The sequence below is a fragment of the uncultured Dysosmobacter sp. genome (assembly GCF_947631165.1).
In the GTDB taxonomy this organism is placed as follows: Bacteria; Bacillota; Clostridia; order Oscillospirales; family Oscillospiraceae; genus Oscillibacter.
In genome coordinates this window covers 1-96,100 of the sequence record NZ_CANRKH010000009.1, presented here as the reverse complement: position 1 = coordinate 96,100, position 96,100 = coordinate 1, and the positions used below count along the sequence as shown (strand labels likewise).

Sequence of the window (96,100 nt, the reverse complement as noted above, 5' to 3'; positions counted from 1 at the left end):
CCGTCCACTTCGCCTCGGAGTGGGTGGCCGCCACCGGGATCTTGCGCTCCGCGCTGGTGGTGATCACCTTCGCGAGGCTCCTCACCACGTTCGCTTCCTCAAGCCCCGTGATGATCTGCCGCTCGAATTCCTCCGGCACCAGGTAGCCGCCGTCCGCCTGCACGCCCTCGGAGAGCACGTTGTGGAGCGGCTTCCTGCCGCGCAGGTGCGCACCGAAGTCCTCCCGGTAGGCATTGGAAGCCCTTCCGGTTTTCTCGTCCGCTTTCTGCTCCGGCCTGCCGGTGAGCGGGGTACCCATCGGCCTGTTCAGTTCCGCCTCCCTTGCCTCGGCCCTCTGCTGGCGGTCGATGGCGGCGGTCAGCTCCTCGATTTCCTTCTCCATCCGCTCATACGCGGCATTGTCCTCCGCGGACAGGATGCCGTTTTCGTTCTCGTGGGTATCCACGAACTTCTTCGCGGTCTCCCACACCTTTGCCCTTTTCTGGATCATTTCATTGATCGTCATAACAAATCCCTCCGTTAAATGAATTTTTTGATAAAGTTAAGGCGCTCCCTGACCTCGGAAGCGCTGCGCCCGTCAGCTGCTGTATCCTGTTTCCCGTCCATGCTGGCATCCGGCGGCTTGATGCGGCACTTAGCCGCGATCTTGTCCATCAGCGAGTTGGTCACCGCCGCCCTGGAATACAGCATCGACACCTCCGGTGCTTCCAAGTCTTCGCCTTCCGGTGCATCCGCCCTCGAAAGGATGCCGTCCGCAAACCCCAGCTCCACCGCCTTGTGCGCGTCCATCCAGGTCTCCGCGTCCATCAGGTGGGAGAGTTTTGTCCGGCTCATGCCCGTCTTAATCTCGTAGGCGTTCATGATGGACTCCTTCACCTCGGAGAGCATGGCGATGGCCTTCTGCATCTCCGCCGTGTCGCCAAAGGCAATGGTGGCAGGATTGTGGATCATCATCGTACTGACCGGGCTCATCAGGACCCTTGCCCCAGCCATGGCGATGACGCTTGCAGCCGACGCCGCGATGCCGTCAATCTTGACGGTCACGTCCCCCCTGTAGTCCATCAGCATGTTGTAGATCTGGGCTGCCGCCACGCAGTCGCCGCCCGGCGAGTTGATCCACACCGTGACGGGGCCGCTCCCGGACTCCAGTTCCTGCCGGAAGACCGCCGGGGTGACGTCGTCATCGTACCAGCTGTCTTCCGCTATGGTGCCGTTCAGGAAAAGCACCCTTTCAGATATTTCTTCCCCGGACTGATCCCTGATCTTCCTGTTTTTCCAGTTCCAGAACTTCTTCATCGGAATTTCCATCCTCCTTTCCCATATTGCGTATAGGCATCAGGCACTGTCCGGAAGATTCAGCCGCGCAAAATCACCGTGCAGCTCTTTTGCGGCTTTGTCATATGCCTTTGCCGCCTCGTATTTGTCGCTGAACCTCCCCAGGTAGGTCCTTACCCCATCCGCATTAATATACGCTACATAATTGCCCGCCCTTTTATCGAAGCACACGCCTTTAAATCCAGTGGTGCTGTCTGCCCGCAGACCTTTGTTTCTCTGGTTTTCTGCATGGCTTGCCAGTCTCAGGTTGCACCGCCTGTTGTCTGTCTTATCCATGTTGATATGGTCAACCTGTTCGTTTTCGGCTGCGCCCATGATAAGGCGATGAAGGTAAATGTTCTTTCCATTCTCCGTGGCCCGGACATGCCCCCTTGAAAGGGACCAGGCATGCCGACGGACTATGTCCTCGTCCTCCGCATCAAAAATAAAAGATGTGCCATTCCTCATGACACACCTCATATATCCGTTTTCCCTGATAATCCTGTTGCATCTTCCGCAGCTCTGCGTCAGCCCATGGAACAGGCTGTATGAATCCACGGCATGGACTGTGCCGCAATCACATCTGCACAACATTTTCGTCCTGCCATGGTCACATTCAGCCACGCTTAGGACTGCCCAATGCCCAATCTTCCGGCCGATCAGTTTCTGATAATAAATTTTCGCCACCCCCTCCATTTCCTTCCCATTGTCTCCCCACATCTGAGATCTTGATCATGTTCCCGTTCACCATGTAGTTGTTCCCGCCATCCTCATCAGGAATCAGATCCATGTTCTCCAACTGCCGAACATCGTTCGGGGAGAGGAACCCGTTCTGTACGCCGATGGAATATCCCTGCATGCGGCTGGCATAGTCGCCGCGCAACAGGCCATCCACATTGAACTTGGCAAAATACTGTCTCTTCTCCTCTGGCGAAAGCAGCGTCCGTGCGATGGACTGCTCCCAGCGCACGATCCACGGATTCAAGGTGTATTTCACGAATTCCAAGGACATATTTTCTATATTGGAGAATGTTGACCTGTCCAGGTCGCCGATCATGTGCGGCGGCACCCGGAAGATACGCGCGATCTCATCAATCTGGAACTTCCGCGTCTCCAGAAACTGCGCCTGCTCCGGCGAGATGGAGATGGGCGTGTACTTCATGCCCTCCTCCAGGACTGCCACCTTCTGGGCGTTCCCGCTGCCCGCAAACCCGGCATTCCAGCTTTCCCTGACCTTCTCCGGGTCCTTCACCGTGCCGGGGTATTCCAGGATGCCGCTCGGCGTCGCGCCGTTCGCGAAGAACTTGCTCCCGTACTCCTCGGTCGCGATGGCAAGCCCGATGGCGTTCTTCGCCATGGCGATGGGGGAGTATCCCACAAGGCCGTCAAAACCAAGGCCGGGGATGTGCAGCACCTCGTAGGGGGAGAGCCGCACCGTGCTCCCCTTCATGGTCCTTGCCTCGTCCGTGCTGGTGCGGTACTCGTAATAGAGCCGCCCCTTATCGTCCCTGTCCACCGCCATGCGGTCCGGCATCAGCGGATACAGAGCAATGACCTCGCCCTTGCCGTTCCGGATGACCTGCGCGTAGGCATTCCCCCACAGGAGCAGGTGCGTCATCAGCGTCTCCCGGAACACGAAGGAGGTCATCTCCGGGTTCGGCTCATCGTGGAGCAGCCGGTAGAGCGGATGCCCCTGTGCCTTCTCCGAGCCAGCCCCCGTGTATTTATAGAGGTGAAGCGGCAGCCCCGCCACCGACTCCGCCAGGATCCTCACGCAGGAATACACCGCCGTCATCTGCATGGCGGACCGCTCGTTCACGTACTTCCCGCTTGCACTGCCGCCCATCAGGAATCCGTAGGCGCTCCCTGCCGTCCGGTCCTTTGGGGCATCCCTGGATTTAAAGATGCCGCTTAAGAATCCCATTAAACCACCGCCTCCAATCAAAAAAATAATCAAAGAAATAAAATCCCGCGGCTGTCATAAACCGATTCGCCAGTGTCCAGCCCGCAGCGGATGGCACGGTCAAGCCCCATGATGGTTGCAATCGCGCCGTCGATCTTCTCCGTGGACTTCTCCTTGTCCGCCTTGATGTTGCCCGCCGGGTCCTGCCGGATGTAGATGTTGTCCATCATCCACCGCAGGACGGGGTGCCCGCCATGGGCGATCCTTCCCTCCAGCACCAGCTTCATCAGTTCCTTCGTGGGCGGCGACATGTCCTTAAAGCCCTGACCGAACGGCACCACCGTGAAGCCCATGCCCTCAAGGTTCTGCACCATCTGGATGGCTCCCCAGCGGTCGAAGGCGATCTCCCGGATGTTGAACCGGTCGCCCAGCCGCTCGATGAACTTCTCGATGTATCCGTAATGCACCACGTTCCCTTCCGTGGTCTCCAGAAATCCCTGCCGCTCCCAGACATCGTAAGGCACATGGTCGCGCCTGACACGCAGGTCGAGCGTCTCCTCCGGGATCCAGAAATAGGGGAGGACGTAGTATTTGTCTTCCTCGTCAAGCGGAGGGAACACCAGCACGAATGCCGTGATGTCCGTGGTGGAGGAGAGGTCAAGGCCTCCGTAGCAGACGCGCCCCTCCAGTTCATCCTCGTCCACGGGAAATGCGCAGGCGTCCCATTTCTCCATCGGCATCCACCTGACCGACTGCTTTACCCACTGGTTCAGCCGAAGCTGCCGGAAGGAATTCTCCTCGCCGGGGTTCTGCCGCGCTGATTCGCAGGCGGCTTTCACCTTGTCGATACCCACCGTTATGCCAAGGGATGGATTTGCTTTTTTCCAGACCTTGGGATCCGTCCAGTCCTCAGATTCATCCGCACCATAGATGACGGAGTAGAAGGTAGGATCAACCTTCCTGCCGGCTTCAATGTCCAGAGCCTTCTGGTGTATCTCGTAGCAGATGGAGTTGGTGTCGTTCCCTGCTGTCGTGATCAGGAAATAGAGCGGCTGCATCCTGGCGTCACCGGAGCCCTGCGTCATGACGTCATAGAGCTTCCTGTTCGGCTGGGTGTGCAGCTCGTCAAAGATCACGCCGTGGGTGTTGAAGCCGTGCTTGTTCGCTACGTCTGCCGAAAGCACCTGGTAGGTGCTGCGGGTGGGCAGATACTCAATCTTCTTCTGCGACTCCAGTATTTTTACTCGCTTGGAGAGCGCAGGACAGAACCGCACCATATCCACCGCCACGTCAAAAACGATCTTTGCCTGGTTCCTGTCCGCGGCGCAGCCGTACACCTCGGCGCGTTCCTCACCGTCTCCGCAGGTGAGCAGGAGCGCGACTGCCGCGGCAAGCTCTGACTTTCCCTGTTTTTTGGGTATCTCGATGTATGCCGTGTTGAACTGCCGGTAGCCGTTCGGCTTTAAAATGCCGAACACATCCCGGATGATCTGCTCCTGCCAGTCAATCAGTTCAAAGGGCTTTCCCGCCCACGTGCCTTTGGTGTGGCAGAGGCTCTCCACGAAAGCCACGGCAAAATCAGCGGAATCCTTGTCGTAGTAGGAATCCTTCGCCTTGAACCTTGTCGGCTTATATTTTTTCAGTTTCCGCATCGCCATCCGCGTCACCTCCTGATGGCATGAAAAATGGCCTGCCGTGCGGCAAGCCTTAAAACCTGTCTGTACGGGAGACAGAGCCTTCCGGCTCCGTTCCCGGTGTGTTTCCGTTCCCTTATCCTTCCTGCAAGTCGGCTGGATGCCCGATGTACTTCCATCCGCAGCTTACCGCATAGTCGATTTCGCGCCAGTCCTTTGCTGTCTGGTAGGAGCCTTCCTTCTCCAGAATCCCCATCGCTTTTGTTTCGATTGCGTAGCTCATTGCCTCTTCCAATGTGTGTTTCATTCCTGTGTACCTCCGTTTTTTTGTTTTCCCTTTCGGTACTGTATATATCACTCTGAACGGATATATTATCAAGCAAATTCTGCGGCATAATGTAGACAAACATCAGCACCTTGGATTGTGTATATTTCAGATAAATTGAAAGCTGTCAGCAAAGAGAAAAGGCCCCTCGGCCTTCTCCCGGAATGTTCCCGCGTTATTTCAGCAGGTTAGCAGTCGCCACCCTGATTTCATGCTGCTTCCCCCAGATCTTGTTGTAGATCATGAAGTTGTGTGCGTCCAGCCTGTCCTTTGCCCAGACCGTTACGGTCTTTCTTGCTTTCGTTCCCTTCGGTGTGTAGTCGATTTCAAAAAGTGTGGCTCCTTCAAATTTTTTGTTCAGCATCTTGTCTACCTCCGTTTTTTTTGTTTTCCCTTTCGGTACTGTATATATCACTCTGAACGGAGATAATAGCAAGCAGATTCCAAGCCATAATCTACACAATTATCTGAGGCGCGGATTGTGTATTTTACCGTCTCCTACGCATGCTCCTGTGAATCGTTGCGAGGATCTCTTCCTGCTCGTCAGTGGCAATGCCCAGGCTTTCCAGTGCCTCCCTGGTGCCACAGTCCGGGCAGATGAACGTCTCATTGTCATCCCTGGAAAGTGCCGGACGGTCGTAATAAATCCGTCCGCACTTCGGGCATTCCCTTGCTTCCCTGATTACCGCATTATCCTTCATGTCCGCACATCCTTTCGCATTTTTCGTAGGCTTCAATCAGCACGTTCCTGTTGAAGTAAAAAGTGTCGTAGCCGTTCAGGCAGGTCCTCATGTAGAAATCGGCCGGCACACCGATGGGCCTGTCCTCGTGCATGATGTAGGCGAAGGCTGTCACCGTCCTGCGCCTCCCCGTGCGGATGCCTTTGTACTGGAGCCGGATCTCCTTCTTGTAGTAGAAGGTGGGGAACCCCTCGTAGCGGTCAAGCGCCGCCTCGTCCGTCCCGTCAACCTCCCAGACCGCCACCGGGACCGTGCCGCCTTCGCATTCCTCGATCGTGAGGTAGGAACCGGTCCTGCTCCCCTTGAAAAGCAGCTCCCAGTCTTTCAGGTTTGCCGTACCAAGGACCGTGGCATGCGGGCAGCGCCTCCGCATCTGCTGTACGTTTAAGTTGCTCCCGTAGGCAATGTAGTATCGTTTTTTCATCTGCAATCCATCCTTTCCGAAGGGATCACCCTTCTACCACCTTAAGACCGCCCAGGAACCATGGTTCCTTGCGGTCAAGTCAGGTGGCAGGAGGCTAATCCCTGCGTCCTCTTCAAGCGGCCGGCCTTGCCGTGTGCCGGAAGGCCGCGTCGCCGGAAAGCCTCTTTGTCAGGATGTCCCTCGCGGTCTTGAACTCGTCCCCGATGAACCCCAGCCTGAGGAGCCATGTCCGCATCGCGTACCTTGGGTTTTCCTTCTGCTGTTCCTTCGGGCTCGCGCTCTTTACCATCTTTGCCATCTGGGAAAGCGCCAGGCAGAGCTGGATGTAGCTCTTGAGCTGCCCCGCGTGGAGGCCTCCCCTGCGCCCGTTCCCCGGCTCGTCGAACTGGAAGAGCCTGAACTCGACCGTCCCGTGCGTGAAGGTGGCGTGGAGGTTGAGCATGTGGTACCGGCTGCCGTTGTAGTGCTGGCCCCTGCCGTGGTCCTCACCCTGGCTGCCGTACCAGATGTCCGCGAGCTGCGCCATCGTGGCCGGCTTCTTCCTGTTGAGCTGCTCCAGGAACCTTGGGTCTACCGTGCGGCAGTAGCGGCTCACCCGGTAATGGTCCAGGTCGAGGGCTTCGGCCAGGAGGCTTTCATGGCTTGCCATGATGTTGGCAAGGTTCCTCAAGGTCTGCGGCGTGTGCCCCTGTGCCCCGATGTGGATGTGTACCCCGCATCCCCTGGAGGCGTCGCTCTTGGCTCCCTTGTGCCGGAGCTGCCGGATGAGCTCCTGCAGGGTCTCGATGTCGTCGTAGGTCAGGATCGGGGTGACCAGTTCGCACTTTTCGCTGTCCGGTCCCGCGATGGAAACGTCCTTCTGGAATTTCCACTCGCGTCCCTGCGCGTCCCATGCGCTCCAGGTTTCGTACCCGTTGCGGCGGGCTGTGTATTCGTACCTTCCGGTTCCGAAGAATCCGGCGGCAGTCTTCGCTGCCTTTTCCCTTGTTATGCTGTTCATCTCGACCTCGACCCCGATGGTCTGCTTCTTCATTTCGGCCTGCTGTGTAGCTGTGTTCTTCATGCTGGTTCCTCCTCGTTTTTTTGTTTTCCCTTTCGGTACTGTATTAATCACTCTAAACGCGGATAATAGCAAGCAGATTCGGAGCATAAAGTACACAAAGATGGCCGCGGGATATTGTGTAGTTTACAGCTTCCTAGCCCCAGGGGAAGTGTCCGCCACTTTCCGGCAGACATCCTCACCGTAGGCAACCGAGAGACCGCATCCATTGTCCCACGCCACTAAAATGCTTCCCACGTCGTCCACGCCTCTGCAGGTTCCCCGCGTCCCAATCGGCGGTGCCTGGACATCGTCCATCTTCACAAGCTCCACCCGTGTGCCTGCGGGGAACTCCCTGCGGAGCCGCTCGACTGTCTCCCTACTCGGAAACCGCATCGGCAACACCTCCTTTGCGTCCGCTCTTGAAGGCAGATGAGCCGGAAAGGTTCTTCAGCAGGATCTTCCGCTCCGCCTTGCACTCGGCTCCGATGAATCCCAGCCGCAGGAGGAAGCAGCGGAATGCGTACTTCTCGTTGTCCACTTCCTTCGCCGTGGCCGTGACGCGTTTCTGGTTTTTGCTCATCGCACACAGCGCGGCGATGAAGTGCGTGTATGCCGGAACCTCATCCGGATCCGGCAGTTCCGGAAACCATGGAAATTTTACCGTATCCTCCGTGACTTCAATCCCCAGATTCTCAATGCCCAGTGCCTTTCTGATGAGTGATCCCTTGGCATCCAGCAGCCTTGTAAGGTTCCCCACGGCCACCTTCTCAAGCGGGATCTCCACCGTGAGGCCTGTGTCCGCATCCTGTGCCGTGTTTCCCTTTGCAGGAGCATCCGCAGCAGCATCGTTATCCTCTGCGGTATCCGCAGACGTATCATCATCCTCTGCAACATCTGTCATGGCTGTCTCCCCTGCGGCAGGCTCAGCATGAAAGCCTTCTTTCCCAAGCTCCTCAAGGAGCGCTTCGATCTCCTTGCTGTCTGCCCCATCGTCAAAGCTGATCGTGCCATCCTTGCTTACCTCAATGTAACCTGCCTGATAGGCACAGCTCGGGACGCCCAGGTATTTCTTTTCGCAGCCGAGGAACCCGGCGATGCAGTCCGCCAGCCGTTTCCTTTCGCTGCCCGTTACGTTGTAGTTGATCGTCATAGTGAAGTACCTCCTTCGTTTTCGGTACTACATTCATCACTCAAAGGCGCAGAAATAGCAAGCAGATCCGTGTGGAATAGCTGACAAATTACTGTGCGGGATTCTGTGCATCGTACACAACAGGGAGCTCTATGCATCCACCTCCTTCACGAGGTCGGAGTAAGGGATCCGTTCCCCGTTCCGTATCACATACACACCGTCCGCATCGCCGGTGTCGTCCACATATCTCCGCAGGATGACGGATGCGTACTTCTCGTCCAGTTCCATTGTGTAACAAACGCGGTTCATCTGCTCACACGCCATCAGCGTGGAGCCGGAACCGCCGAACGTGTCGATGACCACGGCGTTCTCCTGCGTGGAGTTGCCAATGGGGTAACCGAGCAGATCGAGCGGCTTGGAGGTCGGGTGGTTCGCATTCCGCTTTGGCTTGGCGAAGTTCCAGATTGTGGTCTGCTTCCGGTCGGAATACCATTTGTGCTTGCCGTTCTGCATGAAGCCATAGAGGATGGGTTCATGCTGCCACTGGTAGTCGCTCCTGCCAAGCACCAGCGAATCCTTCACCCAGATACAGCATCCGGCGAGATGGAATCCCGCGTCCACGAATGCCCTGCGGAAGTTCAGCCCTTCCGTGTCCGCATGGAACACATACGCCGCGCCGCCTTTTTCCAGATGGTCAGCCATGTTCCTGAAAGCGGAAAGCAGGAAATTGTAAAACTCCTCGCCCTTGATGGAATCATTCTGGATGGTCAGACCGCTGCTGGACTTGAATGATACCCCGTAAGGCGGATCCGTCAGGATGAGGTTCGCCTTGGTGTCGCCCATCAGCAGGTTCACGTCATCGGGATTGGTGGCGTCTCCGCACACCAGTTTGTGCCTGCCCACCGTCCAGACATCCCCGCGCATAACAAAAGCCGCCTTTTCCAAAGCGGCCGTCAAATCGTAATCATCATCTTTTGCATCGCTGTCAGACTCATCAGAGAACAGGTCGGACAGCTCCTTGTCATCAAAACCGGTAAGAGACACGTCAAAATCCATGCCCTTTAAGGATTCAATCTCCACCCGGAGCAGTTCCTCATCCCATCCGGCATCCATCGCCATGCGGTTGTCCGCCAGAATGTAGGCTTTCTTCTGCGCCTCGGTGAGATAGTCCACAAATACACACGGGATTTCAGTGATGCCTTCCTCCTTGGCGGCGGCGATTCTTCCATGCCCGGCTATGACGTTGTAGTCCCGGTCAATGATGACCGGATTGACAAAGCCGAACTCCCGCAATGAGGCGCGGAGCTTGGTGATCTGTTCCGGCGAGTGCGTCCTCGCGTTATTTACATATGGGATCAGCTTTGCGATAGGCACAAGCTGCATATCCGTTGTCGTATTCATCACACCAGCCCCCATTCCGCAAATCTCTCAAAGCCGCCCTCAGAGCGGATGTAGTCTCCCGCAATTGATACGATCTCCGCATACGGTTTCCCGTCCACGGAATCGTCCCCGATGGCGCAGCACAGTTCCACAGGCCTGCCTGTTTTCTGTGCTTTCAGCCATGCGTAGATGTTTATGCAGATATCCGCTTTGGAGAGGTCCTTTCCATGCAGGCCGCCGCCCGTGACGGAATCCGCCATGTCGCTGCCCAGTTTGCGGTTGGTGGCTCCGGAGTCAACGTCCGAGCCGCCTGTCCAGTCACCGAGCGGATTGACCACGGCAGTAGGATAGGCTTTGCGCAGTTCCTCGCTGTCCGCATTGCTCTGGCAGATAATCAGCCGCTCACCGTCCAGAATGTACTTTCCGTCATACGGATACTTCGCATAGATTTCCCTTGCGATTTCTGTCAGCTTTTTCTGTTCCTCTGTGACAGGCATCCCTTTGAAGATGCCGTTGTCACCGCAGCGGACTCCGTTCCTCTGGTTTTCGGAGAGGCGTCCGTCCTGCGGCACTTCTACATAATCCAACTGTACATTTCCGGCGATACGGTAGACAGCGGAAAAAACATCTGCCTTAGACAGATGCACGGAAGTCTCCGCGATGATATGGCACACACCATGTCCGAGCAGGACTTCCACAGCGATTTTTGGATTTTCCTGTGACACATACGCCATATCAACAAGTGCGCCGGCGATACGATCCGCCTGTTTGTCGGGATGCGCCGGATTTACTTTTTCAAACATACTCACATTCCTTTCCGGGAGCGGAGCAGACGCTCCATCACGTCATCCTGCGGCGTCGCCCCCATGAATTCCGCCGAGCAGTTTTCCTTCACGATCTGGAAAATCTGGTACCACAGGTTGTTGACCTGCTTCATGTAATTCTGGCTCATGCTGACATACGGCGAGGCAATCGCCTGCCCCGTGGTCGGATGCTTTGCCAGGAATCCGTATTCGGAGATGGCGCGTTCGCACTGGATCCACCGGGAGACGCTCATGGCATAGTTGCGGACAAGCTGTGTGCTGACCAGCTTCTCACAGCCCCGTTCCTTGAGCCACAGCCACGTCTCCTCAAAAATATCCGCAGCGTCAAAATCCTCGCCGTTTTTCTGCCGCTCCCTCATGTAGCTTTTGACCTCCGGCATCTCCTCGCCGGATAGGTCGGCGTCGGTGGGCAGTTCCATGACCGTCAGCTTCCTGCCGCCCGGATTGCCGTTCCCCAGTTTCTCGGCCAGAGCCTTGGACTTGCGTCCGCTTCCGGCCCTTGCGCCGCCCCTGGCGGTGCCGTCCTTCGCCATGAAAACCGTCTCCTTCCCGTCAGGGGGATATTCCCCGTTTGATTTCGCTTTTTTCGCACGTTTGACCCCGCGCCCGTTCCCTGGGGGATGGGGCACAGAGATTCTGACCGCCCCTCCCGGTCAGCGGTTGTGCCACCGGTCCCCGCTCTTTGCGTGGATCCTTGCATGGCACGACCTGCACAAGGCCACGAGGTTCTCACGGTCATGCGTCCCGCCTTTTGACAGCGGAACCTTGTGGTGGATTTCCTCGGTCTTCACGTACCTTCCTTCTTCCAGGCACTGCTCGCACAGCGGATGCGCCGCGGCATAGCTGTCCCTGATCCGTTTCCATGCCCGCCCGTACCTACGGCGTACAGCCGGATCTCGGTCGTACTTCTCGTAGCGTCTGTTTTCCTGTTTCTCGTGTTCCTCGCAGAACCGTCCTTCCGTCAGGCGCGGGCAGCCGGGGTAGGAACACGGACGTTTCGGTTTCCTTGGCACTTTATCTCCTCCTTCCGGCCATAAGAAAAGCCCCGGAAGGATTGCTCCTCCGAGGCCCATCTTATTCTACTTCGCTGAGTATATCATACTACACGTCAACCCCATCGCACAAGGAGCATGGGTATGACAAACCGTGCCAAAGTGTGCCAACTTTTAATCCGGCACAGAAAAATTCGCAAGCGCAGAACTGTGGATGCGGTGAACCGTCCTGTTCGATACATGCAGCCTGCCGCCAATTTCCGACCAGGAACTGTTCTCAAGATAGCGGCATCGCAGCAATGTCCGTTCGTCCGCATTATCCATGGTATCGATGGCCCTGTTTATCGTATCGCGCAAGTCCACAAGTTCATCAATCCTGCGGTCGATGTCACGCTCTATCTCGTCAATCTTGTCCAGGCACCTTGCGAACGGCGCCTCAGTGGGACGGTTAGGGCTGTGCGGCATTCCATCATACCTCGTGCCTGAGATGCTGCCCGCCAGATGCCGCCAATACTCCAGTTCCCGCAGGCGGCAGTTGATGATTTCATCCAGGCGTCTTGCCTGGGACAGATATTCTTTTGCCGTCATACATCCGCCCCCTTGTTTTCCTTTTCCAATTCCCTGATTTCTGCTTTGATGGTTTCAAGCTGGATTCTCAGAGTGCCCATGATATCTCCGGCGAATCTCGGCGGGAAGATGTAATTCATGGGCTTTGGCTTTTCTTTTCCTTTTTCTTTGGGGAAGGTAACGGTTGACCGGAAAGTGGTGCTGTTGCAGATTCCAAGCATCGCTTCGTAGGCTTTCGCCGCCTTTTCCAGTTCGCGGATCTTCAAGTTCCGCGCCAGCCAGCCGCCATCGATGGCTCCGTTCGTCAGTTCCGTATACCAGCCGGAACGGAAGAATTTCTCGCATTCCTGCATCATATCCGCCGGCTTTTTCCCGCCGACCTCGTTTCCCATAAAAGCCGCGGCGTAGTCCTCCGCCGCCTGCTGCACGATTGCGTTTTTCAGATTATCAAATGCGTCCATCCTGATTCCCTCCATTTCCAGCAACCGTGATTTCACGGCAGTCTGTCGTAAAATGCCTTACCCTGAATCCCTTTTTAACTGCCCGTTCGTATTCTGCCTTCATCCCCGGCGAATACTCGGTGCCAAAGATCCACACCTCGGAACACTTGTCCATGAACACGTTCCCGAAGGAAAGTCCCTGGCTCCTTTCCGTGGGGTCTTCATCGCTTAGAAACTGTGGAAAGAACAGATGTGCCGCAAAGGGGATGTACCCGCTGTCCACGGCATATCTGCAATATTTCTGCGCCGCAAGGATATTCCTTACGGTATCACCGGCATATGGACTGCAAATATATACGATGGCGCGTCCTTTCCTTGCCTCCGCATTTGCCTTGCAGACCGCCTTCCTGCGGTCGCTTTTATCTTTTCTCCTGCATTTCGTGATGGCCGCTCCTGCGGTCGGATCGCAGTATCCCTCATAATTTCTGTATGCTGACATTTGATTCGCCTCCCTAAAATTCTGCTTTTACGGCATCGATCAGCGCCTTCTGCGTCATGTCCTTCTCGGACAGTGCCTTCATAATCCGCTCATCAACCGTTCCTTTTGTTATGATGTGTATGATGCTGACCGTGCGGTTTTTCTGCCCCTGCCTCCAGAGCCTTGCCACGGTCTGCTGGTAAAGCTCCAGGCTCCACGGGATCCCGAAGAATGCCATCGTGCCGCAACCGGACTCCTGCAGGTTCAGGCCATGGCCGGCAGACGCGGGATGGCAGAGTGCGACAGGCAACTCACCTGTATTCCATTTCCCAATGCTTGCGTCGGAGTCGATGCATTCGAACTGGATGCCCATCTCCGTCAGTTTTCTGGAAATCCGCTCCCTGTCGTGCCGGTACCAATACACCACAAGGACCGGCTTTCCGACTGCCGCCTCAATGATGTCCTCAAGTGCCTCCAACTTCCTGTCGTGGATCCTCACGATGGAACCGTCATCGGAATACACCGCGCCGTTCGCCATCTGGGTAAGCTTCCCGGACAGGGCGGCAGCGTTTGCCGCCGTCACCTCGCCTTCCGGGATAGACAGAATCAGGTCTTTTTTCATGTCCTCATAATGCTTCTTCTCGGAACCGCTCATATATACGGGGTACTCCGTGGATATCAGTTCCGGCATCTCCAGATGGTCGACTGCCTTCATGGAGATGGTGATGTCGGAGATTTTCCTGTTGATCTCATCCTCCGCTCCCGGAAGCAGGCCGTAGCTGTAGACGACCTGCCCGTTGGTGGCAAGCGGGCGGAAGTAACTTGTCCTGTACTGCCCGATGAAGCGCCCCAGGCGCTCCCCCATGTCCAGTACCTTGAACTCTGCGAACAGATCCATGTAGCCGCCGCTCCCTGTCGGTGTCCCGGTCAGCCCAACGATGCGGGAAACCTTAGGCCGCACCTTCATCAGCGACTTAAACCGCTTCGCCTGGCTGTTCTTGAATGATGAGAGTTCGTCAATCACGACCATGTCAAAGTCAAAAGGCACGCCGCTTTTCTCGACCAGCCACGGGACGTTCTCCCTGTTGATGATGTAGATGTCCGCGTCAGCCTTAAGCGCCACAAGCCGCTCCGCAGCCGTCCCCACCGCTATGGAGTATCGCAGGATGGAAAACTCATCCCATTTGGCAATCTCGTCAGACCATGTATGTCTCGCTACCCTTAATGGTGCTATGATCAGAACCTTCCCTACATCGAAGCTGTCATAAATAAGACGCAGGATTGCCATGAGCGTCAGGCTTGTCTTGCCCATTCCGCAATCTAAAAAGATGGCCGCCACAGGGTTCTCCAGAATGAAGTCAATGGCATATTGCTGGTAATTGTGCGGTCTGTACTGCATAAGCCCCACCTCCTGTTCAGAACGGCAGATCGTCCGGAGTCTGCTGCGGACAGTAATCCGGCTTGCCAAGCCCCTCGCCCCATACGTCATAGTGCCTGCCTTCCGCATGCCCGCAGTGCCGCTCCCTGCCGATATCGCAGTGGTTGCATGCATAATCAATCTCAATAGGTTCGTCCTCGTATTCAAAATATTCTTCATTCATCTGTTCATTTCCCTCCATGTGATGGTTCCGATGGCCCCGACCGTGTTGGATATCTCCCTACGGTTCAGTTCCTTTTCGCAGATGAGCTTCCCCAGCTTTTCGCCATGCTTCCGGATGTTCTTCATGACCGACCTGTGGTATTCTTTCAGATCATCGATCTCCCTTTCCAGTTCCTCGGCGTAAAGGTTGTTTGTAAGCTCCTCGTCTATCGCTTCCTCAAGCCAGTGCCTTGCCTCTATACCCAAGTGCCTGTCTATAAGGTCTATGAAGTCTCGCATGTCCGCGACAATCTCCAAAGACCCGTCATTAAGCTTTATCAAATCCATTGTCTCCTCCAACCTCGTCAATGACTGCCGGTATCTGCGCCTTGCCGTCTATGACATACACTTTGAAGCCAAGACGCCTAAGGAGCCTGTGCCTCGACAGCTGCAGTGGCCTCGGTTTTTCCCCAGGAGCCTTAAGCTCTGCAAACCCGATATGCCCACCCGGCAGCAGCACGATGCGGTCTGGCATCCCGTCAAATCCGGGCGATGCCCACTTTGGGCAGATGCCGCCGCGAGCCTTCACCGCCTTTACCAGCGCGGTCTCTATTTCCTTTTCACGCATAGCCGCCCTCCATCAAATCGAAAATGTAATTCCTCGCCTGAATGAAGTCCGTCAGCATGGCGTTATTCCTCCATTTCCAGCCTTCCCCGTCAATCCATGCCGTGTACTGCGGAATATCCTGGAATACCTCGACGGATATTTTCAGGTCATGCCCCTTGTAGCGGAGAGTCCAGCTGCCATCAGGCTCGTCGGCCCATTTCTTTTTCAGGTAGTTCTTCTTGCGCTGGGTACGGTTCCTTGCCTCCGTGTCCCTTGCCTTCGCAGCTATGATGTCCCTCTCCATGACCCCCGCGCAGATGCAGCCGACACAAATCTCATCAGGATAATCATCATGAGCCATGACATGCACATACCTGATTCCGTCATAATCGCAGAGCTCGCATACCTTCAGCGGAGCCTCTGGATCATCCTCCCTGATGTCGATTACCTCCACGCAGTACCAGTCCTTCAGGGGAGCGTTCAATTCTTCCAATCGGGCGAGGCACCTCGCGACATAGGTTTTGTCAACATTGTCCTCACCCCGTATGACAATAGATTGCATTAAAAATCTCCATTCCATAAGGACTTTGGGGATTTTGTCCTTTGTCCTTTTTGTCGTATAAGGGAAATTTTGAAAATTTACCCCCATAGTTTTGTCATATATAAATAAATTGTTTTTAAGCCTTTATATGGCTTCGAACAAAAAGGACAAAACCCGCAACGCCTGTAATATCAAGGGTTTGATGAGCCATCTTTCGTCCGGTTTGCCTGTGACAGACTTGTGTCAAAAGGACGAAACACCGCATCATTCAAAGGATTGACGGTATACTTCGGCAGGGGAGGCCTACCGTTCCCGAAAGACTTCTGAGGCTTCAGGATGATGTAACCGTAGTCATCAAGGAAGTCCAGCACGGGCTGGATCTCCGCCACGGTCTTGAAGTTCCTGCACATCCGCATGATTTCCCTGCGGTCGAACTCCCTGACCTTCTTCTCCTGAAGCACTTTCAAGATCTTGATGGCGTTCTGCGACATAGTGTTTTCTGGCAGCACCTCGTATGCCGCCTGTGCATGACTAAGGAAATACCGCCCCAGCCTGATGGCGTTGTTCATTGTCGGCTCGTCAACCACCAGCGCGTCATTCACCCCGAGGAACTCGTGATCCCGGTACACGCCGGCTCGGCACAGAAGTCCCGCGAGGCGCGGCACGTTGCCTACAAGCTTTCCCGCCCAGTCCGACATATCCGCATAGTCAGTGACAAGCTTGGGCTCAAGCTCATCGGCAAAGTCCGCCAGCCTCTTCGAGGCCCCGTCAGACAGGGTAATGACCTCCGGGTTTTTCGGGTAATCATCCTCCAGCATGTTCACAATCAGCCTCTCGTAATCCCGGTACACATCGTCAGGGACAGGCACGCTGTTGAAATTTCTCGACCCGACAAAGGAAGCCGGCATGCAGTAAAGGAACCTGGCCGTGAGACCCCTTCCTCGGAAGGTGGCGTTATTAAGGACCGCGGAGACCACGTTCGGCTGCGCCATCAAAAGGATGGTAAGTGCGGGATTCATGATGCTCTCGCTTTCCCTGCCGACGCGGTCGACCCTGATGGGGTCTCCGGAATAGCCCTTCAGCATGACGTCGATGTTCACGTTCTTGGTGTAGATCCCGGAAAGCGTGTCGAAGATGCCACCCTCGCTGGATATGAGAGCCGCCCGCCCTCTGTTTGCTGATATGACCGATACCAGCTTCTCTGTGGTGATGTCGTCCACGTACAGCTGCAGCGACCTGACCTCTTCATAATCCGCGATTTCCTGGGCTATCCGCTCAAGCTCCTCCACCCCCGCCTTCCCTTTTGCCACTTGGTCCTCGATGGCCTTCTGCCTTTTCTCAAGTATGCGCTTCTGCATCTTGCTGGCCTCGACCGCCCCAGCGTTGCGCTGGTTGTACTGGAACTCATACTCGTTGATGGGATTCAGCATCATGTGCAGCACCGCCGATTTCCTTTCGGAAGGGGGAGCGATGGAGAGAGCGTAAGTGTTCAGCGGCTCCTGCCAGTCATCCTTTCCCAGCACCTTGTATTTTCCCTGCAAGCAGACTGACAGCATCGAGATGCCGACAACCCCAGCCATGTCCACGGGTGTCTGAGTGCTTTCCGCTACCGCCGACACGTAATCGGCCATCGCCCTCGGGAGAGCCTCGACAGGAAACTTTGCCAGTACATAGCGGTCAAAGGGGATCGGCTCGATGAGCATCCCCGGAGCCTTGGAGTTATAAACCTCTGGGAGGACGTAATCCTCCTGCTCTTTTATCTTCGCGTAATACTTCCTCGCGCTGTGTACGATCGACTGAAGCTCCGCTTCTCCCAGCGGGGGATTGCACCTTTCCGCTATCCGATAAAACCGCTTTATGGAGTCTTCGTTGTCCCCGTAGCGTTTAAAGGAGCGTACTGCGTAGCGGAACATCGTGTCGTTCCTGCTTCCCTCCGGTATTTCCTTTTCCATGCCCGCGAACTCATCAATATCGAAAAACATGGACAAGTCGATGATCCCCGGCTGCACGGTTATCTCCGTGTCAGTGTTCCCATAAAAGAAGCGTCCTGCGTCCTGTGCCTTGGTGTCAAAATACGGGTAGTATTCTTGAATCATCTTCAGCAGGGCTTTGTAATCCTCCGGGATGGTAATCCTCTCTATGAAGAAGATGACGTGGTACCTCGGCCTCGGCGAGTATTTCTCCTTCTGCTTCATGTGGTTGCGGCTGGTATAGGCGATGAAGCCCACATCCGGGAAAGCCTCTGCGAAATCCTCCGGCTTCTTCCAGTCTTTCGGATCCTCCGAATGGATGTTGTCGCAGTCCACAACGACCACGTCCGCCTCCATGAAGTTCTCGTTTCCGCGGTAGTTGTCCTTGAAATGGATAAACGTGTGGTCTTTTCCCAACAGCTTCTTTAACATCCCCGTATTTGTAGCCATATGCTCATCCGGGTAGAGGCAGTTCGTCTCATCGCCCCTGCACCTCGCCGTCCACAGGCGGAGCGAAAACTGTTCATTCATGCAAATCCCTCCTATGAAAAATATCTGACCGGCATTTTCGATTTTTCCGCCTCGGCGATTTCACGCCTCATCCCCTTGGTAGGTGTGCCGAACACCCACAGCTCATCGCACCTGTGAAGCAGCACAAGGTCTATAGCGATTGCCATCTCCCTGCCGCTCCCCTCATCCAAGACACCATGAAGGTTAAGGATGGGATTCACAGGGCAGGCTCCCTCCGACACGGCGTACCGGCTGTATGCCTTTGTAAGCTCCACGTTGCTTTCGATGTCCCCTGAATACGCTGAAGCGATATACACAACCTTCTTCATATCCGCTCGCTCCTTTCGTTAAGAAGTAAGGCTCCTTTGCCTCCTACTTGGTAAAGGGAAAACCAAAGCGTTATGCGGAATGAAAACCGTATTTTTTTCAAAAAAATCAAAACGCTTCCTTTTATTTATGTGCAGAAAGCCACCGTAAACTTTTTTCAAAAAATCTCAAAAACCGTTCCGCATTTTCTCGCCGTTTTCCCTTTACCAAGTAGGAGGACGGAAAGACCTCCAGAAAGGAGGAGGCAAAGATGCCACTCAACTTGAAAGATCTCATCGGTGATGAGTATGACGAGGAGCTTCGGGATCTGCTGATTACCACGAGCGTGATCACCAAGAGGCTCGCCACGAAGATGGAGGAAGCCTACAGAACCAGGGAGAAAGGAGAAAAATGCTATGGGCAAAATGAAAGAGCTTGCAACCGTGCTTGACAGGATTGCTAACAGCGGGGACGCGCTCACGAGGAGTGCGGAGAAACTGAGGGATCTGGTAACAGTCATTGATGACCTGGCTGGCTGCGGAAAAGCCCTGAAGGATTTGGCTTTATCCCTTAAGGAGTACTTCACTGCCAGCCCCGAGACAGCGCAGGATGGCGCACCGCTTGTTAAGGAAGAGAAATCAAAGCCGAGGACAAGCAAAGCGAAACAGGCAGAGCCCGGACCGCTGCCAGAGCCTGAGCCGAAAACCGCCAAGGCGTATACCAAGGAGGAAGTAAGAAAGATCCTCGCCGGGATCTCACAAAGCGGCTACAAGGAACAGGTTATCGGGATTCTCGCAAAGTACGGTTCCGGGAACATCACCGGGCTTAAGCCGGAGGACTATGCGGCAGTTGTCGCGGAAGCGGAGGAACTCACCAATGGGTAAACATTCTATATTGCCGCCCTCGTCATGCCACAGATGGCTTGCGTGTCCGCCCAGCGCGAGGCTGTGCGAGAACATTCCCGACAAGTCATCCGAGTATGCGGCACAGGGAACGGACGCACACGAGCTCTGCCGGCACAAGGTGGAAAGGTTGCTGGGGAGGGACTCGCCCGACCCTACAGAGAACTTGGCCTGGTACGACCAGGAGATGGCGGACTGCGCCGAAGAATATGCTTCCTATGTCATGGAGCGGTTCGAGGAGGCAAAGACGCACTGCAAAGACCCGGTTGTGCTGGTTGAGCAGAGGCTGGACTTCTCACAGTGGGTACCGGAAGGATTCGGTACAGGCGACTGCGTGATCGTAGCGGACAATGTGCTCCAAGTGATCGACTTCAAATACGGAGTTGGCGTACTGGTAGAAGCTGAGAAGAATCCACAGATGATGTGCTATGCATTGGGAGCATGGTCGGCATTCGGACACCTCTACGACATCAAGACCGTGAGGATGACCATCTTCCAGCCGAGGCGCGGCAACGTCAGCACTTGGGAGATGGATGCGATGGAGCTTCTGAAATGGGCAGAAGAGGTGCTTAAGCCCACAGCCGAGCTTGCCTACAAAGGCGAGGGGGAATTCAAAGCCGGAGACCACTGCATGTTCTGCAAGGCGAAAGCCGCCTGCCGAAAACGCGCCGAATACAACCTGGAGCTTGCGAAATACGACTTTGAAGCGCCGGCAAGCCTTGAGAGCATCGAGATTGCCGCCATCCTCCCGAGGATAGACGAGCTTACCGCGTGGGCATCCGACATTAAGGAATATGCCTTGCAACAGGCTCTGTCCGGCACGGAGTATCCCGGCTACAAGGTCGTGGAAGGAAGATCCGTCAGGAAGTACGTGGACGATGCCGCTGTCGCCGACAAGGTGAAGTCCGCAGGATATGACCCTTACGAGCAGAAGGTCATCGGCATCACCGCCATGACGAAACTGCTGGGCAAGAAGAAGTTTGAGGAGTTGCTGGGTTCCCTCATCACAAAGCCAGAAGGCAAACCAGTTCTGGTGCCGGAGTCAGACAAAAGACCGGCAATGAATACAGCGTATGATGATTTTAAAGAGTAAAGGAGAAAAAGATTATGTTTAAGAATCCGACTAAGGTTGTAACTGGTATCAACACGAGATGGAGCTATGCGAACGTATGGGAGCCGAGGCAGATGCCCAACGGCGGCAAGTCCAAGTACAGCATCTCCCTCATTATCCCCAAGTCCGACACCACCACCATCGAGAAAATCAAGGCGGCTATCCAGGCGGCATACGAGGAAGGCGAGTCCAAACTGAAGGGAAACGGCAAGTTTGTTCCCGACCTTGACAGCCTCAAGATCCCTCTGCGTGACGGGGACAAGGAACGCAAAGGTGACGATGCCTACAAGGACAGCTACTTCGTTAACGCCAACTCCGACACAGCACCCGGCATCGTGGATGCGAGCCGCCAGCCCATCCTTGACCGTTCCGAGGTGTACTCCGGCTGTTACGGCAGGGCAAGCATCAACTTCTATGCCTTCAACACCAACGGCAACAAGGGAATCGCCTGTGGATTGAACAATCTTCAGAAGATTCGTGACGGCGAGCCTCTTTCCGGCAGGGCAAGGGCTGAGGATGACTTTGCCGAGTTTGATGGCGATGATGACGGCTTCCTTGACTAAAGCCGTAATCATATAGGTTTCCTTTCTGTGGGTGGCGGCAGGGTTTCATGGTTACCCTGCCGCCTTTTTAAGAAACGAGGTATGTAGTGTTCGAGTTTATGACGCAGACCGTTATAACAACGGCATTTGTTTTTATCATGATGATGGATGCCTATCTGTTCCTGAGGTTCATTTGCTGGCTCTTTGGGAAGATAAGGCATAAGAAATAAACAAGAGGTAGCAGAGCGTGTTTTCTCTGCTGCCTGTTTTAGCGAGGTGGTGATATTTTGAAGATAGAATACCTGAGTCTGGATTTGGAGACCTTTTCGTCAGTAGACCTAAAGGAATGCGGAGTATACAAATATGCGGAATCTCCGGATGCGGAGATCCTGCTATTTGGCTACTCGATAAACGGAGAGCCGGTGAAGGTGGTGGATGTGGCCTGCGGCGAGATGATTCCGGATGGGATACTCCGGGCAATCGTTGACCAGAAAATAACGAAATGGGCATGGAACGCAACATTCGAGCGTGTATTCCTATCCGTGTGGATAAAGCGGAACTATCCGCAGTATTTCCAAGGCTACGGCAGTCCCGATGATACCATGGGCAGTTACCTGAATCCCGTATCATGGCGCTGCACCATGACATGGGCAGCATACCTCGGTCTTCCCCTTTCCCTTGACGCGGCAGGAGCCGTGCTGAAGCTGTCGGAGCAGAAAATGTCCGAAGGCAAGTCCCTAATCCGTTTTTTCTCCGTGCCGAGAACTCCGACAAAAAACAATCCTGCGGCAAGGAACTATCCGCAGGACGATAAGTCAAAATGGGAAACCTTCAAAGCGTACAACAGGCGTGACGTGGAAGTCGAGATGCAGATACAGCACAAGTTTCGGAACTTCCCCGTGCCTGAATTCATCTGGGAGGAGTACCACCTGTCAGAGATGATAAACGACAGGGGGATACTGATAGACACGGCAGTAGCGGAGAACGCCATTGATTTTGACAGGCGCACAAAGAATGAGCTTATGGCAAGAATGATTGAGCTTACCGATCTAGAGAATCCAAACTCCACACAGCAGCTTACGGGATGGCTTAATGAAAAAGGCATCGAGACGGATTCCCTTGATAAGAAGGCCGTCATTACGCTTTTGGAGGACTGCCCCGATGATGTGGCAGAAGTGCTGAAGCTACGCCAGCAGGTATCCCGGTCATCCGTAAAGAAATATCAGAAGATGGAAATGACAATGTGTGCTGACGGCAGGGCAAGAGGGATGTTCCAGTTCTACGGGGCAAACAGGACAGGCAGATTCGCAGGAAGGCATATACAGCTGCAGAACCTCCCGAAGAACCATATGGCTGACCTAGCGGAGGCACGGGCCATCGTAAAGAACGGCGATTATGAAACGATGAGGCTGCTGTACGAGGATATCCCTGACACGCTGTCGCAGCTGATCAGGACAGCCTTTATCCCGAAGCCTGGATATGGTTACATCGTCTGTGACTTCTCCGCAATCGAAGCCAGGGTGCTGGCCTACCTTGCCGGGGAGCAGTGGAGGCTGGATGTGTTTTCACGGGGAGATGACATCTACTGCGCATCGGCGGCAGCCATGTTCAAAGTGCCTGTTGAAAAGCACGGGCAGAACGCGGAGCTAAGGCAGAAAGGCAAGATTGCGGAATTGGCTCTCGGCTACGGCGGCTCCGTAGGCGCATTGAAGGCCATGGGAGCCATCGACATGGGACTTGACGAGGCAGAGCTTCAGCCACTGGTGGATATGTGGCGAGCGTCCAACCCGAACATCATATCCTTCTGGTGGGACGTTGACCGCTGCGTAAAAGAGAGCGTCAGGCTCCACTGCGACACGGAGACACACGGCATTAAATTCAGCTATAAGAGTGGCATGATGTTCATCATGCTGCCGTCAGGACGCAGCCTTGCCTACGCAAAGCCATGCATCGGCGAGAACCGTTTCGGCGGAGAATCCGTCACATACATGGGGACGGACTCCAGCAAGAAGTGGAGCCGGATCGAGAGCTACGGTCCAAAATTCGTGGAGAACATCGTCCAGGCCATCAGCCGCGACATCCTTGTATATGCCATGCGGACGCTTTCCAGCTACTTCATCGTGGGACACGTTCATGACGAGGTGATTATCGAGTGCAGGGCTGAAACGACCATCGAAGAAATAAGTGAGCTCATGGGCAGGACACCTCCCTGGCTTCCCGGCATAGAGCTTCTCGGAAATGGATACAGATGTGCGTTCTACATGAAGGACGATTAAGAAAATGGCCACCGAAGCATATGCGCCTTGGTGGCCGTACCTGTGATAGCGCGGCTATCTTCTTATCAATCGAATATAATGATGCTGTCGATGAACTTGGTCAGATCCTTCTTCATGCTTTTGACGCGGTTTCTTACTGTATCCCGGTTGATATTCAGCTTTTCGGCAATTTCCTTGACCCGATAACCGTCAAACAGCATCTGCATCATCTCGGCGTGTTCAGGATATTTCTCTCTGATAAAGTCCATCACTTCGCTGCTGTATTTCTCAAAAAGATCGCCATCTGGAGCAATGCCGACAGGGATTTCCATGTCCTCCTGCTCGCCATCTTCTGAAAAGCCACCCACGCCTGTCATTGAAATCGGCGCGGATGTCACCTTGCGGAGCGAGTCGCGATGCGGACAATCCTTGCAGTCGTTTATCACCGTCTTATTCTCACCAGGCTCTCCATAATTGGGATTCGGTATCCTTAAAGGGCACCTCTTCAGATTGCCATCTTCTCCCGGGATAAGGCATCTCCTGTCCAGCTGGGCGTACCTTTGATTCCTCCCTTCCTCCGCTATGTAGGAGTGGAACAGCCCCTCACTCCCCGGCACAAGCACAGCCCTGTATTTCCTGTAGCCGTACTGCACCGTGTCGACCTTGTATCCCTGGATTTTTGCGTAATCCAACAGTGCCTTCCTTGCCCCCTTGTCCTCGGGTAATTCCATCGGAACCAGGTAGCTGCCATCTTCCTGCCTAAATACTGTAACCATACGAATCTCCTTTTCCCGGAGAAACCCATGGTTTGTCAGATTTGAAGAGCACTGATCCAACCCCGGATTTCTCCGCAGTGTTAATCAGCCGCTTCAACTGGCCGATATATTTAGACCTGTCCGTTGCCCCTTGAAGCTTTGGCTCCCGTCGGAGCGAAGCCCCGGAAGGTCTGCTGAAAAATGCACAAATTCTCGAACACAGTTCAGAGGATTTGTGGTATAATAGAAGGCACTGACTAAAAGACCGCCATTTGCCCTTCCTTGTCTGTGATTGTCAGGTTTATGATGTTTATTGGCAATCGTTTACAGGGGTTTATAAGGTTTATAGCGGTTTATGATTTGGAGATGATTGTATGAGCGAAGTTAAACCGCGCCTCTGCGGAGGCACATTCTTTGCCCTTTTGCTTCAGGCGAGGATTCGCAAGAACAGTCCCAGCCAAGGGGATCTTCTGAACTCGCTCATGAAGATATATGACCCGAGCTACTACCCATTGTACGGACAGAATTTAAAGTCCATCCCGTCCCGATTTAAAACCTGTGATCCCACTCTCAATAGCGAATATGTGCGCCTCGGTGATGAAAAGCTCGGCAAGGCATTCTCTGCCCGTATGGCAAACAACTATACCGAAGTGGTCACGGAAATGAAGGAACTCCTCGATGGAAAATTCAGGGACGGGGAATCCGGGAAATGGCTTGTCAGGGCATTGCTGGAACTCATAGAGGCAGATTCGACCATCCGGCCGAAGGACAGGCTGTATGTGAATCCTGATAATGCAGCGTCATATAAAGAGGAGCTTATCCAGTACGGTGAAGACGATACGATTTATTTCTACAGCTTCATTCTTGGAATATGGCATTATTGCTGCACCCGGCCTATGGACGCAGGAGTCGGTCAGGATACCTATCTATCGTGGACTACAGGCAGCGATGTGGGAAATACTGAGCGGGAGTTTACCAGTAAGATTGGGTTTAATAAATTCCTCGATGTGGATGTAAAATACCAACTTGAGAGGGAGCCTTGGGACGGGGAAGATGATGAGGATGAGGGTGAATTCCCGTTATTCCTTGACCCGAACGGAGTAGCCCCTGACCTTGCGACATTCAATCCAGAGGATGAAGGATTCCTTCTCCACCGAGTCGGCAAGCCAAAGAAAGCGGGCAGATTTGATAAGTACCTGAAACAGGCAAAGAAGAAGCATTCTCGTAAAGATACATTCATTTATGAAAATGAACGTGACTTCTACGATTTCTTTGTCTGCAATAATGTCTGCGAATGCAATGGTATAACACGCATAGCAACATATATGTCAGAATTAGGCGGCTGCGGAAGCGGCATGATTCCGTACATACACGACCTTACTATCGATAAATTTCCGGAGGACTGCCACAGGATTCACCTTAAGGGAACAGGCGGCATTGGGAAGTCAATGATGATGAATCACCTGATGTTGAACGCCATAGAATTGTATGGTGAGAACAGAATTCCTGTCTTTGTTACGCTGAAGAATTATGATGCGGATCAAGATGATCTGCTAAATTTCTCTTTTTCGGAATTTCAGCGGCATGATGTAAGCCTTAAGCTCATAGATTTCACGGAGCTTCTTGTACAGGGCAGGATGATCCTCCTCATGGACGGTCTGGATGAAGTAAAATTGGAGCAGAAAGAGGCTTTTAATAGACAACTGGATATTATGATCGACCAGTACTCGGACGCTATGTTTATCGTATCATCTCGCCCCGATGTAGGACTAAGCACCTTGAGACGCTTTACCACCTATTCCATCCTGCCACTTAATCCTACACAGGCTGTTGATATGATAAAAAGGCTCGACAAGGATGTCGTTAGCGAAGATGTAAAGCAGGATTTTATCAAAGATCTGAATGCCGATGTATTTAACTTCAGCCGCGATGAGGAACATAAGTTTTTGGGAAACCCCCTGTTCTTGACCATTATGCTCATCACATATAACGGATATCATAATATCCCGACACAGCGATATCTGTTCTATGAACAGGCCTATGAGGTCATGGCTGAAAAACATGACGCTCGGAAGTCGCTCAGGCGCAATTTCGAGACTGGCCTATCCAGCAGGAATTTCAAGAAGCTCTTCGGGGAATTTTGTGCAATAACCTATAATGACGAGAAATATTCATTTACGGAATCCCAGTTAAAAGAGTATGCACAGGCCGTAATCGATGCCAACAACTATACATTCGAGGTGGAAAAATTCATCAATGATGTTACTAAAAAAGTATGCCTCTTATACATTGACGGCGGTAAATACTATTTCGTACACCGCTCGTTCCAGGAATATTTCACGGCATTCTTTTTCTCCATCCAATTGGAGAAGACCTATGACGTAATATACAATATGTTCTTGGCAAGGGACGAGTCCATTGCTGAAGATCAGACCTTGGAGATGCTCTACGGAATGGATGACAAAAAGACATCGCTATGCATCCTGATACCGTTTCTGAAAAGTCTTTATTGTGGTAAGTCTGAAACAGATGCGTACAGAGACTATCTTCGCATAATCTTTCGGACAGTGGGATATACGGTAGGGAATGTCAACAGCTATCCGATTTCCAAGCCGTGTTCAAACATATACTCTTTCATCTGTGCCGTAAACAACATTGATGCCGAGTTTATGCTTGACGAGAGCAACATTCCTTTCGAAGAAGATTTTGTTGAAGAAGAATTTGTATACTACAATAAGAACTGGCGACATCCCGAAAAAATGTTTGATATGGCGATTGCCAAGAAATCAGAAGTTCCATATACATCCAGAGATGAGGAAGATGAACCAGCCGGATTCAGCTGCGAATTGGATTTCTTAACGCTTTATGATAAGGCCGACAGATACACAGAGATAGTCGAGGCTGTCGAAAAGGATGAATTTCCGCTGCGCAGATTATTTGAATATACGCGCAGGATAAAAGAAGAGCTTGAAAAGAAGTACACAGGAAAGCCCCAAACCGGAAGCTTCCTCAGCAGATTCCATTAAAAAAAACAGCCCACAGAAGTTTTTGGCTTCTGTGGGCTGTTTGAGAAAGCTTTCATGGTTCAGAAATACCCAATTATTTTTAATTAGCATCACATAGAATAAGGTCTTCAATTTCCGGATCATTGCTTCTTGGAAGCGGTCTGGCATCGTGAATCCGCACAATAGAATCATTTGGGAAAGCCTCGCCGCAGACAATGGCATGCTGTTTCTCCAATGCGCTCATCTGCAGATAAAATGTATCGTTGGAAACCCGAAGCACACCACGCAAAAATTCCATATCACGCTTACTGGTTATCTTATGCATGATAACAGAGTTGCACTGGCTAACTACCTCGTAGGCAAGCATCGATGGGATTTGTGAAGCAATGATTAGACCCACCCCAAATTTCCTGCCTTCTCGTGAGAGTTTATCGATATAGTAGCTTCCCAGTCTGCTTTCTTCCGCATTCACATTTATGTACCGATGCGCCTCCTCCAGCACGAGGCATAAATGTGTGGTATCGCGGTTTCTGCTTTTATATTCATATATGGCCTTAAACAGCATGTACACGACAATATCCAAGGCGTCACTGGATACTTGAAGATCAAGAATAATTACCTTCTTCCCAGTATGTAGAATCGCATCCATTGTAGACGCAGCATCGGCATTGTTGATAACGCCCATCAAAGATTCATCCTCAATGATGCCATCAATACGCAGACTCATTGTACGTAAATATCCGCTTATCTGATTCTTTGAGAAATCGCTTTTCTTTCCATTTTGAATATCTGTATGTTTATCAATCCATTGTTCTATCTGTGATGGCAATTCTTCAAGACTCCATCTGACGTTTTCTGCCTTCAATGAAGTGATGCAGTCCTTTAATGCCGGATACTGGACGCCCTCCGCCGCTCGAAAAAGTCGTCCATATTCCGTATTGCTAAGGAGGCTGTGATGGAAACGGAGCTTATCAAAAGATATATAATCCGCATCATCTTCATCAAATGCTCTTTGATATTCTCCATTGACATCAAGAATAATAAATTTGATATCTTTGCCTTTATTTTCCCGAATGTAATTCTGGATGATGGAAACGACCGTGCATGTCTTGCCGCTGCCTGTATTTCCAAAGACACCGAGGTGTTTTCCGAAAAGGACATTCGGATTATAGCCTACCGTTACGCTGTTGTCATAAATATATGTTCCAATGGTCGATGGATTCACTTTTTCAGCAGGAGCAAAGATGTGACCGAGAACCTTGTTCCATAATTTAAAAACCTGTTCGCCAACAAGTGGATATGTATTTGTTCCAAAAGTGAATTTTTCTGTCACCTCGTCAAAAATGCCACTGATTGAAGAGGAAACAAATATATCCGCATCGCTGTCATATATCTCCTCCACGGTCATTATCAGGATACGGCTGTCCACAAGCCTTGTCCCTACTAAAGAACCGACAGAAATATAGCTTGCCACAAAGCTTTCCACACCGAGCCTGTTTATGGCAGATTCCTCTGTCACGCGAATAAGGACTTTCGATCCAGTGATTTTTGTAATGCGCCCAATCTCATTAACTTGCATGTGATACCAGCACTTTCCGAAGAAGTTCAATTGCCTTCTCCTGATCGGTCTTCTCTGGTGTGGCAGGAAGGATATATTTTACAAACGTCTTAAAATCGGCGAGGACTTTACCAGCCATGATATTTATATTTGGCATACTGTCAGCGAGCCGCTTAATCTGGTCAATAAAGCTCCCTTCCTCATCTGGATTGTATAGGAAAAAGTAGAAGATGTTATTCGGGTTTTCCAACGCCTTAATCAGGATTTCGTTGATGTGATCATCTCCATACTTATATCCCAATATAATAATAACATTCTTTCCGGTTTCGGCTTCATCCAGCATATGCCTCATCAGCTCGCTGTAAGGGGTGCTGTATGTCTGATACAGCTTGTGGGATGTCGGATAAATAAGCACGGGTTTCGTGTCATCTATATCCACTTTTCCGTCTTTGAATTTAGGCTGGAATTCCTTTATTTTGTCTTCTTCCACAGCCCAATTAACGGACCCGTGTATTTTGATTAATGCGGTTTTGTCTTTCCCTTGGAGCGTTCTTGGATTGAAGTTCCGATTCACAAATCCAGAAAAACCATCCTTGTATTCTATGCCCAATTTATCAAGCGAATATTCAAAAGCCAAATCATAATTCGGTGTGTAGATGCTCGTCCGTTTCAGGCAATCGAACGTGCGGAGCTTCAACAGGAAAATCTCATGCAGTGACAGTTTCCTGTAATCAACGGAATTTACAAAGCTTTCGATTAATGCACCCTTAACCTTGTCAATAAGCTCTGTAACAAGCTGGTTTTTCTTATCGTCCTTTACTAACTGGTAATATGCGTTTGCAGTAATGAGCGCATTGAGCTGCTCCTCTATACCATTGAGAGCCCCTACCTTGTCTATGATGGTGGCGAGATCTGAATACTCGTCCTTGTATTCACTCAGCTTGAAGTCCCGCGTATCTTTCGATCCTGCGTACATAGATGCGCCGTTCCCAAATAAAAACAGGATGTCATCCAGCTTCATGTGTTCAGCAAGTTTCAATCGCAGCTCGGAAAAAGCCGTGAGCAGTTCTTCGGTGGGAATATGAGTGTCAGCGACTACTTTTCCCCCGGCATCTATTTCGGGATCAAGGAGTGTGAGCAATTCTTCTTCAGAAGCAATTTGCTCCCTATCCTCGCGCCGACTGTTTATTTTTTCCAGAATAAAATTGCTATCAAAATACATATGCAAACTCCATTCTATACATTCTTCAGAGAGCCTACCCGCTACAGGCTCTCCATGATGTCAATCAGGTGCTGATAGCTGTTCACATGGCTGTATACCACGTTGTTATCAGAGAGCGATGCGAACAGCTTTTTTGCGCAGTCGATCTTTGCTTTTTCTATCGGTTTCAGATTCAGCGTTTCCATCGTTCCCTTTGTCTCCGCTATAAAGAAGATATGCTTCACGGTGCCCTTGTGGAATGCAATAGCCCAGTCAGGCGAGTAGCTGCCAACCGGCGTAGGAATGGAAAAGCCCTTCGGCAGCTTGGCATACACGCAGACTTCCTCTGCCAGATCCATGTTCTCGGCAAATTTCCGCTCGATGCTCTGACCGTCCTTCGCATAGCCATCCGTGAATACGTAATCCTGCACGTTCTTTCTGGAGCGGTAGGCCTTTGAGAAATCCGTATTTTTCTCTGCCGTGAAGATTGCGCTGTCGTAGGTTCCCTCAGTCTTGTTGTAGGTAATCTGCTCAACGATCATCGTTGCCTTCTGCTCATTAATCAGGCGTATCGCCTTGGCGATGAACTCCTCCGGATTGTTCTTGAACATGGCAAACTTGAACGGACTGATTCCATCAAGAATCCTTGCGACAGACCGCCGGGTGAGCTTTGCGCCTTCTGCGACCTTGCCGACAAGGTCATAGGTGACCGTACTCCCTGCCGCCCGGTCGAGCGTATAGGTCTGGCTCTTTTCCGCAACGAAACCCGCGCCGCCTTTCAATTTGTCGGCGTTCCAGTCCTGCCCTTGCTCGCCAGTGGTCACGGTGTATTGCAGCTTTGCCACGAACATCTTGTCATCGATGTGGGCAATGGATTTCTTGATAAGCTCCTCGCTGTCAAACTCCACCGTGTAGGCGTATTTATGGTTGATGTAGTTCCAGAGCGTCTGGAACTCCTTCTTGTAGAAATTGTCGTTCAGGGCGTTCTCCTGAATCTTAGTGTCATGGCCATCGCTGATCATGTCATCGAGAGCGTGTTCATCGAAGATGCTCTGCACGAGAGCGTGTACGCCCTCAGTTATTTCAGAGCAGCTTTCCGGCACGGGAGCCAGCACTCCGTTCGCAAGGTCTGCACGGTACTTGTCCGTAACCCTGTCATCATCATCAATGTACTCGTTCTTGATGAGGTACCTGTAAATATCCCGTCCCTGTTTGTCGGACACGGTGACATCGTTGCCATCGATAACGATAGTTTTGCCGATGAAGTAATCCGGCGTAGCCTTGGTAGGACGCTCGTACAGATCCTCCCGGATTCCCTTCTGAAGGTCAGCCACGAAATCCCTGTAGCCATCAGAAGCAATGACCGTCAGCTGGTTGATCTGCTGCACCTGGCTTCCCAAAGTATCCCAATCCATGCGGTCACCGTTCTGGTTGACGCAGAGGCGAAGGCCACGGCCTACTTCCTGCCGCTTCTGGGTAGGCGAGCTGCCGCCATGTTTCAGCGTACAGATCTGGAACACATTCGGATTGTCCCAGCCCTCGCGCAGAGCGGAGTGTGAGAAGATGAAGCGCACGGGATTCTCGAACGACAGCAGCCGCTCCTTGTCCTTCAGAATCAGGTCGTAAGCGGAGATGTCATCACTTTCGTCACTGCCGCGCTTGATGGTGCTGTCCACCTTGCGGCCTTTCTTATCGATGCTGAAATACCCGGCATGAGTGCTGTGAGCCTCAATCGAGCGCAGATATTGCTCATACGGCGTATTGAAAAGCGTCAGGTATTCATTTAGGATGTCAATGTACTCTTGCTCAAAAATCTCCCCATATTCAGAGTTTATTTCATTTCCGTCATCATCGTATCTGCGGTAGTTCTCAACCTTGTCGATGAAGAACAGGGAAAGCGTCTTGATGCCCTTGCCATACAGTTCCTTTTCCTTCTCGAAGTGGGAGCGGATGGTCTCACGGATTTGCACCCTGCGCAGATCCGCTTCGGATACATCACCGATAACCTCGCCGGAATGGATTGTCTCTCCATTGGTAAAGGACACCATGTTGCGGATCGGATCAATCTCGCTTATACGGTAGCCCCGGTACTGTTCCATGTTCTTTGACAGCGCAAACAGGTCATCATCCACGCCAAGAATCCTGGTCTCTCGGTTAATGGACTTGTTGTAGCCGATCTCGAACTCAATACGAGCCATCGGTGGCTTCTTTGGAGAGATTACGATGCCCTCTAGGAAGAGATAACTGTCCGTTCCCCGAAGATTTTTGATATCGAATCCCTTTACTTCAATCTTCTTTACCAGCTTCTTGTTATAGGCATCCAAGGCATCCAAAACGTACACAAGGTCATGATGCTGCTTATGGGTAGCGGAGTAATTCAGGCAGAAAAGCGGATTGAAACGCTTGATACCCGCCTGTGTCGCGCTGCCTCCCATTTTCTGCGGCTCATCCATGATAACGATAGGCCTGTTTGCCGCAATGACATCAATCGGCTTCCTGCTGCCGAAGTCGTCCCTTGCGGAGTTGATAATCTTGGAGACGCTGTTCTTCTTTGACTCGTCAAAGGTCGAGTTGAAAGCTTGGATGTTGATGATCATGACGTTGATATCCGAACTCTGGCTGAAATTATCAATCTCGGAGAGGTTTTTGGAGTCATAGACGAACACCCTTGCCTTCTTGCCATAATGCTCCATGAAATGGTCTTCCATGGTTTCAAAGCTCTTGCGGACACCCTCGCGGATGGCGATGCTCGGCACGACTACGATGAACTTGCTCCAGCCGTAGAGCTTGTTCAATTCGAACATGGTCTTTATATACACATAGGTCTTGCCCGTGCCGGTTTCCATTTCCACGTCAAGGGAGCATACCCCCAAGCCGCTGGACTTCACCATCTGCGACAGACCGATGTTGTTCCTCGTCTGAATCCTGTTGATGTTGGTGAGGATCTGGCCTAAGTCCAGCTGAACCTTGGCATTGGCAAATCCCATGTACAGCTCTTCATCAGAGACGTTCCAGTTTGTAATGTCTCTTTTAACCTGAACGTCTCTGCGATAGGTGAACCGGTCATTAAAGGGCTGGCCGGCAAATACACCGACCACACTGTCTACAGCCTCGGTCTGGTAAGGCTGTATAGTGAATTTGAATTTCATATCTGCCATTACAGCACCTTCCTTTGAGTTTTCGGACTGTAGGTTTCAAAAATTTGCTCGAAGTTGGTCATAACGCTGTCACTGGCTATGCCGGAGTCACGGAAAACCGCATAGGATGGGTGAAGCTTCGCAATTTCTGTAACCGTTATTTCGGTGATGTCAGTATCAAAGCAGGCGACGAGATGAGTACATATTTCCCCATTTAATGTCTCATATCTCCCGCCGACAATGAACACTTTCTTTCCTGCAATCTCGGTTTCTTCAATTTCGGATGAGAGCAGGATACCGAGGTCAAGCATCACTTGAAAGAGCAGATCCTCTGAGGTTCTGTCCGCCTTGATGTTGTTTGCAAAAAGTTGTAGCTGTCCTTGGTTGTAGTCTGCAGGGCGATAGTACACGTCCTCCATGTTGGTGGTATCCACGCGGAAAACGCGGAAACCATAATCAATATCTGTGCTAGTTTCCTCTTTAATTTTCTTTCCAGCTCGACGGATGCGTTCCTCGCCGATATCGCAGATGGTGGAAAAACCCGCTTTATAGGCATCACTCGATTCTTCACATACTTCAGGTAACTGTACAAGAATAAAATGTCGTCCACCATTATCTTCAGAGTTTAATCGAAGTGTTCCCTCCGCAAAAGTTCCAGAACCCGAAAAGAAATCCATGACAATGCAGTCTTGGCAATTAGCCAAATAAACAATATGCTTCATGAGAGCAGAACTCTTGGGAAAAGGGAACAACTGGTTGCTAAATCCCAACTTCTTAAATTCTTGCATTGCATTGTCAGAATTGAATTCGGTTCTATCCCAACTTGTGTGTTCTTTTACTGTACGAACCTCACCTTTTTTATCAATGTAATCCTTTTCATATACTGTGTACTTTTCTCCAGAGGCATATTTGGGCATAATTCGAGCTATAAGAAATTGAATATTCCGTGTTGCTGTTGAGAACCCCCAGCGCCATCTTCCTTCAGAGTTGTCTGGCTTGATAGGCCAAATTTCCTTGTAACCTGCCGCAATAAGTCCTGAATCCTCCTGCTCACGTACCAGCAAATCATTTGTTGTTGGATTAAAGTAAAAGGGATACCACATCAGGGGTCTATCCTCTCGTCGGTCCCCAGACCCCGTTTTTCTCAAGTCTGTCTCACGGTATTTTCGTCCCTCACTATCTTCCTTGTTGTATCTATTAGTGACATTGCTTTCTGCAACAAGGGGAGAACAATCCCATGCATCACTTTTGCTGTAGACAAGAATATATTCTGTTGAGTTCATAAAATTTGAACTGTCCTGCTTCCCAGATGTCTTCCTAACATAGGTCACTACGGCCTGTTGATTGCTCTCACCAAAGATTTCATTGCAAATTTTTATGAGATTCTCCAACTCATGAGCATCTATTGAAATGAATATAACTCCATCATAAGAAAGGAAGTCCTTTGCAATGCGAAGACGTGGGTACAGCATATTAAGCCAGTCCGTATGGAATCTACCATTAGATTCATTGTTCTGGCGAATATCAAAGAGAATGCTTCCTCTATCATCATACTGACCACTCCGTTCCGAGAAGTCGTCATTCGAAATGGAGCGATCATCGTCATAAACAAAAACGTCACTGCCCGTATTATACGGAGGATCAATATAAATCAATTTGACCTGACCCAGATATGTTTCCTGGAGCAACTTCAGCGCATCGAGGTTATCTCCCTCGATATAAATATTTTCCGTATCAATGCTTCCCGGAGTGCCGTCTCTGCCGACAGACTTCTCCCTCACAAGGCGCAGTGTCTTTGCGATGGGCTGGTTTGCCAGCACCACCGATTTCTTCTTATCTGGCCATGTGAACTGATAGCGTTCTTGCGTTCCCTCCACCACGGCGGCAGAAATCTCCTGCCGTAGGACATCAGCGTCGATGGCACGTACAACTTCTCCGTCCTCATTTATCGTTTCCGTCACGGCATTCGGGAACATCGCCGCCAGCTTCTTGTAGTTCTCCTCCGCAAGGTCAGGGGTATGCATCTTCAGATTATCCATAGTTCAAAACCTCCAGTTTCTGTTTTGTGTAAGCGGTCATCCCAGCTTATAATTTGCGTATCCTAAATATGGATCTTTAACATAGCCTGTCGGAAAAATGAAATCCACCATGTCCTCCGGCGAAACACGATCTACCGCAATGGAACGCATTGATGTTTCACTATTTTTTACCGCTTGCTCCAGTCCGTTAGTCCATGTATCCGAAACCGTGCTTAACGGTACATCGCAAGCAATAATCGTGGGCTTGCCTATTATCTTCAATTTATCCCGGCACCACAGGTCTGCCGCCACGGCATTCAAGAACTCACTGCCGTAAATCAGATAATGGCAAGCGTCTCCGAGCAATTCTGATTGCTCCAAACTAAGCCACACCTTATGGCTATGTATGCTGTATTTCTCCCAAACCTTCTCGGCTTGCGCTCGAACATCATCCTCGGTCAATCGCTCATCCGAAAGCTTCTTTACCGCATCTTCTATAGCAGACTGCTCCGTGAAAGGAACAATACCATTCTTCTTATAGGCTTCAATATCCTCAATCCTGCAAGCGTGATATGCCCGGATGTGCGTGTAGTTGGAAAGGGTGATTTTTCTGCCTTTGCTTTTTTCGGTTATCAGCACTTTCTTCATTCTGGTCTCCGTAATTATATAATGCCGTTTTTAAGTCCATCCAGCCGTTTCTTATATTCCCTCAGTCTGGAATACAGTTCAAACTGCTTCTTCGGTTGCTGTTCCTTCCATGCTGCAGCCTCGGTCTTCTGGATGAGCTTTTCCAGCTTCACGATCTCTTCCTGGAGCTTCAGCCGCTCATCCACGGACAAGGCATCCGTCTTTTCAGCTCGTTCCTCATACAGCGCAATCTGTTCCGTGAAGGCATCCCATATCTCTCCAAGGGAAAAGCCCTGCGGTTTCAGATCCACCTCGGTCTCGTCCATCCACTGTGTCCGGTACAGCTTGCCGTGGTAGAGCGCAAGCTGCCGACGGTCCTCATGCGAGAGCAGGAACACCAGCTTGTGCGGATTCTGTCTTGCAATTGCCTCGATGACCTTCCCATCAAACTCCTGCTTCTTTAAGATTATCGACAAGAGAAGTATTTCCTTTATATCCGAATCCTCGTTCAGATTCAGATTCTCCTTGGTGAGACTGTTCTCTACGACAATCCTGTCCACATCGGACACGAACTTGTCCTTCAGCACCTTCGTGAGCGGAAGGCGCTTGTAGAAAGCCTCCTTCGGCAGTCGCCGGTGTACCTTTGTAGCAGTCGGGAAATCTATCATATCAAATCACCACCATAAAGCATATCAATTCAAAATCATCCAGTCCCGAGAAGCCGCCGGAGAGGAAGGTGGTCTGTCCGACACTGAAGAAGCTGTCGATGTCCCCCTCGTCCTTCGCGTCTATGATTGACATGATGGCGTCCTCCAGCAGCCGGGATACCTTGCCCATGTTCCTTCCGTTGTCCGTAGCCTTGTTGAACCTCTCGCACAGAGCCTTGTCCGGCAGAGCTTTCCCTTTCGCCATATGCCGCATCACATCGAGCGTGTCCTTCGGCTGCAAATGGTTGGAGACCACGCCGCCGTCTATATCCACATACACCATGTAGAAAGGATGCAGCCTGTTCTGGTTCTTGATGTTGACATTCTCGTTCACGTTCCGCAGCACGAAGATGACTCCCGGCTTCTCGCCCTTCACCACGGCATGGATGCCGAAAGGCGTGTGATCGATGTCCCCATGCTCTTTCATGTACGCCAGCAGATCCATACGGAATTCATTCAGTCCCAGATCCATGATGGAAACGCCGCTGGTCATGTCCTCAAGGTCAACGACCTCTTCCTGCAATTTCTTCAGCTGGCTCCTGCGGTATTCCAAGTCGCCTTTCTCCTCTTGGTTGATCAGGTCGTCATCACCCGTGGAAGTCATGACGGAGATACGCATCCTCGTCTCAACCCTGGACTTCAGGTTGATGTATTCGTCCAGATCCAGATCCGGCCAGAAGTTCACAAGCTGTATCACTGCATTCCTGCTGCCGATACGGTCGATACGCCCGAAACGCTGGATGATTCGGACGGGATTCCAGTGTATGTCGTAATTCACGCAGAAATCGCAGTCCTGCAAGTTTTGCCCCTCGGAGATGCAGTCCGTAGCGATCAGGATGTCGATGTCCGCCTTGTCCTGCGGATAAAGCACGTCCCTGTCCTTGGACTTCGGAGAGAAACAGGCAAGCACGTGGTTCATGTCCGCCTTGAACCTGGGAATGGTGGTCTTGCCGTTCACGGAACCAGTCACAAGGGCAGTATGCAGCCCCAGTTCCTTTAATGCCATCTGGCTGATGTTTTCAAACAGGTAATCAGCCGTGTCGGCAAACGCCGTGAAGATGAGTATCTTCCTGTTGCCTTCGTTTATAGGGCTTGCCGCCTTTTCCCGGATGACACGGATCAACTCATTCAGCTTGAAATCGTATTCAGGTGTGATGTCCTCCACCATGAGGATAAGCAACTGCAAATTATCAAGGTCTTCATCAATGTCGCGTTTCCATGAAATGTAGTCCATGTCCCGAAGGTCGATCTTCACCTTCTTGCCGACACCGAAGAAGTCCGTGTTCTGGTCATCATAATCAAACTCGTCTGAAACGCCAGAGAGATCGCTCATCTCGTTCAAATCGCCCGTGCCGTCCTTCATAAACTGCTCGATGATCTGCGAGATGTCATACAAGTAGTCGTAAATGCGCCTTACCGTCAGCAGGAAGGAATGCACGGAGCTTTCCATGCGCTTCAATAAGTTGATGCTCATCAATCGCTTGATGCCAAGCTCACGGCCTTTGCGGAAGTTCTCCGTTTCCTTCTCGTCAAGGTACTTGTGGAGCTTGCTGGCATGGATGTAAATGGTAGGCGTATATATCGTCAGCTGCAATTTGGAAAGCAGCTCGAAAACTTCTTTGTAGTTGATAGCCCCTTCCCGGTCTGTCAGCTTCGGACGCAGGGTCTTCGGCTTATTCCTCTGAGGGAACGTGCCGATGTCAGCAACATCATAATATGTCTGGATGTGCTTGCGCGACCTCGCAATCGTCACACTGTCCAGCACCTCGAAAAAGTCAAAGTCCAGCTGTGACAGGAGCGTGCTTGTCGTCCGTTCCTTTTCCGGAAGGTCACACCAGGCATTGTAGACTTTCTGTGCCTGACGGAAGATCGTATCAATATCTGATTTCGTATTCAGCTTTTCGTTAAATTCTGACGGGTCACCTTCATATGCAAGTGCCAGCTGGTTGCGGAGATCATAAAACCGGTTATTGACAGGTGTGGCCGAGAGCATCAGAACCTTTGTCTTCACCCCCGGCTTGATCACCCGGTTCATCAGGCGCATATAGCGGTTCTCCTTCTCACCGCCACGGCTGTTGGTCCCGTTGCCGTTGCGGAAGTTATGGCTTTCATCAATGACGACCAGGTCGTAGTTTCCCCAGTTGATACGGTCAATCGGCAGCCCGATTACCGTGTTTCCGCTGTCCCTCGACAAATCTGTATGATAAAGAATGTCATAGCGGAGCCTGTCCCCGGCCAGTGGATTGTTGATGAGATTCCCCCGGTATGTCATCCAGTTTTCCGACAGCTTCTTCGGGCAGAGGACGAGGACGTTCTTGTTGCGTCCCTCGTAATACTTGATGACTGCAAGGGCAGTAAAGGTCTTGCCCAGCCCCACGCTGTCCGCAAGGATACAGCCGTTGTACTGCTCCAGCTTGTTGATAATAGCGAGGGCGGCATCCTTCTGGAAATTAAACAGCTTGTTCCACACAACACTGTCCTTGAATCCGGTAGCCTCGTTCGGCAGTACATCCTCCGTGATGTCCTCAAGAAACTCGTTGAAGATGTTGTAAAGCGTCATGAAATAGACAAGTTCCGGAGCGTTCTCCTGATAGACCGTGGAGATCATCTCGATTACTTCCTCGGTCACGTCCGTCAGCTTGTCCTCGTCATTCCATACCGAATCGAAAATGCGCAGGAACTCTTGGCTGGCAGGATTCTCCATGCGCGTGACCACGTTCGTCAGGTTGTTGCCACGCTCGCAGCCGAGATCCACGGTAGTGAATGTGTTCATCGGCATATAGGTGTAGGCATCCTCGCCGCCGTCCACGAGCAGGAAGTTGTTCATCCCCTCATGGGTGACGTTTGAGCGGAATGTCACCTTCTTCCGCATCCATTCCGCGCATTCCATCGCCACGGCTTTCTGCTTCAGTTCATTGCGGAGCCTTACCTCGAACTCCGTGCCGTAGAGGCTCTTTTCCCTCTTTAGTCGCGGGATGTAAAACTCCCGGCGTTCCTTCTGTGTCTTCTCAGCAACGAAGGTAGGCGAGGTGAAAATAAAGCGCAGTTCATCGCAGGACGTGAGGCTTGCCTTTAACTCCTGATAAGCGTATATGGAAAAGCAGGCTGCGGCTATCGAGACCCTGCTTCCTTTCCGGATCTTCTTTTCAAGATCGTCCTTCACAACCTTCGTCGTGTTATTAAAAATATCCAATTGAATCCACCTCTCAAGGCATGACTATATCAGACGAGCCGTACCATAAAACGGGCTCATTCTACGATTGCGCTTTTTCCGCTGTTGATCCAGTCATCAATCTCGGATCGTTTGAACTTCCACATCCTGCCGACCTTGTGGGCAGGAATCTCGTTCTTGGGATCCTTTATCCAGCTGCGGAGCGTAGTCTGCTTTATCCCGAGGTACTCGGCAGCTTCATCCAGGTTGATGTAGTTTTCTTGATTCGTATTATCCATTTCGTAGTCCTTTTCCTTCTAACTGCGGCTTGTTCGTGTTGCCTTTCATTCTAACACATCATCGGAATATTTACAACGAGTTTGTTCACATTAGTTAATATTTATTGAGATTGTCAGTTTGCGTGTATTCTGCACACCCCCTGCCTCGAATACGCCGTTTCAGGGCATAAAAATAAGGCGGTTCTTCCATCAGACCGTCTCTCTGAACACCCCTTCAAGAACGCCATTCCAGCAAAAAAGCCCGAGTTTACGGGCTTTCTAAAGGGTGTGCAAAGTATTGACATAAGAAGGTGCCTCGTGGTTCCCCTCCACATAATACTGCGGGATCTCCCCCTGGTTCTTCTTCCGCTTCTTCGTAAGGAAATCCGCCGTGTACTGCTTCTGCAGGAGCGCGTCCCCTTTGTACTTCTCGTTGGTGAGGATGCTCTTGACCGAACTCTGGTGCCAGGTGTCCTTCCCGGCGGGGCTTTTGATGCCAAGCCCCGTCAGTTTCTTGCCGATGGCATACGGACTCAATCCCTGCAGGAACAACTGGTATATCAGCTTTACCGTTTCCGCCTGCTCTGGATTCACTCTCAGACCGCCGTCCTCCCCTTTCTCATATCCGAGGAAAGTGCTGTAGGCAAGGCTGCCTTTGCCGTCCGCAAACTGTTTCCGCTTGCCCCATGTGGTGTTCTCCGAAATGCTCCGTGATTCCTCCTGCGCAAGGGAGCTCATGATGGTGATGAGCAGCTCCCCCTTGGAGTCCAGCGTGTAGATGTTCTCCTTTTCAAAATAAACCTCGATGCCCTTCTCCTTCAGCTTCCTTACCGTGGTCAGGGAATCCACCGTGTTCCTCGCAAACCGGCTGACCGACTTCGTGATGATGAGGTCGATTTTCCCCACCAGTGCATCCTCGATCATCTGGTTAAAACCATCACGCTTTTTTGTGTTCGTTGCGGAGATGCCTTCGTCCGTATACACCCCGGCAAACTCCCAATCCTCCCGTTCGTTTATGTACCGGGTGTAATAATCGACCTGCGCCTCATAGCTTGTCGCCTGTTCCTCGGAATCCGTGGACACCCTCGCATATCCCGCCGTCTTCCGCTTCTTCGCCACCGCAATCGGCCTGGAGTCAAACCGGTTCAGCGTGGCGGGGATCGTCGTCACTTTCTTTGCCATTCTGCCATGCCCCCTTCCGTAAAGTGGAATTCAAACCTGTCCTCAAACACTGCCACGTCCGCGACCTCCTTCACGAACCTTGGCTCGTAGTCCGCGCCGCCGAGGACTGCCGCCACAGTCTCCCGTAGCTCGTCATCCATCAGCCTGCGGGATGTGCATCCCCGACACACCCACACCTTATATTTTTTCTTCTGCCCTTTCGGACCCATCTTCCAGTAATCGCATTCCAGTTTCCTGCCACAGCATCCGCAGGTGATTTTCTGCGAAAATGCGCTGCGGCCCCTTTGGTATGCCCTCATGATTTTCTTCACCCTGCCGTTTTTCATACCAAACTCAATGCTGTCCGCATTTATGACGATCTGCCCGACTTCCCTTTTGACGGCATCCCCGTCAAAGGCGGCAAGCCCCAGGGCAGCGGCCGATGCCTGCTCCAGTTCCGATTCATAGACCGGCCGGAGCCCGCACACGTCTTTCCCTTTTCGCTCCCTGGTATTGCAGTTCCATTTCTTTCCATACTTCGTGGTGCGCCTGCTGGCCGAGCAGCCACATTCCCCGCACCTTACCAGCCCGGAGAAAGCCGTAAGCACGGGGTTTTTATTGGCGGCGTTTTCCGCCCGTCCCTCCCGTATGGCCTGTGCCTTTTCAAAATCTGCCTGCGTGATGAGCGGCTCAAACATCCCCTCCACCATGTACATTGGTAGCTCGCCCTTATTCCTTTTCCTCGTATGCCCCTCGGAAATGAAATTTTTCTGCAGGAGCATGGAGCCCGTGTAAGACGGATTCGCAAGGATGAACTTGATGGTGGAGTCATCCATCGGCACACCCTTCTGCCCCGTGACGCCCCGTTCCGAAAGCTCCTTTGCAATCCCGTAGGCGGATGCGCCGGAAAGGTATTTTGCAAAAATCTCCTTTATGATTTCTCCCTGCTCCGGTATGGCCCGGTACATTTCTCCGTCCCATTCATACCCATACGGCGCTTTATGCCCGTTCGGGATGCCCTCTTCAAACCGTTTCCGTATGCCCCACTTCACATTTTCTGAAATGCTGCGCGATTCCTCCTGCGCAAAGGATGCGAGCAGGGTAAGGAGCAGCTCGCCTTCATCGGAGAGGGAATGGATATTCTCCCTTTCAAAATAAACATCAATCCCAAGTTCCTTCAGGTGCCTCGTCACCGTCAGCGTGTCCACGGTATCCCTTGCAAAGCGGCTGATGGATTTTACCAGCACCATGTCAATCTTCCCGGCATCGCAGTCCGCAAGCAGCCTGTTGAAGTCGCTGCGGTGGCTTGTGTCCCTCCCGCTGATGCCCTCATCCGCATATATGCCCGCAAACTCCCAATCAGGATTTTTTTGTATCAATTCGTTGTAATGGCTGACCTGCGCGGAAAGGGAATGGATGAGCATTTCCGTCTCCATCGACACCCTCGCATAAGCCGCCACCTTTTTCCTCTTTTTCAGTTCCGGCAGAACCTGCCCGATTACGCTGATTCTCGGCATATCATCCCTCCTTGTCAGTGTCACATGATGCCATAGAACCAGCCTTATATCCACTTATTTCTGTCCGTAAACTCACCAAAATTGGGCGGTATTTTTTGCGGAAAATTGTATCAATCTGACCGTACTCCTCTGCCGTCATCGCCCCCTGTTCCATGAGGGATTTCGCTATGTTCATGGTGGCATGGTACATTTTCTCGTTTCGGAACTGCTCCTCACTCATCCGCGCCACCCCCGAACCTGTCAGCCACATAACACGCATGGGAGCAGTATTTCCTTCCCGCATTCCCATAGGCCGTGAACGGCTTTTTGCAGTAGGCGCACACGAATTCATAATGCGCCCTGCGCTTCACCCTGTCCTGATGGCTGTTCCACCACTTATTACGGCATTTATCAGAACAGAATTTTTTCATTTTCCGCCCCGGATTCTGCACCACCTTTGTCCCGCAGCATGGGCAGATTCCTATATCAGTTCCAGGGGCTGGAGACATCCCATCCAGTGCCTTCCCATTCAGCCCTTCTCTCCGGCAGAATGACTTTACAGTATTCTCCGAAAGTCCAAGTTCCCGTGCGATCTTTATATATCCAACGCCGTCCGCCTTCATCTGCCGTATCCTGTCTTTCTGCGTGTCCGTCATATCCGGCACCTCCTCAACATACGGAGATTTACGGGCGGCTTTATACACCCTCCGGCGCAAAAATATCTGCCGCCACTGTCCCCGTCCATTTACGGGAGGCGCTCCGGCCTGCGGATGCCTCCTCAACATACGGAGATTTACAGCCGGTTTTGGATACCCATTCATGTTGAAAAATCAACTTGCTAATCCACGGATTCAGAGTTAATATGCACCACTAAGGAAAGGAGGGATACCGCCATGGATAAAGATTCCGTAATGTACCAGTTGATGGACCTGCGGGTGAACACCGTCTTAAACAGCATCCAGGCTGCGGATGAAGAGTACCAGGAGATCCTGCGCAGATCTGATGTCTACTCCGGACAGCTTGATGCCATGGACCTGCCAAGGGAAACCCGGCTGCTCATTGACCAGTATGTCAGCGAGCAGAACGCACTCGGCGCACGGTACGGCGCGCTTGCCTACCTGCTCGGCTTTTCGGACTGTATCGAGCTGTTCCGCAACACGCTGAAGGTCCCGAAATGGGAAGAAAACAGCAGCGCAGCAGGTTAAACCGCAGTTTCCAGAAGGACGGCAAAAAAAGAATGCCCGCAGGAACCTTGGACGGTTTCTGCGGGCATTGCCATATCAGAATGTTTTCAGGCTTTTCCAAAGCCAGACAGGAACCCGCATCCTGCGGCTTCCATGAATTCCTGTTTCTTCAGCACATAGGAATCCTGCATCTCCTTCGGCATACACCTGAATATCTGGTCATATTCCATTTCCACCATCGGTGTATCTTTTGCATACTCCAGAAGCTGCGAATCCATCCACTCCTCCCACAGGTCATCAAACAACGCCCCGGCATCCAGGAATGTGAATACATTGTCAAACCCCCATGGCGGCTTGTAATATTGCAACTTCACAAACCCGAACCGCCCTGCGTCAAGCACCACCAGATCCTCCCCTTCAAGCGCCTCCCGGAATGCCTCTGCGACCTTCCTGCATTTTTCCCGTTCCTCATCCGAAATAAAAGCTTCCTGCATCTTCCTCCACCTCCTTCCCATCTCTCGGCGTCTCATATATAAGCATAGGTTTTCCCATATAGCAACTGGTTTTTCCTGTCTCAGCCATTTCCTTCCGATGCCCGTTTTCCAGTTGATATCCATGCGGTTCAGAGTTAATATGCATCACTACGGAAGGGGGAATTTTATGATGCCAGGAAACACATTTACAACGCTGGACGCCGTCCTGACAGGGAAAAAAATAAACAGTGCCATAAAGCAGGGCGGCTACAGCATAAGGGAACTGCAGGAAATGCTGGGGCTGTCCTGCCCACAGCCCATATACCGGTGGATCAGGGGCCGCACCCTGCCCTCCATTGACAACCTGTATATGCTCAGCAGGATATTGGGCGTGCATATGGAAGACCTGCTCGTGCCAAGCGGTAACGGAAAACGTCCTGGGTGAAAGCATTATGGGTACAAAAAAAGAATGCCCGCGGAAAGCAGCATGGCCGTCCGTGGGCATTTCCATTATCCCTGTTTCGTTTTACATCCTCACCGTATGGTCAAGGGAAATCCACCCGTCCCGCTTATCCTGGTATGCTTTCAGCAGCCCCCACTTTGACGCGCCTTTTCCATCAGCCTCCTCAACAATGGTGAAATTTCCAATTCCCGTGTATTTCCCTATCCTTGCATATCCTGTCCCCGGCCCCCTGCGGATGTTCAGGTCGGGGATTGCCACCCTCACCATATAGGGTGCGGAAAGCGTAAGGCTCTCCATGAACTGCACCTTCCCTTCGTCCATGACTGCTTTCAGGATGGAAAGCATCTTCTCCCCATACTTCTCCCCTGCCGCCCAGCCTTTCCCCTGCGGGTTCTCCTTCTGCCCAAGCCACTCCACATAAGGCGCACAGCCCCTTGTGACATAGCGGAAACGTGGATCAACCCTCTCATTTGCGAGGGCTTCTGCGGAGGCATAGGCTTTGAGGTGCTGCACCTGTGCCCGGATGCCAAGCTGCGGCGTGCCAAAAGACAATCCTGTTTTACCTCTCTGCGTCACCCCAAGGCCGCAGAAATTGTTCTGCCCCAGCGTGACCGCAGAGCCTGAGAACGTAAAATTCCCTGTCTCAAGGCAGGACTGCGCAAAGGCAATGTCGCCCCTCACTCCCTCCGCTTCCCCTTCTGAAAGGTACAGCGGCAGCATATCCAGCACGGACGGCACCACAGCAGGGTTCTTTGCCCTGATATATGATTTCATCTGCTCCAGCGTTGCCGCAGCCCTCCCCATGATCTCCGTGTATCCGTCCGTGCCGGCCTCATCCATTGCCGCCCTGACCGATTTGCGGAAGGAATCCATGGTGTACCCCATGCCAAGCTGCATCCAGAGATGCTCCGGGTCACCATGATTGGAAGCAATGCCCCGACTGTGCCCCTCCCTGTGGCTGATGATGGTGCCGTCCGCCAGCGGGTCCAGGCCGTATTTCTTACAGAGCATGGCGAACAGCTCCACCGCCGCCCCATAGGTCCTTTCTGCCACCGCTTTTGCCGTAGCTATGTCGGAGCAGGTAAAGTTCGAGCCTGCCGTGTATTTGATACACGCAGGCTCGCACATCTCCACCCCGATATGGGTATTGTTCCCGCTTCCTTTATTCCCGCTTCCGCAGTGCCATCCCCGGTGGTTCCAGGGGAGCGTCTGGTATACCGTGCCGTCATTCCCGTCAATGAATCCGTGGACGCAGGATGCGTCATGCGCAGGGCTGTTCCACGAATTGATGAATACGGACGCTTTCGGCTGCGGGCAGCCCACGGAATGGAGCATCAGCCCCTTGACCGTGATCTTCCGCCCTGCCGTATAGCAGGGGTTCCTTGTCATGATCGATTCCACCAGTTTCATAATTACTCGTCCCCCTTCCCGCTTTCTGCCCTGTCATGGAGCTGCGCCAGGATGTCCTTCAGCTTTTCCGGGATGGGCAGCCCAAGGTGTCCGGCATTCTCCAAAAGGCTCACGCCCTCGTTGGAGATATAGAAAAAGATGATTGCCGTGCGAAGAACGGAGCCGCTCCCGATGACCTGCACATCGAGGATGTTGGCGATCCCCACCAGCAAAAAGATCAGCACCTTCTTTGCGATGCCCTTGAAGCCCACCTCGCTGGACAGCTTCTTATCAGCTGCGGCGCACATAACGCCCGTGATATAGTCCACCGTCACAAATGCGATGAGCGCATACAGCAGGCCGTCACAGCCGCCGAGGAACCAGCCAAGCCATCCCCCGATGGCTGTAAAGATGAGTTGGATCGTGTTCCAGAATTCCTTCATAGTGAAACCCTCCTTTAAAAAATTTTTGTGTATGAAAAAAGCGGGTGTCCGTAATGGGCATCCGCCAGTTTCCAGCGTTATTCGGTTTTGTTTTCTGCCTTAAAGTCTTGTTTTCCTTCCTGTTAGTACATTAACCACAGTAGTGCCTTCCCCGAATGCTGCTCTTGCCTCCGCAAGTGCCTCCCCGGAAAGCCCCCTGTGGTTCCTGCGGTATTCTGCGATGCTCTCCGCATTCTGTGCATCCCGTTTTCTTGCGGTTGCCTCCCTGTCAAAAGGGTATCCTGCGTATTCAAGTTTCTCACATAAGTCATCCATCAGGTAGCGCCCGTTTCTGTTCCACTTAATGGCTCCGTCTGCCTCGACCGTTGCGTGGGAATCCGCCGTTATCACAGCCTTTTTCATTTCCTCCTCTGCATTCTTTTTCCAGTAATCTCCAAGCCTTCCCGTTATCTCCATTGCAAATCTCGTCATTGTGTTTCCCTCCGTTTTCTTTTGGAAACAAGCTCTGCTTGTTTTGTACACCCATATTCGCTCTGAATGGGGATATTATCAAGATAATTCGGAGCATAGGATGCACAAACATACAGATGGAAAACTGTACATATTTACGCACATTCCACATACCGGATGAATGCCTTTCCGTTCCCATCGTTCACCCCTGCCTCGGTCTCCGCAGGGTAATATTTCCCGTTGTGGGTGAATGGCGCGACACCGTCAACATAGCCGGAGCCGCCTGCGCCGGACTCACCGTTCATCCCACAGTTCCCGCCGAACCATCCGCCTCCGCCGCCGGAAGAAGCTGTGCCGCTTGATGAATAGTAATCCCCCATGCCAAAATTTTCAGACGTGCTGCTGCTTGTGGACATCTGCCTCCCGCCCAATGCACCGCCGGAGCCATTGCCGCCGCGCTCCCCGCCGCCGTCCCCGCCCTTGTGGACAGTTTCATTGTCGATTCCCCCGCCGCCGCCTCCGCCTGCCACGATCAGGACATGGTTTCTGTTATTATAGCCCAGGCCATTACTGCCGTTGTTATATCCCAATTCCCCATATCTTGCGGCCACATGGGTGGCACCCCCGCCACCTGCGCCATACTGCTTGCTGCTGGTATAGTTACTTCCACGTCCGCCGCCGTTAGCGCCCGATGATGTGCCATTCGGTGATCCGCCATTAAAGATATAGATTACCTCGTCTTTTTTCATCTTCTTATAGCCTTTGGAATGACCGCCAAGACCGCCTTCCGCCACAAGGGAGTCCACTTTTGCCGCAGCGCCGGCAGCACCCCACACCTCAAACTCATAGATGCCGTCCTGTGGGATAACGAACTGCACATAAGAGCCGGTATAGGGGAAGTCATATTCTGTGGTCACCCACATGGCATAGAGCGTTGCCCCCGCAGGGAACACACCCTTTTCCCCCGGCTTATAGGATGGCGTGGAAAGGGAATCCGTACTCCATCCGCAGAAAGACATATTCTTTCTTGTGTAAGGGCTTGCCGGGACTGTGGTAGGCTCGCTCTGCGCATTCCCGTTATTGTAATAGCAGTAAGCCGTAAAGGACTCCGCCGCCCCGGTTTCTGCAAGGGTTCCGCCGTTGGGCATCAGCCCGATGGTCATCTGCTTTTTGAAAACCGCATATAAAGTGACTGGTTCTTCCGAAGTAATGATGAACTCGGAAAGCACCTTCTTTTCTGCGGAACCATCCTGCCGCCACCCCACAAAGGTATAGCCCTCCAATGCGGCAGACGGTGCGGCGGCAATGGCATCCTCCCTGTCCGGCACGGTACGTTCCAGCGCATATCCCGTGTCGATCTGGTATGTCACTTTGACGCCAGCCGCATAAACCCTGTCCTCCCCTACGAAAATCCGCGTCACCCTCTTGGTGGCGGCATCCTCATAGCAGAGGTAAATGGTGCTTGCACTGTAGTTTTCCAATGCCCGGTATTCGTCTAGGCTCACCAGTTTCATCACAAGCCCGGTACTGCTCATCATCTCCGCCACCTTTTCATCCAGCGTCTGTACGGATTCTTCCAAAGTCCCCGTTGTGGAAATAAGGCCGTCCAGCTCCCCGATGACATTCCTTGCCGTGAATACCGCAGTTCCATCTAAAACTTTGTCGCCCACTTTCGTGATCCTCGAATACCCGGAAGGCTCGGAGGCGGCTGTGGTGCCTGCCTGTGTGCAGACAAGCGTTGCCCACCCCGGAGCGCCCACCGCCGTCACCGCATCCCCTATGGAGTAAGATGTGGCGCGGGTGAGAGTTTCCCCTCCGCCGCCACCGCCTCCGCTCCCAGCTTTCAGCGTGGGGAATACTTTAGTCAGGCCGCTAAGTCCCGCCGAAGATACGGTAAAGATGGCAAGTTCCAGATCGTAAGAGGAATTGTTGTAATTGATGTTCACGTCCGCATCCAGCGGCGGAAGCTCCGATGCCGCCTGCGCCATTATCTTGATCGGCTCATCCGCATTGGACAGGTCAAGGTGGATATACACCCGCCCTTGCAATGTTTCCCCTACATCTGCAAGGCGCACGTCAATCTCCGTTTCATACACTTCAAAAAAGCGTCCTCGTATCATGCCAAAGCCCTGCGAGATATGCAGCACATTTCCTCTCGCATAGGTCACTTCGCAGCCTTTGAAGATGCCGCTGCCGGGAATTGCCGTCTCATAGATGATGGCGTCATCCTGCGGCGTGACATTTCCGCCCTTATAGGTTTTCAGTGTGATATTATCAGCCATTCTCCTGCCTCCTTAAAATCTTAGTCAAGTCCAGCCGCACCGTGCCGAATACCAGCTTTGTATTTTTGCCCCGCTCCCTCCCGGTGAGGATGCTGCGGTAACTGCGCCCGTCCGAGATGATGTCCGCCACCTGTCCGAATTCCATCTCCTCCGGCTTCACCAGAGCATCACCGTTCATCATGGTAAGCTCTATGAGGTTTGAATAGGATAAATTTGCGAACTTGTTATGGGCGGCGCTGATGGCGGCACTTTCAAAGCTGCTCCCCTCCTCATGGGAAACGGCCTGCATCTCACAGACCACCGGGACAATGCGGTCACGGTCTTTCGTGTCATAGCCAAGATCGGGATGCAGATAATAAATCCGGGTGTTGGCATAGTTTTCCGCATCATAAATAATCAGCTTATTCACATCGGCGCTGACCTGTTTGATGGTGACGCTCTTTTTGATGATATTCGGCAAATCGCTCTCTATGGTGATGATGCCAGCCGCCGCCCTCCCCACCGTGATCTGCACTTCCCGGTTCTGGATGTCCAGCTTTGTCTTTACCAAAATACTGTACTTCTCCATTGCCGGGATGATGACGGAATCAATGAGGTTCACGATGTTGTGATGCCCGCCCTTGTCGGAGGGCGTGATGTGAAGGCTCCAATCTTTTGTGGCTGTTGCCGCTGTAACTGAAAGACCACGGATGTTCTGCATTTCATCCTCGTTTGTGATGAACATTTCACGGATACGGTCACAGATGAACTGCTCCATGCTCCCCTGCCCCTGCAAATCCACATCAAACAGCACATCCGTATTGAGCAGCTCCATCAGCGGCTTATAGGAAATGGTCTGTAACTTCTTTGACTTGTCCGTCCCATAGCCGATCTCCGTCACGATTCCGGCATATTCCTCACTGCCCCGGCTGATGCGGATGTAGTCCTGCTTCTTCACACCGGGCAGGGCAAGCACCGTCACGGTATTGCCGTCCGATGATAAATAGTCCTCTTTATAGGTAACCTCATTCACATTGGTGTTCCCCACCATCTCAAAGTCCTGCGTGAATATCTCCACGTTATACGGTCTCATAGCTGATCCTCCCTTCTACCATAACATTCAGAATGTTCAGCCCCTCATGCACCACGGAAATGCGGTTGCTGCCGTACTGCAGGTGGAAGAACCGCTCCGTGGTAAAATCGCACATCTGGTACCTGTCCGCCACCACCTCGTCACTGACGCCCCGCTCCGTGATGCTGTAGGGAATCTGCGTGGTGTCAATGACCAGCTTATGCCCGTCCGGGATGCTGCCCTCATACCTTCCCGTTTCATATAGGACATTATTCACATAGTGCTTCCATACCGGGTTCGTGCATGGGCCGTACACCGTCACCTTGCACGGGCTGTCCCCGCGGCTGTCGCTGTCGATCATGAGGGTGTTCTGCGTCACATCCGCATAGGCATAGGTGTATTCGTAAGGGTAAATCTTCCCGCCGATGGAGAGCGTCCCGCTGTATCCGGAAACATTCTTATAAAACTGCCCGGTTGCCGTGAAAGCCACCTCGCAGTCTAAGCCCGCGCCGCCAGTAATAAGTTCGCTCTTTGCGATCTCCGTCATCCGCACCGGAATGCGGAAAGCCTCCTCCATCTCATACACAAGGGTCAGCGGCACTGCCCGGACGAACCGGGAGAATGCCCGGTAGTTCTGGTATGCGTTTTTCCCGCCGAAAAATATCCGCCCGGTCATCACGCCCTGTGAAAATAATTCCTCCAGGGGGATGAAGTCCGTGCCGATCTGTTCATACTGCGTCCCGTCCTTATAGCCGAAGCCGCCAATGGAATGGAAAAAGGACGTCCGGGCGTTCAAATCCCATGACGCCCCTTCCCCATTAATGAGTTTGAATTTCCTTATCATGAATACGCCTTTCCCAGCTCCCGGTTCAGCCCGTCAGATAACTCTCCCACCAATACACCGGAATCCAATACCACCTGTGCGTCTGCCAGCCTCGGCAGATACTTTGTCACCACTTCATACATGGCATCCAGCCTTGCCGCCAGTGAGGAACCGCTGCCGGAGCCTCCTGCCGCCTGCGCCCCCGCCGTCATGGAATCCGTGGCAGGGATGAGCGTTCCGGCCAGTTCCTTCATGGGGCCGGTCAGCTTTCCGAGGTTGCCTTTTATCCCTTTTCCGAGCAGGTCGATCATGTCCGGCATGAACGTGTGGAAGTTGGAAAGCGGTCCCTCGTCCGGCTCGGAGAAATGCAGGAAGGACGCAATCGTCCCCGCGATGTCCTTCACGCTGTCCACAAGGCCGCTGATCTTGGACTTGATGCCGTTGATCAGCCCGCCGATGATATCCTTGCCCCACTGCAATGCCTGTGAGGGCAGCCCCTTGATGAAGTTTATCGCGGCATCAAATCCGCTCTTCACCGCCCCGGCAATGCCGCTCATGGCGTTTTTGATTCCTGAGAGCAGGCTGTTAAATACATTTACCACCGCATCCTTCAGGCCGCCCACGATACTGGTGACCGTGGACTTGATGGCATTCCACACACTGGTGATGACCTCTTTTATCGCATTGACCACGGAACTGACGGCTGATTTGATGGCCTCCCACGCTGCGGTGATGGCGGATTTGATTGCCTCCATAATGGAAATGACCGCTGACTTTATCGCCTCCCATGCGGCCACAGCCACATTTTTTATCGCTTCAATCGCAGAGGAAACCGCGCTCTTGATGGCTTCCCATGCTGCAATGACCGCAGAGCGTATCGCCTCCATTGCCGTGGTGATGGCGTTCTTTATCGCCTCCCACGCAGAAACCACCACGTCCTTAATGGCGGAAAGCACCGCCGTCACCGCTGACTTGATGGCTTCCCATACCGTGGTAATGACGTTTCTGATCGCCTCCATTACCGTGGTGACGGTATTCCGTATCGCCTCCCACGCACTGGAAAGGAAAGAGCCGATGGCGTTTGTCACAGTCTCAATCACGGTTTTAATCGCATTCCAAACCGTGGAGACCACCGTCTGTATCACATTCAGCACGGTTGTGATGATGGTCTTGTAAAACTCGAACCGCGCCACAATGAGCGTCTTTATCACATCAAGGACAGTCTGGAAAATGTTCTTGATGCCCTCCCACAGCCCGCTAAAGAAATCTTTCAGCCCATTCCAAATGGCCTGCGCCGCCCCAGTGATGGCGTTCCAGATATTGGAGAAAAAGTCTTTCAGGCCATTCCACACAGCTATGGCGGCATCTTTTATCACGTTCCAAAGGTTGATCCAGAACTCCCGGAAGCCCTCGCAGTTATTCCACAGCGCCACAAAAATGGCTATCAGTGCCGCGATTGCCGCAATGACCAGCGTTACCGGGTTCGCCGCAAGGATTCCCCACAGCGCACTAAGCCCGCCGCCGATACTGGAAATGCCGCCGATCAGCGTGGGGATGAATGTCATGATGCTGCCCACCGCCGAGACCACTTTCCCGATGATGATAAGCACGGGGCCGATTGCCGCCGCAAGCAGGCCGATGGTGACGATGGTGTTCTTCGTCCCCTCATCCATGCCGTTCAGCTTATCCACGAATCCCTGCACCCATGTGACGATCTGGCGGATGGCGGGCATGAGGATTTCACCAAAGGAAATGGCAAGCTCCTGCAACTGGCTCTTTAGGATGGTAAGCTGCCCGGCAAGGTTATCCTGCATGGTGGCCGCCATCTCCGCAGACTTCCCGTCACAGTTGGCTATGGCGCTGCTCACCTTCTCAATGTCCGCAGGGGCGGCGTTCATCAGCGCAAGGAATCCTGACATGGCATTCTTGCCTACCAAAGCCTCTGCCGCCGCTGCCTTTTCGGATTCCGACAGCCCGCCGAAAGCCGTCCTGCAGTCAGCCAGGATGGCGCTCAAATCCCTCATGCTCCCGTCTGCATTGGTGGTTGCAATGGTCACTTCCCCGATGCCCGCACCGCAGATTTTCACTTCCCCGGAAAGGTTGCTCATGATGGTACGGAGCGCGGTACCGGCCTGCGTGGACTTAATTCCCGCATTGCCCATCAAGCCGATTGCCTCTGCGGTATCTTCCGCGGAGAATCCCAAAGCCCCGGCAATGGGCGCACAGTATTTGAAGGTCTCGCCCATCATGGAGACGTTGGTGTTGGCATTGGAACTGGCCGCCGCAAGGATATCCGCGAAATGCCCGGAATCCGCTGCGGTCAAGCCAAAGGCGGTCAGGGCATCCGTCACGATATCGGAGGTAGTTGCCAAGTCCTCCCCGGAGGCGGCTGCAAGGTTCATAATGCCCTCGATGCCGGAGAGCATATCCGAGGTTTTCCAGCCCGCCATCGCCATGTAGTTCATGGCCTCGGCTGCCTCGGATGCGGAGAACTTGGTCTTGCTCCCCATCTCCCTTGCCTTATCCCGGAGGGCATCAAGGTCTTTTCCCGTTGCCCCGGACACCGCCCCGACCTGGCTCATGGCAGTATCGAAGTCCGCCGCCGTCTTGACCGCCACCGTGCCAAGCCCCACGATAGGCGTGGTCACGGTCTTGGTGAGGGTAGTCCCCACCCCGGAAATCTTATCCCCTAAGTTTTTTAAGTCCTCCCCCACGGCGGCGATCTTCTGCACCGCCACCGCCGACTGGTTGGCCTGTTCTTCGAGGCTTCTCAGCCTTTCCTCGGTCTCGATGATCTCCCGCTGCAGCCCGTCATACTGCTCCTGGGTGATCTCCCCTTTTGCCAGCGCCTCGTTTGCCTGTTCCGCAGCGGCTTTCAGGGTTTCCAGCTTTTCCTTCGTCTCCCGCACCGCATCCGCAAGGAGCCTGTGCTTCTGTGCCAGCAGTTCCGTGTTGCCGGGGTCCAGTTTTAGGAGCCGCTCCACGTCCCGGAGCTGCGACTGCGTGGTGCGTATCTCCCCGTTTACCCCTTTTAATGCGGCTGTCAGCTTTGTGGTGTCGCCGCCAATCTCCACCGTGATTCCCTGTATCCTTGACGCTCCCACCCAAAGCACCTCCCCTGTGAATGGGCATAAAAATACCCGGATTTCTCCGGGCATCCTGCCTTTCCGTTACACGCCCCGCTCAAAACTGGTCCATGTCCTCCTGCGTCCCAAGCACCGCGTAGGTGCAGGAATCGTTCATGCTCTCGGCATACATATCATTGATCAGCCCGATGGAGAGCAGCTCAAGGTCCGCCATCGAAAGCCCAAGCTGCACACACCGGAGCAGGAACAGCGGCGTGGTCATTTCCCGCTCAGTTGGGCGAAGTTTTTTTTAGCCTCCACATCTGTCTTTACATTCAGCCCCCACAGTTCTATCAATTGCGGAAGGACCTGGTAGATGGAAAAAGTATTGAAGCTGTCCAGCCATTCATCCACTTCATTCGGTATCTGCGGGTCGGCGTGCTTCGCCATCGTGTAGGCGATATTCTCGAACATCTCCAATGAGAATAAATCGAGGTTGGAGTTTTCCTCATCCCCTTCCCCTATGCTCTTTTCCAGAATCCGCAAATCCTTATAAATGTCACGCTGGAACTTCAAGCGGTAAATGCGTGGGATCGCCGCCGATGCCTTGAACAGCACATCCTGCCCGTCAATCTCTATCTTCCTTACAATGCTCATATCCTTTCCGCCTCCTTATCCCTGTCCTTCTGTGTCCGCATCCGCCGCTTTGGGTTCCGGCAGATACACGCTCTTGTACCAGTTCGCATAAGTCTCCGCAGATGTCTTGTTCCCGGTCTTGGCTTTCACATAGCCGCTTGCCAGCGGGCGCGCCTTGATGGACAGCGTTTCCGTCTGCACCTCCCGGCTCTCCTCATTAGTCTTGCCCTCGATCTTGGGGCGGCTTGCGGAACAGTTATACAGCACATGGCGTATCTTGCGGATGTCCCCGTCAAACTCAAAGAGCAGCGCAAAGGCCGCCGTCTCGGAATGGGCGTTCTCCACCAATACCTCATTGCTGTCCGCTTCCTCCTTCAGCACGTCCGTGCGGAAGCTCTCCGGGATCAGCGCCAGTTCCAGGTCGCCGTCATAGCCCATGTTGTTGGCTATGATGTAATACTCGATACCGTCCGCATAGAAAGACTCCGGCTCGCCGTTGGGGTCCAGGGAAAGGGATACCGCTCCGGGCATTGCCACGGGGCTTTCAAATGCCATCTCCCCGTTCTCCTGTGCCTTCTGCAATGCGTAATGGCAGTTGCAGATATTGAATTTCACTTTGTTGTTCTTCATGTCATACCTCCATTCCATACAAAACTTCATACAGTTTTTCCGATTCTATCCACGTTTCCGATTTCCCGTAGAAGATGCCGTATCTGAGCAGGACCGCTTCTATGGACTCTTCCAGGTCCGGGTTCTTCAAATCCGTGTAAAGCTCTATGTGGAGCCTGTTTATCCTGAAATACACGATGCCGTCAGCCGAAAAATTGTCAGCCTCCGGATATAAAAATACAAGGAAGGGCGGCTCCGGGGATTCCCCTTCCGCAAAATGGTGGTAGGCATAAGGCAGCCCCATCTCTTCCACCATTGCCATGACTTCCCCGTGCGTCATCCCTTCACCCCCTTTTCCACCTCGGACAGGAGCAGTTCAAACCCGGCTTTCTCCGCAGGCGCGATATGGGGCTGCGCCTTCGTCCTGCCGCCGCCCCGCTTTGCGTGGCCGAACTCCAGCAGGTGCGTCAGCCGGTACTGCTTCTTTGAATGCACCACCACCGCCTTGGCGGATGCCGTCTCCTTCACGGTGTCCGCAGACCAGCTTTTTGCATACCTCCCCGTATCCCTCGGCGCCGTGGACTGTATCTGGCCTTTTACAGCTTCCCCCGCCTTCGTGACTGCAGCCTTCACATTTGCCGCCGTGGATATCCCGTAATCCGAGAGCGACTGCTCCAGCACGGCCGCAAAGCTGTCAATGCCCACCCTTTTTCCTGCCATCCTCACCGCCTCGCTTTCCTGCACTTAAATTTCAGACATTTCTTTTTATAATTCATGTGGTCAACGGCAAGGATATCGTAAATCCCGCCGCCAAACACCACGCGGTATCCCGTGGAATCAACCACGGATGCCTTTTTACAGTACCTTACCGTGAAGGAAATATCCGGTTCATCCACTACTGTGGCAGCCACATCTGCTTCGCTGGTCTGCTTCCCCGCCTCGCCGCCTACCGTAGCATGGCAGGAATAATAATCCGTCCATGTATTTTTGTGGTTGCCGGCGCCGTCCACCGCCACGGCATTCTTCTGGAAGGTGATGCGGACATTCAAAAGGGAAACCTCCATCAGAACGCCTCCTTCCGGCTGCCTGAAAGGAGCGAGCGCAGGGTGAGCGTGAGGGCATGGTGGTCGGCATCCTCCCGGTGTTCATACAGATAGGCGGCCGTATACTGCACGGCTATCCCTGCGTTTTCCACTGCCGCAAACTCCCCCGCGTCATCCATCCGCGCCACATCCATGCAGATTTTTTCCGACGCCCTGATAATGCTTCCGATCAGGGCATCATCGTCATCGTAGTCCACACGGAGGTAATTTTTCATTTCTTCCAGCGTCACCACCATGCCCGCCCCCTTCCATCAGCCTGCGGATGCCGTTTTCTGCACCAGCACCTTCACCGCTTCCGCAAGGATCATCTTCCCGTCCACACGCTGCGAGGCGAGGAATCCCACCTGCCCGGTGGCTGCGAACAGCTCGTTCAGGCGCTTGAAGGAACGCCCCTGCCGGTCGGCAATCCAGTAATAGGAAAAGTCACCGAAGGCGATGGTCTTTGCGCCTGCGGCAATGGACGGCATATACGCAGAGGTCTTCACCGGCCTGCCAAGGATGGTATCCGGCGTTCCTGCCACCAAAGAAGGCTGCCACAAATACTGCCCGTTATTGTCCTTCAGCTTGCGGATGGCCTTGATGGTGGAATCATTCAGCACCCACACGGATTTCTTGCGGTACGGGGATTTCAGCGAATAATATAAATCCATCAGCTCATCCGCCGTCACAGCAGTTGCAGAGGCGGCGGTCACGCCCGTTTCTGCGCCGCCCGTGGTCGCAAGCACGCCCAGGGGCTTGCCCTTGCCGTCCCCCGTGAAGAACGCCTCCTCTTCCTTCGCCCCGATGCGGCGGGCAAACTCGCGGGAGATATAGGACTGCAGGTCAAAGACGCTGTCGTTTAACAGCTCCTCGGAAACCTTGATCATGGTGCCCAGCTTGTAAGCGCCAATGGAAACCTGCCCGAAGGAATCGTCGCTTTCCGGGTATGCGCCCTCCTCGTCAATCCAGGATGCCGTGCCTTTAGATGCAACAACGGGAATCTTGCGGTCGCCGCTTGAGGTCTTTATCACCTTCGCTATCTGCCGGAAGATGTTCTCTTCCTCCAAAGCCTCCACCAGCGTCCTCTCGTATTCATCCGGCACCAGGTAGCCGCCCTCGGAGTCCGTGCCAACCTGCAGGGCGTTGGCGACCGCAGGCATCGGCGCCTTGGAGCGCATGGCGTTCCAGAAGTTCTTCCGGTAATCGTCGGAGGCACGCCCGGTCTTATCCTCCGTATCGTCCGCCCTGCCGCCCGGCTTCCCCGTGAGGGGCTTGTTCACCGGGCGGTTCAGCTCCGCATCCAGGGCCTCCTGCCGCTCCAGCCTTGCGATCTCCTTCCCCAGGTCGGTGATCTCCTGCTCCATCTTCGTGTATGCGGCATCGTCCTCTGCAGAAAGGACTCCGTTCTCCTTCCTGTGGGAATCCAAGAATGCCTTTGCCGCCTCCCATGCCTTTGCGCGTTTCTCACGCAGTTCCAGAATCGTCATAATGAAATCCTCCTTCTTATCGCTTTAATAAATTAAGCCGCTCCATGAGTGCGTCCACGGAACGGCCGGTTTCTGTATCCGCAGCAGGGATTTTTGCCTGCGCCTGGATATCTTCCTTCGGTTTTTCCCCGCCATATTTGGCGGCCAGTTTATTCAAAAGGGCGTTGTTTGCCGCCCTGCGGGAGAACAGCATGGAACTTGGAGCGGGAGGGAATTTCTTCTCTTCTTCCTCATCCTCTTCGCTTTCCTCCGGCTCTTTTTCCGGCTCCGCCTTTGCCCGCGCCATGATCCCATCCGCAAAGCCAAGCTCCACCGCCTTGTTTGCATCCATCCACGTTTCCGCGTCCATCAGGTGAGACAGCTTCGGCCGGGAAAGCCCCGTCTTTAACACATAGGCGTTGATGATGGATTCCTTCACTTCGGAAAGCATATCGATGGCTTTCTGCATCTCAGCGTGGTCGCCCCAGGCGATGGTGGCGGGATTGTGGATCATAAGCATGGAGACCGGGGACACCAGGACGGTGTCGCCTGCCATGGCGATCACACTGGCGGCACTTGCGGCGATGCCGTCTATTTTTACAGTCACTTTGCCCTTATAGTTGGAGAGCATATTGTAGATCTGTGCCGCCGCCACGCAGTCGCCGCCCGGCGAATTGATCCACACGGTAATGTCCCCGCTCCCGGCATTCAGCTCATCCTTGAAAAGCTGTGGAGTGACGTCATCGTCAAACCAGCTTTCCTCTGCGATGGTGCCGTTCAGTTCCAGTATCCGCTCAGTCACTTCCGGCTTCTGGTTCCTCGCCTTCCTCCAGTTCCAGAACTTCTTCGTTTTCATTGGATTCCTCCTTCCCTTCTTGGTACGCCGCCCCTGACATCGAAAGCGGCATCATGTTCCCATTGATAAGATATAAATCACCTCCCAGCTCCTCCGGGATACGGTCAAGGTTCTCCAGCTCCCGGATATCATTTGCGGACATCCACCCGTTCTGCCGCCCCACGGCGTACCCGTTCATGCGGCTCTGGTAGTCGCCACGGAGCAGGCCGTCCACGTTGAATTTCACAAAATACTGCTTCTTTTCCTCTGGCGTCAGCAAAGACCGCGCCATGGACTGCTCCCATCTCGATACCCATGGGTCGAGTGTATATTTCACAAATTCCAAAGACTGCTGCTCGATGTTGGAGAAGCTGCTCTTGTCGAGGTCGCCCACCATATGGGGAGGCACACGGAAAATCCGCGCAATCTCATTGATTTGGAACTTCCGTGTTTCCAGGAACTGCGCCTGTTCCGGTGGGACGGATATAGGCGTATACTTAAGGCCCTCTTCCAGGACAGCCACTTTGTTTGCGTTGTGGCTGCCGCCAAAAGCAGACTGCCAGCTCTCCCTTACCCGCGCTGGGTCTTTCAAAGTCCCTGGATGCTCCAGCACGCCGCTTGGCTGTGCGCCGTTGGCGAAGAACTTCGCCCCATACTCCTCACAGGCTATCGCCATGCCGATGGCGTTCTTTGCCATGGCAATGGGGGAATAGCCCACCAGCCCGTCAAAGCCGAGTCCGGGGATGTGCAGCACCTCCGTAGGCGGCAGGACGACCGTGCTGCCCTTTACCGTGGGTGCGTCATCCATGCCCACCGTGTATTCATAATAAAGCTGCCCCTTGGAATCCCGCTCCACATTCATGCGGTCCGGCATCAGCGGGTACAGTCCCAAGACTTCCCCCTTGCCGTTGCGGATGATCTGTGCGTAGGCATTGCCCCAAAGGAGCAGGTGCGTCATCAGCGTTTCCCGGAACACGAAGGAAGTCATCTCCGGGTTCGGCTCGTCATGGAGCAGAAAATACAGCGGGTGGTCCGCCGCCTTCTCCTTCCCGCCGTTATCCGTGTATTTATAAAAATGCAGCGGCAGCCCCGCCACCGCCTCGGACAGAATCCGGACGCAGGAGTACACCGCCGTCATCTGCATGGAGGAACGCTCGTTTACCCTTTTCCCGCTCGTGCTTCCGCCCATGAAAAAGCTGTAGGCACTGCCCGACGTGCGGTTCTGTGGTGCATCCCTCGCCCTGAACAACCCGCTGAATAATCCCATAGGAACCACGCTCCTTTCCGAAAAGCAGACAGACAGAAGGCACCGCCGAAGCGATGCCCGTCTGCCTGCCCGAAAATGTATTTTTATTTTCCTTCCTTGAACTGTTTTATCCATCTGTCAAGGTTTATCCCGTCCCGGAACCCTGCCCGGTAGTAATATTCGTTTTCCCTTGTTGCTTCCGAGTTTGTCGCATCCTCGCACAGCTCCATCATTTCCCGCTGCTCCGCGCTTAACTGCTCAAACAGCAGTTCGTGTGCCTGGTCTGCTTTTTCCGCCTCCGCCGCCTGTTCCTCCGTAAGGGGATAATCCTTTTTAAAGGCATCATGGTGCATCCCCATCCGTTCCGAAATGATAAGTTCAAGGAAATCCTTCTCATCCACCCATTCCACCTCCTTCGCCAGACAGCATAAAGGAATGCGGGAAAAATAGCCATACAAGGAACCACCAAGGATTCCGCACATATCTCTGTAAAATGCTAAAATACCAACAAACCGCGGGAATCATAGACACTTTCCGAAGTTTCATTCCCACAGCGGATGGCACGGTCAAGCCCCATGATCGTTGCCACCGCCCCGTCAATCTTCTCCGTGGACTTTTCTTTATCCGCCTTGATATTCCCCGCAGGGTCGGTGCGGATGAAGATATTGTCCATCATCCACCGAAGGACCGGATGCCCACCGTGGGCAACCATCTGCTCCAGCACCAGCTTCATCAGTTCCTTGGTCGGCGGGGACATATCCTTGAAGCCCTGCCCGAACGGGACCACCGTGAATCCCATGCCCTCAAGGTTCTGCACCATCTGCACCGCTCCCCACCGGTCAAAGGCGATCTCCCGGATGTTGAACCGCTCACCGAGCCGCTCGATGTATTTCTCAATAAAGCCGTAATGCACCACGTTCCCCTCCGTGGTCATCAGCTTCCCCTGCCGCTCCCACACATCATAAGGAACATGGTCGCGCCTCACACGCAGCTCCAGCGTTTCCTCCGGCACCCAAAAATAAGGGAGAATGCAGTATTTATCCTCCTCGTCCAGCGGCGGGAACACCAGCACGAACGCCGTGATGTCCGTGGTGGAGGACAAGTCCAGCCCACCATAACACACACGCCCTTCCAGATCATCCTCGGAAACGGGGAAAGCACAGGCATCCCATTTATCCATGGGCATCCACCGCACTGCCTGTTTCACCCACTGGTTTAAGCGGAGCTGCCGGAAACTGTTCTCTTCCCCCGGATTCTGCTTTGCCGACTCGCAGGCGGCCTCTACCTTGTCAATCCCCACCGTGATATTCAAAGACGGATTGGCTTTCTTCCACACCTTCGGATCCGTCCAGTCGTCCTCTTCATCCGCGCCATAGATGACGGGATAGAAGGTCGGGTCAATCTTCCGCCCCTCTAAGATGTCCTTTGCCTTCTGGTGCGTCTCATAGCAGATGGAGTGGGTATCTGTCCCCGCCGTGGTGATGAGGAAATACAGCGGCTGCATCCTGGCGTCGCCGGAGCCCTTGGTCATGACGTCAAACAGCTTCCGGTTCGGCTGCGTGTGCAGCTCGTCAAATACCACACCGTGGATGTTGAAGCCGTGCTTGGAATACGCCTCCGCCGAAAGCACCTGGTAGAAGGAATTGGTCGGGGTGTATATGATCCGTTTCTGCGAAGCGAGTATCTTCACCCTCTTATTCAGCGCGGGACACATCCGCACCATGTCCGCCGCCACGTCAAAGACGATGGTAGCCTGCTGCCGGTCGGCGGCGCACCCATACACTTCCGCCCGCTCCTCCCCATCCCCGCAGGTCAAAAGCAGCGCCACGGCCGCTGCCAGCTCCGACTTGCCCTGCTTCTTCGGAATCTCAACGTATGCCGTGTTGAACTGGCGGTACCCGTTGGGCTTTAACGTACCGAAAATATCCCGGATGATCTGCTCCTGCCAGTCAATCAGTTCAAAAGGCTTCCCCGCCCATGTCCCTTTGGTGTGGCAGAGGCTCTCGATGAACATCACGGCAAAATCGGCGGCATCCTTATCGTAACGGCTGTCCTTCGCCTTGAATTTTGTCGGCCTGTATTTTTTCAGTTTCCGCATTGCCACCGGCATCACCTCCCCAAAGATGGCATCAAAAATGGCCTGCCACTGGCAAGCCGTAATCTATCGGTACAAGATACAGAGCCTTCCGGCTCCGTTCTTGGAATGCTCACTTGTCTTTACTGCTGCATCGCCCAGGCGATTGCGTGGCCGTCATCCTCGAACTCGACTCCGCTTGCGGCCCTCAGACCGATGGTGCCTTCGCAGGTGTGGTCGTCGCCCAGGAATTCATAAGCCGCCCCGAAGTAGCAGGGCTTGTTCTGCCCGTTGTAGAAGTATCCCGCAATGACCACCCTGTCCCCGAAGGTCAGCAGCTTGCTCCATCTGCATTCCAAATCCTCCGGCGTGGTGGGGTTCGGCAGTCTGTAGGTTTTCATTGCATCGCTGATTTTCATGGTCTTTGTCCTCCGTTTTCTCTGTTTTCCCTTTCGGTAGTACACATCTTACCTCTGAATGCGGGTATTATCCACTCAATTCGGAGGCATAAATGTGACAAAGATGACCGCAGAAAGTTGTGTACATTATGGCGCGGCTAAATCTCCACGCCATCCTCCTTAAGCATCTGCCTGCATTCCTCCAACAGCGACTTCCAGTCCGGCGTGATGTTTTTGGGGTAATGGTAGATGTAGGAATATTCCCTGCTCAGCCGCGACCATTCGAAATAATAATCGGGGTTGATCCGCCTCCCTGTCTCCTCATGCATCTCCAGTTCAAAACGGTATCTTGCCCACCAGTCCCGCTCATCCTCGAACTCCGCTTTCCTTACCGGCTTTACAAGGCGGTACCTGTTGTATTTTTTATCATCCTTCTCCACCAGTTCGCCCTTTACCCATCTGTACCCGTTCCCTATGGTGCAGAATAAATGGTTCAAGCAGTGCTTCCTTGTGGGGAATATTGACGGGTAGAAATCCGCCATGAACTGTAATGTATCCTCTGCCCTCATCCTCTTTTCCTCCTTACCAACTTACCTCGACCACTTCGTAATTCCAGTCGCCTTCCCTTCCGCTGCCTTCAAGTTCTTTCTGCCTCCGGGTGATCCAGCCTTTTGCTGCGCGCTCGGTCTTGAATTTCCTTGTGGTGCTTATCCATCCCCTTGCCGTGTGTTCCATTTTGGCAATCATCCTGCTGTGTCCTGTCGCCCTTACCGTTTCCCTGATCCCGTATGCCATGTCCCTGTCCTCCGTTTTTCGTGTTTTCCCTTTCGGTAGTACACATATTCGCTCTGATTGCAGATAATAGCAAGTCAATTACGGGCATAAACTGTACAAATATCTGCGTTGGAAATTGTGTGGTTTTCAATGGTTGGGGATGTGTTTCCCGTTCTCTATCCAGTCAACCAAAGCGATAATCTCACCCTCGGTCTCCATCCGTTCAAACTCCGCCACATCCTCCATGTCCCAATTGATAGGATACACTCCGCAGAACTCCACAATGCAGTCTATCTCCCCAGTCTCAATCCAGTCCCGGTTCAGGTTCCATGCGCCGCAGACCGTATCGACATGGCCGTGGCTGACATGATTCCTGTCAAGCATCCCCTCAATTTTCCTGATGGTTTCATCCTTACAAAGGTTGGTATCCTTCGGAACCGTGATGTAAAACATACATTTTGTGGTCTCGCCCCGTTCCTTCCTCGCGTCAATCCACTCCCGGATGACCTCTGTCCTTTTCTTCATGGCTGCGTCCTCCTTTGCCTTTTTCAGTTCTGCCCGTGCCTTCCGTAGCACCTGTGGATGGCTTCGAGGATCTGTTCCTGTTCCTTCCCGTCCACGCCGATGCTCTCCAGCGCCTCCCTGGTGCCGCAGTCCGGGCAGATTTGCGTTTTGCCATCTTCCCGTGAAACCGCCGGCCTCCCGTGGTAGGCCTGCCCGCACCTGGGGCAGACCGAAATCCTCGCAATCATGTCAACATTATCTTTCATCGTGGTTTCCTCCTGATTCCGTATTTTCCTGGCGCGGGGCGAGCGCCGCCTCCCTGCTGCGGAACATCCGCCCTGCGGATGCGCGGTAACGGCTCCCCCTGCTGTTCTGGAGCCAGAAGTATTTCCCATCGAACCCCAGCACGGTGTAATTGCCCGTGCAGCCATTCTTCCGGTTGGTCGCCATGAAGCAGGCGTCCCCGGTCTTCCAACCGTCTGGAAATTCCTCCCTGCTGTCCGCATATGCCTGTTCCAGGAATGCCTCATCGAACCCGAAGCTCCGGTAGCCCTGCCTGCAGGTCTCCATGTAGGATTCGCTCGGCAGCCCCAGCGGGCGGTCCTCATGCATGATGTAGACGAAAACCTTCCGCTGCCGCACCTTTCCGGTCCTGATGCCCTTGAGGGGCAGTTCCATTTCCTTTTTGTAGTAAAAAGTGGGGAAGCCCTCATAGCGGTCCAGTGCCGCCTCATCCTCCTCCGTCACCGCCCATGCCGCCACGGGTACGCTCGCGCCCTCCTGCGGCTCGATGGTGAGGTAGGAGCCGGTCCTGCTGCCCTTGAACAGCAGCCGGTAGCCCTCGATCACCGAAGTGCCGATGATCCTCGCCCCAGGGCAGCGCATCCGCATCTGCGGGATGTTCAGGTTTGAGCCGTAAGCAATGTAGTATCTCTTTTCCATTCTGAAATCCGTCCTTTCCGAAGGGGGCACCCTTCTACCGCCTTAAGGCCGCCGGAGCGGCCACTGCCTTTCGTGTGCGGCAGATAAGGCGGCAGGAGGCTACCTCCCGCGTTCCCTTCAAGCAGCCCTTCCGCTGCGGAAGGATGCGTCCCCTGCAAGCCTCTTCGTGAGGATGTCCCTTGCGGTCTTGAATTCGTCCCCGATGAAGCCGAGCCGGAGGAGCCAGGTCCTCATGGCGTATTTCGGGTTCTCGTTCTGCTGCGGCTTCGGGCTTGCCGTCTTGACTTCCTTCGCCATCTGGCTGAGTGCGAGGCAGAGCTGGATGTAGCTTTTTAGCTGCCCTGCGTGGAGGCCGCCCCTGCGCCCGTCGCCCGGCCCGTCGAACTGGAAGAGCCGGAACTCGACCGTGCCTTTGGTAAAGGTTGCGTGGTAGTTGAGCATATGGTAGCGGCTGTCGTTGTAGTGCTGGCTTCTGCCGTAGTTTGCGCCGTGGCTCGTGTACCAGATGTCCGCAAGGGCCGCCATTGTGGAAGGCTTCTTCCGGTTGACCTGCTCCAGGAACCGTGGGTCTACCGTGCGGCAGTAGCGGTTCATCCTGCCCCTGTCAAGGTTTAAGGCGTCCGCGATCAGGCTTTCGTGGCTTGCCATGATGTTGGCGAGGTTTCTGAGGCTCTGCGGCGTGTGGCCTTTCGCCCCGATGTGGATGTGTACCCCGCAGCCCCTTCCCGCGTCGCTCTTCGCTCCGGCGTGTCTGAGCTGCCGGATGAGCTCCTGCAGGGTTTCCATGTCCGCGTAGGTAAGGATCGGCGTCACCAGTTCGCATTTTTCGCTGTCCAGCCCCGCGATGCTCACATCCTTCTGGAATTTCCACTCCCTGCCCTGCGCATCCCATGCGGAGTAGGTTTCGTAGCCGTTCCTGCGCGCCGTGTATTCGTGCCTGCCTGTTCCGAAGAAGTCCGCTGCAACCTTCGCCGCCCTGCTCCTTGCGATGCTGTTCATCTCCACCTCGACCCCGATGGTCTGCTTTTTCATTTCCTCAACCTGCCTTGCTAACTTTGCGTTCATGCTGTTTTCCTCCGTTTTCTTTGTGTGTTTTCCCTTTCGGTAGTACACATGTTCGCTCTAAAAGGGGATAATAGCAAGTCAATTCGAGGCATATATTACACAATGATTTGGGCCGGAATTTGTGTATTTTATTGCAGTTTCCGGCAGGCATCCTCGCCGTAAATTACATGGAGGTGGCTGCCATTGTCCCACGCCACCATGACGCTCGCCGTGTCATCCACGCCCGTCACGGTTCCCTTTGTCCCGACGGGCGGGGCCTGCACATCGTCCATCCGCACAAGCTCCACCCGTGTGCCTGCAGGGTACTCCCTGCGGACACGCTCCACTGTCTCCCTATTCGGAAATTTCACTGCTGCCCGCCTCCTTCCTTTCGCCGTTTTTGAATGCCGAGCTGCCGGAGAGGTTCTTCAGCAGGATTTTCCGTTCACCCTTGTATTCCGCCCCGATGAATCCGAGCCGGAGCAGGAAGCAGCGGAATGCGTACTTCTCGTTTTCCACCTTTTTCTCGGTTGCCGTGATGCGCTTCTGGTTCCTCGCCATGTCGCAGAGGGCGGCAATGAAGTGGGTGTAGGCTTTCACCGAATCGCTGTCCTGCCCCTCCGCAAACCAGGGGAAGGAAACCTTCTCCCCGTCCGTTTCAATCGGGAGGCTGCTGGCTGCCAGCGCCTTTTTTATAAGGCTGCCCTTGGCATCCACCAGCTTCCGCAGGTTCTCCAGTGCGGCATCCGTGAAGGATTCCCTCGGCATTGCCACCGTAAGCCCTGCGTTTGCCTCCTGCGGCGCAGTTTCCGGCGCCTCCGCATGATTCTCCGGCTCTGCGGTTTCTTCCGCCGTGCCGCCTTCCTGCGCCGTTTCCGCCGGTGCTGCAATAATCCCCCGTTCAGCAAGCCTTTCCATCAGGTTTTCAATCTCCTCACTGTCCGCCCGGTCGTCAAATTCAACACCGCCGTTCCTGTCGATAGTGAAGTAATCCACCTCGTAAGCCGCCGTCGGCATTCCGAGGTATCTCGGCTTTACCTCTAAAATCTCTCCCATTGCCTGCACCAGCGCTTTCCGCTCTGCCCCTGTCCTGTTGAATTCAAACCTCATTTTTTTGTACCTCCTTCGTTTTTCGGTACTACATTAATCACTCTAAGCGGCAGGAATAGCAAGCAGTATGTGAGAAAATAAATCACAATAAAAAGTCCGGGAACTGTGCATAGTACACAATGCCCGAAAGCACGAAATAAACATTAGGCAAAGCCACGCCATTACCCCACATTTTATATTCAGCGGAATCCGAATGGGGGTCTTTCAGCCATTTAATGATCTGCTTATCTGTTTTGGGTTTGGCAGAAGTCCCCGCAATCTTCCGGTGGGTCTCAAAGACCTCCCGCCAGAAAGCAAGGTCATCCTCCGTGGGTTCCTCCGTCCCAAGCCCGCCGCACCACCAGTCCGGGAAGCCCTGCAGCCTCGCACACTCGGTGGGCGTCAGCCTGCGGACGATATACTCCGGCTCCTCCTTCACATCGTTGATGACAGGAGGGTCCTTATAATCCGTAGCCACCAGCGTGTTCGCCAGCTCTTTCTCCGCCCGTGTGAAATGGGAATTCTTGCTCGTGCAGTAGGTCGGCTGTGCCACGGCGTGGCGATCCGTGGCATCCAGCGTGAAGGAAACATCCTCACCCACGCCGCTGCCCTGCGGCCCGTTCTTATCATCCCGCCCAATCATGGAGCCCTGCAGGACGAAGGTCTGCATCTGCATATTCCGGGTGGCCATCAGCGCACCTGACTTCCCCTGCAGGTCGATGACCTCATCCCTCTGGTTGATGTGGAACGCCGACATCCCTTCCGGCTCCACTACGGCAATGCCGCCCTGGTTGCATCCGGGATTCCCGCCGTTGGCATCCAGCGTCCGGGAGGTTTCCGCCTCATAGAATCCGCTGTGCGGGTTATCCGATTTCATGGCGTTGCTGTCCTTGGAGCAGATGCCGTAAGCCTGCACCACCAGCTCATTGCAGCGGCTCTCCCCCACATCAAAGGCATTCAGCGTGTTTGCCACCCTCCCGTCCTTCCACGCAGGAGCTTCCTCTGCGGAATGCGGCCGCGTCCCCTTGCAGAACGGCACGAACACCGTCTGGTCATTGTTGCAGGAGAGCGTTGCCGATTTGTCATCCTGTATGATCGGGCCTTTCCCGCCGCCCTCGCAGCCGGAACGGATTTTCAGCGTCTTGGGTGTTTCCGGCTCCACCACGAACGGCTGGTTGTTGCCGCCCATCCCATATGTGGCGCTGACTGTAGGCGCAGTTTCCAGCGGCCCCGTGTATCTGGTATCCTGGCTATGGTTTTCATAGCATATCGCAGCCGGAACCGTCCCGGCACGGAGCGTGGGCGAGGTTTCCTCCTCATACCCGATCCCTCGCGCCTTTGCGGAATGCTCCGTGCAGAAACCGGCCGACTCCAAAACGCACGGCGGATGGTGCGCCTCCGCCCGCAGGGTGCAGGTCACCTCATCCGTCACATCCATCCGCTGCCCGCCCTGGTCGTTTAAGCAGACGCTGCCTGCCGTTCCAGCGCCTTCCGCAGCACCTCCGGCAGCTCCTTGCCACGCACGGAAGCCCTCCGCAGAATACCCAGACACGCCTTCGGACTCAAATAATACCCTTCCGGCACTCCCGCCTGCAAAATCTGCGACAAGGTAGATGCGTTTCCTCCGCTGGGGGATTCCCCAAAATTGCGCGTCAAGCACCCGCCATGCGAGGGAAAATCCGTCCCCCACGACAGTTCCCGCGTTTGCCCATTTCCCTTTCGGAGGTCCAGGTACAGAAACACTTTCGTCTTTAACGGAGCAGACCGCTTCGAGGACTGCCTTGAAGTCCTCCCCTTTGTTGGAGGAGAAGGCTCCGGGGACGTTCTCCCACACGATAAACCTTGGATATTTTCCATCTGTTGCACACCTCATTTCCTTTACGATTCGTATTGCCTGGTAGAACAGGCACGACTGCTGCCCGTCAAGCCCCGCCCGCTTGCCGGCCACCGACATATCCGTGCAGGGCGAGCCGAAGGTGATGATGTCCACGGGGGCGACTTTCGCGCCGTCCACTGTGGAAATGTCGCCTAAGTGCTTCACAAAGGGCAGCCGCTTCGTGGTCACACGGATGGGGAACGGCTCAATTTCTGATGCCCACAAAGGCTTTATTCCGGCAAGCAGCCCGCCGAGCGGAAAGCCCCCGGAGCCATCAAACAGGCTGCCAAGAGTCAGGCAGGAACCCGCAGTCTGCGGATCCGGTGTGTCTCCGCCGCCACTGCTCCCCTCCCTACTATGGATATATATAGCGTCCGCATTCATGCCGTCTCCACCTCCTTCACCAGCGCGGAATACGGGATTCTCTCCCCGCCCCGCTCCACATACACATTTTCCGAATCCCCGGTGTCCTCCACATACCTCCGCAGAATCACAGACGCATATTTCTCATCCAGTTCCATCATGCAGCAGATGCGGCCCGTCTGTTCGCACGCCATCATCGTGGATCCGCTGCCGCCGAAGGTGTCCAGCACGATGGCGTTCTCCTGGGAGGAATTGCAGATAGGATACGCCAGCAGGTCGAGGGGCTTGGATGTCGGGTGGTTCTTGTTCCGTTTCGGCTTGTCATAGTTCCAGATGGTGGTCTGCTTCCGGTCGGAATACCACGGGTGCTTCCCGTTTTTCAGAAAGCCGTACAGCACAGGCTCATGCTGCCATTGGTAATCCGAGCGTCCAAGCACCAGGGAATTCTTCACCCATATGCACACCCCTGCAAGGTGGAACCCTGCATCCACAAACGCCTTCCTGAAATTCAGCCCCTCCGTGTCCGCATGGAACACATATGCCGCGCCGCCACTTTCCAGATGCTCCACCATGCACGAAAACGAATTGTACAGAAATGTGTAGAATTCATCTCCTTTCATGCTGTCGTTCTGGATGGTCAGCCCGCCGGAACTCTTGAAGGAAACCCCATAGGGCGGATCCGTCACGATGAGGTTTGCTTTCTTCCCACCCATGAGCGCCGCAACATCCTCTGTGATGGTGGCATCCCCGCACATCAGCCTGTGCCTCCCCACCGTCCAGATGTCGCCCCGCTCCACGAATGCCGCCTTCTCCAATGCGGCGGAAAGGTCAAAATCATCATCCTTCACATCCTTCTCCCCGTCGCCGGCAAAGAGGTCGGCAATCTCATCCGCGCCGAAGCCCGTCAGGGATACATCGAAATCCGCGCCCTGCAGGCTTTCAATCTCGATGCGGAGCAGCTCCTCATCCCATCCCGCATCAAGGGCCATGCGGTTGTCAGCAAGGATATAGGCTTTCTTCTGCGCCTCCGTCAGGTAGTCCACAAACACACACGGCACTTCCGTGATGCCTTCCTCCTTCGCCGCCATAATTCTCCCATGTCCTGCAATGACATTAAAATCCCGGTCGATGATGACCGGGTTGATGAAGCCGAACTCCCGCAGGGACGAGCGGAGCTTTGTAAGCTGTTCCGGCGAATGTGTCCGCGCATTATTTACATACGGCACCAGTTTCTCAACCGCTACAAGCTGCATATCAGTCGTTGTCTTCATTAAAAACCTCCATTTCATAGCAGACGGCATCTCCTAAATCACCCTCTGATTAAAAAAGGGCACGAAAAAACCGCCTCATAGGACGGTTTCATAAAAATCAGTTAAAATATTTTCTATATACCTCGCTTATTGTTTCAACATAAACTATATAGGATGGATGATTTTTATCCTGGCGTTCAAGGTACATGTTTTTCTTGTCTTTATATCTTTTCCGGACCTCGCTCCAATGTTTTTTGGACTTAATGGCATCAGCTTTTTCGCGGATGCGCTGGACGGATGGCGCTTCTCCCCAATGATAATTGTTAAAACCCTTATCGTGGAGCAGCCTATAATAAGTCCCGTCTTCATCCCTGACCAGTATGGCAAGGTCAAAACTGAAAGCCACCTGCGACAGTATACCAGGAGTATACATCAAGGCAGTTATAACAGAGGTTGAATCCTTCCCATCCGAAAACTGGCCTCCCCTTACAACATGACTCCTGCGTCTCCTTAATATCAGATTCAAAGAATCCCTCACCCTGTTTTTAAGGCATTGAGGATTATGCCAGTATTCCTCCGGCATCCTTATGACCATCAGATTATAGTCCAAATCAAACGGGGCATTTCCATTCCGCATGACAAGTTTCCGCGCATGGCTCCCACTGCCTACAAGGAAAAACTGCGTAATTATGCCGAATTCCCCATTCAAATAATCCCGTAGCTCTGTAAGCATCTGCGAACACTCACTACGGTATGGCTTGACTTCCTTCTCACTCACATATTCGTATGCCATTCTTTTTCTCCTGTCCGCCCATGCCTCCATCCAGCGCTCTTTTTTTGTCGCTAAATCATTATAGTATGGCAGACGAAATCTACTTTGTCAATCTCCTTTTTCCACATTTTATACAAATTAACCTTAATACAGATTCTTTCTGTATGTCCGCCGGCTTTCAAACATTCCTACACTCCCTTCCTTGCGCGGAGCAGCCGCTCCATCACGTCATCCTGCGGCGTGTTTCCCTGGAATTCCACCGAGCAGTTCTCCTTCACGATCTGGTATATCTGCATCCAGCAATAATTTGTCTGCTTCATGTAGGACTGGCTCATGGAAACATAAGGGGAAGCAATGGCGGCCCCCGTGGTCGGGTGCTTCGCAAGGAAGCCCGTGGAGGAAACGATCTCCTCACACTGAATCCACCGGGAAACACTCATGGCATACTGCTCCACCATCTGCACGGTGACCAGCTTCTCACAGCCCCTCGCCTTCAGCCAGGCATAGGTTTCGTTGTACACTTCCTCTGCCACCAGCTCCCGCCCGCTTTTCTGCGGGGACTTGAGGAAGTCCTTCACGGGCGGCACGTCCACGCCTTCCAGTTCGGCAGGCTCCATCATCACCTCCGCCGTTTTCCCCTCGCTGATCTTCTCCGTGAGTGCCTTTGGCTTGCGCCCCGCCCCCGGCCTTGCGCCGCCGCGCCCGCTGCCGTCTTTTGCCACCGTTTCCACCCCGTTTCTTTGATTTCGTTTGAAAAAATGCTGCGGAAATCAAACGCCGCAGCACCCTGAAAGCCTTTATTCTGCGGAAAACCAGGGCGGGGCAATCCCCCGTTTGATTTCCGGTTTTTATGCGTTTGACCCCACGCCCGTTCCACAGAAAATCTGCTGTGAAGATTCCGACCGCCCCTCCGGGTCAGCAGAAACCTCCACAGCATAAATCAACACAGCACTGATTCCCATAAAATAAATTAATGCTTGTGCCACCTGTCGCCACGCTCCGCATGAATCCTTGCATGGCACGGCTGGCACAGTGACACGAGGTTTCCCTCGTCATGAGTGCCGCCCTCTGCCAGCGGCAGCTTGTGGTGTACCTCCTCCACCGGATGCAGCAGCCCTTTCTTATAACACTCCTCACAGAACGGGTGCTTGGCGGCATAACGGTCACGGATACGTTTCCACGCCCTGCCATACCTACGGCGTACAGCCGGGTCACGGTCGTACTTCTCGTAGCGGCGGTTCTCCTGCTTCTCATGCTCCTCACAGAACCTCCCTTCCGTCAGCTTCGGGCATCCGGGGAAGGAACACGGCCTCTTCGGTTTCCTTGGCATTGCTCTCACCTCCTCATGGCATAAAGAAAGCCCCCGCAGGATAATTCCCACGAAGGCCTTCTGTCTTTTTGCAGTTTTCGATAATATCAGTATACCACGCCATATGGCAAACATTTTACACGATATTACTCATTTGTATCCCCGTCTGGTTTTTGCCCGCCGAACTTTAAGTCTTTACAGACATTCGCAAAGGACCGGTATGTGCCTGCCACCAGTTCCGACCAGTGTTCCAGCTGCCCCGTCATGATCTCCATCTGCCGAAGCAGCTTGTAGATGTGGAAGTCCGGGTCATAGCTGCCCACATTCTCGTTGATGTCCAGGTCGTCAAACATCTTCTGTGTGCTTTCCAATGCCACGGCATTAAAGACTTCCATGTTCTCAGCCATCGTCCCGATGATCAGCCTCTCCAGTTCCTCCGCCGTGCTGAATTCCTCAAACACCTCGAAATACCGGTACTGGTCGTTGTACACATAGAAAAAATTCGGCCCTTTCCTGCCAATGGCGATGTCGGAATGCCACTCATTAAAATAATCGCTGTATTTTTCTGCCACCGCCATGATCTTCCCGGCTTCATCCTCTTTAGCCATCCTGCACCTCCTCTCCTGCTGGTATGGTGCATATTACCGTCAACGGAAAAATATATCCACTCATATTTTCATGGATTTCAGCTTTTCCCAAAAAGCAGGATGGTAAGGTGGTGCAGCGCACGGTTCTTTTTGTTATAGGCGGAACTCTGCTCGATGCGGAAATGGTCGGCAATTTTATAAATAATGCTGCTGCCGTATTCATTGCTGCCGCCATAGAAATTTTCCAGCACATACCGCTCATCCTCAGAAAGCTCCTCCCATGCCGGGAGGAACCACGCCATATATTCCACTGCCTGCCGGTAACGCTCTTTCAGGACATCGATCTCCTCAATGCCCTTTACCATCCTGTCCTCCACGGCATGGGGATTGTGCGTATGCGGCATCCCGTCAGACTGCGGGCTGCTGACGCCGCCCATCTTCTCATATGCCGCCTTTATCTCATCATCCGTGTGTTCGATGATGAATTTCATGCTGCTGTAATCCTTCAGTGCATCCACGGCCGCCGACCGCTTGTCAAGGTACTTCCAGATAATGCTCATAAGCCATGCCTCCAATCAAAAATATTTTATTTCCCACGGATTTTCAAAGATTGTCACTGGTTTTCATTGATTGGCTCAGATTTGCATTTTTGACTGGCGGCATTCCCGCTTATATCTTAAGGTCTGCTTTCACCGCATCGATCAGTGCGGCCTGCGTGGTGTCCTTCTCGGATAACGCCTTCATGATCCGCTCGTCTATGGTGCCTTTCGTGATGATGTGCTGCACCACCACGGTTTCGGATGCCTGCCCCTGCCGCCACAGCCTCGCCACCGTCTGCTGGTATAATTCCAGTGACCAGGTAAGGCCGAACCACACAAGGGTGTTCCCTCCGCTCTGGAGGTTGAGGCCGTGTCCGGCGGATGCCGGGTGGATCAGCGCCACCGGGATTTCCCCGGCGTTCCATTTCCGGATGCTGCCGTCCGTGTCCAGCCGGGAACATGGGACTTTCAGTTTGTGAAGCCGTTCCGTGATGCGTTCCAGGTCATGCCGGAACCAGTAAGCCACAAGCACCGGCTTGCCGTTCGCCGCTTCGATGATGTCCTCCAGTGCGTCCAGCTTCCGCTCATGGATGGCGACTGTCTCCCCGGCATCCGTGTACACCGCGCCGTTCGCCATCTGCGACAGCTTCCCGGAAAGGGATGCGGCATTGGCGGCTGTGATATCGCCGTCAGGCAACTGCAGGACGAGGTCTTTCTTCAAATCCGCATACCGCGAATCCTCCTTCTCAGAGAGATACACGGTGTATCTGGAATTTATCAGCTCCGGCATCTGCAGGTGGTCGGTGGACTTCATGGAAATGGTGATGTCGGATATTTTACCGTATATCTGCTTTTCCGCCCCAGGCAGCGGCTTGTAGGAAAATACCACCTGCCCGTTCTGCTTATCCGGCCGGAAGTAAGAAGTGCGGTACTGCCCGATGAACCTCCCAAGCCGCTCGCCCATGTCCAGCAGCCGGAACTCCGCCCACAAGTCCATCAGGCCGTTGCTGGAAGGCGTCCCTGTCAGCCCCACGATGCGCTTCACCTTTGGCCGTACCTTCATCAGCGCCCTGAACCGCTTCGTCTGGTGGTTCTTAAAGGAGGACAGCTCATCGACCACCACCATGTCGAAGTCAAACGGTATGCCGCTCTCGGAAATCAGCCACTGTACGTTCTCACGGTTGATAAGGTAAATGTCTGCCTGCCGCTTTAATGCCGCCAGCCTCTCCGCCGCAGTCCCGACCGCCACGCTGTACTTAATCCCCTTGAGGTGGTCCCACTTTTCAATCTCTGCCGGCCAACTGTAAGAGGCTACACGGATTGGCGCTACCACAAGCACCCTGTGGATTTCAAAGCTGTCAAACATCAGGTCGTTGACTGCCGTCAGCGTTATTCCTGTTTTGCCCTTAACCCAAGCCCATATCCAACAGAACAGCCGCTATCGGATGGCTTTCAATATACTCGATTGCAAATTTCTGATAACTGTGTGGTACGAACTTCATTAGGCATCACCCCCAATCTCTGATATGATTTTTTCTATCTGCCCCTCGTCATCCAGCACATATACTTTAAATCCAAGCCGCCGGAGAAGCCTGTGCCGTGCCAGCTGCAGGGGGCGGGGCTTTTTCCCAGGAGCCTTGACCTCCACGAATGCCATCCTCCCACCAGGGAGAAGTGCCAAACGGTCAGGCACCCCATCAAAACCGGGCGATGCGAACTTGACTGCCAAGCCCCCGGCGGCCTTGACTGCCGTCCTGAACTTCTGCTCTATGGTTTTCTCTCTCATACACTGCTCCTGTCCGCAGGCATTTCATAAGCCTTTACACCCGCTGCAATTTGCCCATAGATTTCTGCCAGGACAGCCTGTGCCACCTCCGGTTCCTTATAACTGCCAGCTTTCCGCATGGCGGTTCTGAACCTCGTGAGGCCGGGCATCTCCACATAATCTATGGCTGCCACTACCAGATATGCCCCTTCGTTTTCCTGGCTGATGGCAATCCTGTCGTAATTCTCCGTATTGAGAATTGACTTTCCGTTTTGCTCTTTTATCCACATAACATCTTCCTCCTTCCTGACTGGTTCTGTGACACTCTCGACACTCGTACCATAAACCTCTCTATATAAGATTTTTTACAAAAAAACTGCCCTAAAGGGGGTTTTATACTAAGAATGTCACGACCGTCACACACTCAAAAATCCTCTGTCTTTTCCGCCAGGCACAGCCCCAGCACGAAACGCCCGTCACGCCTTTTCTCGCGCCGGAACCCACGCTGTACCACCGCATTATAAAATTCAGTTGTACTCCTTACAAAATCCCCCACCCTTGCACAGTAGGAACGGTATGCCCTGTAAAACTCCCCTGACTTTTCTTCCATCCCGTCCCCGACTTCACAGCAGTCCTCAATGAAATGCGACAGCCAGTCATTGTCCTGCCGGTATTTTGCTATGGCACCCTCCACACACTTCGGAAGGGCTATCCTGAAATTATTTTTAATGGCTTTTTCTGCGCCTTCAATAATCCACGCCATAATATAAGGCGAGGCATTTTCTGCAAGATAATCTGCATAATTTTTTTGGTCGCTGCCCCCTGTTATCTTTGCATTGAAAGGAATAACAATCAGCCGCCGCCAGATGCCGGAATCCATTGCCCCGACTTTCGGCAGATGGTTGGTGTACAGCACGAGGGTATGGCTCGGCGTAAAGGAAAACGGGTCTTTATATTTCTTTTCCGCAAAAATCTCATCCGTGGAACAGAGCTGTTTGATGATGGACGTGTTCAGGCGCACGCCCTCCTCCAGCTCAGATGCAATAAGCAGCCTTTTCCCCTTCGCCTCGGCAAGCTCCGGCTTCACGTTCCGCTTGCACCCGACCGTCAGCGCATCCGCAGACATGTTCCCGCTGTAAGTGCCAAGCACACGGGCTATGGTGTTCCAGAAGGTGGATTTGCCGTTGCTGCCCTCCCCATAGGCAATGATCAGCGCCTCCATGTAGACGCGCCCCACCGCCGCCATGCCCACGATCTGCTGCACATAATCAATCAGCTCCTGGTCTTTGCAGAAAATGGTGTCCAAAGAATCCAGCCACAGACTCTCCCCTTTATCGCCGGGAGCTGCCGCCGTGATCTTCGTGATATAATCCTCCGGGCTGTGGTCACGTTTCCCCTCCAGACCATCCGGGAGGTAATAGGTGCCGTCCGGCGTGTTCAGCAGGAAGCCGTCTTTGTCAAGGTCGGAAACGCTGATCTCCAGCATCGGCTTTGCCGCCTGCAGTGCGGAAACCACATACTTCATATCCCGTCGTTTCATCACGAACGCCTTGTATGCCTGGGCGGACATATACGCAAGGTAGGCGTCCATCTGCCCGGTGCTTATCTTCTTCTCCAGCGATTTCCCGCCGGAGATGATGGCATCCTCCGAAATGCCCGTGTCCATGAGCACCTGTTTCGTCCGGGCGATCTCATCCTTTGCGTCCGCAAGCTGGAGGTCTAAAAACTCCTCCGCCGCGCCCACTGCCTGCTGCTTGGACTCCACCCAATACTGCCCGCAGAAACGGAGATAATCTGTAGCCGCCGTATAGCGCAACTCCACGCCGTACTCCCTGGTCAGCACCTTCGCCTGCCCGATGTCGGAGTAATCACCCGGCTTCAGCGATTCCCGCCCGAACTCGTCATTGTACGCATCCGGGGCGACATACCCCTCCTGCCCCTGCACCTTCTCCGCAAACCGGCAGGCGCTCTGCCAGATCATGGCAAGCTCCGCTTCTTCAAGAGGCGGATTGCACTTTGCCGCCTCCTCCATGAAAATCTCATGCGCCTTTTCCGTCGCGCCGTACCGTTTGACAACACGCCCCGCAAAATGGGACATGGTGGCGTTCCTCTGCCCCTGCGGTATCTCCCTGCCGCCCTGCGGCTTCACGATGCAGTCAATGGTAATCTCACCCTCGTGCCACAGGATGGAATCCGCCGGATGCCCGAAGATGAACCGGGCAGAGTCCAGCGCCTTGGCGTCAAAGAACGGGAACTCCTGCTGTATGGCTTTCTTCAGAGCGGCACACGCCTCCCCGTCCGCGATTGGATCATGCGGGAAGTACACATGAAACCTCGGCCTTGCGGACTTTCCCTCCTTCAGCTTCATGTTGTTCCGGCTCGGCACCACAACAAACGCCACATCCTTCCCAACCTTCCCTTCCAAATCCTCCGGATGAATCCAGTCTGCCGGATTGTCAGAATGGGAATTGTCGCAGTCCATCACGTCCACATCGCAGGAGAGGAAGTTATCCCCGCTCCTGCGGCAGCCCTTGAATTCCGCACACACATGGTCGAACGCCACCACCTCCATGCAGTCATCCTCATTGTCAATGACGCGCCTGTTGGGATAAAGGCTGTTCTTTGCGTTCCCCCTGCAGTTCGCCGTATAAAATGTCATTTTCATAATTTGCAGACCTCCTCGCAGTTTTCTGTGAAATAGCGTACCGGCATATTCCTCTTTTCCGCCTTCTCAATTTCCGCCGCCATCCCCGTGGATATGGTGCAGCCAAACACCCATAACTGCTCGCATTTCCCCAAAAGCACCATACCCATAAACATACCGATTGCCCGCTCCGCAGGCTTTCCGTCATCCAGGAACTGCGGAAAGAGCAGGTGCGGGGCAAACGGGATCGCGCCGTTCTTCACCGCAAACCTGCTGTACCGCCTTGCCTTTTGCGTGTTCCCCTCCGTATCCCCGGCAAACGGGGAGCATATATAGACAATCGGCCGGTATGCCCGTTTCGCCGCCTTTTCCTCCCTCCTGATCCCCGATAACGCCGCATGGCTCGTCGGGTCGCTGTATCCCTCACTGTTATATCTGCTGATTCCCATCGACCATACCTCCATTCTGCCTGCGCTGTTCTTCCCAGACCGTGTCCGCAGGCTTGTAAAACGGGCAGTCCCTCCCGCCAAAGTCATTGTCCTTTAAGCAGGTGCAGACGCCGCCCCTGTTTGCGAAACAGTCGCCGTGTGTCCTGCACCCCTGCATTGCCGCCCTGCTCATTCCTTTCCGCCTCCTGAAATTAGTTTGATATTCCCCTCCATCCTTCTGCGGAGGACTTCCGTTTTATTAAACTGCGCCCTCCAGTGCCTCCGCTCCGGGGAATCCGCAGGAAGCCCCTCCGCCTTTTCTGTGTACATATCACAAAGAGCCTTGTACCCGTCCGCCATTTCCCGCAGTTCAGAGAGCAGCGCCGCCCTTGCCTCATCAGAGCAGTATGAATTGATGAGCCTTGCGGCTTTCCTCATCACCGGCATCTTGCAGGGGAAGAACGCCTCCACATTCAGCTCCATGTACCCCGTTCCGTATTCAATCCGCAGCCGTTCCATCATGCACCCCCTGCCTAATCCTTCTGGTAAAACGAGCATTCATATCCATCCGCGCGGAGCAGCAGCCCCTTTGCCCAGGGCGGCGTCCTGCCCATCTGCTCGCACACAGCCTCCACTGACATCCGTTGGTCTGCTTCGATAATGACCTCATCATGTACATGAGCCACAATCGCACAGTTTTTCAATGTCTGCATGGCATAGCACAAGATATCACGGGCGGTTGCCTGCACGATGTTTTCCACAAACTTCGGGCCGTAGCTTTCCAGCCGCTCCCATTTCTTCGTTCCGCCCACGCCCATGTAGGTGACGGACTCCCCGCCAAACTGGTTCTCTCCGATGCGTGGCTTTACATAGGCAAGCCGCCTCCCGGAGAAAAGCGTGATGAACAGCATCCCGCTTTCATAGCTGAAACGGATACCGTGTGTTTCTGTTGGCACCCTCTTTTTGATACACTCCTTCACGGCACGGTCGACCGACCACCAGAACTCCGTAATGCCTGGGTTGGAATCCCGCCATGCCGACACAAGCGGCTGCAGTTCTTCCTCCGCAAGCCCCATCTCCAAAGCACCCATTGACTTCAAAGCACCGACTGAGCCGCCGTAGCCGAGGGCCAGTTCCGCTATCTTGCCTTTCTGCCGCAGATGCCCGTTTATGCCGTGCTTTTCCACAGGCACATGGAACATCTGGCTTGCCGAGGCGCAGTAAATGTCACCGCCGCCTTCAAACACCTTAAGCCTCCACCGCTCCCCGGCAATCCACGCAATCACTCTCGCCTCAATAGCGGAAAAATCCGCCACGATGAACTTCCTGCCATCCTGCGGCACAAAAGCCGTGCGGATGAGCTGCGAGAGCGTATCCGGGATATCTTCGTACAATATGGAGAGAGCCTCGAAATCCCCTGCTTTCACAAGTTCCCGCGCCTGGGCCAGATCGGGGATATGGTTCTGAGGCAGATTCTGCAACTGTATAATGCGCCCAGAGAACCGGCCGGTCCTATTTGCACCGTAGAAGGCAAACATCCCATGCGCCCGGCTGTCCGCACACACCGCATTCTCCATTGCCTGGTATTTCTTCACAGAGGATTTGGCAAGCTGCTGCCGGAGCGTCAGCACTGTTTTCAAAGGCTCCGGCGCATCCTGCAGAAGCCCCGCCACCGCTTTCTTGTCAAGGGAATCTGTCTCCATCCCGTTTTCCGAAAGCCACTGTTTCATCTGCTGCACGGAGTTTGGGTTCTCCAGTTCCGTCAGTTCCTGCATGGCGGCTGACAGCTCCGACTTGGAACGGCCATCCATGGCGATTGCCTGTGTGACCATCCCCATATCCACACCGATGCCCCGGTCGTTGATCTCCTGGTCCTGCCAGTATTCCTCCCACACAAAATCCGGAACCGGGAACTTTGAAAGCCTCTGCTGTATCTGCATCTCCGCCTCCACATCACGGAGGTTGTATGCCTTGAACCGCTCCCACTTCTCCATGTCGTGTTCCGGCAGGTTCCGTGTCCTGCCGCCATTCACCTTTGTCGGCTTGCATGGGACGCAGAAATACCGGATCAGGTCTTTCCCCTCGGTCAGCTTCTGCTTTTCCAGCCCAAGCACCGCACCCACATTTTCCAAAGACAGCGGAAGGCCAAGCGTGGCCGACCACACCATGGAGCATTTCCACGATTCCGGCTCCAGCCACTCCCCAAGGTAATTTGACAGGCAGACTCTTTCGAACATGGCATTGAACGCCCACTTTGTGACGGCCTCATCAGAAAGTGCCTCCAGTATTTCCGTGGGGATTTCCTCCCCCTGGCATAAGTCAACCACCCTTACCCCGTCTCCATCTACGCTGTATCCAAAAAGCAGGATTTCAAAATTGGGTGAGGAAGCATATTTATAAACACCGCATTTATACAAATCCACATCACTGTATGTCTCAATGTCAATTTCTATAGACTTCAATTCCACCAGCTCCTTTCACCGCCTTAAGGGCGGCAGGGAAAAGGCAGACGCCCATTCCCCGCCACCCGGCGGCTGTGCTATTGCTTATCTGGTTATGACAGGAAATCCTCCTCGTCCTCATCTGCAAAATCATCCTCCGCACGGGAACGCCCGCCCAAAGGCTCCCCGTCACGGATTTTCTGTAAATTGTTCAGCCCGCAGGCGATACCCTTATTCCCGTTGGAATTGAAGGCATAGAAATTGATGCTCGCCCTGCCGTACACGCCGCTGTATACCTCGGAATGGTCTAAAATTGGCTGGCGGTCTGCATCCACGATTCCCGGTGCCGTGGAGCTGTTGGCATTGACGAAATAAGAATCCGCATAAGCCTCATCATCCGGGCGCTCCACATCCCCGTCACGCAGCGGGGTCTTCAGTACGGAAAGCGCCGGGACGCTCCTGCCGTTCCCCTTCAGCTTTGCCTCGCCCTCACGGTACGCCGCCTTGATCGCCTCCTCAATCTTGGCAATGGTCTTTTTGTCCGACTTCGGGATGATGAGCGACACGGAGAACTTCGGCGTGCCGCCATTAATTGCCTTCGCTTCCCATGCGTTGCAGTAGCTCCACCGGGTATTTGGCCCGGTGATCACTTTCGTTGGGTTATTGACATTGTTTGACATATGATTTTCCTCCTGACTATTCTTCCTTGAAATCTTCCTGCGCCGTGTTCATCTCCGGCCGCTTGTCGCTCTCCGGGACTAATGCGGGCTTGCCCTGCGGCTTCTCCACAAGGCCCTTTAAAACCTCCGCAAATTTCTTCTTGCCCAGCAGCTTCTCCATGGCCGTGATGCCCAGGAGCTTCGGCTCATACGGGTCGAAGCCCGCCTTCTTCACAGTATCCGCCACAGCCTGTTCATCGGTGTACTTCCGGTTGGATCTTCCGGCCACGACTTTAAATCCGTCATACTTCACGCCGGAGAGCGCCTGCTGCAATGCAAACTCCTTCACATCCGCTGCCCATGCCGCCAGTTCATCCGCTTTCACGAGGATTGCCGCGATCTCGTCATCCTCCAGCGTGGCGGGCATCTCAAAGTCATATTTTGCAAGTTCTAGGTTGTACTCTGCCCGCTTCCTGCAGACCGCCTTCGCCTTGCAGAATTTGCAGTGTTCCCCCGCACAGAACTCACCCTCCCCGGCATAGGCCAGCTTTGCCTTTTCCGAAAGCTCGCCCTCCGCCCACTGGAGCAGGTCATCCTTCGCCATGGCATACACGCTGACATTTTCCCGGCGCGGCTGGTAGATCGCCATGCGGACGGTGTCAATATCATAAATGCCGTCAAACAGCTCCAGCGCACCCAGGGCATACAGCATCATCTGGGGGTTCCCCTCGGCGGAAACCTCCACGCCCTTGCCGTGCTTGTAATCGATGATATACAGCGTCCCGTCTGCAATGATCACGCAGTCACCGGTGCCGAATCCCTCCTCCACATACCGGGAAAAGTCCAGCCGCTGCTCAATCAGCACCACCGGGTCCTTGCAGGTTTTCTTTGCCTCCTCCACAAGCGAAAGGACATACTCTGCATAGCCGCAGGCGCATTCCTCCATCTCATCATCGTAAAAGGAAAGCCCTGCGGTCGGGTCTGTGGTCTCCATCCCCAGGGACAGCTTCAGCTTGTGTTCGCACAGGCTGTGGGCATCGGTGCCCTGCTGCGCATATTCGCTGCCCGTATCCTTATAATTCTCACAGAGCCTTGCAGACGGCGGGCAGGCAAGCCACCGGTGGCTGGAGGATGCGGACAGTAAAGCGTGTCTCCCCATCACAGCACCTCCGCTTCCGCAAGGAGCGCCGCATACTCCGCCGGGTCGATCTCCGACAGCTTATCCGCGCCGTGCTTTGCAAGCAGCTCCCTCACTTCCTCCGTGTGTCCGGAGCGGGACTTCTCCGCCAGCACCGCACGGACTTCCTCCAGCGTCAGCGGCTTCTCTTCCGGCTCCTGCTTTGCCGCCTTCGTATCTTTCTTCGCCGTGTTCTTTGCAGCCGCCTTCCCGTTCTTTCCCGCTTTCTCCGGCTCCTTTGTGGCCGTCAGCTCTGCCGCCGCATCATTGTTTTCCACCGCATCCGCAACGGCCTGCAGGCTGTCGGCAAGGGAGCGTAAATCCCCGATGACGTCAAGCAGTAACTTCACTTTTCCCATGTACGTTTCCTCCTTCCATAACTTCGCTCACTGCCAGCTCCCGGACGGAATCGCCCGGAACGATGATGGCCAGCCTCCGCTTCTCCCCAAGGAGGAAGCGCACGAGACGCTCCCTCACAGAGATATGGCGGCAGCTCACGATCCCGCCAGATGCCGGCTCCTTTGAAACACTGATCCTTAACATGTGTTCCATGTCCATGACCTCCATTTCCGAAAGGCTGATTTTTCGCGCCTTTCACTATACGGAGATTTGGACGCCCTTTTGGATACCCACATTTAAAAATTTTTCTTGAAAATTTTCTTTGCGGCCTTGATTGACTTCACGACCGCCCGATGCTGTACCTTTTCCTCCCGCGCAATCTCACGCATGGATTTCCCGTCTGCAAGCATCAGAAGTCTCCGCCGCTGTACTTCCGACAGCCCGTCCAATACATAGGCAATACGCTCCGTATCCAACTCCTGCTCCATCTGCGTTTCCGGTGTTTCTTTAGTGGCATATTCCGCACCCTCGAACTGTGCCGCATCCAGCGAATAGCAGTGATACCGCTCCTTGCGGGAAAGGTTGTCCTCCAGCCGCCTGTCCTCAATGATGACGGCACCGATGGATTCCTCCACCTCGACTTCCGACACTGTGCCATCCGCAAATTCATATTTTATTTTCATTCAGATTCCCTCCAGTCTTGAAATTTGGTTAAACAGTTTCAAGACTGGAATGGCGGCGCACGGCCCCTGAAAGGTGGCTTATGACCACATCTCAGGGCGCAAAAAAAGCGTACCGGCAGAGTGTCCGGTGCGCCCATAATAAAAACTATGTACTTTTTTGTATTCTCATTGGGAAACAGATAGGAATGTGTCGAATAAAAAAATTCCGCAGTCCCCCTTGAGGCTGCGGTATGTACAGAAAAAATATGATGTCTGGCCGTGAGTATTGGGAGCCGGTTCCCTGCCCGTGACATGCCCATGCTATCACCCTTTCCTGGGGATAACATTTTGTTCCGGCTTCCCCGGAGCCTGCCGGTGCCGCCCGCCGGGAAGCCCTCCAAAACCTCCCGCGGTATGGCCTGTCCTTTTCTCGAACAACAGAAAACACCCGGCAAAGAGCAGCCCTCCCGGCTGCTTTTATCGGGTGTCCACATCGTCGGCCTCCTCCTTAGTGGTTCCGCACCGCCTGCCCTGCAGGCGGCATTTTCTTAAAAATAAGCTGTATTTTCTCCTTCTAAAGACAAAAAGGGCGTACTGCAATCCACATCTATTGTGAAACGCAGCACGCCCTCCAATATGTATCGCATTCTTTTTACCGTTTTTAAATGTATTGCGGGAACCCAGGCACCGTCTCGCCCGACGGCATCTGTTCAATGTCAAGGATGTGCCGCCCGCATTTAGGGTTCGGGCATCTGGTCCTTTCCACTGACAACCGCCTCCCCGCACTGATATGTAACAAGGGAACCAGACATGAAATGTTCCTGCCAGTTCCCTTTTATCGTTTGTGCTTTATGTATTCTTCTCATGCCCTCGCATCAAATCCGCCCTGCACTTCCATCCCGGAATTTATCTCCTGCCTTGCCGCATGGTACGCATCATAGTAGGCAGCCTTCAAAGCCCCATGTACTTCCGTCTCCGCTTTTGATTCCTTCTCATGCCAGCCTACGCCCGCAGTATAGGTCAGTATCTCGTCACCGTTCCCGTCATACACATGGATGGCGGAACCCGTACCTTCTGACTGGAACTTGGCTTCATACGGCTCGCCAAACAGGATGCACAGCCACCGCCTATCAGCCTCCTTTATTTCTTTCATATCCGCCATTTCCTGATTGAGTTTCCCCATCAGCGCAGACCTGTCCGGCGCAACTTTGGCAACCTCGCTTTTCCGCAGGGCAAGGAACTTATTCCCCATATAGACATTCTGCGCCGCATCCTCCCTGGCGTATTCCGTTATCTTCTCCCGGAGGGAATCAGACAGCTTCCATTCCTTCTTGGATGATGTCTTTCCTGACTTTCGGATGCCTGCCTGATGGCTTTTTGCTATTCCTGTAATATCCATTTAAGTCTCCTCCTATCCGGTTGGAAACCGGACATCTATGAACACAACACTCCTAAAAGTGATTTGTACCTTTCCGTTTCATTTTTTATATCTTCGGCAGTAACACCGTAATACAAATATATCTTTTTATACAGTTTCCTTAACTGTTTCATGGTTTTCTTATCCCCGCTGAATGAACCGTCAAGCACCTGCCAGACAGTCTCCACTCCTATCTGCATACGGTCTTTCTCTGTCAATTTAATCTCATATATGTGGAAATCTAATGGGAAGATGTCATCTGCAATTTCCGCTGCTATCTTCTCCCGTTCCTGAATCTGCCCCAAAAATGTTTTTAAGGCTTCCACATTTTCTCCTTCGGGTGGCTTCAAATCCATCAGTTCACCAAGTAAATCCGGGCGGTTGCGCATTACAAGAGATGCCTTTAAGCACTTTCTCTGTTCCTGATAATTAAAAGACTGCTGCGAAACCTCCACCGCACCATATTCCCGTTTCAGCAGTTCCACAACTTCCTCCAGTGTATGGGGATTGGCAGTAATCTGCTTTTTTAGTCTGTTCCTTTTCAATTCGCGGAAGTAATTCTGTATGCGTATTGTGAGCTTTACCTTGCCGCCTTTTCCTACAATAAAAATACTTGTAGGCCCATCTGCTCCGCCTATAATGGATACACTGCCTGCGCCCTTTCCCATATCTACATCTCCCATTCAAAAAATAAATCCTGCTCCCCGATTCCCCAATCTACCAGAAAGCCGGGGGATGTCTGCCCTGTTCGTCCTCTGTGGCTTATTGGGGATATGCTACTGTTGAACTTTTGCATACTATGTTTTCATTTTTCCAAAAATCGCACCAATCACTGCACCGAAAGCACTTCCCATGAAAAGAACAACTAACAAATGCTCAAGAAGCAAAATACTAAACATTCCTCCAACAAATGTTCCATAAGCTATACCCCAGCCAACATAATAAGACACTTTATCTTTGTTGTTGCCTTTTTTCATAATTCTACCTTTTCTTTCAAAAACATGAAGCCACCCCTGCACCCTCTACGGAATAGGGTGTAAGATCCATACCGACCTTCACCTCATCTTCCCGATTCCTCAATCTGCCGGAAACCGGAGATGCCTGCCCTGTCCGTCCTCTGCGGCTTATTGGGGATATGCAGCCGTGGGATTTCTTTCCTGCTATGCTTTGGCATCAAAGCTACTCTGCATATTTTCTACATTTATCATTTCTTCACTTGCCATTGGAATCCCCCTCTTAGCATTTCCCCAAGCCTCATTATAGATCATGCACATTTCCGTCTGTCTCGCCGCCTCTGCCTTGGTAGTGAACATCGTCCATCCATTATTGGAATAAGTTGCCACCATCTCCCCATTCTTATCATAGAACTCTATGTACTCACTATTGCCTGACGGCAGTTTCTGATATTTCACTTTCCCTTCCAGCAGAGTTGCCACAAAATCTATCGGCTTTAACACATTCTGCCTGTTTCTTGAAACAGCTTTCAGACCAGAAGTGATGATCCCTTTTCTGTCCGGGGAGACTTCCGATGTGTAACTTTTCATCAGTCTGTTGAAGCCTTCTGATTTATTTTGGAATTGCCCTTTTGCAAAATCCTTATATGCTTGTTCCACAATCTGTTTCCGATATTCTTCATCGCTGATGCCGCTTTTCTTTTTGGAGAAAACATATTTGTCATTGAAGTCTGGCAGATGAATGCCGCCTATACTGCCTGTTCCCGAAAAATATCTGTTTTGCAATCCATTGGACGAACTTACCTGCATTATTTCACCCTCTCCTGTAAATTTCCTAATCGGTTGAGCATTTCAGGAATATTCCCTTGAATGACCTGCCCCTGGGCTACTATTCTGGCACAGGACTTCTGCCACTCTACTTCCTGCTCATATTGCATATCCAACCATTCAATTTCTTCTTCCTTTGTCAGCGGCGTTCCATCTGCCTTATAATACCGTTCATTTTCATGGCGCTGCTCAATTTCGGAATACAACCTTGCATAACTCAGCCCACAGGCATTTACAACATCCGAATAGCCATACTGTCCTTTTTCTTCCCTGACTTCCTTTAATATTCCAGCTCTCATATCACTGAGTGATACCGCCGACTGCACCACTGTATGCTTAATCTTATCCATTAAGATTTCCCTGTTTTTCGATAATTGGGAAACTTCTAATGAATCTCTATCAAATACTTTCTGGGCTTCATTTTGACTTCCCTGAGATTTCAAATACTCTCTATTAAGTTTAAGATCATCCTGTAAATGAACACGATAATCGTAAATACTAATTGACATACATTTTTCTCCTATTTAAAATATCCGCCAAATGGTAAAATGCCACCTATGCTGTCCGTCCTAATACTTAGTCCCTTTCCCGCTCAGAGCCGCCCCTGCACCCTCGCAGTCCGCAGAGGCAAAGGTTTATGCGCCTCTGCGGAATAGGGTGTAAAGATTATATCTGTATATCCAATGTACTGCCCGAAGACGGTGCTTTTGTACCTGCTGCCAAGTCAGACTGTATCTGCTGATAAGATACGGTCCCTTTTGCGTTTTCCCCATACTCTTTTTTCAGACGTGCCAATTCATCATTATAAATAGATGTAAACACCCGCGCCCTTGCAAATTCTTCCTCCGTGCTTATGGCTTTCCTGTCCGGGGAAACGGTCTCTCCATGCTGCATACATAATTTCCTATATGCCGCATCATCCCGCTTCCCGGTGGCAAATTCTTTCTGCGCCAGCTCCTTTATTGCCGCCTCAAATTCTTTCTCCGACATTGCAGGCTTATCACGCTTCGTCATGATGTTATCCCAATTCGGTTTTGTGAATTGAATGTCAGCCGGCTTGAACCGCAGTGCAAAATTCCCATAATCACATTGGGCTAACGGATTGGTGGAACTTTTCTTATTGCCAAACATCTGCTGTACCATGTTGGCATATTGTAAATAATTGTCTCTTGTTATCTGCACTTCGCCGCCTGCACAGTAATTCTTGAAGCTGTCAACCGCTTTCGCAAAACTGTTCACAAACCTTTCTTTACTGCCCACGTCAAGATTGGAGAACATCCTGTAAATATCAATGTTCGCCTCCCTGTTCAGTTCCACGCTGTTCTTTCCAGAAGCGCTCTTATTCACAAGGCTTCCCTTCATTTCCGCCGCGCCTTTCCTGTAATCAGGCTTTCCATGCTCCTTATAGAATTTTTCCTGTTCAATCTTCACCTGCTTTGCAACAGACTCGATCATATGGTTTACTTTACTGATTTTTTCTTCTGCCTGTTTTCCGTATGCGCCTGTTATCTGCCCTGCCGCTTCATCAGACAGGCCAATCTCCTTACAGGCATAAGAGAGCTGTGAAACTTTAAGCCCAAGCTGTGCATAAGCCCCAACATTCCATGAATCACCTAAGTTTCCATGCGGCTGTTCTTCCAACCCCCTGATCACGCTTTGGAGCTTTTCGCTCTGCTCTTTTGTCACGCTTACACCGTAAAAGCTCGCCATTCCGTTTGCACCGTTTCCGACTGCCCTATGCGCTGCATCGCCATATTTCCCGCGCTCCCCGCTTTGTATCCTCTGCCGGACCGCTTCCGGCAAGTCCTTTGAAATCTCAACGACCACGCCCAAGTTCCTCTTTTCGGAATCGGGTGTGTTCCTGACTTCCTCCTTCAGGTCATTTGCTGCTTTCGGCTGGTACGGATAACCGCCTGCCGCCCTACATTTGAAACATCCATGTCATCATCCTCCTTGACTAAATTTTTTTGCGCCAACCCTGACCTATATGCTTCATAGAAATTTTCGGCAGATGTAGCCCATTTTCCTACCCGGACTGCACCAAGTGACTATAAATTGCACGAAATGACCATAAAGTTCATATCATCACCACCGCCTGGAACTTTTCCCCATCGCAGAAGACGGCAAAATCGCCGCCATATTTATCCACCACAGCCTTTACGTTCATAAGCCCGATGCCGTGCATCCCTTCACTGGAATCCAACACAATGCCGTCCGTGGCCTGCACTTTCTCCGCCACGGGGTTCTTTACGGAAAAAATCATCTTCCCGCCCTCCTGCACCAGCTTGATGTTTATGACGGCTTTCCGCCCCGCCTTTACAACCTTGACACACTCATGGATAGCATTATCCAGCAGGTTGGAAAGCAGGATTACTATTTCCTCCCCGTCCAGCCGCATCCCGCTCATATCGCCCACCTTGAATATCATGGACACGCCCTGTTCCCTTGCGGCATGGAACTTCTGGTTCAGGACTGCGTTCACGACAGGGTGGTTCGTGTTGACCGCCGACATCTCCACCGATATGCTCTCCGTCAGCCGTTCCGCAAGCCCGGCGGCTGCCTGCACATCGCCTTCCTTTAACAGCACCTGCATTGTCCTTATCTGGTTCTTATAGTCATGCATCTTCCGCCCCTGCCGCTCGTAGACCGCCTGCATATCCCGGTAATGCGCGAGCTGGCTTTCCTTCTTCTGGTCTGTCAGCGCGCTTTCCCGCAGCAGCTCCCCTTTCATAAGGATGTCACGCATCAGCACCATCACAAGGAAGTTTATCATGATCAGCCCCGCCGCAATGAAAAGGTAGACCGCCTGCACCTTTTTCTCACCGCTGTAACAGAAATACATAAGCAGCATGGACGCCAAGGTGAACAGCGGCACCATGCCGAATTTCCGCCATTCCTTGTGGGAAAGTTCACCATAGCTATTTTTCCCTTTCCATATCCTGCGGAGCATAAAAAGCAAGAGAACCCAGACCAGTTTTGTGGTCAGCGCCAAAAAGGTATATTTAAACGCATATGCCTCATCCTTGGCTGTCAGTATGTTCTCAGCCAGCACTGAAAAAAGGTCTGCCAAAAACAGCAGCGAATAATTCAACCCGGAAAAGAAAATACACTGCTTCCAGTCCGCCCCATAGAAAACCGCACAGAACACCATGTACACCAAAACAATCAACAGTACCTTAATCCCCATTACATCAAAGCGTCCTGCAAGAACCGCAACAGGCACACAGAAAAAATACAGAATAATCTGCCTGCATTTATCCAGCCAGCCTTTCCTTTTCCTTTCCATGAAGATGTCAAAAAAGTATATGCTCCCCCATGTCTCTATCGCCATGATGCAAAAAGAAAGTATCCATCTTCCCATAATCACTCCGCCCCCTTAAACAATGTGTACTGCCGCTTCACTTCCGGGTACCTTGACTTCGGCACGGATATCTCCTTCCCCGTGGTCAGGATCATGACATAGCTGCTGATCCTCTCGATGTACTTCATGTTGATGAGGAAACTCTGGTGTATCCGTACAAAGCCCATCCCCCTCAAGTCCTCCTCCAGCTCATCCATCTTTTTGTAGATGCTGAATGTCTGCTCCTTCGTGTAGAACACATTCTTATGTTTGCTCGTCTCGATATAGATGATGTCGTCCACCTTAAGCCGGACGTTCCCCTCCACGAAGCCGAACTCCACCACCCGCTCCTCCTGCCGGATTTCCCGCAGGATGTCGTCCATGCACTCCTGCAGGGTCTGTTCCAGGTCATCCTTCAAAAGGAACCGGCTCGCCTTTACCTTATACCCGTCCAGCGCATAGTTCACATAGGCAGTGACCAGCACGATATGCACCTTCGGGCATTCCGCCTTTATCTGCCTTGCCACCTCCAGACCATCCATGCCCTCCATGTTGATGTCGAGAAACACGATGCCGCATTCCCGTATGTAATCCATATCCCCGCACAGGCTTTTCCCGGAGCCGTATTCCCTTATTTCAAAATCCCGCCCATAGGCTTCCAGCAGCGCCTTAATCGCGCCGCGGTCATCCGCCCTGTCATCGCAGACTGCTATCTTCATCGCACCGACCTCCCATCATACATAATATCGGATTATGGGGTATCCCATCAAATCCCATTGCACGAAACTCCCATAAATTGCACCAAACGACTATAAAGCCGTGTCTGCATATTACCTCTAAGTTCCCCCGCTTTCCAAGCAATTTCCCTTATCAGGCCGCCCGGCCTGCCTATGGGAATGACAGACCGCCGCATATGGCGGATGGAATCCATAGTGCGGCGGTTTGTCTTTTGTGTATTTTCAGTTTATGAACTATTGCTGCTACAATTAAGAAAGCAACACTGACAGCAAGTCACACTCCGACATAATGAATGCATAGTAAGTAAACGCCTCCAAAGCTAAAGTTATAAACAGAAGAACAAGTTTTACAAGCAAAGAAGTTTCATGCTTTGGGAAAAACAGGATAATATTAAACACAAAGGTATTAGCCAACATATGTGTTGGCGTAGTCTGAAAATGCCATAAATACAGCGTCCTGATATAGTAAAAATGCAATAACCAACACAGTTATTGACTAACACGTTTTTATTTATATCCCGCCTTCCCAGATTTTTAGTCTTGTTTACCATGGCAAAGCAGGCATCAAAACCATTGATTGTTTGCCATTTTTCTACATCACTATGAATGCAACTTTGTATAGAAATAAACTGATAGTTTATAAGAAATTGCCCCTATAACTGCCAAAACAACAACACTGATAATACTTGCATAATTTGCAAGCCATAAAGCTAAACTTTCCAAATCAACATTAAATTTCTTTAGGATATATGCAATGGCCAAAACCAGCATAACGGAAAGCATCATTGTAAATGAACCGCCATTAGCTCCCAGGGCATAACCTGTTGGAATCGTCAGCAATCCATAAAATAGTGCAATGACAAATCCAGCCAGAGAAAACTTCACGCACAGAGCAAGTGTAAGTTCTTCAAAAAATAATCCTGCTGCAACACACAGAGCGAATGAAATGATAGACATTACAACAGCAAGGATTGTAAAAAACAAGTATCTGCTTGCAATAATTGTTTTTCGTGTGGCAGGTAGCGCAATCGCAAATTTATCCCATTTACATTGCGTGTCATATACCATAATCGTTTTAGGAATACCTACTAAAATCAACGGCAGGAAAAGTGATACATACATTGCTCCTACTGATCGAAAATAAGTTAACACAGCCAGTGCAGCAAAAGCGATAAGAGCATAGTTCACAGGACGTATACGTTCTCTCATTACATAAAAATCTTTTTGAATTAATCCCTTCATTTTGTTTCCCCCTTTATATAGAACAGCATAATATCATCAATGTTTGCGGGTTCTACAATTGCCTTGGGATATTTCTTTTCTGCTTTTCGCCGGTTTCGTACAAGAGCTTTATATTGAAAATCCTGTTTGCGAAAAGCAATAATCTCTGATTTATCCATACTATCAAATACGGCGGCACCGCAAATCACAATCCCATAGTTATCAATCAGTTCATCTTTAGGGTGGCTGAAGATCAACTTGCCCTTGTGTATAAAAGTGACATAATCGGCTACTTTCTCTAAATCACTTGTTATGTGGGTAGAAAACAATACAGAGTGATTTTCGTCTTGAACAAAGTCGATAAGGATGTCAAGAATATCATCTCTGATTATAGGGTCAAGTCCACTGGTTGCTTCGTCCAGGATTAACAATTCCGCATTATGAGAAAGAGCAACCGCAAAAGCCAATTTGACTTTCATCCCTCTTGAAAAATCTTTAATTTTCTTTTTAAGGGGCAGCTCAAATTGTGTAAGATAATTTTGATACTCACGGTTTTGCCAGTTTGAATAAATACCGGCCATACATTTCCCAAGTTCAATAGGTGTCAATACATCGGGAAAATGATTTTCGTCAAATATTATCCCAATCTTATTCTTGATGAAAACTTCATCCAAAATATTGTCTTTTCCAAAAATAGTGATTTGGCCATCTGTAATCGTGATTTCATTAAGTATACAGTTGATTGTTGTGGACTTTCCGGCTCCATTTTCTCCGATCAGCCCCATAATTGCACCACGGGGAATTGTGAAACTTAGTTTATTAAGAAGAAAATCCCCATAATCTTTCGTAAGATTTTTAACTTCCAAAGCATTACCTGCCATTTAATTGTCCTCCTGATATAAAATCGAAAGCAGCCCTATTAGTTTTTCGAGAGTTATTCCGCTTGACCGGGCAATCTCTATCGCTTCCGTAAACTTTTCTTCTATCTTTTTTTGCTGCTCCTCCATATAGAAGTCTTGGTTTTGGGCTGATACATAACACCCTTTTCCTGCCGTTGTTTCTATAAAGCCCTCGCTTTGCAAGGTTTCATAGGCTTTTTGCACAGTCAGTACACTAATCTGTAAAGACTTCGCCAATGCGCGCATTGACGGAATAGGTTCACCCGCACTTAATTCACCGCTCATTATTGCAGCTTTAATTTGTGAAGCAATCTGCTCATAAAGTGGCCGGCTCGCCCTATTGCTTACTACTATTTCCATTAATTTACACCCCATCCGTTCTGTACTGTTCTAACAAGTACAGTATACAACAGAACACACCAGCCGTCAACAGCTTTCAATAAAAAGTTACAGACAAATTCTGTAAGGCGGTACAGACAACACAAAGCACACCCCCCTAAAAAAAACAAACTACCAGCACCCCCGCATAAGAACGCCCGTTGACTATACCATAGAAACTCTCCCGCATTTTATTAGATTGCATGAAACAACTATTTTCTGGAAATGAAAAGCATAGAACTACCATACCGCAGACAAGCGCACTCATAGAATTATTTTTGCATACATGGTATAATTGCTTCATTGAACACTTAAGGAGGAACATTTAATGGACGTATACCATGATAACAATATATGGGGGAAAGGCACGCCTGAAACCAAGCTGACGCCCCTCCCTGTCAACCGCTCTTTTCTTTGGGACAAACAGGAAATTCTAATCCCGGCAGTCTATGTAGGGAAAGCGGGCGCTGCCCTTGACGTATGTGCAAAAGTCCCGACAGGAGACATGGCAGCGTTCTTGACAAAATGGGATTATGAGCGGCGGATATCCCTAAAAACTCAAGAAGAATTTGATCAGTTAGATGCAGAGAACCCCGGATGCAGGGAATTTGCCGTAAAAATATTCCTCGATGATACACCTCTGTTACTCCGCATGAGCAGCAGCCTGAGATGGTATCCAGAAAATATAATTCAGATGGGGAATGTACCTGCCAGCGAGGGCGGATTTGAAAATAACAAAACTGCGGGGGAATGGATGGATACTTATAAATGCAACAGAGAATGTTGCTGGTATTTTGAACGGCTTTGCTATGACTGGAACGGAGAACCGATTCTGTTCCCTCAAAAAATATCACTGGCTTTCCAGGCAAACTTAATTTCCATCACTACGGGACATTTTTCCACCGGCGTTTCCTGTAATGGTGAAACGGTAAAGGTGGCCCATCCCATAACCGGGCAGGAATACATCCTGACACTGCACGAGTGTGAACAGACCAGGCACAGCTTCGCAGAAATTGGGGCAAAAGGCGTGGTTTACCCAGAATACTGCCAAATACTCTCCTACAGCATTGCGCCGGAATTAGACCGAAGCCTCTTTACCATCCGGGACTGCGCAGAAGGCGACAAGCCAAGAATGGGTGATGCCCAGGGGCAGCCGGGCGGGTCAGACGGCCCCACAGCAGTTTTTATGGCCGGAAAAAATGTCGCCCCTGACAAACGGATGGCAGTTTCCTCCCTGCATTTTGAGCCTGTGCCAGAAGTACAGTGGCGGGTGATATTCAAGATAAAACCCAAAAATGATGCGGAAACCAGTTTTCCTATCAAGGCATGATTCCATACTCTCATGCATCATTCATACCTTTTAACGATTCCTGCTATCGTTAAAAGGGGGTGCAAAATCGGAAAACGGAGCAGTCCCCACAGCCGGAAAAAGGCTCAAAAAATGAAAAAATAAAACCGCAAAATCCGTGAAAAGGCTTATTTCCACGCATTTTAGCGGTTTTTTATTGTATCAATTTCGTTGTTGCGATGTTCATGGCGCAGACCAGCATGAAATCGCTGGGATAGGAAACGTTCACGCCGGCTCGCGAAATATTGACATGTCTCTCCTCCAGAGGCTGACGCAGGCTGTTTAAGACCTCCCGCCCAAACTCCGGAAGCTCGTCCAGGAACAGGACGCCCCTGTGCGCAAGAGAGATGACCCCGGGCCTGGGAGAATTGCCGCCCCCTATCATCGCCGCCTGGGATATGGTATGATGCGGATCCTGAAACGGGCGCATTTTCACCAGCGCCGTACCGCCTCCGGTCAGTCCCGCCACGCTCGCCACAGCGGTCACCTGAAGACTCTCCTCCGGTGTCAGCGCCGGAAGGATTCCCGGAATCCGCTTGGCGATCATGGATTTCCCCGCGCCCGGCGGCCCCACCATCAACAGATTGTGGAATCCCGCTGCCGCAATTTCCGCAGCGCGCTTCGCAGACTCCTGACCGCTGACCTGAGCGAAATCAAGCATTTCCCCTGCGCCTCTTTCGGAAGGATTCACACCGCACTCCGGCGCACAGGCGGGGAGCACTTCCTCACGGCCCTCCAGAGGCGCTCTGAGGAAGTCCAGCACCTGCCGTATGTGAGCGGCTCCCCGCACCGAGATGCCCGCAATCGCCGCGCCCTCCTTTGCATTGTCCGCAGGCACCACGCACTGTCTGATGCCCCTTTTCGCCGCCTCCTGTACGATGGGGAGCACACCGGGCACCTGCTTGATCTCACCGTCAAGCCCCAGCTCTCCCAAAAACAAAATGTCTGCCGCCGCGGCCTGCGGAAAATATTCCGCCGCGGCCAGAATCCCCACCGCGATCGGCAGGTCAAAGGCCGTCCCCTCCTTTCTGCGGTCCGCCGGCGACAGATTCACGGTCACATGGCTGGGCGGCAGATCGAACCCTGCATTTTTCAGCGCAACGCAGACACGCTCCCGCGATTCCCGCACCTCCCCGCTCAGGGAACCTACCATATAAAATGCCGGAAGTCCTCTTGCGATATTGACCTCCACAGATACCGGATAGGCAGAAATGCCCTGCAGAGCTCCGGAACAGAT

General features: G+C 52.6%; 107 protein-coding genes and 2 pseudogenes. 9 read left to right on the top strand and 100 right to left on the bottom strand.

Translation table 11 applies throughout. From position 1 onward, the window contains the following. The 26 genes from Q0Z69_RS06590 to Q0Z69_RS06465 form a co-directional block, all read right to left on the bottom strand. On the bottom strand, nt 1-505 hold a 505-nt coding region (locus Q0Z69_RS06590; protein ID WP_298031094.1), incomplete at its 3' end, for a phage major capsid protein. 14 nt (nt 506-519) lie between these two features. Further along, a complete protein-coding gene (locus tag Q0Z69_RS06585) occupies nt 520-1,296 on the bottom strand; it encodes a head maturation protease, ClpP-related (protein ID WP_298031092.1) in 777 nt (258 codons plus the stop codon). Nucleotides 1,297-1,335: 39 nt separating this feature from the next. Beyond that, a complete protein-coding gene (locus Q0Z69_RS06580; protein ID WP_298031090.1) occupies nt 1,336-1,782 on the bottom strand; it encodes an AP2 domain-containing protein in 447 nt (148 codons plus the stop codon). Between the two features lie 148 nt (nt 1,783-1,930). Then, the gene (locus tag Q0Z69_RS06575) at nt 1,931-3,238 is read right to left on the bottom strand and encodes a phage portal protein (RefSeq protein ID WP_298031088.1); all 1,308 of its coding nucleotides are present in this window, start codon (nt 3,236-3,238) and stop codon (nt 1,931-1,933) included. Between the two features lie 29 nt (nt 3,239-3,267). Beyond that, a complete protein-coding gene (locus Q0Z69_RS06570; RefSeq protein ID WP_298031103.1) occupies nt 3,268-4,869 on the bottom strand; it encodes a terminase large subunit in 1,602 nt (533 codons plus the stop codon). A gap of 118 nt (nt 4,870-4,987) precedes the next feature. Beyond that, nucleotides 4,988-5,158 (bottom strand): hypothetical protein, encoded by a 171-nt coding sequence (locus Q0Z69_RS06565; protein WP_298031087.1) that lies wholly within the window; start codon nt 5,156-5,158, stop codon nt 4,988-4,990. A gap of 193 nt (nt 5,159-5,351) precedes the next feature. Continuing rightward, nucleotides 5,352-5,540 (bottom strand): hypothetical protein, encoded by a 189-nt coding sequence (locus tag Q0Z69_RS06560; protein WP_298031085.1) that lies wholly within the window; start codon nt 5,538-5,540, stop codon nt 5,352-5,354. A 124-nt stretch (nt 5,541-5,664) separates the two neighbouring features. Beyond that, complete coding sequence (locus Q0Z69_RS06555) at nt 5,665-5,877, bottom strand: hypothetical protein (RefSeq protein ID WP_298031082.1); 213 nt, start codon at nt 5,875-5,877, stop codon at nt 5,665-5,667. Further along, a complete protein-coding gene (locus Q0Z69_RS06550) occupies nt 5,867-6,340 on the bottom strand; it encodes a gamma-glutamylcyclotransferase family protein (protein WP_298031078.1) in 474 nt (157 codons plus the stop codon). Before Q0Z69_RS06550 ends, Q0Z69_RS06555 begins: the two co-directional genes overlap by 11 nt. Nucleotides 6,341-6,452: 112 nt before the next feature. Further along, nucleotides 6,453-7,403, bottom strand: a complete 951-nt coding sequence (locus Q0Z69_RS06545) for an amidoligase family protein (protein ID WP_298031075.1) — start codon at nt 7,401-7,403, stop codon at nt 6,453-6,455. A gap of 123 nt (nt 7,404-7,526) precedes the next feature. After that, on the bottom strand, nt 7,527-7,775 hold the full coding sequence (locus tag Q0Z69_RS06540; RefSeq protein ID WP_298031072.1) for a DUF4314 domain-containing protein: 249 nt from the start codon (nt 7,773-7,775) through the stop codon (nt 7,527-7,529). After that, a complete protein-coding gene (locus tag Q0Z69_RS06535) occupies nt 7,759-8,532 on the bottom strand; it encodes a virulence protein (protein WP_298031069.1) in 774 nt (257 codons plus the stop codon). The genes Q0Z69_RS06540 and Q0Z69_RS06535 overlap by 17 nt, the downstream gene beginning before the upstream one ends. 129 nt (nt 8,533-8,661) lie before the next feature. Continuing rightward, entirely contained in the window at nt 8,662-9,912 is a 1,251-nt protein-coding gene (locus Q0Z69_RS06530) for a site-specific DNA-methyltransferase (protein ID WP_298031066.1), read from the bottom strand. Continuing rightward, nucleotides 9,912-10,694, bottom strand: a complete 783-nt coding sequence (locus Q0Z69_RS06525; RefSeq protein WP_298031063.1) for an S-adenosylmethionine synthetase N-terminal domain-containing protein — start codon at nt 10,692-10,694, stop codon at nt 9,912-9,914. Before Q0Z69_RS06525 ends, Q0Z69_RS06530 begins: the two co-directional genes overlap by 1 nt. 2 nt (nt 10,695-10,696) lie before the next feature. Continuing rightward, a complete protein-coding gene (locus Q0Z69_RS06520) occupies nt 10,697-11,248 on the bottom strand; it encodes a P27 family phage terminase small subunit (RefSeq protein ID WP_298031060.1) in 552 nt (183 codons plus the stop codon). 120 nt (nt 11,249-11,368) lie between these two features. Next, on the bottom strand, nt 11,369-11,728 hold the full coding sequence (locus tag Q0Z69_RS06515) for an HNH endonuclease (protein ID WP_298031057.1): 360 nt from the start codon (nt 11,726-11,728) through the stop codon (nt 11,369-11,371). 153 nt (nt 11,729-11,881) lie between these two features. After that, nucleotides 11,882-12,295, bottom strand: coding sequence for a sigma factor-like helix-turn-helix DNA-binding protein (locus Q0Z69_RS06510; RefSeq protein WP_298031055.1), 414 nt, complete (start codon nt 12,293-12,295; stop codon nt 11,882-11,884). After that, the gene (locus tag Q0Z69_RS06505) at nt 12,292-12,735 is read right to left on the bottom strand and encodes a hypothetical protein (protein ID WP_298031053.1); all 444 of its coding nucleotides are present in this window, start codon (nt 12,733-12,735) and stop codon (nt 12,292-12,294) included. The genes Q0Z69_RS06510 and Q0Z69_RS06505 overlap by 4 nt, the downstream gene beginning before the upstream one ends. Further along, on the bottom strand, nt 12,722-13,213 hold the full coding sequence (locus Q0Z69_RS06500) for a DUF4406 domain-containing protein (RefSeq protein ID WP_298031051.1): 492 nt from the start codon (nt 13,211-13,213) through the stop codon (nt 12,722-12,724). Before Q0Z69_RS06500 ends, Q0Z69_RS06505 begins: the two co-directional genes overlap by 14 nt. A 13-nt stretch (nt 13,214-13,226) precedes the next feature. Then, nucleotides 13,227-14,591: a DEAD/DEAH box helicase gene (locus Q0Z69_RS06495; RefSeq protein ID WP_298031048.1), complete on the bottom strand. Its 1,365-nt coding sequence runs from the start codon at nt 14,589-14,591 to the stop codon at nt 13,227-13,229. A 16-nt stretch (nt 14,592-14,607) separates the two neighbouring features. Beyond that, nucleotides 14,608-14,793, bottom strand: coding sequence for a hypothetical protein (locus tag Q0Z69_RS06490; protein WP_298031046.1), 186 nt, complete (start codon nt 14,791-14,793; stop codon nt 14,608-14,610). Next, nucleotides 14,790-15,119: a hypothetical protein gene (locus Q0Z69_RS06485; RefSeq protein ID WP_298031043.1), complete on the bottom strand. Its 330-nt coding sequence runs from the start codon at nt 15,117-15,119 to the stop codon at nt 14,790-14,792. The genes Q0Z69_RS06490 and Q0Z69_RS06485 overlap by 4 nt, the downstream gene beginning before the upstream one ends. After that, nucleotides 15,100-15,399, bottom strand: coding sequence for a VRR-NUC domain-containing protein (locus tag Q0Z69_RS06480; protein ID WP_298031041.1), 300 nt, complete (start codon nt 15,397-15,399; stop codon nt 15,100-15,102). Before Q0Z69_RS06480 ends, Q0Z69_RS06485 begins: the two co-directional genes overlap by 20 nt. Beyond that, nucleotides 15,392-15,871 carry a hypothetical protein gene (locus Q0Z69_RS06475; RefSeq protein WP_298031039.1) on the bottom strand — a complete coding sequence of 160 codons (480 nt, stop codon included), beginning with the start codon at nt 15,869-15,871 and terminating at the stop codon, nt 15,392-15,394. Before Q0Z69_RS06475 ends, Q0Z69_RS06480 begins: the two co-directional genes overlap by 8 nt. A 239-nt stretch (nt 15,872-16,110) precedes the next feature. After that, nucleotides 16,111-18,420: a DUF3987 domain-containing protein gene (locus tag Q0Z69_RS06470; protein ID WP_298031036.1), complete on the bottom strand. Its 2,310-nt coding sequence runs from the start codon at nt 18,418-18,420 to the stop codon at nt 16,111-16,113. 11 nt (nt 18,421-18,431) lie between these two features. Beyond that, entirely contained in the window at nt 18,432-18,728 is a 297-nt protein-coding gene (locus tag Q0Z69_RS06465) for a DUF4406 domain-containing protein (protein ID WP_298031034.1), read from the bottom strand. 248 nt (nt 18,729-18,976) lie between these two features. On the opposite strand from Q0Z69_RS06465, the gene Q0Z69_RS06460 reads away from it, so the two are divergent. From Q0Z69_RS06460 to Q0Z69_RS06440, 5 genes are all read left to right on the top strand, one after another. After that, nucleotides 18,977-19,156 (top strand): hypothetical protein, encoded by a 180-nt coding sequence (locus Q0Z69_RS06460; protein WP_298031031.1) that lies wholly within the window; start codon nt 18,977-18,979, stop codon nt 19,154-19,156. Then, entirely contained in the window at nt 19,122-19,589 is a 468-nt protein-coding gene (locus tag Q0Z69_RS06455) for a hypothetical protein (protein WP_298031028.1), read from the top strand. The genes Q0Z69_RS06460 and Q0Z69_RS06455 overlap by 35 nt, the downstream gene beginning before the upstream one ends. Beyond that, nucleotides 19,582-20,700 (top strand): DUF2800 domain-containing protein, encoded by a 1,119-nt coding sequence (locus Q0Z69_RS06450; protein ID WP_298031025.1) that lies wholly within the window; start codon nt 19,582-19,584, stop codon nt 20,698-20,700. The genes Q0Z69_RS06455 and Q0Z69_RS06450 overlap by 8 nt, the downstream gene beginning before the upstream one ends. 14 nt (nt 20,701-20,714) lie before the next feature. Next, on the top strand, nt 20,715-21,281 hold the full coding sequence (locus Q0Z69_RS06445) for a DUF2815 family protein (protein WP_298031022.1): 567 nt from the start codon (nt 20,715-20,717) through the stop codon (nt 21,279-21,281). A 272-nt stretch (nt 21,282-21,553) separates the two neighbouring features. Then, nucleotides 21,554-23,536 carry a DNA polymerase gene (locus Q0Z69_RS06440; RefSeq protein ID WP_367272250.1) on the top strand — a complete coding sequence of 661 codons (1,983 nt, stop codon included), beginning with the start codon at nt 21,554-21,556 and terminating at the stop codon, nt 23,534-23,536. A 65-nt stretch (nt 23,537-23,601) separates the two neighbouring features. Here Q0Z69_RS06440 and Q0Z69_RS06435 read toward each other — a convergent pair whose 3' ends face one another. Next, a complete protein-coding gene (locus Q0Z69_RS06435) occupies nt 23,602-24,291 on the bottom strand; it encodes a LuxR C-terminal-related transcriptional regulator (protein WP_298031019.1) in 690 nt (229 codons plus the stop codon). A 353-nt stretch (nt 24,292-24,644) separates the two neighbouring features. Here Q0Z69_RS06435 and Q0Z69_RS06430 point away from each other — a divergent pair, with 353 nt between their 5' ends. Further along, nucleotides 24,645-27,296, top strand: a complete 2,652-nt coding sequence (locus Q0Z69_RS06430; protein WP_298031017.1) for an NACHT domain-containing NTPase — start codon at nt 24,645-24,647, stop codon at nt 27,294-27,296. A gap of 79 nt (nt 27,297-27,375) precedes the next feature. Here the strand turns inward: Q0Z69_RS06430 and Q0Z69_RS06425 are convergent, their stop codons facing one another. From Q0Z69_RS06425 to Q0Z69_RS06370, 12 genes and pseudogenes are all read right to left on the bottom strand, one after another. Then, on the bottom strand, nt 27,376-28,884 hold the full coding sequence (locus Q0Z69_RS06425) for an ATP-binding protein (protein ID WP_298031014.1): 1,509 nt from the start codon (nt 28,882-28,884) through the stop codon (nt 27,376-27,378). Next, nucleotides 28,844-30,055: an SIR2 family protein gene (locus Q0Z69_RS06420; RefSeq protein ID WP_298031012.1), complete on the bottom strand. Its 1,212-nt coding sequence runs from the start codon at nt 30,053-30,055 to the stop codon at nt 28,844-28,846. The genes Q0Z69_RS06425 and Q0Z69_RS06420 overlap by 41 nt, the downstream gene beginning before the upstream one ends. A gap of 41 nt (nt 30,056-30,096) precedes the next feature. Beyond that, nucleotides 30,097-33,183, bottom strand: a complete 3,087-nt coding sequence (locus Q0Z69_RS06415) for a type III restriction-modification system endonuclease (RefSeq protein WP_298031099.1) — start codon at nt 33,181-33,183, stop codon at nt 30,097-30,099. A gap of 8 nt (nt 33,184-33,191) precedes the next feature. Beyond that, nucleotides 33,192-35,210: a site-specific DNA-methyltransferase gene (locus Q0Z69_RS06410; protein WP_298031010.1), complete on the bottom strand. Its 2,019-nt coding sequence runs from the start codon at nt 35,208-35,210 to the stop codon at nt 33,192-33,194. 36 nt (nt 35,211-35,246) lie between these two features. Beyond that, on the bottom strand, nt 35,247-35,837 hold the full coding sequence (locus Q0Z69_RS06405) for a hypothetical protein (protein ID WP_298031007.1): 591 nt from the start codon (nt 35,835-35,837) through the stop codon (nt 35,247-35,249). Nucleotides 35,838-35,851: 14 nt separating this feature from the next. Beyond that, the gene (locus Q0Z69_RS06400) at nt 35,852-36,484 is read right to left on the bottom strand and encodes a DUF4391 domain-containing protein (RefSeq protein ID WP_298031004.1); all 633 of its coding nucleotides are present in this window, start codon (nt 36,482-36,484) and stop codon (nt 35,852-35,854) included. Nucleotide 36,485: 1 nt separating this feature from the next. Further along, entirely contained in the window at nt 36,486-39,716 is a 3,231-nt protein-coding gene (locus Q0Z69_RS06395; protein WP_298031001.1) for a helicase-related protein, read from the bottom strand. A gap of 56 nt (nt 39,717-39,772) precedes the next feature. Next, on the bottom strand, nt 39,773-39,973 hold the full coding sequence (locus Q0Z69_RS06390; protein ID WP_298030998.1) for a helix-turn-helix domain-containing protein: 201 nt from the start codon (nt 39,971-39,973) through the stop codon (nt 39,773-39,775). A 291-nt stretch (nt 39,974-40,264) separates the two neighbouring features. Beyond that, nucleotides 40,265-41,134: pseudogene (locus tag Q0Z69_RS06385) on the bottom strand (recombinase family protein); the annotation flags it as partial. Then, nucleotides 41,119-42,630, bottom strand: a complete 1,512-nt coding sequence (locus Q0Z69_RS06380; protein ID WP_298030995.1) for a recombinase family protein — start codon at nt 42,628-42,630, stop codon at nt 41,119-41,121. The pseudogene Q0Z69_RS06385 and the gene Q0Z69_RS06380, both read right to left, overlap by 16 nt. A 1-nt stretch (nt 42,631) precedes the next feature. After that, complete coding sequence (locus Q0Z69_RS06375) at nt 42,632-42,850, bottom strand: SHOCT domain-containing protein (RefSeq protein WP_298030992.1); 219 nt, start codon at nt 42,848-42,850, stop codon at nt 42,632-42,634. Further along, nucleotides 42,843-43,265: an RNA polymerase subunit sigma-70 gene (locus tag Q0Z69_RS06370; RefSeq protein WP_298030988.1), complete on the bottom strand. Its 423-nt coding sequence runs from the start codon at nt 43,263-43,265 to the stop codon at nt 42,843-42,845. The genes Q0Z69_RS06375 and Q0Z69_RS06370 overlap by 8 nt, the downstream gene beginning before the upstream one ends. Before the next feature lie 237 nt (nt 43,266-43,502). Between Q0Z69_RS06370 and Q0Z69_RS06365 the strand changes: the two genes are divergently transcribed. Further along, the gene (locus Q0Z69_RS06365) at nt 43,503-43,814 is read left to right on the top strand and encodes a hypothetical protein (protein ID WP_298030985.1); all 312 of its coding nucleotides are present in this window, start codon (nt 43,503-43,505) and stop codon (nt 43,812-43,814) included. A gap of 86 nt (nt 43,815-43,900) precedes the next feature. On the opposite strand, the gene Q0Z69_RS06360 is transcribed toward Q0Z69_RS06365, so the two are convergent. Continuing rightward, nucleotides 43,901-44,287 carry a hypothetical protein gene (locus Q0Z69_RS06360; RefSeq protein WP_298030982.1) on the bottom strand — a complete coding sequence of 129 codons (387 nt, stop codon included), beginning with the start codon at nt 44,285-44,287 and terminating at the stop codon, nt 43,901-43,903. A 166-nt stretch (nt 44,288-44,453) separates the two neighbouring features. Here Q0Z69_RS06360 and Q0Z69_RS06355 point away from each other — a divergent pair, with 166 nt between their 5' ends. Further along, nucleotides 44,454-44,711, top strand: a complete 258-nt coding sequence (locus Q0Z69_RS06355; RefSeq protein WP_298030979.1) for a helix-turn-helix transcriptional regulator — start codon at nt 44,454-44,456, stop codon at nt 44,709-44,711. Nucleotides 44,712-44,792: 81 nt separating this feature from the next. On the opposite strand, the gene Q0Z69_RS06350 is transcribed toward Q0Z69_RS06355, so the two are convergent. The 59 genes and pseudogenes from Q0Z69_RS06350 to Q0Z69_RS06060 form a co-directional block, all read right to left on the bottom strand. Further along, nucleotides 44,793-46,139 carry an N-acetylmuramoyl-L-alanine amidase gene (locus Q0Z69_RS06350; protein WP_298030975.1) on the bottom strand — a complete coding sequence of 449 codons (1,347 nt, stop codon included), beginning with the start codon at nt 46,137-46,139 and terminating at the stop codon, nt 44,793-44,795. 2 nt (nt 46,140-46,141) lie between these two features. After that, nucleotides 46,142-46,561 (bottom strand): holin family protein, encoded by a 420-nt coding sequence (locus tag Q0Z69_RS06345; RefSeq protein ID WP_298030972.1) that lies wholly within the window; start codon nt 46,559-46,561, stop codon nt 46,142-46,144. 99 nt (nt 46,562-46,660) lie between these two features. Continuing rightward, the gene (locus Q0Z69_RS06340) at nt 46,661-47,032 is read right to left on the bottom strand and encodes a hypothetical protein (RefSeq protein ID WP_298030969.1); all 372 of its coding nucleotides are present in this window, start codon (nt 47,030-47,032) and stop codon (nt 46,661-46,663) included. Nucleotides 47,033-47,166: 134 nt separating this feature from the next. Further along, nucleotides 47,167-49,293 (bottom strand): glycine-rich protein, encoded by a 2,127-nt coding sequence (locus tag Q0Z69_RS06335; protein ID WP_298030966.1) that lies wholly within the window; start codon nt 49,291-49,293, stop codon nt 47,167-47,169. Further along, nucleotides 49,286-50,365 (bottom strand): hypothetical protein, encoded by a 1,080-nt coding sequence (locus tag Q0Z69_RS06330; RefSeq protein ID WP_298030962.1) that lies wholly within the window; start codon nt 50,363-50,365, stop codon nt 49,286-49,288. Before Q0Z69_RS06330 ends, Q0Z69_RS06335 begins: the two co-directional genes overlap by 8 nt. Then, entirely contained in the window at nt 50,352-51,140 is a 789-nt protein-coding gene (locus tag Q0Z69_RS06325; RefSeq protein ID WP_298030959.1) for a phage distal tail protein domain-containing protein, read from the bottom strand. The genes Q0Z69_RS06330 and Q0Z69_RS06325 overlap by 14 nt, the downstream gene beginning before the upstream one ends. A gap of 44 nt (nt 51,141-51,184) precedes the next feature. Continuing rightward, nucleotides 51,185-54,271, bottom strand: coding sequence for a phage tail tape measure protein (locus tag Q0Z69_RS06320; protein ID WP_298030956.1), 3,087 nt, complete (start codon nt 54,269-54,271; stop codon nt 51,185-51,187). A gap of 79 nt (nt 54,272-54,350) precedes the next feature. Beyond that, on the bottom strand, nt 54,351-54,515 hold the full coding sequence (locus tag Q0Z69_RS06315) for a hypothetical protein (RefSeq protein ID WP_298030953.1): 165 nt from the start codon (nt 54,513-54,515) through the stop codon (nt 54,351-54,353). Then, nucleotides 54,512-54,889, bottom strand: coding sequence for a hypothetical protein (locus tag Q0Z69_RS06310; RefSeq protein WP_298030949.1), 378 nt, complete (start codon nt 54,887-54,889; stop codon nt 54,512-54,514). The genes Q0Z69_RS06315 and Q0Z69_RS06310 overlap by 4 nt, the downstream gene beginning before the upstream one ends. 15 nt (nt 54,890-54,904) lie before the next feature. Next, nucleotides 54,905-55,498, bottom strand: coding sequence for a major tail protein (locus Q0Z69_RS06305; RefSeq protein ID WP_298030946.1), 594 nt, complete (start codon nt 55,496-55,498; stop codon nt 54,905-54,907). Between the two features lies 1 nt (nt 55,499). Further along, nucleotides 55,500-55,817, bottom strand: coding sequence for a hypothetical protein (locus Q0Z69_RS06300; protein ID WP_298030943.1), 318 nt, complete (start codon nt 55,815-55,817; stop codon nt 55,500-55,502). Further along, a complete protein-coding gene (locus Q0Z69_RS06295) occupies nt 55,814-56,197 on the bottom strand; it encodes an HK97 gp10 family phage protein (protein ID WP_298030940.1) in 384 nt (127 codons plus the stop codon). The genes Q0Z69_RS06300 and Q0Z69_RS06295 overlap by 4 nt, the downstream gene beginning before the upstream one ends. A gap of 2 nt (nt 56,198-56,199) precedes the next feature. After that, a complete protein-coding gene (locus Q0Z69_RS06290) occupies nt 56,200-56,541 on the bottom strand; it encodes a phage head closure protein (RefSeq protein WP_298030938.1) in 342 nt (113 codons plus the stop codon). Continuing rightward, nucleotides 56,541-56,816, bottom strand: coding sequence for a head-tail connector protein (locus Q0Z69_RS06285; RefSeq protein WP_298030934.1), 276 nt, complete (start codon nt 56,814-56,816; stop codon nt 56,541-56,543). The genes Q0Z69_RS06290 and Q0Z69_RS06285 overlap by 1 nt, the downstream gene beginning before the upstream one ends. 15 nt (nt 56,817-56,831) lie before the next feature. Then, nucleotides 56,832-58,049, bottom strand: coding sequence for a phage major capsid protein (locus Q0Z69_RS06280; protein WP_367272249.1), 1,218 nt, complete (start codon nt 58,047-58,049; stop codon nt 56,832-56,834). Between the two features lie 13 nt (nt 58,050-58,062). Beyond that, on the bottom strand, nt 58,063-58,881 hold the full coding sequence (locus Q0Z69_RS06275) for a head maturation protease, ClpP-related (protein ID WP_298030928.1): 819 nt from the start codon (nt 58,879-58,881) through the stop codon (nt 58,063-58,065). Further along, nucleotides 58,820-60,127 carry a phage portal protein gene (locus Q0Z69_RS06270; RefSeq protein WP_298030923.1) on the bottom strand — a complete coding sequence of 436 codons (1,308 nt, stop codon included), beginning with the start codon at nt 60,125-60,127 and terminating at the stop codon, nt 58,820-58,822. The genes Q0Z69_RS06275 and Q0Z69_RS06270 overlap by 62 nt, the downstream gene beginning before the upstream one ends. A gap of 83 nt (nt 60,128-60,210) precedes the next feature. Beyond that, nucleotides 60,211-60,507, bottom strand: a complete 297-nt coding sequence (locus tag Q0Z69_RS06265; protein WP_298030921.1) for a hypothetical protein — start codon at nt 60,505-60,507, stop codon at nt 60,211-60,213. Between the two features lie 95 nt (nt 60,508-60,602). Further along, the gene (locus tag Q0Z69_RS06260; RefSeq protein WP_298031096.1) at nt 60,603-62,204 is read right to left on the bottom strand and encodes a terminase large subunit; all 1,602 of its coding nucleotides are present in this window, start codon (nt 62,202-62,204) and stop codon (nt 60,603-60,605) included. A gap of 119 nt (nt 62,205-62,323) precedes the next feature. Next, nucleotides 62,324-62,599, bottom strand: coding sequence for a hypothetical protein (locus Q0Z69_RS06255; RefSeq protein ID WP_298030919.1), 276 nt, complete (start codon nt 62,597-62,599; stop codon nt 62,324-62,326). A 137-nt stretch (nt 62,600-62,736) separates the two neighbouring features. After that, nucleotides 62,737-63,147 carry a hypothetical protein gene (locus tag Q0Z69_RS06250; protein ID WP_298030916.1) on the bottom strand — a complete coding sequence of 137 codons (411 nt, stop codon included), beginning with the start codon at nt 63,145-63,147 and terminating at the stop codon, nt 62,737-62,739. A 13-nt stretch (nt 63,148-63,160) separates the two neighbouring features. After that, the gene (locus Q0Z69_RS06245; protein ID WP_298030913.1) at nt 63,161-63,373 is read right to left on the bottom strand and encodes a hypothetical protein; all 213 of its coding nucleotides are present in this window, start codon (nt 63,371-63,373) and stop codon (nt 63,161-63,163) included. Nucleotides 63,374-63,499: 126 nt separating this feature from the next. Next, entirely contained in the window at nt 63,500-63,877 is a 378-nt protein-coding gene (locus Q0Z69_RS06240) for a hypothetical protein (RefSeq protein ID WP_298030910.1), read from the bottom strand. Nucleotides 63,878-63,900: 23 nt separating this feature from the next. Then, on the bottom strand, nt 63,901-64,122 hold the full coding sequence (locus Q0Z69_RS06235; RefSeq protein WP_298030907.1) for a hypothetical protein: 222 nt from the start codon (nt 64,120-64,122) through the stop codon (nt 63,901-63,903). Next, nucleotides 64,112-64,798, bottom strand: a complete 687-nt coding sequence (locus Q0Z69_RS16860; RefSeq protein WP_367272246.1) for a gamma-glutamylcyclotransferase family protein — start codon at nt 64,796-64,798, stop codon at nt 64,112-64,114. The genes Q0Z69_RS06235 and Q0Z69_RS16860 overlap by 11 nt, the downstream gene beginning before the upstream one ends. A 117-nt stretch (nt 64,799-64,915) precedes the next feature. Beyond that, entirely contained in the window at nt 64,916-65,863 is a 948-nt protein-coding gene (locus Q0Z69_RS06225; protein WP_298030904.1) for an amidoligase family protein, read from the bottom strand. Between the two features lie 128 nt (nt 65,864-65,991). After that, the gene (locus Q0Z69_RS06220; RefSeq protein ID WP_298030901.1) at nt 65,992-66,213 is read right to left on the bottom strand and encodes a DUF4314 domain-containing protein; all 222 of its coding nucleotides are present in this window, start codon (nt 66,211-66,213) and stop codon (nt 65,992-65,994) included. Then, a complete protein-coding gene (locus Q0Z69_RS06215) occupies nt 66,197-66,952 on the bottom strand; it encodes a virulence protein (RefSeq protein WP_298030898.1) in 756 nt (251 codons plus the stop codon). The genes Q0Z69_RS06220 and Q0Z69_RS06215 overlap by 17 nt, the downstream gene beginning before the upstream one ends. Nucleotides 66,953-67,034: 82 nt before the next feature. Continuing rightward, nucleotides 67,035-69,191 carry a DNA cytosine methyltransferase gene (locus Q0Z69_RS06210; protein ID WP_298030896.1) on the bottom strand — a complete coding sequence of 719 codons (2,157 nt, stop codon included), beginning with the start codon at nt 69,189-69,191 and terminating at the stop codon, nt 67,035-67,037. Continuing rightward, nucleotides 69,188-70,441, bottom strand: coding sequence for a site-specific DNA-methyltransferase (locus tag Q0Z69_RS06205; protein WP_298030893.1), 1,254 nt, complete (start codon nt 70,439-70,441; stop codon nt 69,188-69,190). Before Q0Z69_RS06205 ends, Q0Z69_RS06210 begins: the two co-directional genes overlap by 4 nt. A 97-nt stretch (nt 70,442-70,538) precedes the next feature. Beyond that, the gene (locus Q0Z69_RS06200) at nt 70,539-71,213 is read right to left on the bottom strand and encodes a hypothetical protein (RefSeq protein WP_298030890.1); all 675 of its coding nucleotides are present in this window, start codon (nt 71,211-71,213) and stop codon (nt 70,539-70,541) included. A gap of 167 nt (nt 71,214-71,380) precedes the next feature. After that, nucleotides 71,381-71,914 (bottom strand): P27 family phage terminase small subunit, encoded by a 534-nt coding sequence (locus Q0Z69_RS06195; protein WP_298030887.1) that lies wholly within the window; start codon nt 71,912-71,914, stop codon nt 71,381-71,383. Nucleotides 71,915-72,162: 248 nt separating this feature from the next. Continuing rightward, entirely contained in the window at nt 72,163-72,522 is a 360-nt protein-coding gene (locus tag Q0Z69_RS06190) for an HNH endonuclease (protein WP_298030884.1), read from the bottom strand. A 125-nt stretch (nt 72,523-72,647) separates the two neighbouring features. Beyond that, complete coding sequence (locus tag Q0Z69_RS06185; RefSeq protein ID WP_298030880.1) at nt 72,648-73,109, bottom strand: hypothetical protein; 462 nt, start codon at nt 73,107-73,109, stop codon at nt 72,648-72,650. 77 nt (nt 73,110-73,186) lie between these two features. Next, nucleotides 73,187-73,648 (bottom strand): hypothetical protein, encoded by a 462-nt coding sequence (locus Q0Z69_RS06180; RefSeq protein WP_298030877.1) that lies wholly within the window; start codon nt 73,646-73,648, stop codon nt 73,187-73,189. Nucleotides 73,649-73,757: 109 nt separating this feature from the next. Then, nucleotides 73,758-75,129: pseudogene (locus Q0Z69_RS06175) on the bottom strand (SNF2-related protein). Beyond that, the gene (locus Q0Z69_RS06170; RefSeq protein ID WP_298030874.1) at nt 75,129-75,413 is read right to left on the bottom strand and encodes a VRR-NUC domain-containing protein; all 285 of its coding nucleotides are present in this window, start codon (nt 75,411-75,413) and stop codon (nt 75,129-75,131) included. Before Q0Z69_RS06170 ends, Q0Z69_RS06175 begins: the two are co-directional and overlap by 1 nt. Then, the gene (locus Q0Z69_RS06165; RefSeq protein WP_298030872.1) at nt 75,410-75,682 is read right to left on the bottom strand and encodes a hypothetical protein; all 273 of its coding nucleotides are present in this window, start codon (nt 75,680-75,682) and stop codon (nt 75,410-75,412) included. Before Q0Z69_RS06165 ends, Q0Z69_RS06170 begins: the two co-directional genes overlap by 4 nt. A 134-nt stretch (nt 75,683-75,816) precedes the next feature. Continuing rightward, nucleotides 75,817-78,057 (bottom strand): phage/plasmid primase, P4 family, encoded by a 2,241-nt coding sequence (locus Q0Z69_RS06160; RefSeq protein WP_298030869.1) that lies wholly within the window; start codon nt 78,055-78,057, stop codon nt 75,817-75,819. Continuing rightward, a complete protein-coding gene (locus tag Q0Z69_RS06155; protein WP_298030866.1) occupies nt 78,054-78,485 on the bottom strand; it encodes a DUF4406 domain-containing protein in 432 nt (143 codons plus the stop codon). The genes Q0Z69_RS06160 and Q0Z69_RS06155 overlap by 4 nt, the downstream gene beginning before the upstream one ends. Continuing rightward, a complete protein-coding gene (locus Q0Z69_RS06150) occupies nt 78,466-78,657 on the bottom strand; it encodes a hypothetical protein (RefSeq protein ID WP_298030863.1) in 192 nt (63 codons plus the stop codon). The genes Q0Z69_RS06155 and Q0Z69_RS06150 overlap by 20 nt, the downstream gene beginning before the upstream one ends. Further along, nucleotides 78,654-78,986, bottom strand: a complete 333-nt coding sequence (locus Q0Z69_RS06145) for a hypothetical protein (protein ID WP_298030861.1) — start codon at nt 78,984-78,986, stop codon at nt 78,654-78,656. Before Q0Z69_RS06145 ends, Q0Z69_RS06150 begins: the two co-directional genes overlap by 4 nt. Nucleotides 78,987-78,997: 11 nt before the next feature. Beyond that, a complete protein-coding gene (locus Q0Z69_RS06140) occupies nt 78,998-80,926 on the bottom strand; it encodes a DNA polymerase (protein ID WP_298030858.1) in 1,929 nt (642 codons plus the stop codon). Nucleotides 80,927-81,018: 92 nt separating this feature from the next. After that, nucleotides 81,019-81,585 (bottom strand): DUF2815 family protein, encoded by a 567-nt coding sequence (locus Q0Z69_RS06135; RefSeq protein WP_298030854.1) that lies wholly within the window; start codon nt 81,583-81,585, stop codon nt 81,019-81,021. A 16-nt stretch (nt 81,586-81,601) separates the two neighbouring features. Then, the gene (locus tag Q0Z69_RS06130; RefSeq protein ID WP_298030851.1) at nt 81,602-82,723 is read right to left on the bottom strand and encodes a DUF2800 domain-containing protein; all 1,122 of its coding nucleotides are present in this window, start codon (nt 82,721-82,723) and stop codon (nt 81,602-81,604) included. Then, on the bottom strand, nt 82,723-83,100 hold the full coding sequence (locus Q0Z69_RS06125; protein ID WP_298030849.1) for an rRNA biogenesis protein rrp5: 378 nt from the start codon (nt 83,098-83,100) through the stop codon (nt 82,723-82,725). The genes Q0Z69_RS06130 and Q0Z69_RS06125 overlap by 1 nt, the downstream gene beginning before the upstream one ends. Then, entirely contained in the window at nt 83,075-83,293 is a 219-nt protein-coding gene (locus tag Q0Z69_RS06120) for a hypothetical protein (RefSeq protein ID WP_298030847.1), read from the bottom strand. The genes Q0Z69_RS06125 and Q0Z69_RS06120 overlap by 26 nt, the downstream gene beginning before the upstream one ends. 83 nt (nt 83,294-83,376) lie before the next feature. After that, entirely contained in the window at nt 83,377-83,763 is a 387-nt protein-coding gene (locus Q0Z69_RS06115; RefSeq protein ID WP_298030845.1) for a hypothetical protein, read from the bottom strand. 841 nt (nt 83,764-84,604) lie between these two features. Next, the gene (locus Q0Z69_RS06110) at nt 84,605-85,141 is read right to left on the bottom strand and encodes a hypothetical protein (RefSeq protein WP_298030843.1); all 537 of its coding nucleotides are present in this window, start codon (nt 85,139-85,141) and stop codon (nt 84,605-84,607) included. Between the two features lie 35 nt (nt 85,142-85,176). Beyond that, nucleotides 85,177-85,827, bottom strand: a complete 651-nt coding sequence (locus Q0Z69_RS06105) for a hypothetical protein (protein WP_298030841.1) — start codon at nt 85,825-85,827, stop codon at nt 85,177-85,179. A gap of 129 nt (nt 85,828-85,956) precedes the next feature. Beyond that, nucleotides 85,957-86,136, bottom strand: a complete 180-nt coding sequence (locus Q0Z69_RS06100) for a hypothetical protein (RefSeq protein WP_298030839.1) — start codon at nt 86,134-86,136, stop codon at nt 85,957-85,959. A gap of 183 nt (nt 86,137-86,319) precedes the next feature. After that, nucleotides 86,320-86,922 (bottom strand): hypothetical protein, encoded by a 603-nt coding sequence (locus Q0Z69_RS06095; RefSeq protein ID WP_298030836.1) that lies wholly within the window; start codon nt 86,920-86,922, stop codon nt 86,320-86,322. Next, complete coding sequence (locus Q0Z69_RS06090; protein WP_298030833.1) at nt 86,922-87,449, bottom strand: hypothetical protein; 528 nt, start codon at nt 87,447-87,449, stop codon at nt 86,922-86,924. Before Q0Z69_RS06090 ends, Q0Z69_RS06095 begins: the two co-directional genes overlap by 1 nt. Before the next feature lie 157 nt (nt 87,450-87,606). Further along, nucleotides 87,607-88,767 (bottom strand): hypothetical protein, encoded by a 1,161-nt coding sequence (locus Q0Z69_RS06085; protein ID WP_298030830.1) that lies wholly within the window; start codon nt 88,765-88,767, stop codon nt 87,607-87,609. A 250-nt stretch (nt 88,768-89,017) separates the two neighbouring features. After that, nucleotides 89,018-90,127, bottom strand: coding sequence for a sensor histidine kinase (locus Q0Z69_RS06080; protein ID WP_298030827.1), 1,110 nt, complete (start codon nt 90,125-90,127; stop codon nt 89,018-89,020). Between the two features lie 176 nt (nt 90,128-90,303). After that, on the bottom strand, nt 90,304-90,999 hold the full coding sequence (locus Q0Z69_RS06075; RefSeq protein WP_298030823.1) for a LytTR family DNA-binding domain-containing protein: 696 nt from the start codon (nt 90,997-90,999) through the stop codon (nt 90,304-90,306). Nucleotides 91,000-91,617: 618 nt separating this feature from the next. Beyond that, the gene (locus Q0Z69_RS06070) at nt 91,618-92,259 is read right to left on the bottom strand and encodes an ABC-2 transporter permease (protein WP_298030820.1); all 642 of its coding nucleotides are present in this window, start codon (nt 92,257-92,259) and stop codon (nt 91,618-91,620) included. Beyond that, on the bottom strand, nt 92,256-93,119 hold the full coding sequence (locus tag Q0Z69_RS06065) for an ABC transporter ATP-binding protein (protein ID WP_298030818.1): 864 nt from the start codon (nt 93,117-93,119) through the stop codon (nt 92,256-92,258). The genes Q0Z69_RS06070 and Q0Z69_RS06065 overlap by 4 nt, the downstream gene beginning before the upstream one ends. Beyond that, nucleotides 93,120-93,497, bottom strand: a complete 378-nt coding sequence (locus Q0Z69_RS06060) for a GntR family transcriptional regulator (protein ID WP_298030816.1) — start codon at nt 93,495-93,497, stop codon at nt 93,120-93,122. 346 nt (nt 93,498-93,843) lie between these two features. On the opposite strand from Q0Z69_RS06060, the gene Q0Z69_RS06055 reads away from it, so the two are divergent. Next, nucleotides 93,844-94,845 carry a hypothetical protein gene (locus Q0Z69_RS06055; RefSeq protein WP_298030813.1) on the top strand — a complete coding sequence of 334 codons (1,002 nt, stop codon included), beginning with the start codon at nt 93,844-93,846 and terminating at the stop codon, nt 94,843-94,845. A gap of 172 nt (nt 94,846-95,017) precedes the next feature. Here the strand turns inward: Q0Z69_RS06055 and Q0Z69_RS06050 are convergent. Further along, nucleotides 95,018-96,100 (bottom strand): YifB family Mg chelatase-like AAA ATPase (locus Q0Z69_RS06050; RefSeq protein ID WP_298030810.1); only part of this gene is annotated, 1,083 nt, incomplete at its 5' end.

Excerpts from the sequence above, each read along its gene's own strand:
- Q0Z69_RS06585 (WP_298031092.1), bottom strand. The coding sequence starts at position 1,296 with ATGAAGAAGTTCTGGAACTGGAAAAACAGGAAGATCAGGGATCAGTCC.
- Q0Z69_RS06580 (WP_298031090.1), bottom strand. The coding sequence starts at position 1,782 with ATGAGGAATGGCACATCTTTTATTTTTGATGCGGAGGACGAGGACATA.
- Q0Z69_RS06575 (WP_298031088.1), bottom strand. The coding sequence starts at position 3,238 with ATGGGATTCTTAAGCGGCATCTTTAAATCCAGGGATGCCCCAAAGGAC.
- Q0Z69_RS06570 (WP_298031103.1), bottom strand. The coding sequence starts at position 4,869 with ATGCGGAAACTGAAAAAATATAAGCCGACAAGGTTCAAGGCGAAGGAT.
- Q0Z69_RS06565 (WP_298031087.1), bottom strand. The coding sequence starts at position 5,158 with ATGAAACACACATTGGAAGAGGCAATGAGCTACGCAATCGAAACAAAA.
- Q0Z69_RS06560 (WP_298031085.1), bottom strand. The coding sequence starts at position 5,540 with ATGCTGAACAAAAAATTTGAAGGAGCCACACTTTTTGAAATCGACTAC.
- Q0Z69_RS06555 (WP_298031082.1), bottom strand. The coding sequence starts at position 5,877 with ATGAAGGATAATGCGGTAATCAGGGAAGCAAGGGAATGCCCGAAGTGC.
- Q0Z69_RS06550 (WP_298031078.1), bottom strand. The coding sequence starts at position 6,340 with ATGAAAAAACGATACTACATTGCCTACGGGAGCAACTTAAACGTACAG.
- Q0Z69_RS06545 (WP_298031075.1), bottom strand. The coding sequence starts at position 7,403 with ATGAAGAACACAGCTACACAGCAGGCCGAAATGAAGAAGCAGACCATC.
- Q0Z69_RS06540 (WP_298031072.1), bottom strand. The coding sequence starts at position 7,775 with ATGCGGTTTCCGAGTAGGGAGACAGTCGAGCGGCTCCGCAGGGAGTTC.
- Q0Z69_RS06535 (WP_298031069.1), bottom strand. The coding sequence starts at position 8,532 with ATGACGATCAACTACAACGTAACGGGCAGCGAAAGGAAACGGCTGGCG.
- Q0Z69_RS06530 (WP_298031066.1), bottom strand. The coding sequence starts at position 9,912 with ATGAATACGACAACGGATATGCAGCTTGTGCCTATCGCAAAGCTGATC.
- Q0Z69_RS06525 (WP_298031063.1), bottom strand. The coding sequence starts at position 10,694 with ATGTTTGAAAAAGTAAATCCGGCGCATCCCGACAAACAGGCGGATCGT.
- Q0Z69_RS06520 (WP_298031060.1), bottom strand. The coding sequence starts at position 11,248 with ATGGCGAAGGACGGCACCGCCAGGGGCGGCGCAAGGGCCGGAAGCGGA.
- Q0Z69_RS06510 (WP_298031055.1), bottom strand. The coding sequence starts at position 12,295 with ATGACGGCAAAAGAATATCTGTCCCAGGCAAGACGCCTGGATGAAATC.
- Q0Z69_RS06505 (WP_298031053.1), bottom strand. The coding sequence starts at position 12,735 with ATGGACGCATTTGATAATCTGAAAAACGCAATCGTGCAGCAGGCGGCG.
- Q0Z69_RS06500 (WP_298031051.1), bottom strand. The coding sequence starts at position 13,213 with ATGTCAGCATACAGAAATTATGAGGGATACTGCGATCCGACCGCAGGA.
- Q0Z69_RS06495 (WP_298031048.1), bottom strand. The coding sequence starts at position 14,591 with ATGCAGTACAGACCGCACAATTACCAGCAATATGCCATTGACTTCATT.
- Q0Z69_RS06490 (WP_298031046.1), bottom strand. The coding sequence starts at position 14,793 with ATGAATGAAGAATATTTTGAATACGAGGACGAACCTATTGAGATTGAT.
- Q0Z69_RS06485 (WP_298031043.1), bottom strand. The coding sequence starts at position 15,119 with ATGGATTTGATAAAGCTTAATGACGGGTCTTTGGAGATTGTCGCGGAC.
- Q0Z69_RS06480 (WP_298031041.1), bottom strand. The coding sequence starts at position 15,399 with ATGCGTGAAAAGGAAATAGAGACCGCGCTGGTAAAGGCGGTGAAGGCT.
- Q0Z69_RS06470 (WP_298031036.1), bottom strand. The coding sequence starts at position 18,420 with ATGAATGAACAGTTTTCGCTCCGCCTGTGGACGGCGAGGTGCAGGGGC.
- Q0Z69_RS06465 (WP_298031034.1), bottom strand. The coding sequence starts at position 18,728 with ATGAAGAAGGTTGTGTATATCGCTTCAGCGTATTCAGGGGACATCGAA.
- Q0Z69_RS06460 (WP_298031031.1), top strand. The coding sequence starts at position 18,977 with ATGCCACTCAACTTGAAAGATCTCATCGGTGATGAGTATGACGAGGAG.
- Q0Z69_RS06455 (WP_298031028.1), top strand. The coding sequence starts at position 19,122 with ATGGGCAAAATGAAAGAGCTTGCAACCGTGCTTGACAGGATTGCTAAC.
- Q0Z69_RS06450 (WP_298031025.1), top strand. The coding sequence starts at position 19,582 with ATGGGTAAACATTCTATATTGCCGCCCTCGTCATGCCACAGATGGCTT.
- Q0Z69_RS06445 (WP_298031022.1), top strand. The coding sequence starts at position 20,715 with ATGTTTAAGAATCCGACTAAGGTTGTAACTGGTATCAACACGAGATGG.
- Q0Z69_RS06435 (WP_298031019.1), bottom strand. The coding sequence starts at position 24,291 with ATGGTTACAGTATTTAGGCAGGAAGATGGCAGCTACCTGGTTCCGATG.
- Q0Z69_RS06430 (WP_298031017.1), top strand. The coding sequence starts at position 24,645 with ATGAGCGAAGTTAAACCGCGCCTCTGCGGAGGCACATTCTTTGCCCTT.
- Q0Z69_RS06420 (WP_298031012.1), bottom strand. The coding sequence starts at position 30,055 with ATGTATTTTGATAGCAATTTTATTCTGGAAAAAATAAACAGTCGGCGC.
- Q0Z69_RS06415 (WP_298031099.1), bottom strand. The coding sequence starts at position 33,183 with ATGAAATTCAAATTCACTATACAGCCTTACCAGACCGAGGCTGTAGAC.
- Q0Z69_RS06410 (WP_298031010.1), bottom strand. The coding sequence starts at position 35,210 with ATGGATAATCTGAAGATGCATACCCCTGACCTTGCGGAGGAGAACTAC.
- Q0Z69_RS06405 (WP_298031007.1), bottom strand. The coding sequence starts at position 35,837 with ATGAAGAAAGTGCTGATAACCGAAAAAAGCAAAGGCAGAAAAATCACC.
- Q0Z69_RS06400 (WP_298031004.1), bottom strand. The coding sequence starts at position 36,484 with ATGATAGATTTCCCGACTGCTACAAAGGTACACCGGCGACTGCCGAAG.
- Q0Z69_RS06390 (WP_298030998.1), bottom strand. The coding sequence starts at position 39,973 with ATGGATAATACGAATCAAGAAAACTACATCAACCTGGATGAAGCTGCC.
- Q0Z69_RS06380 (WP_298030995.1), bottom strand. The coding sequence starts at position 42,630 with ATGCCGAGAATCAGCGTAATCGGGCAGGTTCTGCCGGAACTGAAAAAG.
- Q0Z69_RS06375 (WP_298030992.1), bottom strand. The coding sequence starts at position 42,850 with ATGAGTGAGGAGCAGTTCCGAAACGAGAAAATGTACCATGCCACCATG.
- Q0Z69_RS06370 (WP_298030988.1), bottom strand. The coding sequence starts at position 43,265 with ATGACGGACACGCAGAAAGACAGGATACGGCAGATGAAGGCGGACGGC.
- Q0Z69_RS06365 (WP_298030985.1), top strand. The coding sequence starts at position 43,503 with ATGGATAAAGATTCCGTAATGTACCAGTTGATGGACCTGCGGGTGAAC.
- Q0Z69_RS06360 (WP_298030982.1), bottom strand. The coding sequence starts at position 44,287 with ATGCAGGAAGCTTTTATTTCGGATGAGGAACGGGAAAAATGCAGGAAG.
- Q0Z69_RS06355 (WP_298030979.1), top strand. The coding sequence starts at position 44,454 with ATGATGCCAGGAAACACATTTACAACGCTGGACGCCGTCCTGACAGGG.
- Q0Z69_RS06350 (WP_298030975.1), bottom strand. The coding sequence starts at position 46,139 with ATGAAACTGGTGGAATCGATCATGACAAGGAACCCCTGCTATACGGCA.
- Q0Z69_RS06345 (WP_298030972.1), bottom strand. The coding sequence starts at position 46,561 with ATGAAGGAATTCTGGAACACGATCCAACTCATCTTTACAGCCATCGGG.
- Q0Z69_RS06340 (WP_298030969.1), bottom strand. The coding sequence starts at position 47,032 with ATGACGAGATTTGCAATGGAGATAACGGGAAGGCTTGGAGATTACTGG.
- Q0Z69_RS06335 (WP_298030966.1), bottom strand. The coding sequence starts at position 49,293 with ATGGCTGATAATATCACACTGAAAACCTATAAGGGCGGAAATGTCACG.
- Q0Z69_RS06330 (WP_298030962.1), bottom strand. The coding sequence starts at position 50,365 with ATGAGACCGTATAACGTGGAGATATTCACGCAGGACTTTGAGATGGTG.
- Q0Z69_RS06315 (WP_298030953.1), bottom strand. The coding sequence starts at position 54,515 with ATGACCACGCCGCTGTTCCTGCTCCGGTGTGTGCAGCTTGGGCTTTCG.
- Q0Z69_RS06310 (WP_298030949.1), bottom strand. The coding sequence starts at position 54,889 with ATGAGCATTGTAAGGAAGATAGAGATTGACGGGCAGGATGTGCTGTTC.
- Q0Z69_RS06305 (WP_298030946.1), bottom strand. The coding sequence starts at position 55,498 with ATGAAGAACAACAAAGTGAAATTCAATATCTGCAACTGCCATTACGCA.
- Q0Z69_RS06300 (WP_298030943.1), bottom strand. The coding sequence starts at position 55,817 with ATGACGCACGGGGAAGTCATGGCAATGGTGGAAGAGATGGGGCTGCCT.
- Q0Z69_RS06295 (WP_298030940.1), bottom strand. The coding sequence starts at position 56,197 with ATGGCAGGAAAAAGGGTGGGCATTGACAGCTTTGCGGCCGTGCTGGAG.
- Q0Z69_RS06290 (WP_298030938.1), bottom strand. The coding sequence starts at position 56,541 with ATGGAGGTTTCCCTTTTGAATGTCCGCATCACCTTCCAGAAGAATGCC.
- Q0Z69_RS06285 (WP_298030934.1), bottom strand. The coding sequence starts at position 56,816 with ATGGTGGTGACGCTGGAAGAAATGAAAAATTACCTCCGTGTGGACTAC.
- Q0Z69_RS06275 (WP_298030928.1), bottom strand. The coding sequence starts at position 58,881 with ATGAAAACGAAGAAGTTCTGGAACTGGAGGAAGGCGAGGAACCAGAAG.
- Q0Z69_RS06270 (WP_298030923.1), bottom strand. The coding sequence starts at position 60,127 with ATGGGATTATTCAGCGGGTTGTTCAGGGCGAGGGATGCACCACAGAAC.
- Q0Z69_RS06260 (WP_298031096.1), bottom strand. The coding sequence starts at position 62,204 with ATGCGGAAACTGAAAAAATACAGGCCGACAAAATTCAAGGCGAAGGAC.
- Q0Z69_RS06255 (WP_298030919.1), bottom strand. The coding sequence starts at position 62,599 with ATGAAAATCAGCGATGCAATGAAAACCTACAGACTGCCGAACCCCACC.
- Q0Z69_RS06250 (WP_298030916.1), bottom strand. The coding sequence starts at position 63,147 with ATGAGGGCAGAGGATACATTACAGTTCATGGCGGATTTCTACCCGTCA.
- Q0Z69_RS06245 (WP_298030913.1), bottom strand. The coding sequence starts at position 63,373 with ATGGCATACGGGATCAGGGAAACGGTAAGGGCGACAGGACACAGCAGG.
- Q0Z69_RS06240 (WP_298030910.1), bottom strand. The coding sequence starts at position 63,877 with ATGAAGAAAAGGACAGAGGTCATCCGGGAGTGGATTGACGCGAGGAAG.
- Q0Z69_RS06235 (WP_298030907.1), bottom strand. The coding sequence starts at position 64,122 with ATGAAAGATAATGTTGACATGATTGCGAGGATTTCGGTCTGCCCCAGG.
- Q0Z69_RS16860 (WP_367272246.1), bottom strand. The coding sequence starts at position 64,798 with ATGGAAAAGAGATACTACATTGCTTACGGCTCAAACCTGAACATCCCG.
- Q0Z69_RS06225 (WP_298030904.1), bottom strand. The coding sequence starts at position 65,863 with ATGAACGCAAAGTTAGCAAGGCAGGTTGAGGAAATGAAAAAGCAGACC.
- Q0Z69_RS06215 (WP_298030898.1), bottom strand. The coding sequence starts at position 66,952 with ATGAGGTTTGAATTCAACAGGACAGGGGCAGAGCGGAAAGCGCTGGTG.
- Q0Z69_RS06210 (WP_298030896.1), bottom strand. The coding sequence starts at position 69,191 with ATGAATGCGGACGCTATATATATCCATAGTAGGGAGGGGAGCAGTGGC.
- Q0Z69_RS06205 (WP_298030893.1), bottom strand. The coding sequence starts at position 70,441 with ATGAAGACAACGACTGATATGCAGCTTGTAGCGGTTGAGAAACTGGTG.
- Q0Z69_RS06200 (WP_298030890.1), bottom strand. The coding sequence starts at position 71,213 with ATGGCATACGAATATGTGAGTGAGAAGGAAGTCAAGCCATACCGTAGT.
- Q0Z69_RS06190 (WP_298030884.1), bottom strand. The coding sequence starts at position 72,522 with ATGCCAAGGAAACCGAAGAGGCCGTGTTCCTTCCCCGGATGCCCGAAG.
- Q0Z69_RS06185 (WP_298030880.1), bottom strand. The coding sequence starts at position 73,109 with ATGGCTAAAGAGGATGAAGCCGGGAAGATCATGGCGGTGGCAGAAAAA.
- Q0Z69_RS06180 (WP_298030877.1), bottom strand. The coding sequence starts at position 73,648 with ATGAGCATTATCTGGAAGTACCTTGACAAGCGGTCGGCGGCCGTGGAT.
- Q0Z69_RS06170 (WP_298030874.1), bottom strand. The coding sequence starts at position 75,413 with ATGAGAGAGAAAACCATAGAGCAGAAGTTCAGGACGGCAGTCAAGGCC.
- Q0Z69_RS06165 (WP_298030872.1), bottom strand. The coding sequence starts at position 75,682 with ATGTGGATAAAAGAGCAAAACGGAAAGTCAATTCTCAATACGGAGAAT.
- Q0Z69_RS06160 (WP_298030869.1), bottom strand. The coding sequence starts at position 78,057 with ATGAAAATGACATTTTATACGGCGAACTGCAGGGGGAACGCAAAGAAC.
- Q0Z69_RS06155 (WP_298030866.1), bottom strand. The coding sequence starts at position 78,485 with ATGGGAATCAGCAGATATAACAGTGAGGGATACAGCGACCCGACGAGC.
- Q0Z69_RS06150 (WP_298030863.1), bottom strand. The coding sequence starts at position 78,657 with ATGAGCAGGGCGGCAATGCAGGGGTGCAGGACACACGGCGACTGTTTC.
- Q0Z69_RS06145 (WP_298030861.1), bottom strand. The coding sequence starts at position 78,986 with ATGATGGAACGGCTGCGGATTGAATACGGAACGGGGTACATGGAGCTG.
- Q0Z69_RS06135 (WP_298030854.1), bottom strand. The coding sequence starts at position 81,585 with ATGTCAAACAATGTCAATAACCCAACGAAAGTGATCACCGGGCCAAAT.
- Q0Z69_RS06130 (WP_298030851.1), bottom strand. The coding sequence starts at position 82,723 with ATGGGGAGACACGCTTTACTGTCCGCATCCTCCAGCCACCGGTGGCTT.
- Q0Z69_RS06125 (WP_298030849.1), bottom strand. The coding sequence starts at position 83,100 with ATGGGAAAAGTGAAGTTACTGCTTGACGTCATCGGGGATTTACGCTCC.
- Q0Z69_RS06120 (WP_298030847.1), bottom strand. The coding sequence starts at position 83,293 with ATGGAACACATGTTAAGGATCAGTGTTTCAAAGGAGCCGGCATCTGGC.
- Q0Z69_RS06115 (WP_298030845.1), bottom strand. The coding sequence starts at position 83,763 with ATGAAAATAAAATATGAATTTGCGGATGGCACAGTGTCGGAAGTCGAG.
- Q0Z69_RS06110 (WP_298030843.1), bottom strand. The coding sequence starts at position 85,141 with ATGGATATTACAGGAATAGCAAAAAGCCATCAGGCAGGCATCCGAAAG.
- Q0Z69_RS06105 (WP_298030841.1), bottom strand. The coding sequence starts at position 85,827 with ATGGGAAAGGGCGCAGGCAGTGTATCCATTATAGGCGGAGCAGATGGG.
- Q0Z69_RS06100 (WP_298030839.1), bottom strand. The coding sequence starts at position 86,136 with ATGAAAAAAGGCAACAACAAAGATAAAGTGTCTTATTATGTTGGCTGG.
- Q0Z69_RS06095 (WP_298030836.1), bottom strand. The coding sequence starts at position 86,922 with ATGCAGGTAAGTTCGTCCAATGGATTGCAAAACAGATATTTTTCGGGA.
- Q0Z69_RS06090 (WP_298030833.1), bottom strand. The coding sequence starts at position 87,449 with ATGTCAATTAGTATTTACGATTATCGTGTTCATTTACAGGATGATCTT.
- Q0Z69_RS06080 (WP_298030827.1), bottom strand. The coding sequence starts at position 90,127 with ATGGGGATTAAGGTACTGTTGATTGTTTTGGTGTACATGGTGTTCTGT.
- Q0Z69_RS06075 (WP_298030823.1), bottom strand. The coding sequence starts at position 90,999 with ATGAAGATAGCAGTCTGCGATGACAGGGCGGATGACCGCGGCGCGATT.
- Q0Z69_RS06070 (WP_298030820.1), bottom strand. The coding sequence starts at position 92,259 with ATGAAGGGATTAATTCAAAAAGATTTTTATGTAATGAGAGAACGTATA.
- Q0Z69_RS06065 (WP_298030818.1), bottom strand. The coding sequence starts at position 93,119 with ATGGCAGGTAATGCTTTGGAAGTTAAAAATCTTACGAAAGATTATGGG.
- Q0Z69_RS06060 (WP_298030816.1), bottom strand. The coding sequence starts at position 93,497 with ATGGAAATAGTAGTAAGCAATAGGGCGAGCCGGCCACTTTATGAGCAG.
- Q0Z69_RS06055 (WP_298030813.1), top strand. The coding sequence starts at position 93,844 with ATGGACGTATACCATGATAACAATATATGGGGGAAAGGCACGCCTGAA.